Origin of the sequence: Loktanella agnita, assembly GCF_046640325.1 — a bacterium.
Classification (GTDB): Bacteria; Pseudomonadota; Alphaproteobacteria; order Rhodobacterales; family Rhodobacteraceae; genus Yoonia; species Yoonia agnita.
In genome coordinates this window covers 57,672-168,657 of the sequence record NZ_JBJMBF010000010.1, presented here as the reverse complement: position 1 = coordinate 168,657, position 110,986 = coordinate 57,672, and the positions used below count along the sequence as shown (strand labels likewise).

Annotated in this window: 102 protein-coding genes and 1 riboswitch (1 of these 103 running past the window's edge); of the genes, 50 read left to right on the top strand and 52 right to left on the bottom strand. The window is 57.9% G+C overall.

What is annotated here, in order from left to right; all coding sequences use genetic code 11:
• Window positions 1-128: 128 nt before the first annotated feature.
• On the bottom strand, window positions 129-746 hold the full coding sequence (msrQ, locus tag ACJ5NV_RS13145) for a protein-methionine-sulfoxide reductase heme-binding subunit MsrQ (RefSeq protein WP_411644358.1): 618 nt from the start codon (window positions 744-746) through the stop codon (window positions 129-131).
• Between the two features lie 3 nt (window positions 747-749).
• Window positions 750-1,646: a protein-methionine-sulfoxide reductase catalytic subunit MsrP gene (gene msrP / locus ACJ5NV_RS13140; protein ID WP_411644356.1), complete on the bottom strand. Its 897-nt coding sequence runs from the start codon at window positions 1,644-1,646 to the stop codon at window positions 750-752.
• 224 nt (window positions 1,647-1,870) lie between these two features.
• Here msrP and ACJ5NV_RS13135 point away from each other — a divergent pair, with 224 nt between their 5' ends.
• Window positions 1,871-2,347 carry a fasciclin domain-containing protein gene (locus tag ACJ5NV_RS13135; RefSeq protein ID WP_411644354.1) on the top strand — a complete coding sequence of 159 codons (477 nt, stop codon included), beginning with the start codon at window positions 1,871-1,873 and terminating at the stop codon, window positions 2,345-2,347.
• 457 nt (window positions 2,348-2,804) lie between these two features.
• Complete coding sequence (locus tag ACJ5NV_RS13130; RefSeq protein ID WP_411644352.1) at window positions 2,805-3,329, top strand: hypothetical protein; 525 nt, start codon at window positions 2,805-2,807, stop codon at window positions 3,327-3,329.
• Window positions 3,330-4,111: 782 nt separating this feature from the next.
• On the opposite strand, the gene clpB is transcribed toward ACJ5NV_RS13130, so the two are convergent.
• Entirely contained in the window at window positions 4,112-6,724 is a 2,613-nt protein-coding gene (gene clpB / locus ACJ5NV_RS13125; RefSeq protein ID WP_411644350.1) for an ATP-dependent chaperone ClpB, read from the bottom strand.
• Window positions 6,725-7,166: 442 nt separating this feature from the next.
• Between clpB and pyrF the strand changes: the two genes are divergently transcribed.
• Window positions 7,167-7,883 carry an orotidine-5'-phosphate decarboxylase gene (pyrF, locus tag ACJ5NV_RS13120; RefSeq protein WP_411644349.1) on the top strand — a complete coding sequence of 239 codons (717 nt, stop codon included), beginning with the start codon at window positions 7,167-7,169 and terminating at the stop codon, window positions 7,881-7,883.
• Window positions 7,884-7,955: 72 nt separating this feature from the next.
• Complete coding sequence (locus ACJ5NV_RS13115) at window positions 7,956-8,144, top strand: orotidine 5'-phosphate decarboxylase (protein ID WP_411644347.1); 189 nt, start codon at window positions 7,956-7,958, stop codon at window positions 8,142-8,144.
• A gap of 130 nt (window positions 8,145-8,274) precedes the next feature.
• On the opposite strand, the gene ACJ5NV_RS13110 is transcribed toward ACJ5NV_RS13115, so the two are convergent.
• Both ACJ5NV_RS13110 and ACJ5NV_RS13105 read right to left on the bottom strand, forming a co-directional pair.
• Window positions 8,275-8,547: an NfeD family protein gene (locus tag ACJ5NV_RS13110; RefSeq protein WP_411644345.1), complete on the bottom strand. Its 273-nt coding sequence runs from the start codon at window positions 8,545-8,547 to the stop codon at window positions 8,275-8,277.
• On the bottom strand, window positions 8,547-9,440 hold the full coding sequence (locus ACJ5NV_RS13105) for an SPFH domain-containing protein (RefSeq protein ID WP_411644344.1): 894 nt from the start codon (window positions 9,438-9,440) through the stop codon (window positions 8,547-8,549). Before ACJ5NV_RS13105 ends, ACJ5NV_RS13110 begins: the two co-directional genes overlap by 1 nt.
• 237 nt (window positions 9,441-9,677) lie before the next feature.
• Between ACJ5NV_RS13105 and arfB the strand changes: the two genes are divergently transcribed.
• A complete protein-coding gene (gene arfB, locus ACJ5NV_RS13100) occupies window positions 9,678-10,091 on the top strand; it encodes an alternative ribosome rescue aminoacyl-tRNA hydrolase ArfB (RefSeq protein ID WP_411644343.1) in 414 nt (137 codons plus the stop codon).
• A 67-nt stretch (window positions 10,092-10,158) separates the two neighbouring features.
• On the opposite strand, the gene ACJ5NV_RS13095 is transcribed toward arfB, so the two are convergent.
• The 3 genes from ACJ5NV_RS13095 to ACJ5NV_RS13085 are packed head-to-tail and all read right to left on the bottom strand — an operon-like array spanning window position 10,159 to window position 11,915.
• Window positions 10,159-10,338 carry a Trm112 family protein gene (locus tag ACJ5NV_RS13095; RefSeq protein ID WP_411644342.1) on the bottom strand — a complete coding sequence of 60 codons (180 nt, stop codon included), beginning with the start codon at window positions 10,336-10,338 and terminating at the stop codon, window positions 10,159-10,161.
• Window positions 10,335-10,976 (bottom strand): LON peptidase substrate-binding domain-containing protein, encoded by a 642-nt coding sequence (locus ACJ5NV_RS13090; RefSeq protein ID WP_411644341.1) that lies wholly within the window; start codon window positions 10,974-10,976, stop codon window positions 10,335-10,337. The genes ACJ5NV_RS13095 and ACJ5NV_RS13090 overlap by 4 nt, the downstream gene beginning before the upstream one ends.
• A 27-nt stretch (window positions 10,977-11,003) precedes the next feature.
• Window positions 11,004-11,915 carry a tetratricopeptide repeat protein gene (locus ACJ5NV_RS13085; RefSeq protein ID WP_411644340.1) on the bottom strand — a complete coding sequence of 304 codons (912 nt, stop codon included), beginning with the start codon at window positions 11,913-11,915 and terminating at the stop codon, window positions 11,004-11,006.
• 107 nt (window positions 11,916-12,022) lie between these two features.
• Between ACJ5NV_RS13085 and ACJ5NV_RS13080 the strand changes: the two genes are divergently transcribed.
• Entirely contained in the window at window positions 12,023-12,427 is a 405-nt protein-coding gene (locus ACJ5NV_RS13080) for an NUDIX hydrolase (protein WP_411644338.1), read from the top strand.
• Here the strand turns inward: ACJ5NV_RS13080 and ACJ5NV_RS13075 are convergent.
• The gene (locus tag ACJ5NV_RS13075) at window positions 12,424-13,146 is read right to left on the bottom strand and encodes a phosphodiester glycosidase family protein (RefSeq protein WP_411644336.1); all 723 of its coding nucleotides are present in this window, start codon (window positions 13,144-13,146) and stop codon (window positions 12,424-12,426) included. The genes ACJ5NV_RS13080 and ACJ5NV_RS13075 overlap by 4 nt on opposite strands.
• Window positions 13,146-13,541 (bottom strand): 30S ribosome-binding factor RbfA, encoded by a 396-nt coding sequence (gene rbfA, locus ACJ5NV_RS13070; RefSeq protein ID WP_411644370.1) that lies wholly within the window; start codon window positions 13,539-13,541, stop codon window positions 13,146-13,148. The genes ACJ5NV_RS13075 and rbfA overlap by 1 nt, the downstream gene beginning before the upstream one ends.
• 99 nt (window positions 13,542-13,640) lie before the next feature.
• Between rbfA and dapB the strand changes: the two genes are divergently transcribed.
• Together dapB and ACJ5NV_RS13060 are read left to right on the top strand one after the other, a co-directional pair.
• Entirely contained in the window at window positions 13,641-14,450 is an 810-nt protein-coding gene (gene dapB, locus ACJ5NV_RS13065; protein WP_411644334.1) for a 4-hydroxy-tetrahydrodipicolinate reductase, read from the top strand.
• A 69-nt stretch (window positions 14,451-14,519) separates the two neighbouring features.
• Window positions 14,520-14,882 (top strand): dihydrodipicolinate reductase, encoded by a 363-nt coding sequence (locus ACJ5NV_RS13060; protein ID WP_411644333.1) that lies wholly within the window; start codon window positions 14,520-14,522, stop codon window positions 14,880-14,882.
• Here ACJ5NV_RS13060 and ACJ5NV_RS13055 read toward each other — a convergent pair whose 3' ends face one another.
• Window positions 14,883-15,452, bottom strand: coding sequence for a hemerythrin domain-containing protein (locus ACJ5NV_RS13055; protein WP_411644331.1), 570 nt, complete (start codon window positions 15,450-15,452; stop codon window positions 14,883-14,885).
• 325 nt (window positions 15,453-15,777) lie between these two features.
• On the opposite strand from ACJ5NV_RS13055, the gene ACJ5NV_RS13050 reads away from it, so the two are divergent.
• The 5 genes from ACJ5NV_RS13050 (at window position 15,778) to ACJ5NV_RS13030 (ending at window position 21,326) form a co-directional block, all read left to right on the top strand.
• Window positions 15,778-17,403, top strand: a complete 1,626-nt coding sequence (locus tag ACJ5NV_RS13050; RefSeq protein ID WP_411644330.1) for a peptide ABC transporter substrate-binding protein — start codon at window positions 15,778-15,780, stop codon at window positions 17,401-17,403.
• Window positions 17,404-17,487: 84 nt separating this feature from the next.
• Complete coding sequence (gene oppB, locus ACJ5NV_RS13045) at window positions 17,488-18,411, top strand: oligopeptide ABC transporter permease OppB (RefSeq protein WP_411644328.1); 924 nt, start codon at window positions 17,488-17,490, stop codon at window positions 18,409-18,411.
• Window positions 18,412-18,423: 12 nt separating this feature from the next.
• Entirely contained in the window at window positions 18,424-19,350 is a 927-nt protein-coding gene (locus ACJ5NV_RS13040; protein ID WP_411644326.1) for an ABC transporter permease subunit, read from the top strand.
• Between the two features lie 3 nt (window positions 19,351-19,353).
• Window positions 19,354-20,319, top strand: a complete 966-nt coding sequence (locus ACJ5NV_RS13035) for an oligopeptide/dipeptide ABC transporter ATP-binding protein (protein ID WP_411644324.1) — start codon at window positions 19,354-19,356, stop codon at window positions 20,317-20,319.
• Window positions 20,319-21,326, top strand: a complete 1,008-nt coding sequence (locus ACJ5NV_RS13030) for an oligopeptide/dipeptide ABC transporter ATP-binding protein (protein ID WP_411644322.1) — start codon at window positions 20,319-20,321, stop codon at window positions 21,324-21,326. The genes ACJ5NV_RS13035 and ACJ5NV_RS13030 overlap by 1 nt, the downstream gene beginning before the upstream one ends.
• 68 nt (window positions 21,327-21,394) lie before the next feature.
• On the opposite strand, the gene ACJ5NV_RS13025 is transcribed toward ACJ5NV_RS13030, so the two are convergent.
• The 4 genes from ACJ5NV_RS13025 to truA form a co-directional block, all read right to left on the bottom strand.
• On the bottom strand, window positions 21,395-24,046 hold the full coding sequence (locus ACJ5NV_RS13025) for a Hint domain-containing protein (protein ID WP_411644320.1): 2,652 nt from the start codon (window positions 24,044-24,046) through the stop codon (window positions 21,395-21,397).
• 267 nt (window positions 24,047-24,313) lie between these two features.
• Window positions 24,314-28,570, bottom strand: a complete 4,257-nt coding sequence (locus ACJ5NV_RS13020) for a translocation/assembly module TamB domain-containing protein (protein WP_411644318.1) — start codon at window positions 28,568-28,570, stop codon at window positions 24,314-24,316.
• A complete protein-coding gene (locus ACJ5NV_RS13015) occupies window positions 28,567-30,351 on the bottom strand; it encodes an autotransporter assembly complex protein TamA (protein WP_411644317.1) in 1,785 nt (594 codons plus the stop codon). The genes ACJ5NV_RS13020 and ACJ5NV_RS13015 overlap by 4 nt, the downstream gene beginning before the upstream one ends.
• A 122-nt stretch (window positions 30,352-30,473) precedes the next feature.
• The gene (truA, locus tag ACJ5NV_RS13010; protein ID WP_411644315.1) at window positions 30,474-31,241 is read right to left on the bottom strand and encodes a tRNA pseudouridine(38-40) synthase TruA; all 768 of its coding nucleotides are present in this window, start codon (window positions 31,239-31,241) and stop codon (window positions 30,474-30,476) included.
• A 95-nt stretch (window positions 31,242-31,336) separates the two neighbouring features.
• Here truA and ACJ5NV_RS13005 point away from each other — a divergent pair, with 95 nt between their 5' ends.
• Window positions 31,337-32,749: a YcjX family GTP-binding protein gene (locus ACJ5NV_RS13005; RefSeq protein ID WP_411644313.1), complete on the top strand. Its 1,413-nt coding sequence runs from the start codon at window positions 31,337-31,339 to the stop codon at window positions 32,747-32,749.
• A 34-nt stretch (window positions 32,750-32,783) separates the two neighbouring features.
• Window positions 32,784-33,818 (top strand): YcjF family protein, encoded by a 1,035-nt coding sequence (locus ACJ5NV_RS13000; protein ID WP_411644311.1) that lies wholly within the window; start codon window positions 32,784-32,786, stop codon window positions 33,816-33,818.
• Here ACJ5NV_RS13000 and ACJ5NV_RS12995 read toward each other — a convergent pair.
• The 3 genes from ACJ5NV_RS12995 to ACJ5NV_RS12985 form a co-directional block, all read right to left on the bottom strand.
• On the bottom strand, window positions 33,769-34,761 hold the full coding sequence (locus tag ACJ5NV_RS12995) for a DUF2125 domain-containing protein (RefSeq protein WP_411644310.1): 993 nt from the start codon (window positions 34,759-34,761) through the stop codon (window positions 33,769-33,771). The two genes, ACJ5NV_RS13000 and ACJ5NV_RS12995, sit on opposite strands and share 50 nt — an antisense overlap.
• Window positions 34,762-34,847: 86 nt before the next feature.
• Window positions 34,848-36,188, bottom strand: coding sequence for an ATP-binding protein (locus tag ACJ5NV_RS12990; RefSeq protein WP_411644309.1), 1,341 nt, complete (start codon window positions 36,186-36,188; stop codon window positions 34,848-34,850).
• On the bottom strand, window positions 36,185-36,847 hold the full coding sequence (locus tag ACJ5NV_RS12985) for a response regulator transcription factor (RefSeq protein WP_411644307.1): 663 nt from the start codon (window positions 36,845-36,847) through the stop codon (window positions 36,185-36,187). The genes ACJ5NV_RS12990 and ACJ5NV_RS12985 overlap by 4 nt, the downstream gene beginning before the upstream one ends.
• Between ACJ5NV_RS12985 and ACJ5NV_RS12980 the strand changes: the two genes are divergently transcribed.
• From ACJ5NV_RS12980 to ACJ5NV_RS12965, 4 genes are all read left to right on the top strand, one after another.
• Window positions 36,818-37,375, top strand: a complete 558-nt coding sequence (locus ACJ5NV_RS12980) for a hypothetical protein (RefSeq protein WP_411644305.1) — start codon at window positions 36,818-36,820, stop codon at window positions 37,373-37,375. The genes ACJ5NV_RS12985 and ACJ5NV_RS12980 overlap by 30 nt on opposite strands.
• 811 nt (window positions 37,376-38,186) lie before the next feature.
• Window positions 38,187-39,830 (top strand): AMP-binding protein, encoded by a 1,644-nt coding sequence (locus ACJ5NV_RS12975; RefSeq protein WP_411644368.1) that lies wholly within the window; start codon window positions 38,187-38,189, stop codon window positions 39,828-39,830.
• A 665-nt stretch (window positions 39,831-40,495) separates the two neighbouring features.
• The gene (locus ACJ5NV_RS12970) at window positions 40,496-41,344 is read left to right on the top strand and encodes an MBL fold metallo-hydrolase (protein ID WP_411644303.1); all 849 of its coding nucleotides are present in this window, start codon (window positions 40,496-40,498) and stop codon (window positions 41,342-41,344) included.
• A gap of 77 nt (window positions 41,345-41,421) precedes the next feature.
• Window positions 41,422-42,048, top strand: coding sequence for a dioxygenase family protein (locus ACJ5NV_RS12965; RefSeq protein WP_411644302.1), 627 nt, complete (start codon window positions 41,422-41,424; stop codon window positions 42,046-42,048).
• 53 nt (window positions 42,049-42,101) lie between these two features.
• Here ACJ5NV_RS12965 and ACJ5NV_RS12960 read toward each other — a convergent pair whose 3' ends face one another.
• Window positions 42,102-42,620: a hypothetical protein gene (locus tag ACJ5NV_RS12960; protein WP_411644300.1), complete on the bottom strand. Its 519-nt coding sequence runs from the start codon at window positions 42,618-42,620 to the stop codon at window positions 42,102-42,104.
• A 298-nt stretch (window positions 42,621-42,918) separates the two neighbouring features.
• On the opposite strand from ACJ5NV_RS12960, the gene ACJ5NV_RS12955 reads away from it, so the two are divergent.
• Window positions 42,919-43,950 (top strand): TRAP transporter substrate-binding protein, encoded by a 1,032-nt coding sequence (locus ACJ5NV_RS12955; protein ID WP_411644299.1) that lies wholly within the window; start codon window positions 42,919-42,921, stop codon window positions 43,948-43,950.
• A 73-nt stretch (window positions 43,951-44,023) separates the two neighbouring features.
• Here the strand turns inward: ACJ5NV_RS12955 and ACJ5NV_RS12950 are convergent, their stop codons facing one another.
• The 5 genes from ACJ5NV_RS12950 to ACJ5NV_RS12930 form a co-directional block, all read right to left on the bottom strand.
• Window positions 44,024-45,262, bottom strand: coding sequence for a cytochrome P450 (locus ACJ5NV_RS12950; RefSeq protein WP_411644297.1), 1,239 nt, complete (start codon window positions 45,260-45,262; stop codon window positions 44,024-44,026).
• Window positions 45,263-45,276: 14 nt separating this feature from the next.
• Entirely contained in the window at window positions 45,277-47,151 is a 1,875-nt protein-coding gene (locus tag ACJ5NV_RS12945; RefSeq protein ID WP_411644295.1) for a TRAP transporter large permease, read from the bottom strand.
• Window positions 47,152-47,225: 74 nt separating this feature from the next.
• On the bottom strand, window positions 47,226-48,005 hold the full coding sequence (locus ACJ5NV_RS12940; protein ID WP_411644294.1) for a cyclase family protein: 780 nt from the start codon (window positions 48,003-48,005) through the stop codon (window positions 47,226-47,228).
• 35 nt (window positions 48,006-48,040) lie between these two features.
• Window positions 48,041-48,370 (bottom strand): Rieske (2Fe-2S) protein, encoded by a 330-nt coding sequence (locus tag ACJ5NV_RS12935; RefSeq protein WP_411644292.1) that lies wholly within the window; start codon window positions 48,368-48,370, stop codon window positions 48,041-48,043.
• Between the two features lie 12 nt (window positions 48,371-48,382).
• Window positions 48,383-49,312 carry a VOC family protein gene (locus tag ACJ5NV_RS12930; RefSeq protein ID WP_411644290.1) on the bottom strand — a complete coding sequence of 310 codons (930 nt, stop codon included), beginning with the start codon at window positions 49,310-49,312 and terminating at the stop codon, window positions 48,383-48,385.
• A gap of 145 nt (window positions 49,313-49,457) precedes the next feature.
• Here ACJ5NV_RS12930 and ACJ5NV_RS12925 point away from each other — a divergent pair, with 145 nt between their 5' ends.
• The 14 genes from ACJ5NV_RS12925 (at window position 49,458) to ACJ5NV_RS12860 (ending at window position 67,831) form a co-directional block, all read left to right on the top strand.
• Entirely contained in the window at window positions 49,458-50,387 is a 930-nt protein-coding gene (locus tag ACJ5NV_RS12925; RefSeq protein WP_411644288.1) for a LysR family transcriptional regulator, read from the top strand.
• A 68-nt stretch (window positions 50,388-50,455) separates the two neighbouring features.
• Window positions 50,456-51,577 carry an FAD-dependent oxidoreductase gene (locus tag ACJ5NV_RS12920; protein WP_411644287.1) on the top strand — a complete coding sequence of 374 codons (1,122 nt, stop codon included), beginning with the start codon at window positions 50,456-50,458 and terminating at the stop codon, window positions 51,575-51,577.
• Window positions 51,578-51,613: 36 nt separating this feature from the next.
• On the top strand, window positions 51,614-52,774 hold the full coding sequence (locus tag ACJ5NV_RS12915) for an alpha/beta hydrolase family protein (RefSeq protein WP_411644286.1): 1,161 nt from the start codon (window positions 51,614-51,616) through the stop codon (window positions 52,772-52,774).
• Window positions 52,771-53,436: a glutathione S-transferase family protein gene (locus tag ACJ5NV_RS12910; protein ID WP_411644284.1), complete on the top strand. Its 666-nt coding sequence runs from the start codon at window positions 52,771-52,773 to the stop codon at window positions 53,434-53,436. The genes ACJ5NV_RS12915 and ACJ5NV_RS12910 overlap by 4 nt, the downstream gene beginning before the upstream one ends.
• A 49-nt stretch (window positions 53,437-53,485) precedes the next feature.
• Window positions 53,486-54,451, top strand: a complete 966-nt coding sequence (locus tag ACJ5NV_RS12905; RefSeq protein WP_411644283.1) for a fumarylacetoacetate hydrolase family protein — start codon at window positions 53,486-53,488, stop codon at window positions 54,449-54,451.
• 606 nt (window positions 54,452-55,057) lie between these two features.
• Window positions 55,058-56,698, top strand: coding sequence for an FAD-binding dehydrogenase (locus tag ACJ5NV_RS12900; RefSeq protein ID WP_411644282.1), 1,641 nt, complete (start codon window positions 55,058-55,060; stop codon window positions 56,696-56,698).
• A 48-nt stretch (window positions 56,699-56,746) separates the two neighbouring features.
• A riboswitch (FMN riboswitch) is annotated at window positions 56,747-56,876 on the top strand.
• Window positions 56,877-56,942: 66 nt separating this feature from the next.
• Entirely contained in the window at window positions 56,943-57,410 is a 468-nt protein-coding gene (locus ACJ5NV_RS12895) for a 6,7-dimethyl-8-ribityllumazine synthase (RefSeq protein ID WP_411644280.1), read from the top strand.
• A 177-nt stretch (window positions 57,411-57,587) separates the two neighbouring features.
• Window positions 57,588-58,049, top strand: a complete 462-nt coding sequence (locus ACJ5NV_RS12890) for a phage tail protein (RefSeq protein ID WP_411644278.1) — start codon at window positions 57,588-57,590, stop codon at window positions 58,047-58,049.
• A gap of 110 nt (window positions 58,050-58,159) precedes the next feature.
• Window positions 58,160-59,140, top strand: coding sequence for a hypothetical protein (locus ACJ5NV_RS12885; protein WP_411644276.1), 981 nt, complete (start codon window positions 58,160-58,162; stop codon window positions 59,138-59,140).
• A 213-nt stretch (window positions 59,141-59,353) separates the two neighbouring features.
• Complete coding sequence (locus ACJ5NV_RS12880; RefSeq protein WP_411644274.1) at window positions 59,354-62,317, top strand: NAD(P)-binding protein; 2,964 nt, start codon at window positions 59,354-59,356, stop codon at window positions 62,315-62,317.
• Between the two features lie 27 nt (window positions 62,318-62,344).
• A complete protein-coding gene (locus ACJ5NV_RS12875; protein WP_411644273.1) occupies window positions 62,345-65,332 on the top strand; it encodes an ATP-binding protein in 2,988 nt (995 codons plus the stop codon).
• Window positions 65,329-66,009, top strand: coding sequence for a Crp/Fnr family transcriptional regulator (locus ACJ5NV_RS12870; RefSeq protein ID WP_411644272.1), 681 nt, complete (start codon window positions 65,329-65,331; stop codon window positions 66,007-66,009). Before ACJ5NV_RS12875 ends, ACJ5NV_RS12870 begins: the two co-directional genes overlap by 4 nt.
• Before the next feature lie 468 nt (window positions 66,010-66,477).
• A complete protein-coding gene (locus tag ACJ5NV_RS12865) occupies window positions 66,478-66,783 on the top strand; it encodes a hypothetical protein (RefSeq protein WP_411644270.1) in 306 nt (101 codons plus the stop codon).
• A 55-nt stretch (window positions 66,784-66,838) separates the two neighbouring features.
• On the top strand, window positions 66,839-67,831 hold the full coding sequence (locus ACJ5NV_RS12860) for a TraB/GumN family protein (RefSeq protein ID WP_411644268.1): 993 nt from the start codon (window positions 66,839-66,841) through the stop codon (window positions 67,829-67,831).
• Here the strand turns inward: ACJ5NV_RS12860 and ACJ5NV_RS12855 are convergent, their stop codons facing one another.
• Window positions 67,832-68,503, bottom strand: coding sequence for a DUF2161 domain-containing phosphodiesterase (locus tag ACJ5NV_RS12855; RefSeq protein WP_411644267.1), 672 nt, complete (start codon window positions 68,501-68,503; stop codon window positions 67,832-67,834).
• Window positions 68,504-68,846: 343 nt separating this feature from the next.
• Here ACJ5NV_RS12855 and ACJ5NV_RS12850 point away from each other — a divergent pair, with 343 nt between their 5' ends.
• The 7 genes from ACJ5NV_RS12850 to ACJ5NV_RS12820 all read left to right on the top strand — a co-directional run bounded on the left by ACJ5NV_RS12850 (window position 68,847) and on the right by ACJ5NV_RS12820 (window position 75,167).
• Window positions 68,847-69,776 (top strand): transferrin-binding protein-like solute binding protein, encoded by a 930-nt coding sequence (locus tag ACJ5NV_RS12850; RefSeq protein ID WP_411644266.1) that lies wholly within the window; start codon window positions 68,847-68,849, stop codon window positions 69,774-69,776.
• Window positions 69,777-70,282: 506 nt separating this feature from the next.
• Window positions 70,283-71,203 carry a manganese-dependent inorganic pyrophosphatase gene (locus ACJ5NV_RS12845; protein WP_411644265.1) on the top strand — a complete coding sequence of 307 codons (921 nt, stop codon included), beginning with the start codon at window positions 70,283-70,285 and terminating at the stop codon, window positions 71,201-71,203.
• Between the two features lie 74 nt (window positions 71,204-71,277).
• Window positions 71,278-72,153 carry a TIGR01459 family HAD-type hydrolase gene (locus ACJ5NV_RS12840; protein WP_411644264.1) on the top strand — a complete coding sequence of 292 codons (876 nt, stop codon included), beginning with the start codon at window positions 71,278-71,280 and terminating at the stop codon, window positions 72,151-72,153.
• An 88-nt stretch (window positions 72,154-72,241) separates the two neighbouring features.
• Window positions 72,242-72,685: a MaoC family dehydratase gene (locus ACJ5NV_RS12835; RefSeq protein WP_411644263.1), complete on the top strand. Its 444-nt coding sequence runs from the start codon at window positions 72,242-72,244 to the stop codon at window positions 72,683-72,685.
• Between the two features lie 36 nt (window positions 72,686-72,721).
• Entirely contained in the window at window positions 72,722-73,660 is a 939-nt protein-coding gene (locus tag ACJ5NV_RS12830) for a bifunctional riboflavin kinase/FAD synthetase (protein ID WP_411644262.1), read from the top strand.
• Window positions 73,653-74,120: a YcgN family cysteine cluster protein gene (locus ACJ5NV_RS12825; RefSeq protein ID WP_411644261.1), complete on the top strand. Its 468-nt coding sequence runs from the start codon at window positions 73,653-73,655 to the stop codon at window positions 74,118-74,120. Before ACJ5NV_RS12830 ends, ACJ5NV_RS12825 begins: the two co-directional genes overlap by 8 nt.
• Entirely contained in the window at window positions 74,121-75,167 is a 1,047-nt protein-coding gene (locus ACJ5NV_RS12820) for a threonine aldolase family protein (RefSeq protein WP_411644259.1), read from the top strand.
• 45 nt (window positions 75,168-75,212) lie between these two features.
• Here ACJ5NV_RS12820 and ACJ5NV_RS12815 read toward each other — a convergent pair whose 3' ends face one another.
• The 9 genes from ACJ5NV_RS12815 to ACJ5NV_RS12775 all read right to left on the bottom strand — a co-directional run bounded on the left by ACJ5NV_RS12815 (window position 75,213) and on the right by ACJ5NV_RS12775 (window position 83,737).
• A complete protein-coding gene (locus tag ACJ5NV_RS12815; RefSeq protein ID WP_411644257.1) occupies window positions 75,213-76,088 on the bottom strand; it encodes an amidohydrolase family protein in 876 nt (291 codons plus the stop codon).
• A gap of 9 nt (window positions 76,089-76,097) precedes the next feature.
• Window positions 76,098-77,864, bottom strand: a complete 1,767-nt coding sequence (locus tag ACJ5NV_RS12810; RefSeq protein ID WP_411644366.1) for a feruloyl-CoA synthase — start codon at window positions 77,862-77,864, stop codon at window positions 76,098-76,100.
• A gap of 44 nt (window positions 77,865-77,908) precedes the next feature.
• On the bottom strand, window positions 77,909-78,406 hold the full coding sequence (locus ACJ5NV_RS12805) for a MarR family winged helix-turn-helix transcriptional regulator (RefSeq protein ID WP_411644256.1): 498 nt from the start codon (window positions 78,404-78,406) through the stop codon (window positions 77,909-77,911).
• A 9-nt stretch (window positions 78,407-78,415) separates the two neighbouring features.
• Complete coding sequence (locus ACJ5NV_RS12800; protein WP_411644254.1) at window positions 78,416-79,738, bottom strand: TRAP transporter large permease; 1,323 nt, start codon at window positions 79,736-79,738, stop codon at window positions 78,416-78,418.
• Complete coding sequence (locus ACJ5NV_RS12795; protein ID WP_411644252.1) at window positions 79,738-80,274, bottom strand: TRAP transporter small permease; 537 nt, start codon at window positions 80,272-80,274, stop codon at window positions 79,738-79,740. The genes ACJ5NV_RS12800 and ACJ5NV_RS12795 overlap by 1 nt, the downstream gene beginning before the upstream one ends.
• 6 nt (window positions 80,275-80,280) lie before the next feature.
• Window positions 80,281-81,321 (bottom strand): TRAP transporter substrate-binding protein, encoded by a 1,041-nt coding sequence (locus tag ACJ5NV_RS12790; protein ID WP_411644250.1) that lies wholly within the window; start codon window positions 81,319-81,321, stop codon window positions 80,281-80,283.
• A 47-nt stretch (window positions 81,322-81,368) separates the two neighbouring features.
• Entirely contained in the window at window positions 81,369-82,133 is a 765-nt protein-coding gene (locus tag ACJ5NV_RS12785) for a crotonase/enoyl-CoA hydratase family protein (protein ID WP_411644364.1), read from the bottom strand.
• 28 nt (window positions 82,134-82,161) lie between these two features.
• A complete protein-coding gene (locus tag ACJ5NV_RS12780; RefSeq protein WP_411644248.1) occupies window positions 82,162-82,926 on the bottom strand; it encodes an SDR family NAD(P)-dependent oxidoreductase in 765 nt (254 codons plus the stop codon).
• Between the two features lie 211 nt (window positions 82,927-83,137).
• Entirely contained in the window at window positions 83,138-83,737 is a 600-nt protein-coding gene (locus ACJ5NV_RS12775; RefSeq protein ID WP_411644246.1) for a 2-hydroxychromene-2-carboxylate isomerase, read from the bottom strand.
• Between the two features lie 111 nt (window positions 83,738-83,848).
• Between ACJ5NV_RS12775 and ACJ5NV_RS12770 the strand changes: the two genes are divergently transcribed.
• The gene (locus tag ACJ5NV_RS12770; RefSeq protein WP_411644245.1) at window positions 83,849-84,868 is read left to right on the top strand and encodes a ribose-phosphate pyrophosphokinase; all 1,020 of its coding nucleotides are present in this window, start codon (window positions 83,849-83,851) and stop codon (window positions 84,866-84,868) included.
• 44 nt (window positions 84,869-84,912) lie between these two features.
• Here the strand turns inward: ACJ5NV_RS12770 and ACJ5NV_RS12765 are convergent, their stop codons facing one another.
• The 10 genes from ACJ5NV_RS12765 to ACJ5NV_RS12720 form a co-directional block, all read right to left on the bottom strand.
• Window positions 84,913-85,512 (bottom strand): outer membrane protein, encoded by a 600-nt coding sequence (locus tag ACJ5NV_RS12765; protein ID WP_411644244.1) that lies wholly within the window; start codon window positions 85,510-85,512, stop codon window positions 84,913-84,915.
• Between the two features lie 100 nt (window positions 85,513-85,612).
• The gene (locus tag ACJ5NV_RS12760) at window positions 85,613-85,963 is read right to left on the bottom strand and encodes an H-type lectin domain-containing protein (protein ID WP_411644242.1); all 351 of its coding nucleotides are present in this window, start codon (window positions 85,961-85,963) and stop codon (window positions 85,613-85,615) included.
• Window positions 85,964-86,184: 221 nt separating this feature from the next.
• Window positions 86,185-86,622, bottom strand: coding sequence for a F0F1 ATP synthase subunit epsilon (locus tag ACJ5NV_RS12755; protein ID WP_411644241.1), 438 nt, complete (start codon window positions 86,620-86,622; stop codon window positions 86,185-86,187).
• Window positions 86,623-86,631: 9 nt separating this feature from the next.
• Window positions 86,632-88,056 carry a F0F1 ATP synthase subunit beta gene (gene atpD / locus ACJ5NV_RS12750; protein ID WP_411644240.1) on the bottom strand — a complete coding sequence of 475 codons (1,425 nt, stop codon included), beginning with the start codon at window positions 88,054-88,056 and terminating at the stop codon, window positions 86,632-86,634.
• A gap of 19 nt (window positions 88,057-88,075) precedes the next feature.
• Complete coding sequence (locus ACJ5NV_RS12745) at window positions 88,076-88,948, bottom strand: F0F1 ATP synthase subunit gamma (RefSeq protein ID WP_411644239.1); 873 nt, start codon at window positions 88,946-88,948, stop codon at window positions 88,076-88,078.
• A gap of 26 nt (window positions 88,949-88,974) precedes the next feature.
• Window positions 88,975-90,513, bottom strand: a complete 1,539-nt coding sequence (gene atpA / locus ACJ5NV_RS12740; RefSeq protein WP_411644237.1) for a F0F1 ATP synthase subunit alpha — start codon at window positions 90,511-90,513, stop codon at window positions 88,975-88,977.
• Window positions 90,514-91,074, bottom strand: a complete 561-nt coding sequence (locus ACJ5NV_RS12735; RefSeq protein ID WP_411644235.1) for a F0F1 ATP synthase subunit delta — start codon at window positions 91,072-91,074, stop codon at window positions 90,514-90,516. It abuts the gene before it with no gap.
• A 193-nt stretch (window positions 91,075-91,267) separates the two neighbouring features.
• Window positions 91,268-92,044: an ATP-binding cassette domain-containing protein gene (locus tag ACJ5NV_RS12730; RefSeq protein WP_411644233.1), complete on the bottom strand. Its 777-nt coding sequence runs from the start codon at window positions 92,042-92,044 to the stop codon at window positions 91,268-91,270.
• Window positions 92,044-93,198: an ABC transporter permease gene (locus ACJ5NV_RS12725; protein WP_411644232.1), complete on the bottom strand. Its 1,155-nt coding sequence runs from the start codon at window positions 93,196-93,198 to the stop codon at window positions 92,044-92,046. Before ACJ5NV_RS12725 ends, ACJ5NV_RS12730 begins: the two co-directional genes overlap by 1 nt.
• 88 nt (window positions 93,199-93,286) lie before the next feature.
• Window positions 93,287-94,306: a sugar ABC transporter substrate-binding protein gene (locus ACJ5NV_RS12720; protein WP_411644230.1), complete on the bottom strand. Its 1,020-nt coding sequence runs from the start codon at window positions 94,304-94,306 to the stop codon at window positions 93,287-93,289.
• Window positions 94,307-94,484: 178 nt separating this feature from the next.
• On the opposite strand from ACJ5NV_RS12720, the gene ACJ5NV_RS12715 reads away from it, so the two are divergent.
• Window positions 94,485-95,681: an ROK family transcriptional regulator gene (locus ACJ5NV_RS12715; protein WP_411644363.1), complete on the top strand. Its 1,197-nt coding sequence runs from the start codon at window positions 94,485-94,487 to the stop codon at window positions 95,679-95,681.
• A 420-nt stretch (window positions 95,682-96,101) separates the two neighbouring features.
• Here ACJ5NV_RS12715 and ACJ5NV_RS12710 read toward each other — a convergent pair whose 3' ends face one another.
• A complete protein-coding gene (locus tag ACJ5NV_RS12710; protein WP_411644228.1) occupies window positions 96,102-96,974 on the bottom strand; it encodes a LysR family transcriptional regulator in 873 nt (290 codons plus the stop codon).
• Window positions 96,975-97,071: 97 nt separating this feature from the next.
• Here ACJ5NV_RS12710 and ACJ5NV_RS12705 point away from each other — a divergent pair, with 97 nt between their 5' ends.
• Window positions 97,072-97,236, top strand: coding sequence for a hypothetical protein (locus ACJ5NV_RS12705; RefSeq protein ID WP_411644226.1), 165 nt, complete (start codon window positions 97,072-97,074; stop codon window positions 97,234-97,236).
• Window positions 97,237-97,238: 2 nt separating this feature from the next.
• Here the strand turns inward: ACJ5NV_RS12705 and ACJ5NV_RS12700 are convergent, their stop codons facing one another.
• Genes ACJ5NV_RS12700 through ACJ5NV_RS12690 form a run of 3 tightly spaced genes read right to left on the bottom strand, consistent with a single transcriptional unit; the run spans window position 97,239 to window position 101,567 of the window.
• Window positions 97,239-99,551: a peptidoglycan DD-metalloendopeptidase family protein gene (locus tag ACJ5NV_RS12700; RefSeq protein ID WP_411644224.1), complete on the bottom strand. Its 2,313-nt coding sequence runs from the start codon at window positions 99,549-99,551 to the stop codon at window positions 97,239-97,241.
• Between the two features lie 12 nt (window positions 99,552-99,563).
• On the bottom strand, window positions 99,564-101,105 hold the full coding sequence (locus ACJ5NV_RS12695; protein WP_411644222.1) for a caspase family protein: 1,542 nt from the start codon (window positions 101,103-101,105) through the stop codon (window positions 99,564-99,566).
• A 45-nt stretch (window positions 101,106-101,150) separates the two neighbouring features.
• A complete protein-coding gene (locus ACJ5NV_RS12690; protein ID WP_411644220.1) occupies window positions 101,151-101,567 on the bottom strand; it encodes a DUF1036 domain-containing protein in 417 nt (138 codons plus the stop codon).
• 129 nt (window positions 101,568-101,696) lie between these two features.
• Here ACJ5NV_RS12690 and ACJ5NV_RS12685 point away from each other — a divergent pair, with 129 nt between their 5' ends.
• From ACJ5NV_RS12685 to ACJ5NV_RS12660, 6 genes are all read left to right on the top strand, one after another.
• Window positions 101,697-101,996: a hypothetical protein gene (locus tag ACJ5NV_RS12685; protein ID WP_411644218.1), complete on the top strand. Its 300-nt coding sequence runs from the start codon at window positions 101,697-101,699 to the stop codon at window positions 101,994-101,996.
• A 163-nt stretch (window positions 101,997-102,159) separates the two neighbouring features.
• A complete protein-coding gene (locus tag ACJ5NV_RS12680) occupies window positions 102,160-102,603 on the top strand; it encodes a hypothetical protein (RefSeq protein ID WP_411644216.1) in 444 nt (147 codons plus the stop codon).
• A gap of 40 nt (window positions 102,604-102,643) precedes the next feature.
• A complete protein-coding gene (locus ACJ5NV_RS12675; RefSeq protein WP_411644214.1) occupies window positions 102,644-103,282 on the top strand; it encodes a MotA/TolQ/ExbB proton channel family protein in 639 nt (212 codons plus the stop codon).
• Entirely contained in the window at window positions 103,282-103,758 is a 477-nt protein-coding gene (locus ACJ5NV_RS12670; protein WP_411644212.1) for an ExbD/TolR family protein, read from the top strand. Before ACJ5NV_RS12675 ends, ACJ5NV_RS12670 begins: the two co-directional genes overlap by 1 nt.
• On the top strand, window positions 103,755-104,159 hold the full coding sequence (locus ACJ5NV_RS12665) for an ExbD/TolR family protein (RefSeq protein ID WP_411644211.1): 405 nt from the start codon (window positions 103,755-103,757) through the stop codon (window positions 104,157-104,159). The genes ACJ5NV_RS12670 and ACJ5NV_RS12665 overlap by 4 nt, the downstream gene beginning before the upstream one ends.
• Entirely contained in the window at window positions 104,156-105,382 is a 1,227-nt protein-coding gene (locus ACJ5NV_RS12660; protein ID WP_411644209.1) for a hypothetical protein, read from the top strand. The genes ACJ5NV_RS12665 and ACJ5NV_RS12660 overlap by 4 nt, the downstream gene beginning before the upstream one ends.
• 103 nt (window positions 105,383-105,485) lie before the next feature.
• On the opposite strand, the gene ACJ5NV_RS12655 is transcribed toward ACJ5NV_RS12660, so the two are convergent.
• The 4 genes in view from ACJ5NV_RS12655 to tssM are tightly spaced (at most 6 nt apart) and all read right to left on the bottom strand, a layout consistent with a single transcriptional unit that may run on beyond the window.
• Complete coding sequence (locus ACJ5NV_RS12655; protein WP_411644208.1) at window positions 105,486-107,618, bottom strand: protein kinase domain-containing protein; 2,133 nt, start codon at window positions 107,616-107,618, stop codon at window positions 105,486-105,488.
• A 3-nt stretch (window positions 107,619-107,621) separates the two neighbouring features.
• Window positions 107,622-108,395 carry a PP2C family protein-serine/threonine phosphatase gene (locus tag ACJ5NV_RS12650; protein ID WP_411644206.1) on the bottom strand — a complete coding sequence of 258 codons (774 nt, stop codon included), beginning with the start codon at window positions 108,393-108,395 and terminating at the stop codon, window positions 107,622-107,624.
• A 6-nt stretch (window positions 108,396-108,401) separates the two neighbouring features.
• Entirely contained in the window at window positions 108,402-109,109 is a 708-nt protein-coding gene (tagF, locus tag ACJ5NV_RS12645) for a type VI secretion system-associated protein TagF (RefSeq protein WP_411644204.1), read from the bottom strand.
• Between the two features lie 3 nt (window positions 109,110-109,112).
• Window positions 109,113-110,986: the 3' portion of a type VI secretion system membrane subunit TssM gene (gene tssM / locus ACJ5NV_RS12640; RefSeq protein ID WP_411644203.1), read on the bottom strand. 1,693 nt of this gene lie beyond the right edge of the window; the window shows 1,874 of its 3,567 coding nt (coding positions 1,694-3,567); its start codon lies beyond the right edge, outside the window — the gene reads right to left on this strand; it ends in the stop codon at window positions 109,113-109,115.

The window sequence follows — 110,986 nt, the reverse complement described above, 5'->3', positions numbered from 1 at the left end:
ACCAACAACGCATTATTCTTAGGCAAAACAAAAACACTCAACACAAAATCTAGCGCTCAACACAAACATCAACACAAAAAATGTAGCGAGTCACAGCGATTCCACCACCAAAAATATAAGGAATCGCCTCACGCGGTTTGTCGATTCCCACCAAAGGACACGTAGCGCGTCGCAATCAGCGCCAGAATCACGACCAGATAGATGATCGGCTCAATCTGAAAACCCTTCACCAACCAAAGGTAATGCACAGCCCCCAGAATCGCGGCGGGATACGTCAGCTTGTGCAGGCGCCGCCAGCGGATCGGGCCCAGTCTGCGCAGCGACAGGTTGTTGGATGTCAGCGCCAGCGGGAACAGCAGGATGAAACTCATCATCCCGACTGTTACATACGGCCGCTTGACGATCTCAGTCCAAACACGTTCCGCTGTCTGCACATCCAACACCACCCAGACACTGAAATGCGCAAAAACCAGAAAGAAGGCGCTGACACCAATGGCCCGCCGAAACTTGATAAGGTTCACCCCGGTCCATTTCCGCAGCGGCGTGACCATCAGGCCCAGCACCAGCAGTTTCAGCCCCAGTTCCCCATATGCCCGCTCCAACACATTGATCGGTTCGACCTGGTAAGGGCCCAGTTGGTTCAACGCCTGCCAGAACTGCCAGGCGACATAAACCGCACATACTATATATACAGTCCACGCTGGCAGTTTCCGCAGCGCACTGTTGATCGCTTGTGATGGGGTCACGGCTTAATAGAACTCCGCCAGATCCATGCCTTCGTAAAGGCTGGCAACTTCGTCATAGCCGTTGAACATCTGCGTATCGATGCGCGGGGCGAACAACCCGCCGCCGATGCGGCGTTCGCTTGCCTGGCTCCAGCGCGGGTGATCGATATTGGGGTTCACGTTACTGTAGAACCCGTACTCACGCGCATTGGACTTGTTCCAGCTGGTCGGCGGCTCATTTTCCTGCAGGGTGATGCGGACAATCGACTTGATCGACTTGAACCCGTATTTCCACGGCACCACCAACCGGATTGGCGCGCCGTTCTGATTGGCGATGGGTTCTCCATATATACCTGTCGCCAGAATCGTTAGCGGATGCGTCGCTTCATCCAGGCGCAGCCCCTCTACATAAGGGAAGTCCAGCACCCGGCGCTGCACACCGATCATGTTCTCGGGCTGGACCACGGTTTCAAAAGCCACGTATTTCGCGCCAGACTGCACCCCGACCTTGTTGAGGATATCTGCCAGCTCAATCCCGTTCCACGGGACGACCATTGACCACGCCTCTACACAGCGAAAGCGATAGATCCGTTCTTCGACGGTCAAACCGTCAAGCAGATCGCCAAGGCTATATTCGCCCGGATTATCAACAAGCCCGTCCACTTTTATCGACCAAGGGGAGGTGACAAGTTGATGCGCGTTTGCCGCCGGATCGCCCTTGCCAGTACCGAATTCATAGTAGTTATTGTAGCTGGTGATTTCTTCCAATGTGTTGGGTTCCAGCGTATCGGCATGGGCCGCACCGGCAAGCCCGATGGCCCCCAGCCCAGCCGTGCCCGCCAGAATTTGGCGGCGGTTCAGATACGCGGTCTTTGGTGTTACGTCAGCATGGGTCAGCTTGTTCATCCAGCGGTATGCCATATTCTTCTCCGGTCATTCATTTACAACGTACATATCGTGAAGCCGTTGAAAGGTGTCTCACGATGCCGCCAGATCGTTGAAATGTTCTGTATGCCGCGCATCCTCACGTGTTTTCACAGAGTTGTGTTCGCCTTTGCGGTGAAAGTGCTGATCCGAGTCACGTCCGGCGCGTAGAAACTCCGATGCCACGAAACGGCATCCCAACCAAAAATGGGAGACGAAAGATGCTACGCAGAACATTTCTTGCCCTGACCGCCAGCAGCGCAATGACCACAGGCGCCTTTGCCGCCGGTCATTCCGCAGATATTGTGGATACAGCGGTAAACGCAGGCAACTTTACAACGCTAGTCGCCGCGGTTGAGGCAGCAGGGCTGGTAGACACCCTGAAAGGCGATGGGCCGTTTACGGTCTTCGCGCCGACTGACGAAGCGTTCGCCGCATTGCCCGCTGGCACAGTCGACAAGCTGCTGGCAGACCCCGAAGCACTTGCCGCAATCCTGACCTACCACGTGGTCCCCGGCAAAGTGATGTCGACGGACCTGAGCAACGATATGACCGCCGCGACAGTGAACAGTGCTGATGTGACCATCATGACCGAAGGTGGCGTGATGGTGAACGATGCCAATGTGACCGCCGCTGATATCGAAGCGTCAAACGGTGTGATCCACGTGATCGACAAGGTGATCATGCCGCCAATGTAAGTGTTCATTGTGACAAAAATGAAATCCCGGCCAGATGGTCGGGATTTTTTGCTTTGAGGTCCTGCCAAAGGCAGTGCTTGCCTGTGCTTTATTGCAGAAGTCAGTATTGCGGGATTGATGCTTAAAGCCCTTTGATCGCCTGCGCCGATGGCGACGTTAACAAACGGCGAAATCCTCAGATTGCAAACGCTGTATCGTGTCGGACAAACGTCGGACTTTTATCGGAACATAGTGCACAATGCGCCGGGTTAACGGATCGTTCGGTGTCTATCGAAAATCTGCATGCCCCTTTGTGCGACGGGCTGCCCGGTGCCAGCTTCACCTTACTTTAAAAATCCAAAACCTTCGGGAATATTCTGTGCGGCTGCCGCGTAACCGTTGCGACAGCCGGTGCGCGCGAGAACAGGTCGGTACGCATGTTGTCTTCACAACACCACGCATTACAGCGGAGCCACCAATGCCCGAAATCCAGATCAAAGATTCCATGAAGTATTTTCTTCTCGATGGCCCCATCGGGATCGGTGAGGACCACACCTCTCCGAATGCACGCGACTTTATCGACGAATTGATTGAAGCTGGTCACGTCAAGCGGCTTTTCGTTGAATACCCGACAGGCTGGCAAGCTGATGTCGATCGGCTCAAGGCCGCCATATCAACCGACCCAATGGATGAAGACGAGGTCCGTAGATTAATCCTATCCCTGTATTATCGACAGCAATACCACTGTGACGCACATCCGCTGGCTGTGCTGATTGGCGACGCGTTGATGGCCGGCGTTGATGTTTGGTGTGCAGACCATTGGGTCGGTGGCGGTTCCGCGCGCTTCCCCACACGGCATCAATCTGTCCGGCGGACCTACATCGAAAAAACGCGTGGCACATCGGCCAAGGGGAGCGTGATCTTATTCGGCAGCTTCCATTTCACCGACCCGAACGCAGGATTGGATCAGTACATCCATAACCTGCCGTACTACGTGTTCTAAATCTCTTTTCCATAAGGCTTAAAAGCATTTCGAATGAATGTACCACCGCGTCCCCCGACCTTCGCGCGTTTGAGGTAGCCAGCCTGTCGATTTCAGCGCTGGCGGGACTGGGGCGATTTCCCAATCCACGGGGCGAATGGGCAAGAGCTGATCAATGCGGCTCTGTTGCCATAGGAAGCGCAATGGCGTCGGCTCGTTTGAGCCTTTGCGGCAAAACCTGCGCGTTCCGATACCTTGAGGAGCTAGTAAGATATGCTGCAGAGGTCGGCTGTGCGGGACTTAGTTACATATTATGAACCTATGCCTCCGAGCCAAGCCCCGCATAATCTCATCAAGTTCCGTAACCGTGAGTGAAGCCACGGTAACAGCGTTTTTCATGTCTCTGAACGGAAGCCATCCCTTTATGGTTCTAGTCCATGCAAATTCGCTAGGTATGCACTCTGCGGGAACAAGAAACTCAGTGCCATAAATCTCGCTAAGTATTTCGTAGAATTCACTGAAATCATCTCCCCAAATCCCTAGGTCAGTGACAATTTGGGACTTAGGGTTGAGATTTTCTAACAACCGTTCGTCTACTGAAAATCGCTTCAATGCCTGAAGTACTTTATCAGGGACCCCTTGGCATTGCATCGTATGCTCATTCTCCTGTTGCGCTTCTTCAATGTACCGTTTTCGACAAGGCGGTTCAAGTCAACGAGGTCGGTATGGGCTCCAAGCAGACCTTGGTGTGCAGCAATACCAAGCAACCGCACGGAAAAGGGCGCCCGCAGGCGCCCTTGGATTTAGTGCACGACCGCGTCGCCCGGTCTTGGCCGGTTTGACGCTGACAGCCTGTCGCCGACGATCAGCCCCTCGGTGCCGGCGCTGACCCGGATGGTGTCCCCATCCATGACGTCCCCGGCGAGGATCATCTCGGCCAGTTGGTCTTGCAGCGCCCGTTGGATCACCCGTTTTAGCGGGCGCGCGCCAAAGACAGGGTCGTAGCCTTCCTCGGCCAGCCAAGCCAGCGCGGCATCGTCCAGGTCGATGTGAATGTTGCGCCCGGCAAGCCGTTTTTCCAAACGCCCCAGCTGGATCGACACAATCCCCGCCATATCGCCGCGCGCCAGACGGTCAAAGATGATCGTCTCATCCAGCCGGTTCAGGAACTCTGGCCGGAAGTGGGCCCGCACGGCATCCATCACATCACGCTTGGCGTCGCTGGCATCGGCCCCATCGGGCAATTGGCTGAGCGCCTGCGCCCCGAGGTTCGATGTCAGGATGATCAGCGTCTGCTTGAAATCGACCGTCCGCCCCTGACCATCGGTCAGCACACCGTCATCAAGCACCTGCAACAGCACGTTGAACACATCCGGGTGCGCTTTTTCGACCTCATCAAACAGCACAACCTGATAGGGTCTGCGCCGCACAGCTTCGGTCAGCACGCCACCTTCGTCATAGCCGACATAGCCCGGAGGCGCGCCAATCAGCCGGGCGACAGCGTGTTTTTCCATGAACTCGGACATGTCGATACGGACCATCGCGCTGTCATCGTCGAACAGGTAGTCAGCGACGGCTTTGGTCAGTTCGGTTTTCCCCACGCCGGTTGGCCCAAGAAAGAGGAACGAGCCAAGCGGGCGGTTTTCGTCGTTCAGCCCGGCACGCGCGCGGCGCACCGCGTTGGCCACCGCCTTGACCGCCGATTTCTGACCGATGACCCGCTTGCCCAGCTCTTCTTCCATGCGCAGCAGCTTGTCACGCTCGCCCTCTAGCATCTTGCTTGTCGGGATGCCGGTCCAGCGTTCGACCACTTCGGCGATCTGTTCGGGGCGCACCGCCTCTTCGACCATCAGCTCATCATTGGCTTCGGCATCGGCCAGTTTGCGTTCCAGCTCGGGGATGACGCCGTAGGACAGCTCCCCCGCTTTTGCCAGATTGCCTTCGCGCTTGGCGATATCCAGATCGGCGCGCGCCCGGTCAAGCCGTTCTTTCACCTCGCGCGTGCTTTCCAGCTTGTCGCGTTCGGCCTGCCATTTCGCGGTCATTTCTGATGCGCGTTCTTGCAGGTCGGACAGTTCCTTTTCCAGCCGTTCAAGCCGGTCGCCAGAGGCTTTGTCATCCTCTTTCTTCAGCGCCTCGGCCTCGATCTGCAATTGCAGGATCTGGCGGTCGAGCGCGTCAAGCTCTTCAGGTTTGCTGTCCACCTCCATCCGCAGGCGGCTGGCGGCCTCGTCCATCAGGTCGATGGCTTTATCGGGCAGAAAACGGTCGGTGATATAGCGGTGCGACAGGGTCGCAGCGGCCACCAATGCCGCATCGGCGATCCGCACACCGTGGTGCAATTCGTATTTTTCCTTGATCCCGCGCAGGATGCTGACCGTATCGGTGACGGTGGGTTCTTCGACCATGATCGGCTGGAACCGCCGGGCCAGTGCTGCATCCTTTTCCACATATTTGCGGTATTCATTCAGGGTGGTGGCGCCGACGCAATGCAGTTCCCCCCGCGCAAGCGCAGGTTTGATCAGGTTGGCAGCGTCCATTGCCCCATCGGATTTGCCCGCGCCAACCAGCGTGTGCATTTCATCGATGAACAGGATGATTTCGCCCGCTGCGGTTTCGATTTCCTTGAGCACTGATTTCAGACGCTCTTCGAATTCGCCCCGGTATTTCGCCCCGGCGATCAGCGCGCCCATATCAAGCGCCATCAGCTTTTTGTTGCGCAAGGATTCCGGCACATCGCCGTCAATGATGCGCAGGGCAAGCCCTTCGGCAATCGCGGTTTTCCCAACGCCGGGTTCCCCGATCAGTACCGGATTATTCTTGGTCCGGCGTGAAAGCACCTGCATAGCGCGGCGGATTTCCTCATCCCGGCCAATGATCGGGTCGATCTTGCCTTTTTCAGCGGCCTCGGTCAGGTCGCGGGCATATTTGGCCAGCGCTTCGAAGCTGTCTTCGGCGGTGGCGCTGTCAGCGGTGCGGCCTTTGCGGATGTCGTTGATCGCGGCGTTCAGCTTTTGCGCCGTGATGCCGCCGGCATCCAACGCATCCTTGGCCTTGGATTTCACCACGGCAAGGGCGGTCAGCAGCCGTTCCACAGGGACAAAGCTGTCGCCAGCTTTCTTGGCAATCTGTTCAGCCTCGTCCACCACCTTCGCGGTGAGATTGTCGAGGTAGACTTGCGCCGCGTCACCTGTGACTTTCGGCAGTTTGGCCAGCGCGGCCTCGACCGTGCCTGTCACAGCGGCGGGATCACCGCCAGCACGCGAGATCAGGTTGGACGCCAGCCCTTCCTCATCATCCATCAATGCTTTGAGCAGGTGTTCAGGTGCGAAACGCTGGTGGTTTTCGCGCATTGCGATCGTCTGTGCGGCCTGAATGAAGCCGCGCGACCGCTCTGTGAACTTGTCTAAGTTCATGGGTCTCTCCTTTGTTAAGCGCCCGCGGTGTGGCATGCCCGCTGTGCGGCACATGCCCGGATCGGGCCTCGGTTATCAGATGGGGTCGCTGGGGCGCGACTGCAAGTCTTGTGCGTTGCATTCCGATTTTGAAGGAAAGGTAAGGTTTTTCACCATATGACCCAAAGCGCTTTGAAGTTATGTCCACGTCTATGGAAGCTGCTGTTATCGGGTTTGATCAGTATTAAAGAGTGCGATCTGTCGTTAGTATTACCAGTTGTTTTAAAGTTTCGCTGTTTCCCAATAAGAAAAAGATCACCACTCACACGCCGTAAGATGCTGGATGGACTTCCCCTGTTTGGCAATTGGCGGGAAAGGCGTAGTCGGGAACGGCTGCGCCTTTTTATTTGCGTGCTGGCTGGCAGAGGTTTAGACCACGCCCGACCACGCAAAAGGATATACCATGTCAGATGACCGCCTGATCGTAGCGATGGATGTTCCCAATGTCCTTGACGGGCTGGAACTGGCCAAAACACTTGGCAACAGCGTAGGGTTTTACAAAATTGGGCTGGGTATGCTGACCGGGGGCGGGCTGGCGCTGGCCAATGAGCTGAAGCAGGAACACGGCAAGCGTATCTTTCTGGACATGAAATTCTTTGACATTGGTGCCACGGTCGAAGCCGCCGTGCGCGGCATGGCGCAGTTTGATCTGGATTTTCTGACCGTGCATGGCGACCCTCATGTGGTGCGCGCCGCCCGTGATGGGGCGGGCAGCTCTGATATGAAAATCCTTGCGGTGACAATCCTGACCTCGCTGGACCGCGATGATCTGGATGCGTCTTGCATCAAGGCTGGCGATCTGACCGATCTGGTTCAGGAACGCGCAGGCATTGCCTTGGCGAATGGGGCCGACGGGGTGATCTGCTCCCCGCATGAAGCGGTTTTGATCCGCGCCCTGCCCGAGGCGGCGGGCAAGCTGATCGTTACCCCCGGCGTCCGCCCGGCAGGGTCTGATCTGGGCGATCAGAAACGGGTGATGACCCCGGCGCAGGCGATTGCCAGTGGCGCGGATCACGTGGTGGTCGGTCGTCCGATCTGGCGTGCGGCGGACCCGAAAGCGGCCGCAAACAGCGTCTTGTCAGAGCTGGCGTCACCCCAAGCCGTTCAGCCCAATCAATAAAATTTAAACAATTTGGGAACCAATCCGCTCGCCGCGCATTTTCTCGTTGACAATGGCGAAGGAGACTATCCCATGGATATCAGAAATCTGCGTTACAATGCTGACAAAGGCGTTTACAAAGCATCTGTGGATATTGAACGTTTCGGACGGACTTTTCGTTATCCCTGCGAAATTGCTGGTCCGCATGACATGGATACATCCATAGTCGTGAAACGCATGCACACACGTGCATTGCAGATGTCTGACACACCAGTCGGCTAATCACTTCGTCTTTTTCCCTCGTAACGGATCTAAGCCTGCAACGCTCCTCCCCCTGTCTTAGGCGTTGTGAAACCTGGCTGATCTGTACTGCCCGGCATCTAACGATGTCCGGGCATTTTTTTGTTGAGGATCAGTCGTTGATGTCGGTGTCCCAGATTTTCACCTGCCCGGTGCGCAACCCAAGCGCCTTGCGCAGGATAACGTAGGAAAACATGGACAAGACCGCAAAGATCACCAGCGTGACGGCCAGCCCTTTGAGCGTGATGCCGAATAGCATCAGCAGCCCCAGAACCGCAGCCCCCATCGCGAAGCCAAGGAAGATGTAGCCGGGCACCATTACCTCTAACGTGGCAAGCACCAGCGCCGCCGACATCCATACCCACCATTCTGTCCAGAGTGTCATTATCCTCTTCCTTTCAACATTTTGAAGGCATCGCCAAAGGCGTCGATTGCATTCGCAGGCAGCACGACAGTCTGATTGCCCTGCCCTGATCCCAGCTTGTTCAGCGCCTCAACCTGTTTCAGAGCGACCTGGTATTGCGCGGCTTCCAGACCGTTTTCGGCAATCGCCACCGCGACCACCTGTGTTGCATAGGCTTCGGCGTCGGCGGTGATCCGGCGCGCCTTGGCCTCCTGCTCGGCCGCGTAAAGCTGGGCATCGGCCTGCAATTCGACCGCACGTTTCTGGCCCTCGGCCTCTGTCACATGGGCGCGGCGGGCACGTTCGGCGTTCAACTGTTGTAGCATCGCGGCGCGTGTCGCTTGGTCAAGGTTCACGTCAAGGATTTCAGCGCGCGTCACTTCGATCCCCCAGTCATTGACCTGCTCAGCGACCTGTTCGCGGACCGCGTCAATCAGATTGGCCCGGTTCGCCTGCACCTGATCCAGTTCCATCCGGCCGATTTCAGACCGGACGATCCCGGCCACGGTGGTTGAAATGGCCCCATCCACATCGCGAATGCGGTAGACTGTTTTTTCCGGCTCGATGATCCGGTAGAAAACCGATGTTTCGACCTGCACCAGCACGTTGTCAGAGGTAATCGCATCCTGTGTCATCGACGGTAGCTGACGTTCCAAGATCGACACCTGATGCCGCACTCTGTCCAGAAACGGCACGATAAAATTGATCCCCGGTCCCAGCACCGCGCGCAACCGGCCTAGCCGTTCGACCACGTATTTTTCGGATTGCGGTACAATCCGCACGCCAGCCAGAACGCAGATGATAATAAATACGGCCAGCAGTAGATAAACAACATTCTGACCCAGAAACTCGGCAAACATATCTTCGATGGGCATCGCGAAAATCCTTTATGATGTGTCTTTGTACATAAGGACTGTCCGAATCCCTTTCAATGTATGCAGTTGTATACCGATCATTTCAGCGGAATGCCGTTGCGGATCGACCGCAGTCTTGCTGGCATGCTTTTGATAAACAACTGGTTAAAGCGCGCATCATTTCATTGAATTTTGACGGTCGGCAGCGCGTCGGATATGCGTCGGACTTGTATCGGACCCTTTAGCGCGGTGAGCATCGTGAAAATTAACGAACAGATCGAGATCGCCGATTGGGAGCTGACAGAGAGCTTTACCCGCTCATCCGGCCCCGGCGGGCAGAATGTGAACAAAGTGTCGACGGCGGTTGAACTGCGGTTCGAAGCCGCACGTTCCCCCCATCTGCCAGAGCCGGTCAAGCGGCGGCTGCAACGGCTGGCGGGGCGGCGCTGGACGGTGGATGGGGCGCTAGTGATTTTTGTGCAGGAGACGCGCAGTCAAGCCCGCAACCGGGAAATCGCGCGTGATCGTCTGGCAGAGTTGATCCGCAAGGCCTGCGAAAAGCCTAAACGCCGGATCGCAACGCGCCCGACGAAGGGATCGGTCAGACGGCGGCTTGAAGGAAAGAAAGCACGTGGAGAAGTGAAGGCGCTGCGCGGGAAGGTTGAGGATTAAAGCATTGCGAGTTCACCATTAGGATGGACACCCCGCAAACGACCCAGAGGTCCACCCCAACTGCGGATCAGTCGAGCACCCGCGCTTCATCCACCAGCATGACCGGAATGCCGTTGCGGATCGGAAAAGCCAGGTTTGCTTGGTCCGAGACCAGTTCCTGACGGTCCGCATCATAGCGCAGCGTTGCTTGTGATTGCGGGCAGACCAGCGCTTCTAGCATTTTAGGGTCGAATTCTGTTTCGCTCATTGCATCGTCTCTTCGCTATTACCGCCGCGCAGGGCAAACTCTATCAATGTCAGCAGGGTTTCGCGCCGGGTCGCCAGCGACGGAGCCTCAAGCAAGGCCTGCTTATCTTCGGGGTCAAAGGGGCAGAGCATCGACAGCGAATTGATCAGCAATTCATCGTCTGCCTCGCTCAGGCTTTCCCAGTCGGTGGACAATCCTTTGTCTGACAGAAACCGGCCCAGCGCATCCATGAACGTATCCCGGTCGAAATCAGGATCTTTCTCTGTCGCGCCCAGATCGCGTGAAAAACCATCCCAGCTGACCTTGCAGCGCCGATAGGGTGTGAAGCCTTCCACCTCTTCCAGAATGCGAAAGCGTGACGCGCCGGAAAGCGTGACCATATAGCGCCCGTCTTCGGTTTCCGAAAACGCGGTCAGCTTGCCCGCGCAGCCGATGACGTGCAACCGGTCTGTCGCATCCGGCCCTTCGTAAGGTTGCACCATCCCGATCAGGCGGTTGGACGTTTTCAGCACATCGTCAAGCATCGCCAGATAGCGAGGCTCGAACAAATGCAGCGGCAGTCGAGAACGCGGCAAAAGCAGCGCCCCCGGCAGGGGAAACACCGGAATGATGTCTGGCAAATCGGTTGGCGATATCATGTTTCGCTACATAGGCCGAAGGCTGTGTCAGGCAAATATAAGTGAAGAGAGTTTCCGCCGACCGTTCAGAACAATCGGATCATTCGCTTCTCGCGCATCAAAGATCTTGAACAGCTGCGTTTTCGCCGCACCCTCATTCCATTCGCGGTCCCGCCGGAAAATCTCTAGCAGTTCGGACACTGCGTCTTCGACTTTGCCATTTGCATGCAGCGCCACGGCCAGATCAAAACGTGTTTGCAGATTGTCAGGCTCTGCCGTGACTTTTTCCTGAAGTTCAGCCACAGGACCAGCATTCGCCGCTTCACGTGCGAGTGTGATCTGTGCGTGCACCGCTTCCAGCAGCGGATCGGTCGAGATTTCGGCGGGGGCACCGTTCAGGATTGCTTCGGCCTGATCGACATCGTCAAGCGCCAGATAGGACCGGACCAGACCAGCGTAGGCGGCTGCATTGTTCGGGTCTTCTTGCAGGATCGCGGCAAAGGTTTCAGCCGCGTCAGCAGCAGCCCCTTCGGCCAGCATTTGATCGGCCGCTTCAATTGCGGCGGACAGGCCGTCATCTTCGGCGTCGCCACCCAGCGCTGCGATTTTTTCAACAAAAGCGTTAATTTCGGACGGCGGAAGCGCACCCTGAAACCCATCCACGGGCTGCCCCTGCCAAAAGGCATAGACCGTCGGGATCGATTGCACCTGCAACTGACCCGCATAAATCTGGTTGGCGTCCACGTCGATCTTGACCAGCTTGACCCGGCCCCCGGCCTTGGTCACCGCGGCTTCGATTGCGGGGCCAAGTGTTTTGCACGGGCCGCACCATTTCGCCCAGAAATCAACGATAACAGGAACACTCTTTGACGCTTCGATAACATCGGGGCCAAAGCTGCCATCGGTGCCATCCTTGATCAGATCGGCAGCGGCATTCTGACCAGCACCCAATTCCAGCATGTCTTCTCTCCTCATCTCGGTTGAGCACATATATGTGCGCCCATCTGCAAAAGGCCAAGGGGGAATGACGCTTTACCATTTCAGACATCGCTTTTAGCGTCTTGTGGATGAGCTATCCGAAACTTGCCGCCATTGCCGTTGTGATCCATCAGGGCCGCGTTTTGCTGGTGCAGCGCAAAAATGAACCCGATGCCGGCCTGTGGGGGTTTCCGGGTGGCCATGTGAACTGGGGCGAAAGCGCGCTTGATGCGGCGGCCCGCGAGCTGGCCGAAGAAACCGGCGTGCGGGCCCGCCCTGAAAAATATCTGACCAATCTGGATATCATCATCCACGAAGACGGCGCGCTGAAATATCACTTCCTGCTGGCGGTCGTGCTTTGCACCTATCAATCGGGCACACCGCAGGCGGATGATGATGTGCAGGATGCCACTTGGGTCGATCTGGATCAGGTCGCGCATTTGCCGACCAGCGCAGATGTCGCAGAGATCGCAGCACGCGCTGCCGCGGATTAATCTGCCGGGTTGACGACCCCAACAATCGGTCCCAGCTGGAACCCGAAATCGGACCGCCCCAGCGCCGAGGCGTAAAGGCGCGATATCTTTCCGTCGAAATAAAGCGCATTGGGCAGTTTCAGGTGATCGCGAAAGACGCTGCCAAATTCGTGGAATGTGACTGCTTCGTTTGAGATCACGAAAATTGCCGTACTACCGTCCGACGTGGTTCCGACGCCGTTCCGAATGTTCCGCGATGTGCTGTCGGGCAAGAATCGCGGATGCAGCGCACCGTCGATCACCAGCATCGGGCCGGATTGCGTTGCATCCCGGCACATGGGCCGCTTCGCATCGTAATCCAGTGTTTCGTAAACCTGTGCGGTCTGATCGTTCACACAGAACACACCATTGGGCAGCAAGCCAAAGTTACCGGGGCCGGCGTTGGTGATGACGCGCATCGCCTCTTGCCCGTTTTCGATATAATGCCCGACCGGAGACCGGTCTTCGTGGTACATCCCGGCATTCATCGCAAAGCTAAGCTTGTCGACATCGGGCAGATCTTCAATCGCGCTGAAACTGCCCAGCACATCACCGCTGCCATCATGCAGGAAAAGCCGCAGGTCTTCTGCCGCGACATCAACTGTGCAGGATGTGTAGCTGCGCCCCTGATAGCTGAAGTCTTCGCAGGCGACGGCGTGGGCAGGGCCGGCAAGCAGGCCAGCCAACACAACCCACCGCATCAGTCGTCAAGGTCCTGACGCACGTGATCCTCTGACAGGATCGCGCGGGTGGCGTCCATCTGGTCAAACGTGCCGTCAATTTCAAAACGCAGTTCGGGGGCGTATTTCATAGAGCCCCCTTTCACCACCAGATGGCGGATTTCGTGGCGGTTGCGGCGCAGTGCCTCCAGCGCCTCTTGTTTGCCTTGCCCGCCAAGCGGCAGCACAAAGGCCGTCGCGATCCGCAGGTCAGAGGTCATCCGGACCTCGCCCACGGTGATCGACATGCGCGACAATTCTTCGTCATGCACGTCACCGCGTTGCAAAACTTCGGACAGGATACGGCGGAACTGTTCCCCGACACGCAGCATGCGCTGCGTCGGGGCCTTGCCGTCACGATTTGCGTTCTTAGCCATATGTTCCATGTAGTCCTTCGCGCGCGCGATGCCAAGCAAGGCTTTGCGCATTGCGTCCTGCCCGGCTAAGAACAGCCTGAGTAAACGAAGGGACGACCCATGACCGACTTACCAGGCATCGTGATTACCGGCGGCTCCGGCAGGATGGGGCAAATGCTGACCAAGGCTGTGCTGGCGTCGGATAAATGCCGTCTTGTGGGCGTTCTGGAACGCGAGGGGCATGATTGGGTCGGGCAGGATGTTGGCACGATGATGGGCGGCCAGCCCGCCGGGGTGGCCGTTACGGATGATGCGGTTGCGGCATTTGCCAAAGCTCAGGCCGTGATTGATTTCACTGCACCGGCGGCGACCGTGGGGTTTGCAGAGCTTGCCGCACAGGCCCGCGCGGTGCATGTGATTGGCACGACCGGCCTGTCCGATGATGATCTGAAAGCGATCAACGCGGCGGCCCGCCATGCGGTGATTGTCAGGGCGGGCAATATGTCGTTAGGGGTTAACCTGCTTGTGCAGCTGACAAAAAAGGTCGCGGCGGCACTGGATGAAGATTTCGACATCGAAGTGATCGAAGCCCACCACCATCACAAGGTTGATGCACCATCAGGCACCGCGCTGATGCTGGGTGAGGCCGCCGCCGAGGGGCGCGGCGTTGATTTGACGGACGTCAGCGACCGGGGCCGCGATGGGATCACCGGGGCCCGCAAACGCGGCGATATCGGGTTCAGCGCGATCCGTGGTGGCGATATTGTGGGCGAACATGATGTGCTGTTCGCAGCCCCCGGCGAAAGGATTGTGCTACGCCATCTCGCCACGGATCGGGCGATCTTTTGCCGTGGGGCGCTGAAGGCCGCGCTTTGGGGGCAGGATAAATCCCCGGGAGAATATGATATGATGGATGTGCTTGGACTTTGAAAACCGGCGCGGGTGAACCAACCCGCCACTTGCACCGTAGAAAGGGTACTTTGCTTAACGAGGTGCCCGATGAAACGATTGATCCTGACGCTTTCCTTTGTGCTGACCGCGACACCGTCACTGGCTGACGACTATGTGCCGGTAACGGATCAAAGCACATTCCTGTCGCTGGTCGAGAACCGGGAGCTACGCAATTTTTTCTATGGGATCAAATTGAACGTCCTTGGCAACGGCCAGATCCAAGGCCGTGCGGTCGGCTGGGACGTGACCGGCAGCTGGAGCTGGCAGGACGGGTATTTTTGCCGCGAAATGAGCTGGGGCGGTGATCCGATCCCCTATAACTGTCAGCTGGTGGAGGTCGAAGGCAATGACAGAATGCGCTTTACCGTTGACCGGGGCGCAGGGGATTCTGCGTCTTTCAGGCTGCGCTGATCAGCCCAGACCGGCCGCGCCGTAACGCAGGATAACGGGCACGATCAGGTCCTCTTCATCCAGCAGGTGCCGGTTGATAAAACCTTCCAGCCCAGACAGTTGCGAATGAAACGCCCCCGCCGCTTCGTGCATGGCGGCGGCATCATCGCGACGGGTGATCACTGCATTGGCATGTTCAACAAATGTCCCCAAATGCACATCCAAAGCGTGGTGGTCTTTATCCAGAATATCGAAACCCCGGCTGATACGCTTGTCATATTGCGACAATTTCGGAAAGTAATAGGTATCTTCGATCGTGTGATGTTCATGCAGCCCGTTGACGAACATTCCGCCATAGCGCGACACCATCGCGCTGAATTTATCATTGCTGATTTTGCGATCAATTACGGACTCGGTGCCAGAACGCATTTTCGTCAATAGCCGCCGAAACATCAGATGCCGGTCAAGCCAGAACTGGATGAGATCGTTAAAGCCGGGATCCTTTTCCCAGCCCTCGCGCGGGTATTCGTCGATTAATACGCGCAGCGCATCCGGCAGGCCGTCACGGTTTTCAAGAGTAAGGTCAGCCATTTGTCGTCGTCCCCAACATACACGCTATTGTAGCACTGCCGTAACGTGTCGCCAGATTAAATCCAAACTGAACGAATCAAAAGCAGATGCTGACCATTTGGGCATCCGGGTGCAAAGTCAGATGATTTCGCCTTTATCCCCAAATATATACACATCTTGCGCAAAACACCCGGTGATGGGGTTTATTCGTGAATACCCCCGCGTCATAGGCTGATTGATCTTGCCATTTCCCTTAACTAATCAAAAGATACGTCCATCCGTGCAACCAGCGCGCGACAAAATTGAAAATGCCACCGGCCAACGGTGTCGAATTAGGGAGACATTCATGACATTGAAAACAAAAATGCTGGCGACGACAGCAGCGGTGCTGATCGCCGCAAGCGGTGCCGCATTTGCGGACACCCACCCGGTTACCGGTGAAACGCTTGCCAGCGACCAGACCTTTACATACCGCGTGGGCGATGAAAGCCCGTCTTATGATCCCGGCCTTGTCGAAGACGTCGATGGCGCTGGTGTTGTACGCGATTTGTTTGAAGGTTTGATGAACCAAGACGCCGACGGCAACTTGGTGCCAGGTGTCGCAACCGGGTATGAGGCCAGCGATGACGGTCTCGTTTACACTTTCACACTGCGCGACAACGCCAAATGGTCGAACGGCGACCCCGTCACTGCAGGCGATTTCGAATACGCTTGGAAACGTGCGGCGACACCTGCGCTTGGTTCCCCCTATGCGTGGTATATCGAGCTGATGTCGATCGAAAACGCCAGCGAAGTGATCGCCGGTGATGTCGCGCCAGCAGAGCTGGGCGTGACAGCCATTGACGACACAACGCTTGAAGTGCGTTTGTCGCAGCCCCTGCCATATTTCCCGCAAATGGTGACACACGGCACGACCTTCCCCGTGCACCAAGCCACGGTCGAAGAATTCGGCAATGACTGGACACTGCCTGAAAATATCGTGTCGAACGGTGCTTATATCCTGACAGAGTTCGTCCCGCAGGAGCGGCTCGTGCAGGAACGCAACGAAATGTATTGGAACAATGACGCGACGATCATCGAAAAAGTCGTGAAGCTGGTCGTGACTGACGAAAACGTTGCCCTGACCCGTTATCTGGCCGGCGAGCTGGATATGACGGATGTGCCCGCAGGTCAGTTCCCCAGCCTGAAAGAACAGTATCCGAACCAAGCTGTTTCCGTGCCTAACGCATGTTCCTATTACTATATGTTCAACCTGCGTGATACCGCACCGGAAGAACTGCAAGACCCCAATGTCCGCAAAGCGCTGAGCCTTGCCGTTGACCGCGATATCATCGTAGATGCGGTGCTGGCTGGTGGTCAGGAACCTGCGTATACATTCACCCATTGGGCCACTGCCGGGTTTGAAACACCAGACATTCCAATGGCGTCAATGACCCAGGAAGAGCGGAACGCAAAGGCGCAGGAACTGCTGGCCGAGGCTGGCTATGGCTCTGACAATCCGCTGACCATTGATCTGGTTTATAACACCAATGAATCCCATAAGGCCGTTGCGATTGCGATCAGCCAGATGTGGAAACAGACTCTTGGCGTTGAAACCACATTGGCCAATCAGGAATGGCAGACCTTCCTTGAAGCACGCGGCAACGGCGATTTCGACGTCGCCCGTGGCGGTTGGTGTGCGGATTATAATGAGGCATCAACATTCTTGGACCTGATGCAGTCGTCATCCGGCTATAACGACAGCAAATACGTGAACGAAGAAGTTGACGCCCTGCTGGCCGAAGCCAAAACATCCGACAACCCACAGGCCAACTATGACCGGGTTGAGGAATTTATCGCGCAGGATACGCCGATCATTCCGATCTATCACTATGCTGCTGTTGATATGTTCGCCGAAAACCTCAAGGGCTGGCCCTATGAGAACTTCGAGCAGAACTGGTACTCGCGCAATCTGTACAAAGTCGCTGAGTAATCACGCGATGTGATCTGCCGCGCCCCCTGAGACATGGGGGCGCGGTTTGCTTTTTTCCGCTCTCGAATTGTGGACCCCTGCCCCATGTTCAGCTTTGTCGCCCGCCGCTTAGCCGTGGCTATCCCGACCCTATTGATACTGGTCGTCCTGTCTTTCATCCTGATGTATGCCGCCCCCGGCGGCCCGTTCAACTCTGAGCGCCCGTTGCCGCCCGAAGTGTTGCGCAACATCGAAGCCAAATACGGGCTGGATCAGCCATTCTGGAAGCAGATCGTCAACTATGTTGTCGGCGTTGTGACCCAGTTCGATTTCGGTCCTTCATTCCAGTATAAAGACCGCAGCGTGAATGACATCATCGCGCAGGGTTTCCCGGTCACGCTGACCTATGGGTTCTGGTCCTTTGCCGTTGCCGTTATCTTTGGGATGAGCCTGGGGATTGCCGCTGCGGTACGTCAGAACAGCTGGCTTGATTACATGTCGGTGGGGATTTCCATTGGTGCGCAGGTGCTGCCGAACTTTGTGATGGCCCCGCTGCTGGTGTTGGTCTTTACCCTATGGCTTGGCTGGTTGCCCGGCGGTGGCTGGAATGGCGGCCAATGGGAAAATCTGATCATGCCGGTCATTGCGCTATCTACATCCTATATGGCGTCAATTGCCCGGATCACACGGTCGTCGATGCTGGAAGTGCTGAACACCAATTTCATCCGCACGGCCAAGGCCAAGGGGTTGCCAATGCGCCGGGTGATCATGCGCCACGCGCTGAAGCCAGCGCTGCTGCCAGTACTGTCCTATCTGGGGCCAGCTTTTGTGGGGATGATCACCGGCTCTGTCGTGATTGATGTCTATTTCTCCACCGGTGGGATTGGGCGCTTCTTCGTCGATTCTGCGTTCAACCGTGATTACTCTGTCATCATGGGGATCACGATTTTGGTCGGTGCGCTGACCATCCTGTTCAACCTTCTGGTCGATATCCTTTACGCGTGGATCGACCCGAAAATCCGTTACTAAGGGGACCCCCCGATGCTACCGAACAAGGCAACCGTCGAATCCGTCGCTGATGCGATGGCCGTGGCAGAGGTGCAGGGCCGCTCGCTCTGGGCGGATGCGCGCAAGCGGTTTCTGGCAAACAAGGCCGCTCTCGTTTCGCTCTTCCTCTTGATTGGGGTCGCGCTGTTTTCAATCTTTGGCAATCTGATCGCGCAATATGCGCCCGATTACGTCGATTTCACCCTGATGGGCGCGAATGCCTATAAAGGCGTGCCAAGCATCGAAACCGGGCATTACTTTGGCACCGATACCAGCGGGCGCGACCTGTTCGCCCGCACGGTGATGGGCACGCGAATTTCGCTGCTGGTCGGTCTGATCGGCGCGCTGGTCGCTGTGATCGTCGGCACGCTTTACGGCGCGACCGCCGGATATTTCGGGGGCCGCACCGATGGGATTATGATGCGCATTGTTGACGTGCTGATGTCGATCCCTTTCATGTTTGTGCTGATTTTGATGCTGGTGATCTTTGGCCGGTCGATTTCCATGCTGTTTCTGGGGATCGGCCTGATTTCCTGGCTTGATATGGCACGGATTGCGCGCGGTCAGACACTGACCATCAAGAACAAGGAATTCGTCGAGATGGCCCATGCCATCGGCGTGCATCCGATCAAGATCATCCTGCGCCACATTGTGCCCAATCTGTTGGGGATCGTGATTGTCTATGCGACGCTGCTTGTCCCGACGATGATCATTTTCGAAAGCTTCATCAGCTTTCTGGGTCTGGGCGTGCAGGAACCGGCCACATCGCTGGGCGCGCTGATCAACGAAGGATCATCGACAATGCAGCGCGGATTCTACTGGCAGATCGGCTTTCCCATTTTCTTTTTCGTCATCACCATCTTTGCCTTCTTCTTTGTCGGCGATGGGCTGCGCGATGCACTTGATCCGAAGGACCGCTAAGATATGAGCCTCTTGGAAATCGACAATCTGCGCGTCACCTTTCAAACCGGCGACGGTGAAGTGAACGCGGTAAACGGGGTCAGCTTTGCCATCGATAAGGGTGAAACCCTTGCCATCGTGGGCGAAAGCGGGTCCGGCAAAAGCCAGACCGCCTTTGCGGCGATGGGACTACTGGCCAAGAACGGTCGGGCGACGGGCGAAGCCAGGTTTGACGGCACCAACCTGCTGACAATGAAACCCCGCGCCCTGAACAAGATCCGCAGTCAGGAAATTGCGATGATCTTTCAGGATCCGATGACATCGCTGAACCCCTATCTGCGTGTCAGCGATCAAATGGCCGAGGTGCTGATGCTGCATAAAGGCATGTCAAAGCGCGATGCGGTGAACGAAGCGGCCCGGATGCTGGATGCCGTGCGCATCCCCGATGCCAAAGCCCGTATCACCATGTTCCCACATGAGTTTTCCGGCGGGATGCGGCAGCGGATCATGATCGCAATGGCGCTGCTTTGCCAGCCACGGCTGCTGATCGCGGATGAGCCGACAACCGCACTGGATGTGACCGTGCAGGCCCAGATCATGCAGGTGCTGGCCGATATCCGGCAGGATTTCGGCACCGCTGTGATCCTGATCACCCATGATCTTGGCGTTGTGGCCGGATTTTGTGACCGCACGCTGGTCATGTATGGTGGTCAGGTGATGGAAGAAGGCCCAACCGACGACATCTTTGCCGCTGCCACCCACCCCTATACGACCGGGTTGCTGCGGGCTGTGCCCCGGCTGGACCGGACGGAAGACACGCTTGCGACAATCTCGGGCGAGCCGCCGGACATGTCCCGACTACCGGTAGGTTGCCCGTTTTCACCACGTTGCGCACAGGTTATGGACCATTGTCCAACCGACAAGCCCGCACTTGAACGCATCGGCAACTTGCGCCGTGCCTGCCATCTGCCCGTCGCGGAGGTCGTATAATGTCGTCTATTCTTTCTGTTCGCGATCTATCGGTTACTTTTGAAGTGCGGCGGCCCGGTTCTTGGCCGTGGACACCGCCGCGCAAGCTGCACGCTGTATCAGAGGTGTCTTTTGATCTGGCACCGGGCGAATGCCTTGGCATCGTTGGTGAATCCGGCTCTGGCAAATCGACGCTGGCCCGCGCGATTGTCGGGACCGTGCCGTCGGCTGGCGGGAATATCATGTTTGAAGGGGCCGATCTGGCCAATATGGACACGCGCCAGCGCCGTGTTCACCGCCGCGATGTGCAGATGATCTTTCAAGATCCGCTGGCCGCGCTGAACCCGCGCATGACCGTGGGTGATATCATCGCCGAACCTCTGGTAACCCACGAACCCCGCACCCCACGCAAAGAGGTCAAGGCCCGCGTGCGTGCGCTGATGGACCGGGTGGGGCTATTGCCGAACCTGATCAACCGGTATCCGCATGAGTTTTCGGGCGGTCAATGTCAGCGGATCGGTATTGCCCGCGCGCTGATCTTGCAGCCCAAACTGCTGATCTGTGATGAACCGGTGTCGGCGCTGGATGTGTCGGTGCAGGCGCAGGTGATCAACCTGCTGATGGAACTGCAGCGGGACATGGGGCTGTCGATGATCTTTATCGCCCATGATCTGAGCGTGGTGAAACACATCAGTGACCGCACGCTGGTGCTGTATCTGGGCCGCGTCATGGAAACAGCCGATAGCGATACGCTGACCACTGTGCCGGAGCATCCTTACAGTCAGGCGCTGATTTCGTCCGTTCCAATCCCCGATCCGGTGCTGGAACGCGCCCGCACCCGCCCGATACTGGAGGGAGAGCTGCCATCGCCCCTGTCCCCGCCATCAGGCTGTGTGTTCCGGACCCGCTGCCCCAAGGCCCGCCGGGATTGCGCCGAAGGCCGCCCCGTCTTGCAAGATATCGGCAGTGGCCATCTGGTCGCTTGCCCATATCACGAGGCAGAGCGCGTTCTGGCGGTGAACGCGTAGCGTGAATAGCGGCAGAGGTCCCGGATCAGACCGGGACAACCTTGCGCCTTGGTCAGCCTGATGCGGTTTCAGGACAGGCTGGCCGAATACAATGCTTTGTCGTTCTTTACATGCCGTTGGACCAGCTGCTTAGCCAATCGCCCCTTGGGCGTCGGCCTTGCCAATGGCCGGTTCATATAGGGCGCGTCCCCAAACAGCATATCAATCTCGGCCCTCGCGTCATCGCTCATCGCTTTCATCGCTTCGGTTCCGGTATAAAGCGTTTCCGCCAGCGCGCCCTCGGCTGAGACGATTTCATGATCGTCGCACATGAAGTGAACATAGGTGACAGCGCGCATGTCGGTTGCCACCTCGACCCCGTCGAGACCCAGCAGATGCTTGGCCGGGACAAAGATTTCCTCGGCCTCGAACATCCGGATCGCGATTTTGGAACGGACCAGAATCCGGTGCTGGGGCGAGACCACAAGATCACGCAGAGGTATGTTTTCAGCCAGTGCCCCAGCCTTGATCCGGATCGGCTGCATGTTGGGTTTGGCGGCCAGCGTTGCGGCATCCAGATGCTTGCGCCCGATCCAGCGGATTGGTTGCGCGCCGTGATCTGCCGTCACGACGATATCGTCGACATGCAGCTCTTCCACCGGGCGCAGCCCGCTGTCCGTTTCGATCAATGTCCCGTCGGTAAAGCAGACGATGGCAAAGTCGACATTCTCAAAGTTCTGATAGGCGATGTTCCCGATCTGGCCGCTCTCATCGCCGCCATTGATCGTGTAGTCGCCCGCTGTTGGGACCGAACTGCCATCAGGGCGCACGTAGCTGCCATCCAGCAATTCGCTGAGCGTAGGTTCACCCGGCCCACCAAAATCAATCGGCGCGCCACCATTGTAAGGGTTGAATGTCCCTGTGGCGGTATCGTCCACCCCTGTCACGTCTTCTGCGGTCAGGTCTGTCGCCGTCAGCGTGATCCGGTCATTTTCTGCCGCTGCCTCATCCGCGATGAAGGTTTCGACGCTGGTGACCGTATCCGTTGTACCGTCATTCGTTTTGCTGATTGTGCCATTGCCATCGTCATCAATCGTGACGGTGATGGTTTCGTTCGTCAGCGAGCTGCCGCCCTGCGCGGTGAATGTATCGGTCCCCTCCCCGCCAGAGATCGTATCCGTGCCGCTGCTGATCAGGATGGTGTCATCGCCGGTACCGCCGGAAATCGTATCGGTGCCCGACCCGCCATCAAGCGTATCGTTATCGGCACCGCCCATAATCGCATCATTGCCAGCGCCACCGGTGATCGTGTCATCGCCGACGCCGCCAAACAGCGTATCTGCGCCTGAGCCCCCATCAATGGTGTCATCACCCAGTTCACCATAGATAGTGTCGGCACCGCCCCCGCCAGAGATCGTGTCGTTGAAACCCGGTCCGTCCGTCAGCGGGACCGTTTGGAAATCAATCTCTGACAAGTCGATCCGCTGGGCCCCGTTGCCAAGGTTCCCATATTCGATTTCGATCGTGGCGACTGGTCCGGCGATTTCGACCAGAAGGGAACCTGCCGCATCACCCGGAAGCACGTTAATCGCATTCGCATTTGATGTTGCCGTATCGGCCCCGGCCACCCCATCCGTGTCAGAGAGCGTCATAGAACCGGTGCCCGTCAGTGTAACCACCACCGGATTTCCGTTCGCATCAAAAGCACGGATCGTGACGACATCGCGCCAGGTTGCTGTGTCTATGTCATTGATGCGGAAGGTAACGTTTTGGACTGCGTCACTGTAATTGGCGCTATTTGAAGAAAACCTAATCGTCGTTTGTGACGTTGCCTGACCGGCCGTACCGCCGTCACCAATCAGCTTAATTGCTTCATCATCACGGCCTGCACCGTTGTTCAGGCCTTCATCATATTGCGGATCCGAGTTATTGAAGACGAAAGACGAATCCCCGATATTTGGACCCAAATCGTCAAAGCTGAAATTGACATCCGTGGTGCCATCGCTCAGCGTGAAACCATCGCTCACGTCATCGTCGTTATCAATCGCCCCACCGCTATTCGGATCAGGAATATCGCCGTAATTGGTCGAACCCGTGCTGCTGTCACCATAGATGACATCACTGCCGCTACCGCCGCTGATCGTGTCTTGCCCGGCCCCGCCATACAGCGTGTCAGTCCCTGTGCCGCCATCAATCGTATCGTCGCCTGCGCCGCCGTCGATCACGTCGTTCCCGGCACCACCGACGATATTGTCATTATCGGCAAGGTTCAGGTTAGAGAACATTCCGTCATCAACCACCTCATCGCTGGAGCCGATTGAGGCATAGGGTACCGAATCCGGGTTGGGTGTGAAATCGACTGACTGCACCGTCGCGGTTCCGGCTGGCATGTTTGGCGGAAAGATCGTGAAATCAAGTCCACCGCCACCTTCCTGCTCAAAGTGATAAGCCGTGAAGTTCTGACCATTCACGCGGACGATGATGATCGATTCAAGGTAGAATTCAGAGCCATCGATCAGCACATTGCCGTTTGCATCGCGCACGAATGCGATCTGGTCGCCCTGCGGGTCAGAGGAGTTCTCTTGCGAGGGGTCCCCTTGGGCCAGTGTGTCAGTGTCGCCATCCTCTAACAACACGAGAAGAGCCGATTGATTCGCGAGGTTGAATTGGTCGCCGTTTCCGGGATTTTCTTCACCAAACAGACCGGAATTCAAATAACCGGTGAAAGATCTGATCGTCATTAGGCTACCTTAAATCTGCCGACACACGCAAAACACACCAAATTCTGGAAACACAATTTCGATTCGAACTCTACTAAGGCATTGGTGTTAACTAACTAATAGATAGTGAAGCCTTAGAAAGCGTATAAATTTTGCGCACATATAGCGCTTTGCTTATGCGCATAAGCGGTGCCTTTCAACTGTCGCCAGTTGCGCGACAATTAATATAGATAATCATGTGCGACTAATATCGCACACCCCCAAACACATGTGATTAGGGGCGAAAAATTAGTAATCGCGCTCGAAAAAGACGCCGACACTGGTGGCCCCATCCTGATCAACGCTGCCCTTGGCGGTGATCTCGCGGGTAAGATCAAGGTTCAGGTTGATCTCTGTATTGCCCTCACTGGTCACAGTCACATCGGTATAGACGTTATCTGACAGATATTTACCGGCACGAACGGCAGCGGCGCCTTCCTCGTCAGTTGTCACGTCGAAATCATCCAATCCGATATTTTCGCGCAGCCGGTCGATTGCGCCGCCGCCACGTCCTGCGAGCGTGCTGATCGCCGCTGCCAGCTGCACGGCCTGCAAGGGGCTGATGCTTTCAAGATCGCGGCCAAAGATAAGCTGGGCGAGAACCTCATCCTGCGGCAATTGCGGTATGGATTCAAACCGGACCTCTGGCGCGTCTGCCGGGCCCTCGACAATAATACTGACAACGGTGCCGGTATCTGTGGTGGTCGTCGCCACCAGCCGGATATAGGGATCAAAATCGCCTTGCAGGCTGGCGCTACCTTCGGTCAGCTCGAAACGCTGCTGCAAAATGTCGATCCGCCCGCGGATCAATTCAAACCGCCCGACCGGGATCACATCTGCCGTGGTGCCCCCGATTGTCAGACGCCCGCCCAGTTCGGCATCCAGCCCGCGACCACGGATGAAAATACGCGATGGTGCGTTGATCACGATGTCGAGCGGGAATGCGCTACTGCCGCCACCGCCGCCGCCAGAGCTGCCATTTCCGCCGCCTGCCGCATCAGCCCTTTGCAAGGTGCGCCGCACTGCTGCGCTTGCGTTCAGATGCACCACATCCGGTAGTTCGCCAAGCGAGCTGATGCTGGAGGACGGCACCTGAATATTCGCTTCGCCAAGCTCCAACCGCCCCCTGATCCGCGCGCCCCCTTGCAACGGCCCGTTCAAGCGGATGCTGCCGCCGACGCTGGTGCTGTAAAGGTTCGGATCGCTTAGTACAACATCATCTAACTGCACCTGAATGTCAGCCTGATATGCACCGGACAGCGACACCGGACCGCTGGCCGTGATACCGCCACCCCCCTGCACCTGACTGCGCAGATTGATCTGCGCACTGCCGCTGCTGAGCCTGATTTGTCCGTCGATATCCGTCAGGGTTTGCGCCAGACTGGGGGCTGACAAACGACCGTTGGCAAAAGTGATCTGTCCGTTGACAGAGCTAAGCGCGGGTGGGCCGTTCACGCTAAGATCGAAATTCGCTGTGCCGCTTAGTCGGCGTGGATCAATCGCCGCATTGGCAAGACCCAGCGGCGCACTCCCGTTGATATCAATATCCATCCGACCGGATTGGCTGACCTGCCCGGCAATATCCGCGCGCATCCCGCCGGGTCCGGTGCCTGTCGCATCCACGCCCCAGTTTCCGTTCTCGTCCAGTGACGCTGTTCCAGTCGCGCGAACAGGCCCGCTGATCTGATCGGTCAGCAGACCTACATCACGCAGACTGGCATTGAACCGGCCTTCGCCATAACCCGCATTGCCATTCAGCGCCCCGACGATGGAAAATTCCGGTGTTGACGCTTCAAGCGTGCGCAAGGACAGGACGCCATCTGCCAGCCCAACCGTTGCATTGATACGCCCCGTACCGCGCAGGAGCGGATCGACGGTTGCATTGCCGATTTTCAGATCCTCGCTGCGCAATCGCAACTGCGTGTCAAAGCGGCTTAGATCCGGCAGTACACTGCCAGAGGCCACCAGTTCGACACTACCCCCCACATTTTGCCCGATCAGCGTGGCATAGTTGGACAATTCAGCGATGGCGGCTTGGATATCCCCGGCGATTTCGTAATCCTGTGCGGGGGATGCGATTGTGACGTCAGCAGCCAGATCAACGCCCGGACCATTGGCCACAACCCGCGCGGCGGTGGCGTTGTCCGGGGCCGGTTCTGCGTCGATCCGCAGGGTCAGCGGACCGCTCAGGCTGGGATCAAGCACCGCGGTGTCATTGATCAGCAGGTCGATATCAGCCGTGTTGGAACCGCCCAGTTGCAAGCTCGCGTCACCCCGCAGGCTGAGCGCCGGGGTTTGCAGGTCCAATCCAGAAATCTGCACGCTGTCTTCGCCTGTGCGCGCAAAACCGCCAGAGAAACGCCCGTTGCCCCCGATCAGCGGGTCAACCCGGGCGATGCCCGTCGTCAGGTTCTGTGTTTCTGCGTCAATGTCCAAATCGAACCGCAGGCTATCGCTAAGCAACACGCCCCGCACGCTCAGATCAGCAGCACCACTTAGCGGCTGCCCCACCAGATCGGCGTATTGGGTCAGGTCACTGACATTTGCATTGGCCCGCAGGTTGATTGTCTGTCCGGTTTCAGCCGGGCTGACCGTGCCTGCAGCATCAAAACCCGCCGCCGGGCCAGTGCCCGCCGCGCTGAAATCAATGATGCCTTCGGCATTTTGCGTCACATCAATGGTTGCCGTTGCCGCCCCGGTCAGCGTCGGTTCGACCATGCTGACATCACGCAGGTCAGCGACCAGTTCGGCCTGCGCGCCATCACTGCTGAGCACGGCAGAGCCGGTGACCTGCGCATTCGCGGTTGCAATCCGCAGCGCGTCAATCCGCGTGCCGGTTTCATCACGGCTGATATTGCCAGCAACCGTACCGCGCCCGGCGATCACAGGGTCAAGCCGGGGGATGCCCAGCGCCAGATCATCGGTTTCACCGGTCAAGGCGATGCTGAACAACCCGTCAAGCGGGGCGATCTGCGCCGCGACCCGTGCGTCTGCATCCCCAGATAAATCCCGCCCCACCAGCGTGGCAAAGCGCCCCAGTCCGGCCACCTTTATATCGGCTGTCGCATCGGTCTGGAAACCGCTGTCGGGTCCGTCAATGGTCGCCGTGACCTGCGCATCAAGCCCCGCACCGCTGAGCGTAAAGCGTGAAATCTCTGTTGGTTCACCTTCGGTACGCGATGCCGCGAATGCGCCGCTGATTGTGTCGCCAAAGGCCTCTGCCGCGCCAGCATCGTCAAGTTGTAATCCCGTCGCGCCATAGTTCAGCCCGGCGGTGAAGAGGCCGGTGGCGGAGCCTTCGCCCGATCGCAGGACACCGCCGCCTGTCAGGTTGAGCGTATCAATCCGCAGACCCGGACGCTCAAAATTGGTGATTTCGATATCAGCGCGCCAGTCATCTGATTGTGCGCTGTTGTAATTGATGACCAAACTCGCGCCATCCACATAAGTTTTGGGCCCTGAAAGCGGCAACAACACCGCGTCACCGCCGGTGGCGACGATGCCGCCGGTCAAGTCGATCAGTTCGGGCCAGCCCTGCGCGCCGATCTGGATGGCACCGTCAAGGTTCAGGCGCTCTGCCTCAAGCTCTAACGCAGGGATGTCGATGCGCCCGTCATCGCTGCGGAAGGCCCGCACAAAAAGCCGGGCATCGGTGCCAAAGAAACCTTTGTATTCGGGCACGAAAAGCGGGGAAACATCACCGCCGACGTCCAACATGATCTCGGTCCTGTCGCCGCTGCTGTTCAAGGCAAACCTGCCGTTAAGCCTGTCGGTGCCATCCGTCGAAATCGCCAGATCTGCGGCGTAATCATCAATTGGCGCTGTGCCGTCGATCTGTAGCCCGACAGCCGGGCGGCCCGGCAGATCAAGGATGCGCGCGGCGATCCCGTCAGGGCCTTCTTCAAGGTTCAAAAGCAGGCCGAGTTCGCGGGTAGCGTTGGAATAGCTGCCATCGATTTCGAAAATGCCCGTCTTATCGCCCAGACGTTCGGCCACAACATTGGCCGCGCCTTCGCCACCGCTGAGCTCTGCTGTGCCGCTCAGGGTGATCGAGACAGGTTCGCCAAGAAAGCTTTCGCCCAGTTCGATTTCATCGACCTGGAGCTGACCCAATGAGACGCTGACCGGCAATTCAGGCAGCGAAAAGGGTGTCGCTTCCGGTGCGGGGCCGGTGTCTTCGGCAATGGGCGCGCGGGCCACGATGATCTTTGCGGCGCTGATCTCGTCAATATCAATGGCCCCGCGGAACAGGGCGCTGCGGTTCCAGTCCAGCACAATATCTTCGAGGGTGAGCCACACGCCCTCTTCATCTGCGACTGTCAGCACTTGGATTGTTGCCGAGGAACTGAGCGCACCGGAAAAGCCGATGATGCTGACTTCGCGGCTGACGCCGGACAGGTTGTCTTCGATCAGCCCGGTCAGATAGCCTTTGTCTTCATCCTCTTGCGATTGGGCAAGGGCGAAACCGGGTGCCAAAAGACAGCATATAAAAGCCAGATACTTCAAAACGCCTGTCCAATCCCGATATAAATCTGCACTTCTTCCCACGCGTCATCACCGCTGGCCGGTGTGCCCAGATCAAGCCTGATTGGCCCGATCCCGGTGTCATAACGCAGGCCGATGCCCGCGCCCGCGTGCCAATCGCCATCCTCAAGCGGGACAGCCGTCTCGCCGATATGGCCAATGTCGTAAAAGGCGACCAGACCGATATTGTCCCGAATACCGATGCGCGCTTCCAACTGGGCACCAGCAAAGGAGGTGCCGCCCGTCGTGACGTTTTCACCATCTTCGATACGATCAATCCCAAGCGATTTATAAGGTTGCCCCCGCACCGTGCCGCCGCCGCCGGAGTAAAACAGGAAATCGGCGGGTGCCTCGTCCAGACCCGCCGCCAGCAAGCTACCGACCTGTCCGCGCACCGCAAAGGTCAGCGGGAGCGTTTCACCTATGGTATAATAGCCCCGCGCATCGCCAAAAAACTGAGCGCCGTCTACGTCACCACGCAAGCTGACAAACGGGGTGACAGAGCCATCAAGATAATAGCCTTCGGTCGCATCGGTGGGTTCATCCCGCCGTTCAAGCGTCGCGTCCAGCGGCAAGGTCAGCAGAACATACTCGCGCGTGCCCACGTCACTTTCTTCATGGGCTGCCAATAGGCCCACCGCCGCCTGCACCGTCAGATCACTGGTGATCCTGCGCGACAGACCGATCTCTGTTGATACTTTGTCGAGCAGGTAATCAGGTTCATCCTCGCGTGAGATTTCACCCCTGAGAAACAGGTCGGTATCCGCGCCAAAGGTGGCGGGCCGGGTGAAATTGCCGCGCAGGGCATAGTCGGTGCCGCCGGTTTCACCATCAATCCCAGCGACCTCGGCATCGACCCGCAACCGCTCTGCCCCGCCAAGCAGGTTCCGGTGTAGCCAGAAAGACGACACTGTCAGCCCTTCGACCGAAGACAGCTCCAAGCCGAAACCAAAGCGGCGGGGCTTTGATTCTGAAAACTGCGCATTGATATCCAGCGTGTCGTTCGGGCCGATATTATCAGCCTCGGACAGGGCCACGCTGTCGAATGTGCCTGTGCGGCGCAAACGGCTTTCAGCTGCGGCCAGATCTGTCGGAGAATAGGTTTCGCCACTTGGCAACCCGGCAATTTCGCGGATGCGGTCTGTTGAAACATCCTCGTTCCCGGTGATCAGCAGATCGCCAAAACGCAGGCGCGGACCGGGGATCAGGCCGACATCAACATCCAGGCGCGCATCCTCGTGCCGGGCGACCACACGCTGGCTGCTGACACGCGCCTTTGCATAGCCAAGCTCACGCCAGCTGGACAGCCCAGAGCGGACGGCATCCCCGATCTCACCCGAACGGGCGGGCTGACGCGGGCCGGCATCGACAGGCAGTGTGGCAGCAGGTGGCAGCGGCGCAATTGCGACGTTTCCGAACCTGAACTGCGGGCCGGGTTTCACATCAATCACGACTTCATCAATAGATGACGGGGACGCAAGCGGTGCCATATTGGCCGCCTCTACCCCGTCAATTGTGATGGAAATCGTGCCGGAATAATAGCCTTCGGCGTAAAGCGCTGTCAGCAAACGGCGGTAATCGGCACGGGCTGCAGCCACGAAATCCTGCGGTATCGCCTCATCATTGCTGCGGAGCTGTCGCAGCAATGAGGCTTCGTTCAAAACGTCCCGCGCTTCGGGCGATCGGAGCCGAACATCTTGCGCAGACAGGCCCAGCGGGCCGATAATCATAATGGTGACAAGCGTCGCTTTGCCCAGATTCATGCAGCCCCCTTGCCGCCGGGTTCTTGTTGTCGCAGGGCCACTGTGACGACCGTGCGAATAACACTCAACTATCTTCACAGGTTTGGGTTCCATGATGCAACCACGTATGGATCAATTGCGCGTCAGTCGAAGGGATGCTGCGGATAGCGTACCGCCGCAAGATACAGCCCCTGTGGCGGGCAAACCGGACCGCAGGCGGCCCTGTCGCGCGCGTCCAGTGCTGCGGTCACATCATCCGGCGTCCAGGCCCCCGCGCCCACACGTTCCAGCGTGCCCACAAAGCTGCGCACCTGATTGTGCAGAAACGACCGGGCGCGCACATGAAACCGGTATTCGGTGCCCGCGTGGCGCGGCACGGCTTCGATGCGCAATGCGTCCAGCGTCTTGACCGGGCTTTTCGCCTGACAGGTGGTAGACCGGAATGTCGTGAAGTCGTGATAGCCCACCAGCCGGTCGGCCCCGGCCTGCATCGCCACGATATCCAGTTCATGATTGACCCGCCACATCTGCCCCGCCTCTGACGTCAGCGGCGCGCGGCGGGATATCAGACGAAACAGATAGCGCCGCTCCACCGCGTCAAAGCGGGCGTGCCAGTCATCATCCACCCGCGCGCAATCAAGGATCGCCACCGGATCGGGCTTGAGATGATAGTTCAAGGCCTCTGACAGGCGAAACGGGTCCCAGTCGCGGGTCAGATCACAATGGGCGACCTGCCCCAGCGCATGCACACCCGCATCGGTCCGCCCTGCTGCTGCAATGGTATGCGCACCGGGTTCCAGCCTCGCAAGCGCCGCCTCGATGGCGCCTTGCACCGATGGCAGGCTAGTCTGCCGCTGCCAACCGGCAAAAGGCGCACCGTGATATTCGACAAGAAGGGCATAACGTGGCATCCGGTTGGATTAGGCGGGGTGCGGGTTGAAATCAATCCCTACAAAACCCGATGATGCAGCCCTATCTTCTGCTGCAAGCACGGAAAGGGCGGCACTTGGTAATCAGCACAATCGCAGACCGGATCGCGCGGACGGTAGAAGGCGTGGCCGACACCGTGACCGCACCTTTTTCCGAACCGGTGATCCGGCTGGGCGTCACCGGCCTAAGCCGGGCAGGCAAGACGGTGTTCATCACATCTCTTGTTGCCAATCTGATGAACCGCGGGCGCATGCCGCAATTGAACGCCGCCGCCAGCGGTGCGATCCGCACCGCCTATCTGCAACCACAGCCCGACGACACGATCCCGCGCTTTCGCTACGAAGACCACCTTGCCCGGCTGACCGCCCCCGAACCGAACTGGCCCGAAGGCACCCGTCAGATCAGCGAGCTGCGCCTGTCACTGCGGGTCCAGCCGAGCGGGCTGCTTTCGGGTATCTCTGGCCTGCGCACGGTGCATATTGATATCGTGGATTATCCGGGCGAATGGCTGCTGGATCTTGGCCTGCTGGATCAAAGTTACGAACAATGGTCAGCTGACGCGCTGGACCGCGCAAACGGCCGTCCGGGCGGGGCCGATTACGTCTCGCTGGTGGCGGGCGTCGATCCAACGGTCAAACTGGACGAACCCGAAGCCCAAGTGCTGGCCGACCGCTTCACTGCACATCTGCATGACGCGCGCGAGGCGGGGTTTTCCGATTGTTCGCCAGGCCGGTTTCTGATGCCGGGTGACCTGGCCGGATCGCCGGTGCTGACCTTTGCCCCCCTGCCAGCCGCACGCTATCCGCGCGGATCGCTGGGCCGCGAATTCGAACGGCGGTTTGAAAGCTACAAGCGCAATATCGTGCGCCCGTTCTTTCGCGATCATTTCGCCCGGATTGACCGGCAGATCGTGCTGGTTGACGTGCTTGGTGCGATCCATGGCGGACCTGCAACGCTGGATGATTTGCGCGGGGCGATGGCGCGGATCCTTGGCGCGTTCCGCCTTGGCAGAAACGCTTTCCTGACCCGCATCTTTAATGGCCGGAGGGTCGAAAAAATCCTTTTCGCCGCCACCAAGGCCGACCACCTACACCACAGCCAACACCCGCAGTTGACCGCCATTATAGAGGCGCTTTTGCGTGAAGCAAAGGACCGCGCCGATTTTGCCGGGGCGACAACCGCTGCCATGTCCATCGCTGCGTTGCGGACCACGGTGGAAGAAACGGTGGACCACCGCGACGGGGCGCTTGACGTGGTGCGGGGGCGGTTGCGGGACAGCGGTAAACAGGCGGCGTTCTACCCCGGCAAGTTGCCCGACGACCCCGGCCATCTGCTGACACCCGCCCGACAAGGCGCGCAGAAATGGCTGGATGCCGATTACAGCGTGATGAACTTCGCGCCTGCCCCGCTGACGCTGAAACCCGGCGACGGGCCACCGCATATCCGGCTCGACAAAGCCGCCCAGTTCCTGCTGGGGGACCGGTTGTGAGAGCGCGATGCATCGCAGAACAACGGAGCCACGGATGACAAATAAACCCGTGCTGATCGAACTCGATCAGGCAGAAACGGCAAGACCGGAAGAGGCCCCCGCGATCACAGATAGTGACGCAAGCGGGCAAGAGGCGGCGATGCAAAAGGTAGCGGCGCTGGCCACGCGCCGCCCGTCCCGGCTGGCCCGCTGGTTCTGGACGATCAGTGTGACCTTAGTTGGCTTTGTCGCGTCACTTGCCGCTTGGGATTATGTGACCGGGTTGCTGGCGCGGTCCCCGGTGCTGGGCCTGATTGCCACCGTACTGATCGGGCTGTTGTTGCTTGTGCTGTTGGTTATCGGCTTTCGGGAATTGGCCGCCTTTGGGCGCTTGCGCCGGTTGGACACGATCCAGCGGCAGGCCGCCACCGCGCTGACGACGCATGACCTAACAGCCGCCCGCAAGGTCATCACGGCACTGGAAAATCTCTATGCGGCACGGGCCGACACCGCCTGGGGCCGCGCCCGGATGCAGGCCAGTCAGAACGACATTATGGACGCCGATGGCCTGCTGGGACTGGCCGAGCATACTTTGCTTGCCCCACTGGACGCCCGCGCCCTGCACGAGGTCGAGGCAGCAGCGCGGCAGGTGGCGACGGTGACGGCCATCGTGCCGCTTGCGCTGGCCGATCTGTTCACCGCGCTGACCGCAAACCTGCGCATGATCCGACGCATTGCCGAGGTGTACGGCGGGCGGGCCGGCACGCTTGGCAGTTGGCGTCTGACACGCTCTGTCCTGACGCATCTCGTGGCGACGGGTGCTGTTGCGGTGGGTGATGACCTGATTGGATCGGTGGCCGGTGGCAGCATTCTGGCGAAACTGTCCCGCCGTTTTGGCGAGGGCATCGTGAACGGGGCCCTGACCGCACGGGTCGGCGTCGCCGCGATTGAGGTCTGCCGCCCACTGCCATTTCACGCAGTGCGGCGGCCATCGGTCACGGGGCTTGTACGCCGCGCATTGACCGGGTTGTTCGGCGGTATCAGCGGAAGCGGGGGGCCGGCCCAATCGGAAGCGGCCCCACGGACATAAACCCGTTCTGAAAGCTGACGGGCAATTCAAGCTGATCATCACCAGCCGCAATAGCCCGCACCGCGTTTGTCAGCGTCGGCGCCAGCCCTGCGTCAATCACCCCGGCGCGCTGCAGCAGGTCGATAATCTCGCGCCATTCGGCGGTTTTGAAGGTAATCTGCCCGCCCGGGATGCCCAGCGCGTCCAGCGTGATCTCACCCGACGCAACGACAGAGATACCATCCCAGTCGATGGCCAATGTCTTCAGGTTGACCTGCTCGACCACCGGCGCAGGCAGGCGGGCGTCCAGCGCGTGGCGGTCCAACTGTTTGTCCAATGTCACCCCAGCATCCAGCGTGATCCGGGTGATCGTGCCAGACAGCCGGTCATCAGGATCGAGTGCACGCAAGACCTGCTCTGGCAGCGAAAATTCATCAACGCCCAGATAGATATCATAACGATTGGCCGCATCCGGCGTATCGCGCAACGCTGCAAGCAAGTGATCCACCCCGATCTGCCCCGCGCCCTGCACATCCACCTTCAGCGCGTGGGTATCGACCGTCACCGCGTCCAGCGCCACATCAGTGTTTGCCTGCACCCCGGCGCTCAGACGCAGATCGGCGTTTTCGACGGCAATGGCCTGCCCGTCCACCGCCAGATCAAAAGCCTCAGGCAATACCGCAATGATCCGGTTGGGCTGATAGCTTAGCGCGAAGACCTGCAAGAACGGTCCGGCAAAGCTGAAACGGCGATCCGGCGTGGTCAGCGCCAATTCATCCACTGTCGTATCAAAGCGTGACGGAAATCCGACGGTATTCAGATCGCGATAACCCACCTGCCAGCCAGAGCGCGCCATATCCGCCAGCCCGTCGCGCAACCCCGTTTCCACCGCACGCGCACCAACAAACCAATAGCCGCCATATAGCGCCGCCAGAACCACGATTAAAATTGTCAGTTTGCGCATTGTCCCGCCTCTTGTTCGCGGGCTTGATCTAGCGCCAAACGTGGATATCGGCCAGTGCCCATGTCAGACAGGCAAAAAGCAGCCTGCTATGACGCACCCGGCGCTTTCAATTGGAACGTCGCACAAAGACCGGGAAATTCCCGTGACGGCCCAAGGGTCACCTTCCCGCCATAGGCATGCGCAAGGTCTGCGGCAATCGTAAGGCCCAGACCGGTGCCCGGTATAGAGGTATCCAGCCGCTGCCCGCTCAACACCGCGATGCCCAGATCACGCGCCGGAATGCCCGGACCATCGTCTTCGATAACGATCTGGACCGTCTGACCGTCCCGCAAGGCCGTCAGATGAACCCGGGCATTGGCCCATTTCAGCGCATTATCCAGCAGATTGCCCACGACCTCTTCGAAATCGCTTTGATCAATACGGGCGCGCAAATTTTCCGCGATATTCGCCGTCACTGTTTTGTCGCTATTGCGCGCCAAAGCGGCAAAGGCGCGGTTCATCCGGCCAAGTGCCATGCTGACATCGGTAAACACCCAGCCTGCCCCATCGCTGCCATCCGCACGGATCCGCGCGAAGGAACGTTTTAGCTGCGCATCAAGACGATCGAGCGCATTGATCGCCTCGCCCACGGGCTGGCCTTGCTGGCGCAGCTGTTCAAGCTCATTGCGGACGATGGCTGACGGTGTCTTGACCGCATGTGCCAGATCCGCTGCCTGTCTGCGAGACCGGCTAACGATTTCGCGGTTCCGATCCAGCAGGTTGTTGATATCTTCGACCAATGGGGCGACTTCGGTTGGGTAATCTTCTGGTGACAACCCATCCTCATCCTCCCACCGGGTCGATACATCACCCCGCAATGTATTCAGCGGGCGCAGCACGGTTGTCATCTGTAACAGCGCACCGGCCACAGCAATCACGGTGACCAGACCAAATGCCATGATCAGGTTTTTGCGCAGATTCTGCCTGTCCTCGCGCAGGCTGTCCAATGAAGAAGCAACCTGCACATGCAGCATCTCCCCATCGTTGAACGTCAGCCATTCCCGCGTTCCGCGCAGCATTTCACCATCCGGACCAGTAAAATCCCAAACAGTAACATCACCCGTCAGCGTTTCGGGTCGCGGCAGAAGCGCGTCAACAAGCGAGGGCGACACATTGATCCGCCCCTCCTGATCTGCCACCTGCCAATACTGCCCTGAAAACGGGCGCGCATAGGCGGGATCGCCTAGCGCAAGCATAATCCCCTGTACGGATGATCCATGATTGGCCGTCGCCAGAACGACCTGTATGTGACGATTCATCAGCAGCTCGTTAAAGCGCCTTTCGGTCTGCTGGTTCATAAAGGACGCCAGGCCATAAAGCCCGATGATCGCCGTTAGGATCGCCCATAAAACCCCACTGACAACAGCGCGGGCGCGCAAAGACTTCATGCGGCGGCTTTGATCACGTAGCCGCGGCCCCTAACAGTTTCGATCAGATCATTGCCGAGCTTCTTGCGCAGCCGATTGACGAAAACCGCAATCGTATTGGAATCGCGATCCCCGTCATAATGGTAGATGTGCTCTGACAACTCGGCACGCGATATCAGCCGATCGGAATTATGAAACAGATAGGACAGGACCGCGATTTCCTGAGACGTCAGGTTCGCAGGCATACCATTCACCATCACTTGATTAGTGCGGGTATCAAAGCTGATGCCGCCTTTTTTGAACACGGGGCTGGCTTTGCCAGACTGACGGCGGATCATCGCGCGCACACGCGCTGAAAGCTCTGGCATGTGGAATGGCTTGGTCAGATAATCATCGCCCCCCGCATCCAATCCATCCACACGGTCAGACCAGCCATCGCGTGCGGTCAGAATCAGGACCGGCGTATCAACCCCATGCGCGCGCCAGTATTTCAGCACGGTCAGCCCGTCCCGCTGCGGCAAGCCAATATCAAGGATAATCAGATCATAGGGCTCTGTTTCACCCAAAAACTGTGCATCTATTCCATCATGGGCAAGATCGACCACACGACCTTCGCCGGTCAGTACAGCTTTGATTTGTTCGGCGAGCACATGCTCGTCTTCGGCAAGGAGAATACGCATAAACCACCATTAAAAATACGTCGTGTCATTAGTTTGACAACTTTTGGACGAGAGTCCTGCTATGCGGAGTTACTTTTTGCCCCCGCCGTTTCCACCGCCATTACCATTGTTACCACCGCCGTTCCCATTGTTGCTAGTGCTATTGCCGCCGCCGTTGCCATTGTTGCCGCCGCCCCTGCCATTGCCATTGCCATTGCCATTGCCATTGCCATTGCCATTGCCATTGCCATTGCCATTGCCATTGCCATTGCCATTGAGGTTACCACCAGCATTATTTGCGACAACCCCCGGAATAATGGAGTTGGACGACAACTGCGTTGTGGGATTTGGGGTCCGGCTTGCGTATGCTTCTATTTCCTGCCCAAGGGCAGAACTGTCAAAGACTTGGAACCCGGTTGCACCATCGACCATCAAAAGATCAAGCTGACCACGCGGCTGGCGGACCATTATTCTATAGGTCACTTTATTGTCTACGGCAAAGGCGCGGATTTCGACCACGTCCCCGCCGGTAAAACTCTCAACACCTGAGATTAAATGCCGGGTGGCTATGGTCTGATCACGTGAAACGGCATTGCGCAGTTCCGCTTGGGATAGTTCGCGCACATCCGACTGCGCGACAGCGGGAAGAATGCAGATAAGTCCCGCGCATATGACCTGCCTGACCATCAATGTCACAGCGATGCTCTGATGGCCCGTATCGGTAGCGCGGCAGTATCTTTAAACGCGCCGCATGCTGCCGTGTTCGTCAATGTCAGTATGTTGTGCAAGCCGGTCGAGAAGATCATCGACTTTTGGGAACCGATCACAATGCGATCTCTCCGAAAGAACCGGGCGCGCCGGCGTCTCTGACTTCTTGTCGACATTCTTTTTCTTTTCGCACAAATTCCGGAGAACATGTACGCCCCCGGTTTCGACTGTCATATCATCAGCCGAACGCAATCCTTCAACAAACACTTGTTTACCACCCCGTGAAACCACTTAACCACAACAGCGAACAACATGTCCGCCTAACAATACTCACTTGGCTATCTAAGCTTATTTATGTGAACATAACAAAAATGTGTCGTTCACATTAGGTTAACTTTTCGGACTTCATCGCCTCCGCCGTACCACATATCGTGCACGCGTGACGCAACAATCAACATGTAGAACTAACGCGATTGTTAACGCTTTTGTAATGTTTATGCACCAACAGATAAATAGCCGCTTCATGACAATCAACAGGATGCTGATCGGAGCCTCCGCATTCGCACAGGTTGCATTTCATAGTTAAAATGTAACGAATCGGCCAATGATTGCGCGTTGACAGAAAATGAACACACGTTCATTTTCATACCTGATGCTGGTAAACCGATCCACGATCGACGCAACCCGTGCGGGGTTTGGCTGGGATATCCCGGACGGCTATAACATCGGCTACGACATCTGTGACCGCCCTGCACAAGCCCGGCCTGACAGCCCGGCGATCATTGACGTGGGGCCGCATGGGCAGGCTGTGCACTACAGTTTTGCTGACCTGCGCGACATGGCAAACCGGCTGGCTAACGGGCTGACCGGCACGCTTCAGCCCGGTGACCGAGTTGCGGTTCTTCTGCCGCAATGCGTCGAAACCGCTGCCGCCCATATCGCGATCCTGAAAGCAGGCTGCATTTCACTGCCGCTTTTCACGCTCTTCGGTCCCGAGGCGCTCTTGCATCGGCTATTGGATTCCGGGGCAAGGGCGGTGATCACCAATGCGGCGGGGGCGGCGCTGATCGCAACGCTGCACAAATTGCTTCCAGCGTTTGACCTGGTGCTTAGCATCGACGGGGCAAGTGATCACGCCAAGGATTTTCACGCGCTCTGCGCCGCGCAATCGTCAGATTTCACCGCCATCCGCACTCGTCCCGATGATCCGGCGATCCTGATCTACACATCCGGCACCACTGGCGCACCCAAAGGGGCACTGCATGCCCATCGTGTCTTGCTGGGACATCTGCCGGGCGTCGAGATGAGCCATGATTTCTTCCCCCAACCCGGTGACCGGATCTGGACCCCTGCGGACTGGGCTTGGATTGGCGGGTTGCTCGACGTGCTGATGCCCGCCCTGCACCACGGCGTGCCAGTCGTCGCCTGTCGGTTTGATAAATTCACCGCCAAAGCCGCCTTTGACCTGATCCGCAGTCAAGGCATCCGCAACGCTTTCCTGCCGCCCACCGCGCTGAAACTCATGCGGCTGAAGACGCCCGATGAACCCGTCCCCCTCCGATCCGTCGCCAGCGGCGGAGAGACTTTAGGCAAAGAACTAATCGCCTGGGGCCAGCAGGTTTTTGGCACGACAATCAACGAATTCTACGGCCAGACTGAATGCAATATGATCGTGTCCTCCTGCGCGGCGCTGGAACCGGCAGAGCCCGGCGTGATGGGCTTTGCCGTGCCGGGCCATACGGTCGATATCATCAATGAAGATACCGCCACCCTCTGCGACATCGCCGAGGAAGGTAGTATCGCCGTGCGCGCGCCCGATCCGGTGATGTTCTTGCGCTACTGGAACAAGCCCGACGCGACGGCGGCAAAATTCATCCAGATCGGCAATGATGGCTGGCTGCTGACAGGTGACAAAGGGGCCAAGACCCCATCAGGCCGCATCCAGTTCATCGGACGCGATGACGATATCATCAGCTCCGGCGGCTACCGGATCGGCCCGGCCGAGATCGAAGACTGCCTGCTGACACACCCCGCCGTGCAATTGGCCGGGGTCGTCGGCCAGCCCGATCCGATCCGAGGGTCCATCGTCGCCGCTTATATTGAATTGGCCAAAGGCCACGCCCCATCCGACGCGCTTGCACATGACATCGCAACACACGTCAAAACCCGGCTCGCCGCTTACGAATTCCCCCGCGTGGTGCGGTTCATCCACGACATGCCAATGACCACCACCGGCAAGATTATCCGCGCCGAGCTGCGCAAACGCGCAGAGAGGGACGCGCAAAATGAGTCCTGAGATGACCGGGTAACGGGCTGAAAGTGACACCAACACCGTGGACGGCGCAGGTCTGGGGCATCAGATAGTATTACGCCTGCATCACGACATTAACTTAATGAAAATGTTCGACAGACGGAAACAGCCATTCACACGCAATGCCGCTAAGGTCCGATTTGAGCCCAAAGTGGCCACACTCGGATGACGGCGCAAAGGTTGAAAGGAGACATTCGCGCAGTAAGGCCGTTCCGTTGTAAACTGTGGCAGCGGTATAGGATTGGTGCGGTGTGATCCTTCAGACTGGACATTCGCTATGCCACCAATACGCCAACTCGCGTAGGCTTTCTTATGGGACAGCCCATGCCTTGTAGGGTCAACTCAGTCCTAGGTGTTTCGTCGACGGAGGTGGCACCAGTCGACAAAAATACGACCAGATGCCTCAAGTGGTATCGATCTCGCGTTCGAACAATAAGTAGCGGGATTAAGGTCAAATTGAGAAATAAGTTCTCGCTCGGGAGGATAATCATACAAAATTTAGAAAATCGATCCAAGCTATTAGAGTAATCAATTTTCATGATGGATGAGATCCGAATAAGCTTGCCGCTACAACCGTTCGCATTAAATCTTAGGAATAGAGCATGCACTCTCCGTCTTCCGTTATTACGCTTGGCACAGCAGGTGGACCGATGCAGAATCCGCAGCGCGCGCAACCTGCACATGTTCTGATGAATGGCGATCGTCCGATCCTGATTGATTGCGGCGAAGGGGCGATGGGTCAGCTCAAGCGGGCGGGGATTGAGTACCGCGACGTGCATCATATTTTCCTGACCCATCATCATTTCGATCATATCGGGAGCCTCTATGCTTGCCTTGGCCTGAATATGATGACACAGCGCAGAGAGCCGCTGTGCATCTATGGCCCGGCCGGAACACAAGCGATCGTGGACGGGTTATGCGCTGCATGTGATGTGCCAAATGCCATCGGCTTTGGTGTGCCCGGCCAGCAGTTGCCGCATCCGCGCGACTTCGTCGAGGTCACGGAAATCACGCCGGGGGATGAAATCACGCTCGATGGTCTCAAGATGACCTGCTGCGAGAACACCCACTACCGGACCGAGGATCAGTTCGGTGAGGACGGTTATCATTCGCTGTCGCTGCGTTTCGACCTCGACGACCGTAGCGTGGTGTTCACCGGCGATACTGGCCCGTGTGACGCACTGGTGACGCTCAGCCAAGGGGCTGATTTGATTGTGGGCGAGATGATGGACCTCGACATCACGATGGGCCGCATCCGTGCGATGAACCAAGGCATGCCCGAAGACCGCATTGAGATGATAAAAAACCATCTGTCCAAACATCATATCAACGCAGAAGACCTTGCCCACTTGGCGAAGTCAGCCAGTGCGAAAGAGGTCGTGGCGGTTCACTTCCCGCCGGGCATCGCGACGCCTGACACAGCGCAGGGTTATGTCGACCGCGTTGCCGCGATCTTCGACGGGAAATTCTTGATCGGGCAGGATTTAGCGGCCTACTGAGGCTTTGAGACTTACTTTAATAAAAATTTGCGTCGCGCGCGTATAAGTCATAACTCAAACCTTTAGAAGCTTGTTTCATGACCAAAGCCAACACCTCTCGGAGAACCTTTCTCGCCCGCGTGCTGGGCGCACTGGGCCTCACGGCCGTGGCACACCCTGCGGCGGCCGCGGTACCGACGCCAAGCGCTACGAAAGGCCCGTTTTATCCAACGCCCGCAATGCGCCGCACGGATGTCGACAACGACCTCATCAAAATCATAGGTCAGGTTCACAAAGCCGGCGGCGACGTCATGATGTTGAACGGCAGCGTTCTGAATGCGGACGGGGCACCGCTTGCGGATCATCGGGTCGAGATCTGGCAGTGCGATATGAACGGTAAATACATGCACAGCGGTGATCGCCAGTCACTTGAGTTCGATGCAGCGTTTCAGGGTTTCGGTCATGACATCACAGGCCCTGACGGACGCTATCAGTTCCGCACGATCAAGCCTGTCACTCACCCGGGCAGGACACCGCACATCCATGTCAAGGTGTTCAACGGCACAGAGGAACTGCTGACGACGCAATTCTATATCGATGGTCATCCGGCCAATGGGCGGGACCGCATCTTCGGCAGGTTGTCGGACGCCGAGGCGGCCGCGGTGTCGATGGTTTTTGAACGCGTGGACGGCGTCGAGCAAACGACGGTCGACATCACCGTCTAAAGCAAAACGCCCGCCAAATCGGTGGGCGTTTTCATCTATGATGTCTCTAAGGATCAGTTGGGCGTGATGACCACTTCCACGACGCCTTCGGCGTCCAACGTCATCTCGTTCGTGCCCTCGTCGTTGCCGATGTCATAGCGGTTGAGCAAGATCGTGCCGCCACCGGTCGAGAGGTCAAATACGCCCGAAATCAACAAGTCTCCTTCGTCATAGCCACCTTTGGCGTAGAACCGCAGTGTGTTCGCAAAGATGAACATGTCCGCCGATGCGGTCTCACCCGGCGCCAGCAGAACCCCCGGTTCGCCAGAGGTGCCAAGCACGGGGCCTGCGACAGCTTCGGGCATTGTGCCGTTCATCGGGCGCGGGTCGCCTTCGAGAATGGTGTTCACATAAGCCTCAGACATGTTTCCTTCCGCGTCGAACATAATTGGTGCGGCAGCTACGGCATCTAACACGATCAGCGGTGCGATGATTGTGTCCGAATTGTTCGTTACCGTAATTTTGTAGTCTTGCGCGGAAGCAGTCGAGGCAATGCCCGCGACCAAGGCGGTTGCTGCAATCAGCGTCTTCATGATGATGTCCTCCCAATAAGATAGCTCCGGAAAACCGCATCTGCGACACAGCACCGGAAGCTCTGGTAAGACACTAGTGGCGCTCAAAGCATTTCCAAAACGGAATTGAGGAATGTCAGCCATAGAAAATAGAAATACTTACAGGGCACTGCTTTGCCTGCACAATCTCCATTCATCAAATCAATACAATGCATTCAACTAATCTAATTCCGAAACACCACCGGTTCCGGTATTCCTTTTGCAAGGCTTTGGCTACGGCGCGTGCCTGGCCATATTTAATGTCTGGGAGGAGAAAAAAATGCGTAGGAAGTTAGCAAACCTGTGTCTGGCCGCGGCCACGGCACTGTCACCGGCCGCAGCGGCGGCAGAGTCCCTTGTTTTCGGAACCGGCAATGTCGTGATACACCCGATCAACGAACGGATCATGACCCCTTGGGCGAAACAGATCAATGCCACATCGGACGGTGCCGTCGAAATCGCAGTTCGGCATGGCCAGATGCTGGTGAATGGCGGGAACTACGTGGACCGAGTGCAGGACGACGTCGTGCAGATCGCCTTCGGCATGCTGGTGTTCGACCCCGGCCGCTTCCCACGGTCACTGGTTTCGACCGTTCCGTTCATCGAAGGATCGGCCGAAGCCAGCTCTCTGGCGTTCTGCCGGTTGTACGAAGCTGGCGCATTCGACGCAGAACTGGCGAATTTCAAACCGTTGTTCTTTGTACCTTTTCCGCAGTCTTCCGCACACCTGAACGGCGGGCCACTCACCAGCATGAGTGATCTGGAAGGCAAAAAGATCATGGTTGGCAGCCCGACTGCATCACAAATCGTGTCGGCCTTTGGCGGCACGCCGCTGTCGATCATCTTGCCCGAACAGTATCAGGCGCTCCAGCGCAGCACGGCTGACGGCAACTTCATGACGTACACCGCCTTTCCCGCCTTCAACCTGCAAGAAGTGACGACAGATCACCTGCGCGTTCCGCTTGGCGGGGCAACGGGCATGGTTTTCATGGACCGCGCCCGCTTTGAAGCTCTGCCCGAAGAGGCCAAAGCCGTGCTGGAATCCAATTCCGGTTGCGACAAGACCCGCGAAGTGGGCGCCGAGGTGGATGACTGGGAAGCTGAATCTCTGGCCTTCGTGGCGGAACAGGACGGGCATACCATCAACGAGATCGACCCGGCGGAATTCGAAGCCATGCGCGCCGAGCTGGGCGAGGAGATCTTTGCATCCTTTGCCGAACGCGCCCCGGAAGGCGAGGCGCTGCTTGCGCAGTGGCGGCAGGCCATGGAAGACGCGCGCCGTGAGATCGGTGAGATCGGTGAGATCGAGTAAGCTTTAGCTTGTTTTTCAAGAAGGGGGCGCCAGACACATCTGGCGCCCCTTTTGCTTTATAACAGCAGTGTTCCTAGGCGGGTATCAATCGCAGCGGCAGGCGATCGAGCGCGTGAATGCCGTTGTTGGGTCGCCAAACGGGATCCCCGGTCAGCTCGATGCAATCTACGCGCTCCGCCAGCGCACGCAATACGGCCTGTCCCTCGGCCCGCGCGATGTTCTGCCCGACGCAGGTGTGAACGCCAACGCCCAAGGCAAGGTGCCCTGCGGTCTTGCGAGAGATGTCAAAACGGTCCGGCTGATCCCAATGGGCCGGGTCGCGGTTGGCGGCCCCCAGAACGCAGAGGATCTTGGTCCCTTCCTCAACCTTGACGCCCGCGACTTCAGTATCGAGGTTCGCCGTCCGGCAAAACGCCTGCACCGGTGAGGTATAGCGCAGCGTCTCCTCAAAGGCGGGAAGCGCAAGTTTTTCGGGGTCCGCCTTTAGCTTGACCCACTCATCCGGGTTCTGGGCCAGACAGGCCAGTGCATTCCCGATCCCCGTGACGGTCGTATCCACCCCAGCCGACAAAAGCGAACGGACCAGCATCTCGGCTTCGGCTTCTGTAAATCCATCATTTCCGACCTCGGCGTGGATGGTCGCGCCAATGCCATCGTCGGTCAGGGCATCCTTGCGGCAGGCCGCGTTGATCCAGGGCACAATCTCGGGCGCCTTGGCCATCGTGCGGCGACGCAACTCATTGTCCGGCCCGATGGCGTTGAAGACCATCGCTCCGTAATCCACCAGTTTGCGGGTATCGGGCTGCTTGATGCCAACCGCTTTGGGGAACACGCGGGTCGGGAATACCTCTGCAATATCTGCGACCCCATCAATGGGGCCCCCTTTCGCCAGCACCTCTTCGACCAACGCTACCGCGTCGGCCTGAAAGGCGTCCCGCAAATTACGCACAACGACCGGAGACAGGGCCCGCATGATGATACGGCGGGTGCGCGTGTGTGCAGGCGGGTCAACTTCCAAGACAATCGAGGGCGGGCGCCACGGCTCTTCCAGCTTGAAATCGCTCAGCCCCACACCGCGTGACGAAACAAAGCGGTCATGATCAGAAAACACTTCCCGCGTCACCTCATAGCCGCCGCAAATCAGGATGCTGTACTTGGGGATATGGGCGAACGGGCCTTCGGACAGCAGTTCCTCGAAGAACGGATAAGGGTCTGTCAGAACATCGACGCTGAAGGGGTCCACATCCCAGACGGGAACACCCGTCGGGGGCGAGACGGGTTTGTGGCCATGGATCAGGGTCTGCTCGTTCATCTTCGTCCCCTCCATTACATCGTCGATGGCAGCCAAAGCGCCAGCGCCGGAAAGGCGACCAGCAAAACGATCTTGAGGAAGTCTGCGACAATGAACGGTACGACTCCCTTTATCACTGTGCCAAGGCGCACATCGGGATCAATGCTTTTGATGATGAACAGGTTCATCCCGAACGGCGGCGTGATCATTCCGATCTCGACCACCACCAGCATCAAGATGCCCCAGAACAGCATGTCATAGCCCAGATCAAGGATAATCGGGGTGACGACGGGCAGTGTGATGATCATGACGCCAAAGCTGTCCATGATGGCCCCCAGCAGCAGATAGATCACGATGAGCAATGTCAGGATCAGAATAGGCCGTGCGTCAATGCTGGCGATCCGGGCGCTGACCATGTCAGGCGCACCGCCAAGGTTGATGAAAAAGGCAAACATCAGACCGCCGAAAATCAACGCATAGATCATCGCGGTGGTCGCCGTGGTTTCCGAGAACACCTGCAGGATCGAGGACCGGTTGAGCTTGCCCCGTGCAAAGGCCAGCACAAAGGCACTGACCGCGCCGACCGCCGCACTTTCGGTCGCGGTGAACAAACCGCCGTAAAGTCCGCCGATGACCACGGCGAACATCAGCACGACGGGGAAAGACCCCTTAAGGGCTGGCAGCAGATCCGACAGGCTGCCGGAATTCGCCTCGGGGGCGGCATCGGGGTTCATTCGCGCCACTACGAAGACCGCTCCGAAATAGAGCAGCACCGCAAGGATCGCAGGGATCATTGCTGCGACGAACAGGTCCCCGATCGAGGTTTCTGTGAGTAACGCGAACAGGATGATCACACCCGACGGTGGCACAAGCGCGCCCAACGTGCCGCCCGCCGCGACGCTCGCCGTAGACAGGCTCGGCGCATAGCCCGCCTGTTTCATCGCCGGAAGCGCCATGCGCCCGAAGGTGGCCGAGGTGGCGATGGAGTTCCCCGACACCGCGCCAAAGCCTGCGCAGCCTGCAATCGTCGCATAGGCTAGCCCGCCCCGGAACCGGCCCAGCAGGGCATTCCCGAGGCGGAACAGGTCGTCCGACACGCCTGCCACCACCGCAAAAGCGCCCATGATCAGGAACATCGGCAAGGTCGCGACCTGTTCGTTGCGCAGGAAATCTGCGGCGTCACCGGCAAAGGTGTTCATGGACGCGCCACCGCCGACCACGGCCATGGTTCCGACGATACCGATGAGCGCGGTTACGGTCGCCAAAGGCAGTTGAAGCAGCACCGCAAGCCAGAGAATGACAAACCCGATGATGGCAGCCGTTCCGGGCCGAAGCATGACCGCGGTGGCATAGCTGTCAAAGTTCGTGAACACCCAGAGCAATGTGCCACCGGCCAGCACGACGAATGACGCAAGGACAGTCCAGACGACGGGATGGGTCCTGTCTGAACCTATCACTGTAACGTCGCTCGCCACATCTTCGATCGTGTTAAACACCTGAACGATTGCGGCAGACGCCATCGCAAAGGCGATTGCAAAATAGGTGGGGGCCAACGGCAACTGCAGCAAGGCAGAGGCCCGGCCTTGGTCCTGATAGCGCAGCGCGAGACCGAACAGACGCCACGCCAGGATCGCAAAGAATACGAACAGCATGACCGAACCGACAACGCGAAGCCACGCAGACAGACGCGGCCCCGTAAGATCGGCTAGCAAGTCGATCTTGAGGTTCACACGGCTCGCCGCACCCGCAGGCAGGGTAAAGGCAATGGCGATCGCAAAAATCGCGGACATGATCTCGTTCAGCGCGAAGACGGATGTGCCAAAAAGCCAGCGCCCCAGAACGTCGACAACAATCGTCATGGCGCCAAGAAGAGCAGCGGTGATCGAAATGACCGAGATGACGCCTGTCAACTTGTGAAGCCACGGAAAACGCTTTGGCGTAAAAGGAGGCCGGGTGTCAGCCGGTGTCATCGCGTTCGCATTCATTACAGTCCCCCATCCAGAATGGCGACAGGCCGACACCAGCCGGCAGAGCCTTTCGCCACTTTGACGGGCAGGGCGATGACCTCAAATCCGGTGCTTGGTAGTTGATCAAGGTTTGCCAGCTTCTCCATGTGGCAGTAAACCGTGTCTGCCCCGGCCTTGTGGCCTTCCCAGAAAATCGACCAATCACCGGTTTCTCGGGCGCGGGCCGCTTGGCCCATCAACGGGGGATCCCAGCTCCAGGCATCGGTGCCACAGACCCGCACACCGCGCTCCGTCAGGTAGAGCGTCGCTTCGCGGCCCATGCCGCAGCCCGTGCCGACATAATCGGGTTCCCCGTAGCGCGCTCCGGCAGCGGTGTTGACCAGGACGATGTCACCAGCTGACAAAACGTGTCTGATACGGTCCAGTTCATCGGCCACATCCTGCGCCGTGATCGTGTACCCGTTCGGACGATCCCGGAAGTCGAACTTCACACCGGGACCAAAACACCATTCCAGCGGCACCTCATCGATGGTGATCGCCCGTTCGCCGCCATTCATCGTTGGATGGTAGTGCCATGGCGCGTCCATGTGTGTGCCGTTATGGGTGGTGACGGTGCAGCGTTCGACGGCAGCACCGGCGTTGTCCCGCAACGCACCCTCCGGCAGGCCGAACATCTGGCTAAACTCTGCCGCTCCAGCAGTGTGATCGACATAAGTGATCTGCGGCCCGAGACCCGGCGGGTCGGACTGGACTTGATCGGTCAAACTGACCGCAAGGTCGATGATCTTACGCGGCATGTGCCCCTCCCTCAGACGACCTTTCGTCGTCCCGACTATATCTCCCCGAAGACCTGACCACCCTCCACAGTGATCCGGATCGGTATGAGCGCCTGCCCCAGACACGGGCCAATCTCACATGTTCCGTCCTCAATTCGAAACAGTGCGCCATGGGCGGAACACATGATCCTGTCCTTGGCGCCGTTTAGAAATTCGTCTTTTTTCCACCCCAGCGGGGCACGGTCGTAATGCGGGCAGTTGTTGACGTAGCCATATACGCGTCCGCCCTGCCGCACCAAAAGCACCTGATCCCGTCCCCGTGACCCCGGCAGCGCGCCCTTGGACCCGCCATCCGGAATATCATCCAACGTACAAAGCCGTTCCATTCGGACCTGCGATCAGCCCTTCCCGGGAGGCGGTCCACCCGGCGCAAACTTTTCGACATTCTCGAACAGGAAGAGTTGCGCGGCTTCCTTGGTCATCGGCACTTCGCGCTCCACCCATTCGCCGTCATGTTTGTCCATATCGGCATCGTATTCCACATGGGTGCCAAGCGGAGAGTTGAAGTACCAGAACCAGTTCGACCCAAATTTGTGCCGACCCGGCCCCCAGAAGCTCTCATAGCCCTTCTGGATCATCCGAGACCCCGCCAGCATCAGCTCGGTCGGGCCCTGCATGTGGAAGGCAATATGTTCGATACCTTTCATATAGGGCGGCGTCTGGATCATAAAGAGCACATGGTGGTCGTCATTGGCCTGCGGACGTAGGAAGGGGCCTGTGTTGGTGAACTTGTCGGTCACCACAAATTTCAAACGTTCTATGTAGAAATTCGCCATCTGGTCCATGTCAGGCACAAAGTAAACGATGTGGCTGAGGGTGCGCGGGGCGGCCTCTGCATCTTGATTTGCGGCAACCTCGTTCGCAGCACGGCCTGGCTTGGCCCCCGGCGAGTTGATCATCTCTGCGGGCAGGTCCAGCTTGATGCGCTGCGTGATGCGGAACGCAATCTCAAAGCCCGCATCATCCTGGCAGCGCAGAGTGCCATCGCCCAGCTTGACGACATCGCGGTCCTTTGACAGTTCGGCCTCGATTTCGTCAAGCGATGTCTGATCCTCAACACCCCAGACCGTCAGGCGCAAGAGGCTCGCTGTGCCAAGCGGGGCGGGCAGAGAGGGGTCATTCTGGTCCACAACCGATACAGCAGTCTTGTCGAGCGCCTCAAAGCGACCACCACCTGCGTCTTTCAAACCATAGTCGGTCAGAAAGGTCGCGCAGGCGTCAACGTTATCGACCCCAAACACCAATTCATCCGGCCCAACAATGCGCATGGTATCCTCCTCCAAAGCTTGTCAGCAAGGTTTAGCCAAGGCCCATCCATCCAGAAAATTGTTTGATTGAATGTTATGCATTGATTGTTGAAATGTGTATTCCGCGGGGTATCTTTAATTAAGGATGTGCGGAGGGAGGCCAAACATGCGCTTCAAGAAACTCGATTTGAATCTACTGGTGGCCCTTGATCACATGATCGAATTGCGGTCGGTGTCCGCCGCGGCCGACAGGATGTTCATGAGCCAATCGGCCATGTCCAACGCCTTAACGCGGCTCAGGGATTACTTTGACGATCCGCTGTTGGTGCAGGTTGGACGGCGGATGGAGGTGACCCCTCGCGCAGAAGCGATGCGCCCCGCGATCCGAGATATCCTGGTCCGGATCGAAGCGACCATCGACGCTCATCCTGAATTTCAGCCCGATCAATCGACGCGCACGTTCAACATTCTTCTGTCCGACTACAGTATGCGGGTTTTGATGCCATCGGTCTTTCAACGGATCGCTGCGCAAAACGCGACCATCAAGATCAATCTTCACGCCCAGACGGACCTGCCACAAGTTCTTCTGGAGCGCGGAGAGATCGACCTTTTGATTTCGCCCGAAATCTTCATGTCCGACGAACACCCGTCCGCGCTTCTTTATGAGGACAACTATGTCGTCGCGGCGTGGAAAGGCGGGACATATGGTGATGTCGACATGGATCAGGCGACATTTGAGACGGCGTCTCATGCGGTGATGATACCGCCCGGCACAGTAAAATCGGTGGAGGCGTCGCTACTGGAAAAGGCCGGAATTAAGCGAAACATCGACGTTCAGACCTTTTCGTTCAGCGTCCTCCCGCACCTCATCACCGGGACAGATCGTATCGCCACAATCCATGGTCGCCTTGCCAGGCTGATCGCGCCACAGGCAGAACTGGTGACGTACCCAATGCCCCACATCCTGCCCCCGTTGCGGCAAATGATCCAGTGGCATGCCTATCGAGACAATGATCCGGGTCTAAATTGGCTTAAATCCACAATAGAAGACGCCGCAGTCCAGCTCGACGATCCATTCACGAAACCGATCAATTAGATTGTAGGTTTCAATTTCTCAAATGCCTGCCTCCCGTATAGCCTGTGCAAAATCGGGGAGGATTTGGGATGAGCGTTTCATCAGCACTGATCGTGGGCGCGGGAATCGGCGGGCTTACAGCCGGTATTGCTTTGCGCCAAAAGGGCATCGAGGTAGAAATCATAGAACGGGATCCAGAATGGACAGTCTATGGCGTGGGGATCATCCAGCAGATGAACGTGATCCGCGCGATGAACGAACTTGGCATTCTCGATAGCTATCTTGAAAATTCCTACGGCTTTGACAGCACGACATTGTTTGTCGGCCCCGGTGGCGTGCAGGAGGCAAAATTCGATACGCCGAAACTTGCCGGTCCTGACAAGCCATCTAACGCAGGCATCCGCCGGACGGATCTGCAAAAGGTTCTGGGTGAGGGCGCGAAGGCCGCAGGCTGCGAGGTCCGTCTGGGCCTGACCGTGACCGACATGCAGGACGACGGCGCAGGGGTCGATGTGACCTTCTCAGATGGCAGCAAAGGTCGATATGACATCGTGGTTGGGGCCGACGGAATCTTTTCCAGCACCCGCCAGACGATCATGCCCGACGCGCCCAAGCCGACCTACACCGGCCAATGGGTTTGGCGCTACAACCTGCCACGCCCGGCAGAGGTGGATGGCATCCACATTTTCGCAGGGCCCTTTAACGGTGGATTCGTTCCGATGCAGGAAGACCTCATGTACGTCTTCTTACTGAGCCAAGAGCCGGACACAAAGGCGGTCCCCGTCGAAGGCGCGGCCGCAGCGATGCGCGCGCGGGCCAAAATGCCGCCGCCCCAGTTTGCCGCCATCCTTGACCAAATCACCGATAATGCAGGCGTTATTGGCCGCCCATTAGAGACGATCCTACTGGAAGGCGGTTGGCACGAGGGCCGTGTCGTGTTGATGGGTGATGCGGTTCATGCCTCGACCCCGCATCTGGCCCAAGGCGCGGGCATGGCCATCGAGGACGGTTTGGTGCTTGCAGATGAGTTGACCAAGACGGATAGCCCCGAAGAGGCCTTTGCCGCCTACCGTACCCGCCGCATGCCCCGTGTGTCCCATGTGGCCAGGAATTCTGTCCGCATCGGCGAAATGCAGATGGGCAAGATCGAACCGTTCAACGTAGGCGAACTGACCGGCCAGACCATCGGCATGATGTGCCAGCCGATCTAATCACGACCCCACATCCCCAAGAAAGGAACGCCTGCAATGGCCCTGTTTGAATATTTCCCGAACTACGTCTGGAACCTATCCGTCTCGATCGCGATGGCCAGTGGCGCGGAATTGGGGGAAATCATGGATATGTGCCAACCCCTGCTGGCCAAGGCCGAAGCAGGCGAGGACGCAGGCACCGTCGAATTCATGCTCGAATGGATGAAGATGGCGGACAAGTTGGTGTCGTTGGCGGAAGAAGACGACGCCATGGGGCGGATGCTGTCGGCAGGGCCCAAGCGCCAGCGCGCCGCGCTTTATTATCTGACCGCCGAACGGATGCAGGCCCATGGCAGCGAAAATCGCCTTGCGACCTTTAAAAAGGGCATCGCCAATTTCCAGCAAGGCACACAGCAGGCGGGCGAAACCGTGCGTCGGGTCGAAGTGCCCTACGGCGACACGACCCTCGCTGCGCTCTTCACCCCTGCGGAAAGCGTCGAAGGCCTGCAGCCCTGCGTCGTCTATCTGAACGGCCTAGATAGCAACAAGGAGCTGCTCTATTGGTCGCGCCTGCCGCAGGAATTGGCCAAACGGGGCATCGCGTCGCTGTGCGTGGACCAGCCCGGCACCGGCGAAAGCCTGCGTCTGCAAGGCATGCCCGCCAACTGGAAGTCCGAGGACTGGGGCACGCCCGTCTTTGACTACCTTGATGGGCGCAACGACGTCGACAGCGCCCGCATCGGGATCACCGGTATCTCGCTGGGCGGCTACTACGCCCCGCGCGTTTGCGCCAACGAACCACGCTTCGCCTCCGGTGCTGTCTGGGGAGCCAACCACAACTGGGCCGAGGTCCAGCAACGGCGGATCAATCGCGAGGGTGAAAACCCCGTGCCGCACTACTGGAAACACGTGCATTGGGTGTTTGGTGCCGACGGGCAAGAAGATTTCATCGAAAAATCCAAGGGCATGAACCTCAACGGCCAGATGGAAAAGATCAAAGTGCCGTTTCTGGTCACCCATGGCGAGTTCGACCGTCAGATCAGCCTCGACTATGCGCACCAAAGCTATGATCAGTTGGTAAACTCGCCCCGGCGCGAATTGAAAATTTTCACGCCCCGTGAAGGCGGAGTTGAGCACGTCGGCGCCGACAACATGAGTTTTGGACGCCACTACATTGCCGATTGGTTCGCCGAAACACTCGGTGGCCGCCTGACATGACCCTCACACTTTATGCCGCACCTGGCGCGTGTTCACGCGTCCCGATGATGACCCTAGAAGAGGCAGGCGCTGACTATGAGGTCAAGCTCGTCCGCTTCATGAAGGGTGAGCATAAGCGCCCCGACTATCTGGCGATGCATCCAGCGGGCAAAGTGCCGCTTTTGTTGACCGATGATGGCCCCGTGACGCAGAACGTTGCGATTGCCCGATATCTGGCGACACGGTTTGACGGGCTGCTGCCGAAAGCCACGACACCCTACGCAGACGCGCAGATCACCGCTGACCTCGCCTTTTGCGCCGATACGGTTCACCCTGTTGTCACGCGCATCCGCATGCCGATGTTCATGGCGGACGGCGAAGATGCGATGGCTTCTGTTCGCGCCAAAGCGATGGACGCAATGACGCCTCTTGCCCAGCTCATCGACACACGGCTCGGCAAAGGCAAATGGTGGTATGGCGACGCTTGGTCTGTGATGGACGCATACGTCTACTGGATCTGGTTTCGCATCACGGGCGCCGGATTTTCCGGCGCAGACATCCCCCATTGGGCCGCGCACGCGCAGGCAATGGAGGCCCGCCCCGCGATCCAGCGCGCGTTGTCCAAAGATGCGTCCTTGCAAGCCACCCTCGAAGCCGAAGGCCTAGCACCAAAGTTCAAATAGACAAACGAGGCCACCGTATCGCAGCAGCCTTGCCAACCGGAGAAAGACCATGAAATTCGCCACCCTGCCCAACGGAACCCCTGATGGCGCGTTGCATGTTGTCAGCCGCGATTTGACTCGATCGACCTCCGCCGACGATGTTGCGACCCTGCAATCCTTGATGGAAAACTGGGACACCCATGCCCCTGCGCTTCAGACGCAATACGAGGCCCTCAATAGCGGCGGTGGCGATCCGTTCGATCAATCCGCCGCGTTGGCTCCCTTGCCGCGCGCTTGGCAATGGCTCGACGGGTCCGCCTATGACAGCCACGGCGATCTGATGCAGAAGGTCTTCAAGATGGACCCGACCCCCAAGGGGCGCCCATTGATGTACCAAGGCATGTCCCATGAATTCCTGCCTGCGACGGCCGATGTGCCCTTCCCGTCAGAAGACGACGGCATCGATTTTGAAGGCGAGTTTGGGATCATCTGTGATGCCGTGCCGATGGGAACGGACGCCCAAACCGCCAACGTCCACATCCGCCTACTGCTCCAGATCAACGACTGGTCTCTTCGCACCCTAGCCCCGATTGAGATGAAAACCGGCTTTGGCTGGGTGCAGGCCAAACCCGCCTGTTCCGTGGCACCCGTCGCAGTCACACCTGACGAATTGGGCGACGCCTGGCGCGACGCGCGTGTGGACTTGCCCCTGCAGGTCGATCTGAACGGTGCGCATTTCGGCGCAGCAGATGGCTATCACATGTCCTTCGGCTTTGACGAACTTATTGCCCACGCGGCACGGACACGGATCCTGGTCGCAGGAACGATCATCGGCTCTGGCACAGTGTCCAACGAAAACTTCCGCGAGATTGGCTCGTCCTGTCTGGCCGAACGGCGCGGCATTGAAATGCTAGACACCGGCACGCCGCAGACCCCTTATATGGCCTTTGGCGATCACGTCCGGATGGAATGCCGGACCCGCGAGGGCGACCCGATATTTGGCGCGATTTCACAGAAAGTGGTACAAGCCTCTTAGAAGGCGGCGCGCACTACGGGCGCGACAGCAGAGCCCCGCAGCGAGATAGAGTTTTGCCTACGCTCGTTCGCTGGCGCAGCAATGCTCATCTGAAAAGCGACGCGGGAAATACCGCAGGTGATAGCGATCAGCAATGGCGGGCCACCGCGTCGGCACTGGTACAAAACGCAGGCGTGCCGCCGAAGCCGACTCAAACGGGCAAGCTATCCGGCGGTGTTTATCGCCACGGCCGCGAAGCACACAAAGCTGACCTCAGGTCGAATAAGTCGAACGGCAAGTCCGTCCCGCAGAACAGACCTTGCCAAGATCGCAATCGTGGTCTGGTTTTCGCCAGAAATGGTCGGCTTCCCGGGGCTATGCTTCGTGACACTCGCGGCATTCTACGACAGGCGGCGTGACCCGGCTGTCCCGCTCTAGCCCATTGGTACGTGCCGATGAAACCCAGCTGACCGGCGCGCGCCTGAAAAGAAATCTGACATAACGAAATCCGTCAGGCGTTTGACAAGCGCCCCTGCCACACCGCTATGATCCCCGCATGAGGACGGTCAGGGGAGGGATCATCATCATGCTGACAAAACCAAATATTTCCCGGCCGCGACCCGTCTGATGCAAAGTGACGTCATCATCATCGGCGGGGGCCTTGCGGGGCTTGTTGCGGCCAACGAATTGCTCGCACGGGGTAAGACGGTCACCATCCTTGATCAGGAAGGGCGTCAGAACCTTGGCGGGCAGGCCTTTTGGTCGCTGGGTGGTCTGTTCATGATCGACACATCGGAACAGCGGCGGCTGCGGATCAAAGACAGCCATGCGCTCGCCCGGTCTGACTGGTTCGGCTCTGCACAGTTCGATCGGTCCGAGGATCACTGGCCGCGCCAATGGGCAGAGGCTTATCTGGATTTTGCGACGGGCGAGATGCGGCCTTGGCTGCACGGTCTGGGCATGCGCTGGTTCCCGGTCGTCGGCTGGGCCGAACGGGGCGGGTCCTTTGCCGACGGTCACGGCAATTCCATTCCGCGATTTCACATCACATGGGGCACCGGGCCGGGCGTGTTGAAACCATTCGCGGACCGCGTTCTGGCGGCCGAGCAATCTGGCAAGATCACCTTCGGTTTCCGCCACAGGGTTACCCGATTGGACATCACCGACGGTAAGATCACTGGCGTGGGCGGTGATATCCTTGCCCCCGATAACGCCCCGCGCGGGGCGGCCACAAACCGCGATGTGGTCGATGATTTCGACATCGGCTGCGATCAGGTGATCGTGACCTCTGGTGGCATGGGCGGGAATTTTGATCTGGTCCGCCGGAACTGGGATGCCCGTAAATCAGGGCCGCTACCTAAAAAACTGGTGTCAGGCGTGCCGGAACATGTGGACGGGCTGCTGCTTGATATCGCCAAAGACGCTGGCGCAGAGCTGATCAATACCGACCGGATGTGGCATTATACCGAGGGCATCCAGAACTGGGATCCGATCTGGCCCCACCACGGTATTCGGATACTCCCCGGCCCATCATCCATGTGGTTTGATGCAACCGGCGAACGGCTCCCCCCGCCCTGCATGCCCGGCTTTGACACAATGTCCACGCTGCATGAAATCTGCAGGCGCGGGCATGACCATACGTGGTTTGTGCTGACACAAAAGATCATCGAAAAGGAATTCGCCCTGTCAGGGTCGGAACAGAATCCCGATCTGACCGGCGGTCGCTGGCGCGGTGTGCTGAAAGAGCGGTTAGGCAAAGGTGCGACCAGTGCGGTAGAGGCGTTCAAAGACAAAGGCGCGGATTTCGTGGTGGCCGATGATTTTCAGACGCTTGTGGCCGGGATGCAGGCCAAAGGCGGCGGCTTGATCAATGCGGACAGGCTGCTCGCACAGATCACCGCACGCGATGCGCAGATCGACAACCCCTTTACAAAAGACGCGCAGATTTCGGCGATCCACACCGCGCGGAACTATCTGGGTGACAAGCTGATCCGGACGGCAAAAGCGCACAAGCTTCTTGATCCGACCAACGGGCCGCTGATCGCGGTGAAGCTGCATGTGCTGACCCGCAAAACGCTGGGTGGTATTCACACCGATCTGGACGGGCGGGTCTTTGCGCCGGGTGGTGCGACCATCAACGGGCTCTTTGCTGCGGGCGAGGCTGCCGGGTTTGGCGGGGGCGGCTATCACGGGAACAATGCGCTTGAAGGCACTTTTCTAGGCGGTTGCATCCATTCCGGGCGGCGGGCCGGGCGGGCCGCCGGTTAAATCATCCCCTTGGCGCGTTGACAGCGTGTCATGCACACCGTAACGATTTCGCATTCTCAGGGCGGGGTGAAATTCCCCACCGGCGGTGACAGCCCGCGAGCGCCAACCTTTGGGTTGGGTCAGCAGATCCGGTGAAACTCCGGGGCCGACGGTATAGTCCGGATGAAAGAGAATGGGCGGTCGAACCTTGGGTTCGCCTGTTCTGACGCTCTGGGATCTTGTCATGTGGAAAGGACCAAGAGCGGTGACAAAATCCCTTAAATTCGCCTTTGTCAAGGCGCAATGGCATGCCGATATCGTGGATCAGGCGCTGATCGGTTTTCAGGACCGGCTGCAAGAGGCAGGCAGCACAACAGAGGTCACAGTTTTCGATGTCCCCGGCGCCTTTGAAATGCCGCTGCTGGCAAAACGGCTGGCGGAAACCGGCGATTATGCCGCCATCATCGCTGCGGCGCTTGTTGTGGACGGGGGCATCTACCGGCATGATTTTGTGGCACAGGCCGTGGTCTCTGGCCTGATGGACGTGGGATTGCGCACAAACACCCCTGTTCTATCTGTATCGCTCACCCCGCATCATTTCCAGCCAAGCGCAGAACATCATGCGTTCTTCACAGAGCATTTCCTCAAAAAAGGGCGCGAGGCCGCAGATGCGGCGCTGCAGGTCTGCACGATATACGGGGGCACACCAACGGTCGCCGAAGCCGTCGCCTGACTTTTCCAGCCGCAATGTGCAAAAACCGCCTTTCGGATGGCACCGCTACCGCGACGTGAACGCAATTCTGTGCGTTTCGACACAGACCCGCACGGCATCCTGATTGCACATTGCGCGCTATGTCTTGCGCAGAGCAATTTCGCTCATCTCGTGAATGCGCGTCTATTAGGAGCAGTAATGAGACCATTGGTCGGGCAAATCATGCTCTTCGGTGGAAATTTCGCCCCCCGAGGCTGGGCCTTTTGCGATGGGCAGCTGCTAGACATCGACGAACACCCGTCGCTCTTTGCGATCTTGGGGGTCACCTACGGTGGCGACGGGCGGAAAAAATTCGCACTGCCGGATTTGCGTGGACGGGTGCCGATGCATGCCGGACATGGAACCGGCCTGCGCCCGCGCAGCATCGGTCAGAAAACCGGCACCGAAACCATCACACAGGGTTTGCGGGCTATACCCCAGCATCAACAGGCGTCCCCACCACCAACGTGTAGCTGCCAGACAACCGATATTGCGCTTGATACCAAAGCACCTGCCGTGACCGATCTTGTCGGACTGGACATCGCACATGGCAATATGCAGCCCAGCCTTTGTATCAATTATATCATCGCTTTCGAAGGTTTGTTTCCGTCGCGTAACTGACAACAGGCCGCTTTGTGCCAAAATGCACACACAAACACATTTCCCCGGACTAGAAGAAAGCTGCCGCACGTCCGTCACACGGGCGGATATGAACAAGGAAAGGCCTGACAATGTTCAATTTTGCTCCTGCAATTCCCGCCCGCAGCGATCTGGATTGGTGCTGGTATTTGCGCAGACAGGGCCGCGCGGGCGAAGTGCTTGAACGCGTTTTGCACGATCTGGGCGTCATGGACCCAAGCGGCTGGTCCGATTGGTCGCCCAGCGCCCTGACGGATACCGGTTCGCCCATTGAAATGTGGTTCAGTGCTGGTCAGTCTGGGTTGCAATTGATGACGGCAATCGGTGACCCGGCGCGCGGCCATGCGCATCAGGTCGATCAGGTGTGCCGCGTCATGGCAGAACGTGGCGGCAAAACCCCCGATGCGGCGCTGCGTGACGTCATCGCGGCGGCGCAGGGCAGCACCAGCCTGTCTTATGGCGCTTGGCTGGGGCTGCGGGTGATCGGCGCGCGCGTCGAAACAAAGCTCTACGCGGAACTGCCAGAGGGTGCGGATGACCTGTCTGCGCTGATGTCACCCACGGATGTCGCGCCAGTGATGGAAACACTTGGTGACACCGCACACGCAACGATGATCGGCTATGACGGCCATACCGGTCAGACGACGATCTACGGCGAAACAGACCAGACCATTGCAACGGCGCTGCCGATGCTCGCCGCGCTTGCGCATGTGCCGGTGGACATGCTCGCGCTTGCAGTGGAGCGGCTGGTGGGCGATCCGTCAGTATCCGATCTTCCACCGCCACGTCTGGGCTTCAGCTTTGCCATGCAAGAGGCCGGCAAACCGCCAGAACTGACGCTGCTCTTTGCGGCAAACACCCTGTTCAAAAACGATGAACAGGCGGGACAACGCATCAAAGCCTGCGGCGGCGAGGCGCTGGACGGTTATGGCGCGCTGATCGACAATCTGCCGCACGCCCCATGTTGCCAGTTACATCACGGGCGGATCGGGCTGACCGCCCGCCAAGAGGGTGCGCCGGTCCTGTCGGTTGGTGTCGCAGCGCCCTGGCACCCTGCAGCTGACAGTATTTAAGCAATAAATATTCGCAATTGACCTGTGATCGCCCTTTCATCCAGAAAGGGCGATTTGCGTTCAGGTGATGCGTTGAAACATCGCTCTGCCGACAATTGCAGAGGCAACACAAATATCTGAAAATAAACTCTTGGCAAAAATCGTTTAATAGCGGACGTATTGTATGCATAGGTCTATTTTATTTGACCGAAGTTGATTTTGGGAGCGGCAAAAATGCCAAATAAAACAAAGGTCGCCATCATTGGCGGCGGTGTCGGTGCAATTACCTCGGCTTATGCGATTACGCAATTGCCGAATTGGCAGGACAAATACGATATTACGCTTTACCAGCTGGGATGGCGGCTTGGCGGTAAAGGCGCCAGCGGGCGGAATATGAAAAAGTCAGGCCGGATCGAAGAACACGGGCTGCATATTTGGGCCGGATTTTACGAAAACGGCTTCCGGCTGATGCGGGATTGCTACGATCAGCTCAATCAAACAGGCCTACGTAGCCCCGATGCGCCACTTGGCACGATGGACAAAGCGTTTACCGGGCTCAACAGCTTTCTGATTTCGGAACAGATCAAGGACGGAAATGGCCAGGTGAATGTCCACCCCTGGCGGATCGAATTCAAACCCAATAGCGAAATCCCCGGCACCGGCGATGTGATCCCATCCCCATTCGCCTATTTCCAAGAAGTCCTGGAAATGGTTGTCGGCTTCATCGAACGTTTGATGGAAGAAGCGGAAAAAGAAACGCCCCACGTGATGCCGCACCGGTTTCACGCTGCGCTCAAGGCCAAAAACATCGACATCAAAAAGCCGACACCGCTGCATCACATGCAAGAGTTCGTCAAAAAGATGCCCGACAACGCATTTGATCACAAACACGCTGAATCGATGGTGCTTGCCGATATGGCGCGGCACGCACAAAGCTGGTTCGACGAGCAAGCCTTTCCCGATGGCGTTCTGTCCGACATGGCGCGCCGGATGAAATACATGATCAGCCTGTCGCTGGCCTTCTTCCGGGGCACGCTGGATAACGGGCTGTGCCGGCAGGGTTTTGATGCGATCGACGACTGGGAAATCAGCGCCTGGCTACTGCATTACGGTGCCAGCCACGAATCCGTCTACTCGGCCGTATTCCGGGGCTGCTACGATTATGTCTTTGGCTATCCTGCGGGTGTCACAGATGATCGCAGCGTCGGGGCGGGCACCGCGATCCGTGGGTTGCTTCGACTGGCTTTCACCTACAAAGGCTCGCTTTTCTTCAAGATGATGGCCGGGATGGGCGACACGATCTTCGGACCCTATTATCAAATCCTCAAACACCGGGGCGTGAAATTCAAATTCTTCAACGCCGCGAGAAACCTTCGGCTGGACGACAGCAAAACCTATATCGACCGGATCGAAATGGTCGAACAAGCGGCGCTGAAATACGATGACTACGACCCCTTTGTTGTGGTCAAGGACCTGCCGTGCTGGCCGTCAGAACCACGCTGGGACCAATTGGTCGATGGGGAAAGATACGAAAATGACGGGATCGATTTCGAATGCGAAAAAGACCCGCCCAGCGGGCGTGCCTACAGTCTGAAACGGGGCGAGGATTTCGACGAGGTCATCCTTGGCGCATCGCTCGGCTCGCTGCCCTACATGGCGCAGGATCTCGTTGAGGCCAGCTCCCGGTGGCGCATGATGATGGAGCGTGTCCACACCGTAGCTACCCATGCGGCGCAATTCTGGGTCAATCAATCGGCCAATGAACTGGGCTGGAACGATCTGGTGGCCAAGCACAACATCGGCGACATCCCCCCCGATCTGAAAACCGTTATCACCAGCTTTGAAGAGCCGTTGGATACCTGGGCGGATATGTCCGACCTGATCAAACGCGAAGACTGGCCAGACCCGCAACCTGTTTCTATCGCTTATTTCTGTAGCCCAGCCAAAAACGCTGGCGTCGAGCCAATCCCGTTCGAAGATCGGGTGTCGGATTGGGCGGATAAATGGCTCACAAAATGGTGGCCAAACGCGGAAAAGGACGGAAAGTTCGACACATCCATCCTTGTCGCCCCGGAGGCCAAAACCGATCTGGAAAAATTCAAGGCGCAGTATTTCCGGCAAAACTTTTATGGCTCTGAACGCTATGTGCTTTCGGTGCCAAATTCCGTGCAATACCGGCTTCCACCGGATGGGACAGGCTTTGCCAACCTTTATGCCGCAGGCGATTGGACGGTATGCGGGATGAACGCTGGCTGCGTTGAGGCCGCAACAATTTCCGGCCTTTGGGCGGCACGCGGGCTCACCGGGGCCGATATCAAGATCGTCGGCAAAAGCGATATTCCCCCGGGAAGCGGTCCGGGCGAAACGACCAAGCTGCACAGCCCCTATGCTCAGAACGCGAATTGGCCAATCACACCGTTTTTCGGCGTGGGCGAATTGGATGGGTTCTTTAGCTTCCATGCGGTCGACGCGAAAGAGCTAGAAAAATGCCTGCCCGAAGGGATGAAACTGCACCCGCAGACATTGACGCCAGAGGGCACGCATCCCGTCTCGATCCTGGCCAATACCCAAATGGGCGTCCGGCCAACGATCCTGCCGCGCTTGCTGGGTTTTCCGACCTATCTGGAAGCGATCATCGCCATCAACTATGTGCAGGTTGAAGGGCAGGAAGGCACATTTGCTTATCTGCCGAATCTTTATCTCAACAGTAAATTGCCGCAGCTCGCCGGTATCTGGTTTTACGGATACAACAAGCGCATGGGCAAACTGACGATGGAGAACAGCCGCTATAGTGTTGCATCCCCGCAAGGGTCACCGATCTGGTCTGGCAAATATGCCCAGCGCGATATGGCCCGTCCGCTGACCGATTTTGCGACATTGGGCGCTGTGGATCGGCTGGCCAATCAGGTTGTGGTGACACAGAACAAGCTGGGAAAATGGCAGTTTTCGAACCTCGATTTCGGGCTGACATCGGCCTATGTCGCTGGAATACATGCGGAAATCGACGTGCAAGATGCAGGGCTGGCCAATCTGCCCGCAGGCAAGATGACAGCATACCCCTTGCGGTTGTACGATGATCCTGTCGCCTCGGACATCAGGTTGCCCGGCGCATTTCGCATCTGGACCAGCTGGACCCTCTCAAATCCTTTCGACAGCTGGCGCATTGCGCGCTTGGAAGCGGCAAAAACCCGCTTATAATGCGGGTTGGGGATTTGGGAGTGACAGATGAACAGGCCACATATGCCCGGCAGCACTCGCGGCATGGGCGAACGCAAGCAGATCACTGCTGTATTCATGGATGTGGTGGGATTCAGCTTGATCGCCAGCACCGCAGATGCGGAAGACCTGCAACATTGGCTTGAGGACTTCTATACGCAGTCCCGCACCATCATCGAAGCGCATGACGGTGAAGTAACCGAATATCTGGGCGACGGTATCGTCGCCCTGTTCGGCCTGACCCACGCCGATGAGCTATCAGCGGCCAAGGCTGTCAACGCCGCAATGACCGCCGTGCGCGAGGTCAAGACCGGCTATAAACCGGGTACAGAGATCACCCTGCGCGTGGGCGTCGCCACGGGCGAGGTCGCGGTGCGTGCCTCGGACAGCGATGACAGCCTGCCCCGCGCCACCGGCATGGTCACAACCCTTGCCCAGCGCATTCAGGAAAAGGCCGAACCCGGCACGGTGATGATCGCTGAAACCACGCGCAACCTTCTGCGGGGCGGTTTCAGCCTGTCCGAAAGGCCCGGTCAAAAGCTGAAAGGGTTTGCCGAGCAGCAGACATTGTTCCAGCCGATGCCAGAACTCCGACAGCCAGAAACACGCGTACCCGCTTATTTCGTCGGACGCAGGGCAGAGCTGGAGCGGATCAACAGCAGCGACCACCCCTGCCTTTTGGTCGGGCAGGCCGGGATCGGGAAAACCACGCTCGCCCGCTATGTGGCAAAATCTGCGCCTGCGGTGCTGCATTTCGGCGCCAACGGCGTGCATGTGCGGGCTAGCTACCAACCGTTCATTGACTGGATCATGCGCGAAACGGGCTGTGCCTTGCCCGAGTTCAGCGACATCCAAAGCCTTTTCCCAGATCTGGAAGCGGACACCCAACGCGCGCTCGCACTTGTGCTGGGTCTGCCCAATGGGCAAAGGCTGCTGGCCGAACGGACAAATGTGGCGCTGAAAGCATTGATCGAAGACAGTTTCTGGCAGGCGATCCGTGCAAGACAATCAAGTGGGTTGCTGATTTTCGAAGACCTGCACTGGCTCGACAATGCCAGTTTCGGAGTGTTGGCGCATATCTTGCAGGACGCGGCAGCGGCTGATTACCAAATCCTGATGACCAGCCGTGAAGACACCAAGATTGGCAAATACCTTGGCAATCTTACACTCGACATCATACCGCTTGATGCGCTCGACGATGATACCGCCGCCGGAATGTTGCAGGCCTTGTCGCAAGGCAATGTCGCCGACGGCACACGTGATGCGCTAGTTGAACAAGCTGCGGGCGTCCCGTTGTTTCTGGAACAGCTGTTCAAGCGCAGCCAAGGCGGCGACACTAAAATCCCCGGCTCGCTGATGGACCTGCTGGCAGAACAGATTGACGCCACCGGCGCGTCAAAACCTGTACTGCAATGTGCCGCGGTGATCGGCCGCAGTTTCAGTTTGAACATGCTGCGCAGCCTCGCCGACGCGCATGAACCGCTAGACCGGCATCTGAACAAAGCTTGCATGCAGGGCGTGTTGGAACAGGATGACGATGGGCATTGGACCTTTGCACACGCTCTACTGCAGCAGGCGGCTTATCAAGGGCTTCTGCGGCGCACCCGGATCGACTATCACAGCAAGCTGGCTGCACATCTACAGGCAGAACATCCCGATGCGGTCCGGCGGAACCCGGCGCTGCTGGCAGACCATCTAAGCCGGGCACAGCAACATGTGCCCGCGATCCAGAACTATCTGGCCGTCAGCCAATGGGCGCTCTTTCAAGGGGCGCTGGATGATGCCGAAGCACATATTCTGGCCGCGCTCAGCCTTTGCGACGAAGCGCCGGCAGATGTAGATGTGACCGATCTTGAAATCGCCTGTTATACCGCCCTAGGGGCAACTCGCACACATACCCAAGGTTTCACGGCCCCGACGGTCCGGGAAGCCTATGCAGCGGTCGAAAAGCTGGCGACATCAAAACAGGAATATTCCAGCGCCAACGGTCCCGCCTTTCTTGGCGGCTTTTCTCACGCGGTCATTTCCGCCGACCGGCCCAGCGCCGCACGCTTCTGCGATCTGCTGCGCGATACCGCAGCGAATGTCTGCGCGGGCGAAACCAATAATGAAGTTCAACTAGCCTCGTTCAACGCGCGTGTGTGTCTAAATTTCTATACCGGCGATTTCGAACAGCTTTTCGCAGAATTCTCAGAAATGCAGGACATCTACGATCTAAGCCGGCACGGCGGTGTTATCAGCAGTTATGGTGTTGATTTCCTCGCCGCCTGCCAATTGTTCGACGCTCCCGGCCGTGCCATACATGGTGATGCGCATATGATCCCCCGGCTGATCGCTGATATTGACGCGCATCAAGAGCGTCTGAACATCCCGGTCATGCTGCCATGGGCGCAGGTCTGGGGGGCCGTGCCGCTCTATTATGCTGGCCTGCAAGATCAGGCGCTCGCACGGCTGACCCTTGGGTTGGACACTGCGCACCAGCAATCCGCAACCTTCTGGCAGGCCACCGGTGCAGCCTGGCTGAATATCATGAACCCGGACATTGCCTTGACAGACCCTGGCATCGCCGCGTTTGAGCAGACCATCAAAACCCACGAGGTGATGGGCTCCAATATCGGCCTGCCCTATTTCCGGGCCCATTACGCGGTGGCGCTCTTGGCACGGGGCGATCATGACAAAGCCTATCAAACCGCTCTCTTTGCGACGCGCGAAAATGAAGCCACCGGCCTGTGGTGCTGGTATCCAGAGGTCCTGCGGCTGCACGCCGGGATCTGCCATGACACGGGCCGTACGGATGAGGGCGCAAAGGCGCTCGCACAGGCCGCCACCATCGCGCAAAAGCAGAACGCATGGCTTTGGGTGATCCGCGCCCGGCTTGATCAGTTTCGAATGGGACGCGCCAACCAATCTGACATCGCCGAAGCGCTCGCGGGGTTTGACCCCGATGCGGTCCTGCCCGAAATCATTCAAGCGCGGGACATTCTGGCAGCAGCATGACGCCAGAGCAGCTTTTCAAATACAATCTCCCGCTGTTCGAAGGCGTAACGGCAAATGATCTCGCCGGGATCCCCTTGCAACTGGCAGAAGCACGCTATGCGGCCTGGCAGACGCTTTTCGATCAGGAAGACAAATCTTACGACGTGTATTTTCTTTTGTCCGGGTCGATCTTTGCAGTGCTCTGGACAGATGAAGGACGGGAAATCGTCTTTTCACGCTTTCCAAAGGGCGCTTACTTTGGGGAGCTTGCCGCCTTTGACGGGCAGCCACGCTCGCTGGCTGTCTTCGCCAAGACCGACGCACGAGTTCTGACCATGCAGCGGAAAACCTTCCTGACACTCTTTGAACAGGTCCCGGTTATCCGCAACCGTATTGTGCAGGTGCTGGTCAGCCGGGTCCGCAGGCTGACCGCTCGCAATCTGGAAATGACCACCATGTCGGTGGAACGGCGGGTCAGCATGTACCTTTTGCGGCTCGCGGTTGAACAGGACAAACTGTTCGGCGGTGCCGTCATTACCGACGCCCCCACCCATGCCGAGATCGCAAGTTCCATCGGCGCCAACCGCGAAATGGTCAGCCGCTCGATCAGCAAGCTCGCCAAACAAGGGGCAGTCAAATCATCACGGCAACGTATCGAAATCCTGGACCCCGCTGCCCTATCGTCCGCATTTTCCTGATCTGTCGCATAGCTGCGCCGCGCTAGAGGTGATCAGCGAAATGACAATTTCACCGTATCCTACGGGCCGATGATGCACAATTATCACAGATCTAAACCGGGCTGAAAGCGCGCTGCGCCCAAAAGAAATCGCGTCCGAAAGTTGATTTCTGTCACCGTAGCTATGTCATATATGTCTGCATTTTTGGAAAATCTCACAGCATTTTTCGCAGGCCAACCAAAGACAAAAACCGACGCATAAACCGCTCCGGAATTTCCCCAAAATCCTTAAAAATCCCAGATCGCAAAAAATAGCTTTGGCCGCAGCATGACCTTGGGGTAGGTAAAAGGCGTTCGATCACGAATCAAGGAGACTGCAATGACGCGAAAGGATTTCACACTCGCCTGGCATTAGGCCTCGGCATTGCAGCACGCGTTTGCGCGATACGCGCACGCAACATCTCTTCGAATTTCCAAGATCGGTTTCACCATGCATCCCCCCTTCTTTCACGTCGATCATCGGATCGGCCCCGATATCCATCACGATTCTGATAGCAAACCCGTCAAACGGCGCGGCCTGCCTGAACGGCTGCGGCTGACACCCGCCACGATCGGCTGGCCACCGCTTGCCTTGCAAGCCGCGATCACGGATGCGGCGCAACCAAGCGGAGCCCCGGTGCAATTGCGCCCCACCTTGCAGGTGGTGCCACCGCCCAGCCGCTCCCTGCGGGACACGCTAGGACGCTGGCTGATCCGGGCCGGACAACGTATGTTGCTGCAAAACCGCCTCGGGTGATTGACCCGGGGCGGACCGTGCTTACGTTAGGCGTATGTAACCCAAAGGACCCGTTATGTTCCTGCGCTCTGCCGCCATCGCCGCTTTGACACTGACCACCCTGCCCGCATGGGGGCAATGTGTTGGTGACAACTATCTTGACCAGCTTAGCCCGACCCAGCAGGCGGACCTGACAAAAGCCGTCAGCGACCTGCCCTTTGCCGAAGGGCTGATCTGGGAAGCCACGCAGGACGACACCCGCATGACCGTCGTTGGCACCGTACATATCTACGACCCGCGACTGGATGATATCTATCTGCAAATCGCCGCAGACGTCGTGGCCGCCGATCTGGTTTTGCTCGAAGCCACCCCCAAGGAAGAGGCCGAGCTACAAGACCTGATCAGCACCGATCCGGGACGACTGTTCATCACCGAAGGGCCAACCCTGCCAGAGGTTCTGGACGATGAAACCTGGACGGCCATCGCCGACGCCGCCCAAGCGCGCAATATTCCCGGCTTCATGGCTGCGAAGATGCAACCCTGGTATCTGTCGCTGGTGCTATCCATTCCGCCCTGCGCGGCGCAGGACATGGTCAACGGGAATCGCGGGCTGGATCATATGATCTCGCAGGGGGCAAGCGACGCCGGTGTTCCGATGCAGGCGCTTGAGCCCTTTACTACCCTATTCGACATCTTTCAGGACGAACCCATCGACGACCAGATCGAGATGTTGATGATCAACCTGATGACGCCTGACATTCAACAACAGATGTTCGTGGCACTGCTTGATCGATATTTCGCGCAAGATGTGGGCCGGCTTTGGGAAATGTCGCGGATCGCTATGACCGAAATCGACGGTATTGACCCCGCAGCGGCCACCGCCCTTTTTGCAGAGACCGAACAATCCCTGCTGATCGACCGTAACCGCAACTGGATGCCGGTGATCGCAGAAGCGGCAAACGCAAATGATACGCTTATTGTCGCCGTGGGGGCCGCGCATCTGATCGGGCCGGATGGGCTGCTGCAACTCTTGCAGGATGATGGCTGGGCGCTAACCCGTATCGAATAGTCACGTATCACCGAAATCGGCGATACCCTTTCGGCCCGCCTCGGTGAGGTCATAGACCCCGCGCGACACCCGGCGGAACCAGCCATAGTGATCATCCGCCATGATCCGCGTCGCTGTCGGCACCTCGGCCCATTCCTTGACCGTCGCCCCGGCCGAGGGGCCGTGCACCGCCAGAAATCGCGCGCAACGCAGGGCGTCCTGCCGGTAGCCGGTGACAATCCCGTGGCGCGTTGCACCGCCATCGTTCGGATCACCCTGCAACCGATCAAACGCGCGCAACAGACGATCCGCTTTCTTTGCAGATTTGCGCGGGACGTAACCGCCCGGATCGGCCTGCACCTCCACATGGCCATCACGCAGACGCACCGTCATCACCCCCAGCCCCACGCGGCGGGCGAGTTTCACGTTGTCCTTCAACGCCCGCTGAAACGGCTTCCCCGGCTTGTGCGGCACCGCGACATACACCAGATCGCTGACCGTCAGCCGGTCGATCCCCTGATGGAATAACGACAGGGAAAACCCCAGCTTCAGCTCGATGATCAGGGGTGGCTCATCACCGCGACGGGCAACAACATCCACCGCGCCGACCTCTCCCTTCACCTCATAGCCCTGCCGTTGCAGATAGGCTTTGATCGGGGGGTAAAGATCCGCTTCGCGCTGTTTATCGGTCATCGGTCGATCAAGAAGAGCATGCGCAGTTCACTCAGGACTTGTTAAATGGGCGGGTGTTGCGACGCCATAACATGCAACAGCAATATCAGGACATAGATATTTTCCGCGCGCGGGCCTGATCGCAGGGCGAAATAGATCGCATGGGAAATGCGCTTTTCCACAATACTGACATTAGCCGAAAATTGAATTGTCACCCAAATGAAAACAATAAGGCATTTCGGCAATAAAGCGCCAAGCAACTGAAACTGATGGCAAAGTTCCGCCCAATATTTTTTTACGCACTTTATGCGTGCAGTGCCTTTGTTACTACCAAGCCATTAATACTCACACGCAGGATCATTAAATGGCCATTTCCCAAATGCGCAAAGCAACCGCGCTGCCTCTTATACTTACACTCGCAGCTTGCGGCGGCGGAGGTGGCGGAGGAGGAAACGGTGGTGGCTCCAGTACGCCCGTCGCCGAAACCGGATTTGCCGAACCCGGCGACAGCGTCAGCCAAGGCATCACCTATCGCCCCAAAAACGTGAATGTGTTCATCACGAGAGACCAAGGTGCAACACTCGATATCGATACCGATGAACCAGTCAGAATCGAGTTCGGCGATAATGGAACTGATGAAACCGTCAGAATCACCGTTTCTGGCGTGGTCTATAGGCTGACTGAAAATGCCGACGGAGAATTCAGATATAACGTTGGCTCTACGCCAATGGTAATGACACGCCAAGCCACTTCCGACAACAATGCAGCAGAACTTTACACCGTTTTCAGCGCGCTTAGATCGAGTATTCCAGCACCCGAGGGATTTGCATTTGTCGTTGGCCATGACACCGACCCCGCCACGGTTTCAGCGGAAACAGGAACAGCGACCTATAGGGGCGTCATCCACGCAAATGCCGTAAGTGCCGACACGACTGTCTATGATACAGGGGCATGGTTGGAAGATGACCTCGCGTCGGGCACGATCACACTGAACGCAAATTTTAATTCAGATAATGTGAGTGGCGAATTCAGCCTTGGCAATTTTGACGGCGTCACCACCGCCGAAACCTACATCGTCCCCAGTGTCTCGATCAACGGTAACGGCTTTTCGGGGACCTTCACTGTCGAAGACGGAACGCTTGCATCTGGCCAAACCCTTGAAAACGCCGAAATCAACGGCAATTTTTTCGGCGCAGACACAGGTGCAATTGGGGGCACGATCTACTCAGAAATTCACGAAAGCGGCGAAGATACGATTTATATCCAAGGTGGGTATTTGGCTGACGCCGACTAACGCCTGACCGAACAGAAACGCCCCGCCGCGAACGGCGGGGCGTATGTCTTACCTCCCGCCCAATCGGCCGGGGAATTTCGGCGGGCGGCGGTCGAACCGTTTATTGCGCCCCGGTGCGGGGTTTTGCCGGGACACCCCCTGCGGTTCGGGCCGAACAGCGCGGCGGTTTCTGGGGGCGGACATCGGGTTTGGTCCCGGCTTGCCGGGTTTCATGGTTTTGCGGGGCATATTTGCACCTCATCTGTAAATGGATCAGGCCATAGCGACCGAACGGATCGCCCAAAGGCGTCAGATGAACATGTCCATTGTCAGGGTGCTCCTCTCGAAAAGGGGTCAGATCAGGGCGGGCGGTTTACGCGTGCTGGTCCATTGCCAGAATCCTCCTCTTGAGCAGCCCCATCATACCATATCCGCCGGAAACCCGTCAAACGAACGGCATGGGGTGACAGTGCCGCAGGACAAAACTATACAAAGGAAAATTCACATTCATTGAAAGTGACACGCCGATGACCACGCTGATTTTTGGCCACAAATCCCCTGACACTGATAGCACCGGTTCCCCGCTGATCTGGGAATGGTTTCTGAACCACACAGGGATCGACGCGAAAGCGGCCCTGCTGGGCACCCCTAATACCGAAGCGGTGTTTGTCGCCAAGCGCTGGGGCTTTACCCTGCCCGAAATCACACAGGATGTTGAAAACGACCAGCCCTGCGTGATCGTTGACACCAACAACCCGGCGGAGCTGCCCGCCAATATCAACAACGCCGATGTGCGTGCGATCATCGACCACCACCTGCTGGTGGGCGGGCTAACTACGAAAAACCCGATCAATATCACCATCCGGCCGCTGGCCTGCACCGCCACGATCATGCATCAGATGATGGGCGAGCACGCCAAGAAAATGCCCGAAGGGATCAAAGGGCTGGTGCTGTCCTGCATCCTGTCCGACACGCTCGCCTTTCGGTCGCCCACGACCACGCCGATGGACAAGGAACTGGCTGAAAAGCTGGCGAAAGAGCTGAAAATCGACATCGAAAAATATTCGAGCGAGATGTTCGAGGCGAAATCGGACGTATCCGCCTTCTCTGATGCGGAACTGCTGCGCATGGACAGCAAAGAATACGAAGTCGACGGCAAGAAATTCCGCGTCTCGGTTCTGGAAACCACCGCGCCAAAGCCATTGCTTGACCGCAAGGATGCGCTGGTCAAGGCGATGCCAATCGTCGCCAAAGAAGACAAGGTTGATCAGGTGCTGCTCTTCGTTGTGGATATCCTGAAGGAAGAGGCCACAATGCTGGTCCCCAATGATCTGACCAAGACAGTGGCCGAAAAATCATTTGACGCCAAAGTCGATGGCGACACCGTCGTCCTGCCCGGCATCATGAGCCGGAAAAAGCAGATCATCCCGAACCTGAAAGCATCTTAACGGAACGTGCGGTCGGGTCCGACGTTTGTCCGATGCAAGTCCGACGCGAAACAGACCGTTAAAAAAGGCAGAAAATGACCCGAATTATCACAAATTTCTCCGAGATTTCGGGCCAATATGACGTGGCCTTTGTCGATCTGTGGGGCTGCATGCACGACGGTGTACGCGCCCTGCCCGACGCGGTCGCAGCGATGCAGACCTACCGGTCGCAGGGCGGCATTGTGATCCTTGTCACGAACTCGCCCCGACCCTGGGATAGCGTCGCCCATCAGATCGCAGATTTCGGTATCCCCGAAGACGCATGGGACGCAATTGCCACCTCTGGCGACAGTGCTCGCGCTGCGATGTATCGTGGCATTGTGGGTGAAAAGGTCTGGTTCATGGGCGAAAGCCCCCGTGATGACGACTTCTTCAAGCCTTTGAAAGTGATCGAAAATCCTGTTCCTATTCAAAAGGTACCGCTTGAGCAGGCCGAGGGCATCGTCTGCTGCGGGCCATCTGATCCAGAGGCCGATCTGGACGTGCACCGGCCCGAACTGCTCTATGCCAAGCAGAAGGGTTTGAAGCTGCTTTGCGCCAATCCTGATATCGTTGTGGACCGGGGCGATGTGCGGGAATGGTGCGCCGGTGCGGTGGCACAGCTTTATACCGAAATGGGCGGTGAAAGCCTGTATTTCGGCAAGCCACACCCGCCAATCTACGACCTCGCCCGCCGACGGCTCGCTGCATTAAGCAATGCGCCATCCGATCCGCGTATCATCGCCATTGGTGATGGAATCAAAACGGATGTTCAGGGGGCATTGCAAGAAGACATCGACGCGTTGTTCATCACCGGCGGTCTTGCCGCGGAAGAAACGCAGACAAATGGCCAGCCCGACGCAGACGCGCTGGACCGTTACTTGCAATTTGAACAGATGGCCACAACCTACGCAATCGGGCACCTGCGCTAAGGAACGGCTTGACTTTTCGCGCCCTTAGGGTAATTAAATTTCACTACCGGTAAGGTATGGGATTTTTTATTACTTAATGGAGCGTAAAATGCTGGACAACGCCCCCCGTGGAACGATCTGCATCGAAGATATCGAAATCGGTATGGTCCGCTCTTTGCGCAAGGTGATCACTGATCGCGACATTGCGCTCTTCGCCGAAGTCTCGACCGATAGAAACCCCGTACATCTTGATGATGATTACGCGCATGACACCATATTTGGTGGCCGCATTGCCCATGGTATGCTGACCGCAGGGCTGGTCAGTGCGGTGATCGGGGAACAACTGCCGGGTCACGGTACCGTCTATCTTGGGCAAAACCTGAAATTCCTCGCCCCCGTGCGCCCCGGCGATATGGTTTTGGCAGAGGTCGAGGTGACCGAAATCGACCATGCCAAGCGCCGGGTAAAACTGGAAACACGCTGTATCGTGAACAACAAAAAGGTGCTGACCGGCGACGCCACCGTGCTCGCGCCGTCGCGTAAATTCGACTGATCTTGCACCCCCGCGCAGGCCACGCTACGCACAGCTATGCGCATTATCCGTGACACCGCTTTCATTGACCCGTCTGACCGTGGCGCCGCGGCGGCCATCGGTAATTTTGACGGTGTACATATTGGCCACCAAGCGGTCATCGACATGGCGCGGGACGCCGCGCAAAAGACCGGTGCACCTTTGGGGATCATGACGTTCGAACCCCACCCGCGCAGCTATTTTTCCAAGGATGCCAACCCCTTCCGCCTCATGAATGCAGAGGCAAAGGCGAACAGGCTGGAAAAACTGGGCGTCGAAAAGCTGTACGAGGTCCCCTTCAACGCCGCCCTCGCTAGCCTCAGCCCGCGCGCATTTGCGCAGAAGGTGATCAGCGAACAATTGGGCCTCAAACATGTGGTTGTCGGGGCTGATTTCTGTTTTGGCAAAGGCCGGGCGGGGACCGTTACTGATCTGCAAGCCTTTGGTGCCGAAATGGGATTTGGCGTGACCATCGCAGAGATCGTCAATAATGATGCCGGTGCCGTGTCCTCTACCGCGATCCGCACCGCGCTGAGCGATGGCCGCCCCCGTGACGCTGCCGCAATGCTGGGCCACTGGCATCGGATCGAAGGTGAAGTGATCCGGGGCGATCAGCGGGGCCGTGATCTTGGCTTTCCCACCGCCAATATGTCCATTGCTGGGCTGCACCCGCCAAAATTCGGCGTCTACGCGGTGCGGGTAAATGTGCTCAGCGGCGCTTATGAAGGCACTTATGATGGTGCAGCCTCTATCGGTGTGCGGCCGATGTTCGGGGAAAACATGCCCAATTGCGAAAGCTATCTGTTTGATTTTAAGGGCGATCTTTACGGAACCCATCTGTCTGTCGCCTTGGCGGAATTCCTGCGGCCAGAGCTGAAGTTCGACAGTATCGACACGCTGATCGCCCGGATGGATCAAGACTGCGCGCAGGCACGCCAGATCCTCGCCAATGTCTGAAATCGACAGAGACGCCTTAGCGCCCCGGTTCTGGGAAACCAAACCGATGGGCAAACTATCGCGCAAGGAATGGGAAGCGCTCTGCGATGGCTGTGGCAAATGCTGCCTGAACAAACTGGAAGACGAAGACAGCGGCGAGGTCGCCCTAACCCGCGTCGCCTGTCGGCTGCTGGATGGTGATAGCTGCCTCTGCGTGAATTACCCCAACCGGCATGATTATGTGCCGGAATGCATCGTGCTGACCCCGAAAACGCTCAAAGAAAACATGTATTGGCTGCCGCAGACCTGTGCCTATCGGCTCGTCTACGAACGGCGACCGCTTTATCCGTGGCACCCGCTGATCTCGGGCGATCCACGCAGTGTGCATCAGGCGAATGTGTCTGTAAAAGGCATGACCGTCCCTGAATTTGACATTGATGAAGATGATTGGGAAGACCACATCATAGAGGAGCCGCTATAAATGTTCTTTGCCTCTGACAACGCCGGACCGGCCCACCCCAAGGTGATGGAGGCGCTGATCGCCGCCAATCAAGGCTATGCGATGGGCTATGGTGCCGATCCGATCATGGATCAGGTCCGCAGCCAGATCCGCGACATTTTCGAAGCACCAGAAGCCGCCGTTTATCTGATCATCAACGGCACTGCGGCCAATTCTGTCCTGTTGGGCACGATGACGCAGCCCTGGCAGACGATCTTTTGTGCCGATTGCGCCCATATCCACGAAGACGAATGCAACGCGCCCGAATTCTATACGCAAGCAAAGCTAACGCTTGTCCCGACGCAGGACGGCAAGATGAGCCCGGATGCCTTGCGCAGCAGAATTTCAGGTGAAGAAAATCGCGGCGTACATGGGCCCCAGCGTGGCCCGCTGTCGATCACGCAAACCAGTGAAAAAGGAACGCTTTATTCACTGGATGAGATCGGCGCGCTGACGGCTGTGGCGTCTGAATACGGGCTGAAGACCCATATGGACGGGGCGCGTTTTGCCAATGCGCTGGTGACGCTCGACTGTTCACCCGCCGAGATGACGTGGAAAGCCGGGATCGACACGCTCAGCTTTGGCGGCACCAAAAATGGCGCAATGGGGGTCGAGGCTTGCGTGATCTTTGACCCGGAACTTGCGTGGGAATTCGAACTGCGGCGCAAGCGCGGCGGGCATCTGTTGTCCAAGCACCGCTTTCTGTCTGCACAGATGCAGGCCTATCTGGCCGATGGGCTTTGGCTGGATATGGCCCGCGCGGCCAATACCCGCTGCACCCAACTGGCCGCTGGGCTGCGCGACCATAACACTGCGCAAATGTTGTTCGCACCGCAGGCCAATATCATTTTCTTCCAGATGCCACGTGCGGAGCACAAACGGATGCTGGATGGCGGTGCGGTCTATTATGTGATGGACGGCAACCCTGAAGAGGGCGACCCGCAAGAGTTGCTCACAGGCCGCTTGGTCACCGATTGGTCGATGACTGAAAAAGGCGTCGCGCAATTCCTAGATCTGCTGCGTTCTTGAGGTAACGCCGCAAATTCTCCGCGGTGGATTACCCTACGACAGCCCTTAGACGGTAACGCCCAGTAGCCGCATGGCATTCTCTTTCAGGATAAGCGGGCGAACCTCGTCCCGGAAATCGGCTTGATCGAAGGCATCAAGCCATTTTTCCGGCGCGATCATAGGCCAATCCGATCCGAATAGCATTTTGTGTTTAAGCATCCGGTTGGCGTATTGGACCAGAATTTTCGGGAAGTACTTCGGCGACCATCCCGACAGGTCGATATAGACGTTCGGCTTGTGCTGCGCGACCGATAGCGCCTCTTCCTGCCAAGGGAATGACGGATGGGCGAGGATGATCGGCATGTCGGGGAAATCCACGGCCAGATCATCCATATACATGGGGTTGGAATATTTCAGGCGCATGCCGTTGCCGCCCCGCATGCCTGACCCCACTCCGGTCTGACCTGTGTGAAACAAGGCGGGTTTGCCGGATTCGGCAATCGCTTCGTACAGCACATAAGCCGCGCGATCGTTGGGGTAGAACCCCTGCATCGTGGGGTGGAATTTGAAGCCCTGCACGCCGTGGTTTTCCACCAGATCGCGGGCTTCGCGCGCGCCCAGCTTGCCCTTGGCGGGATCAATGGACGCAAAGGGGATCAGGATGTCGCTGTTTTTCGCACAGGCGTCCGCGACCTCGTAATTATTGTAGCGCCGGTAACCCGTCTCGCGTTCGGCATCGACGGGGAAGATCACGGCGGCGATGTTCTTTTCACGGTAATGTGCGGCTGTTTCGTCAATCGTTGGCGGGTGCTGCCACGGGGCACCGAAATATTTGGCCATTGTGCTTTGCAGCTCATCATAGCCGTCATCCGTGTGACAGCCGCAGGCCTCTTCCGCGTGGGTGTGAAAATCAATCGCACGGACGTTTGCAAAATCTACCATTTTTCCTCCTCAGACCCTGATCAAAGCCGGGTCTTCGTTGTCATAAAGCCGCTCCAGCAGATCGGCCCGCCGCGTCATGATCTTGCGCGGGTTGAGCGAGCCTTTGTCTGTGATCTCGCTATCCTTGAGCGAGGGCGGTTCGGCCAGAATGATGGCCCGTGATATACGCTTGGCAGACCCTGTGGCCACCCTGGCCAAGTCGCGCAGCCGATTTTCGATGGCGGCCTGGAGTGTCGGGTCAATGACCGCACCTTCGGACGTGTTGTTACCGTGCAGCTGATCCGGGCGCGGGAAGATGAACAAGCCGATAGCATCGCGATCATGGCCGCAGATCATCACGTCCTGCACCAAGCCGCGCAGCGCATCCAGCGCATCCAGCCGCAGTTTCCCCGCCTGTACCCATGTGCCTGTCAACAGTTTAAAATCCTCGGACACGCGCCCATCAAAGGCGAGCCCTCTGTTGGGATCGTCGGCCGCAACAAAGCGCACGGCATCGCCTGTAATCAAGAACCCCGTATCATCGAATGCTTCGGCGGTCTTAGCCTGATCTTTAAAATAACCCGGCATGACGTTCGGCCCTTTGACCCGCAGTTCGCAGCGCATCTCTGCATCCGGGCTCAGTTTGATTTCTGTGCCGGGCAAGGGCACACCGATCACCCCGGATCGGCCAATGGGTTCATGCACCATCACCGTGGCCGGGGCCGTTTCTGTCATCCCCCAGCTAGAGATCATCAACGGTAAGCGCCCCCGTACCTCTATCGCCATGTCTTCGAGGCGTGACCACACATCCTGCGGCAGTGACGCGCCCGCGTAAAAGATCAGGTCCAGATTACCGAAATATGCTTCGCGCAGCGCGATGTTGGTTTCCATCTCATGCACCAGCATTGAGAATCCAACCGGCACATTAAAAGACAGCGTGCCCGGACGTGCGATGATGTTGCGGATTGTCCGCTCAAAAAGCTTTTTGGTGGGCTTGCCGTCGTCGATGACCAGTGTGCCCCCATGGGCCAGCATCATGTTCGTGTTATGCGAGCCGCCAAACACGTGGTTCCAAGGGAGCCAATCGCAAACGCGCGGCGCGCGGTCTTTGAGGAACGGCAGAACAGATGCCATTTGGCTTTGATTGGCGCACATCATCCGTTGCGTGGTCAGAACCCCCTTGGGGTCGGACGACGAGCCCGAGGTGAACAGGATTTTGGCAACGGTATCAGGGCCTGTTTTGGCCAGCAGTGAATCAGCGTCTTGTCGCGGATCGCCGTCCAGCAAGCTGTCGAAAGACGTTACCGCGCCCGGCGCCCCATCAGTGCGCGTCGCGACGATTTCCACCCCGGCAAGCTGCGGCAAACCCAAGGCAGATGCAAATAGCCCGGCGTCTTCGGTGTAGGCCATGGTCGGGCGCACCTTGTCCAAGACGTAGACCAGCCGGCCATGTGCGTCAGGGATCAGGGAGTATTGCTCGGCAAGCGGAACCGTCGGCACGCCGGCATATTGCGCGCCAAATGACAGCAATGCGTGATTGATCGTATTGCCAGACAAGATCACAATCAGGGTATCGGGGCCCATATTGCGCGCGGCCAATGACGTGGCGATGGCACGCACCGCATCCAAGGCCTGCTTGAATGTGACGTCTCGCCAACCTGTGTCGCAACGCTCTGACAGGAAAATGTTATCGGGCGTCTTCTCCGCCCAATAGTGTAGCCAGTCTGCCGTCCGATCCACCACATCACCAAGCGGTATCTGAGAGGTCAGGATCAGGTCACTGCCGGAGCGCGCCATGTTCACCGCATGCGGCACCAGATTAAGGCCGGTTTGTTCTTTCGTCACTCTTCAGCCTCCAAATCTGTGCTGGGTGTCCTGCGCACCCGACCCAGTAAATCGCGAAGTTGTGCGATCTCTGCCGGGCTTAAATCGCAAAAAAGCGCAGTTTCATGATCCTGCACCGCCTTTTCAACCTTGTCCCAAAGACGTCGGCCCGCTGCTGTGACAGTCAGAGCGTTTGTTCTGCGGTCTTCCTTGACGGGTTTGCGTTTTAACACGCCTGCGCCTTCGAGTTCATCAACGATTGCTACAACGCCAGAACGCTTGATGTTCAGCACATCGGAAAGATCTGATTGCGAAATACCGGGGCTTCCCATCACAACAGCCAAGGCCGAAAATGTGACTGTGCGCAGGCCAAATGGCGCAAGCGTTTCGATCATATCCTCTTGCACCAACAGATACGCCCGTTTCATTCTGTAGCCCGCGAACTGACGCAAGAGCGTATCGCGTACAGCTTGATCCACTGTCATTGCATTGGCGGAACGTTTCGATGCTGACATCTGACGTCCTTAATTCGTCACAAGATCGACCAGCCAATAGCTTAGGCTAGGAAAGCTGATCAGGATCGCGATGCGGGTGAATTCGGCCATGATGAAAGGGATCGTGCCACGGAAAATCTGTATCATCGGGATGTCTTTCGCCATCGCAGAGATCACAAATAGGTTCATTCCCACAGGTGGCGTGATGAGCCCCATTTCCACCACCACAAGAGCGATGATCCCGAACCACATCGCTTGTTGTTCGGGCAGCAACCCGAAATCAAGCGCCATAATCGTTGGGAAAAAGACTGGTACGGTCAGCAGGATCATCGACAGGCTGTCCATCAGGCAGCCCATGATCAGGTAGAACACCACCATACCAAGCAGGATAACCATCGGCGCGATATCGGAGGCTGCGAAATATTGCGCGACATCCAATGGCATCCGGCTGAGCGCCAGCGCGACATTGAAAAGGTCCGCGCCAAAGACGATGGCAAAGATCATCGCGCTGGTGCCTGCCGTGTCGATCAGGCTTTCCAGAATTGTGCGCGGTGTCAGCCCGCCTTTGAGCATCCCCAGGAACAGTGTCAAAACCACCCCAACCGAAGCCCCCTGCGCCGGTGTGAAAAACCCGCCATAGATGCCCCCCAGAACGACGGTGAAGATCACCAACACGTGCCAGATTTCACCAATGGCGCGGATGCGCTGGCCGAATGTAGAGCGTTCGCTTGTTGGCCCTTCCTCTGGGAACAGGCGCACATAGATCGAGATTGCGATCATAAACCCAACGACTGCTAGGATGCCGGGGATTGTTGCGGCGAGGAACAATTTGACGATGTTCTGTTCGGTCAGCAGCGCAAAGATGATCAGGACAATCGACGGTGGGATCAGAATACCCAATGTGCCGCCAGCCGCCAAAGAGCCTGCCGATAAAGCGCCGGAAAATCCATGCTTGCGCATTTCAGGCATTGCAACCCGCGTCATGGTGGATGCTGTGGCCAGCGACGATCCAGAGATCGAGCCAAATAGCGCGCAACCTGCCACGGACGCCATTGCAAGACCGCCGCGCATATGACCGATCCAAGCCCGCGCCGCGTTGAAGATGGAGGCGGAAATGCCAGATCGTGTCGCCAGATGCCCCATAAGGATGAACAAGGGCACGATCGCGAAATCATAGGACATGAATTTGTCCACCCAAGCGGTGCTGAGGTAAAATTTCAGGCTCGCAAAGGAGCTGAGCTGGATGTAGCCAATCGCCCCGACCAGTGCCATCGCCAGTGCAATCGGCATGCGGATGAAGATCAGGACAAACAGCCCGGCAATCAGAACGATGGAGAACGTGAACGGATCCATTATGCGCCTATTCTTTGCGCAAGGCGCGGTGTGAGCACGGCCAAGCTTTGCATCAATGCGACAAACGCGGACAGACCGGTGCCAAACACGGCTGGCACGTAAACCCACCAAACGGGTGCACGCAGCAACATGGTGCGGTCGCCATAACCTTGGATTTCCCAAAGCCCGTGCAGGATTCGCCAACAGATGAACGCCCACCCTGCGGCAAATAGAAGGGTCCAGAGCGCGTCCACGGATCGGTTCATCTTGCCGGGCAACCAGTTGGTGAAAACATCCACCATGACATGCCCTTTGTTCAACTGGCAAAGCGGCAGGAACAGGGAAGCGCAGATTGCGCAGGACAGTTCGACCAGTTCAAATTCGCCACGCACCGCCCCAAAGCCGAACAGGCTTTTAACGATAGAATAGCTCACGACGAAAGCAGCGCCAAAGATGACCAATCCGCCGATAGCCGCACTTGCGATACATATATGACGCAAGAGCCGAAACAGAGGGGCGGGTGGCCCCCCTATCGTGTCTGTAAGTGTTTCAGACATTCAAGCTCAGCCCGCGTCGAGCAATGCGTTGGCGCGCGCCATGATCGCCGCGCCATCAAGGCCTTTGTCGTTCAGCTTGGCAATCCACGCTTCGTGCACCGGCGATGCAGCCTCCACCCAGCTTGCAATCTCTTCAGCTGGGATTTGCTGGATTGAATTGCCGTGTTCTTCGACAACACCACGCCCGTAAGCTTCGAAACCGTCAAACTGCGCGCCAAGCCGGCGGGACAAATCCATGCCGGATGCAGCGTCAATGACGCCGCGAAGATCGTCGGACAGGCCTTCGTATTTCGCTTCGTTCATCAAAAGCGAGAAGGTGTTCGCATAAAGCCCGCGCGCGCCGGGTGCCGGTTCTGACGTGAAGGATGTCAGTTCCTGCAATTTGAACGCTGGCACGACTTCATATGGCAGGCAGCAGCCGTCGATCACGCCGCTGGACAGGCCGACAACCATTTCGGTGACGGGGAAAAAGACGACCTCGGCCCCGAAACCGGCGAGCATATCGCCCGTGGCCTGATTGGGCGCGCGCAGCTTTAAACCTTGCAAGTCAGCAGCGCTAAGCACCGGTGCATCGCGCGTGTGCAGCTTGCCACCATCGTGGGTGTGATAGGCCAGTGGCTTCATACCGCGATAATCATCGGCACCAAATTCATCCATCAACTGGTGCAGCGCGACAGATGTTTTTTCTGCATTCGTCACCATGAACGGGTTGGACATGGTTTCAGCGACTGGGAAGCGATCCGGTGTGTAGACCGGCAGTGTCCACGCAATATCACAGATGCCGTTGCGCACCTGATCGGCCAATTGCGGTGGTTTGCCGCCCAGCTGCATCGCCGGAAAAATCTGCACTTCGATCGCGCCATTCGAGGCTTCTGCCAGTTCGGCGGCCCAAACTTCGAAAAACCGTGAATGCATCGGCGCCACGGGCGGCAGGAAGTGGTGCAGCCGCAGCGTCACCTCTGCCGCATTTGCGTGCGATACCAGTGCGGGCGTTGCGAGTGCCGCGCCCATTGAAGCCAGAACAGTCCGGCGGGTCATGTTGGTCATTTGGTTTCCTCCCTTAAATGACGTGTTCGGATGCTTGTCCTTCGCCCCTAACGAAAAACAGGCTTCCTTTTTTCCAGAAATGCCTTGAGCCCCTCCTCGGCATCCGCGCTGGTTTGTGAGACCGCCGCGGCAAGACTTTCAGTGAAAAGACCGTCGCTGCGCGACATGTCAGAGATCCGGCTAATCGCCTGAATCATCATGTAGTTGGACAAAGACGCATTCTTGGCGATGCCATGCGCCAGTTCGCGGGCTTTGATCAGTGCCTCGCCTTCACCCACGGCGTAGTGGGTTAACCCCATTGCCAGTCCTTCATCGGTGTCAAATTTACGACCCGTCAACATCATTTCGCACATACGGTCCGCGCCGAGTATGCGGCCAACCCGCACCGTGGCACCACCGCCGACAAAAATGCCGCGACGGCCTTCTGGCAATTGGAAAATGCAGGATGGTTCGGCGATGCGAACATGGGTGGATGCCGCAAGCTCTAGCCCGCCACCAATCACCGCACCAAACATCGCAGACACAACTGGCAGACCCGACATTTGGATCACATCCATGACGCGATGCCAGTTGCGCGAATGGCGCATTGTGCCTTCTGCATCGCGAGCGACATGCTCTGACAGATCAAGGCCAGAGCAGAAATGCCCTGCTGTGCCCGTCAGGATCACAACGCGCACGCCTTTGGGCGGGGCAGAAAAGAACCCGTCGATGGCATCTAGCAATTCGTCACACATCGCGTTGCGCTTTGCGGGGCGGTTCATCGTCAGCGTCGCAACAGGCCCGTCGATGTCGATGATCAATACAGGGTCCATGGCTTCAGGCTGCGTCACGTTCGTATCCTTATTTGATGGGCATGCGCGCGGCGGCGTCGAGGCGGATCACTGTTCCGTTCATCATCGGATTTTCGACGATGCTTTGCGCAAGTTGGGCAAATTCGTCGGCATCCCCCATACGGGAGGGGTATGGGACGGTTTTCAGGATTTCCGCCCGGATGTCATCAGGAAGTCCCGCGCTCATTGAGGTTTCAAAAAGACCGGGGGCGATTGTCATAACGCGGATACCGAACCGGGCCAGTTCACGCGCGGCAGGCAAGGTCATTGAAACAATCCCACCCTTCGAGGCCGCATAAGCCGCCTGCCCGATCTGCCCGTCTTCAAATGCGACTGAGGCGGTGTTGATGATAACACCCCGCGCACCGTCGCTGCCAATTGGATCGGCTGTGGCCATGGCACGGGCCGCGATGTTCATGACCGTATAGGTGCCCAAAAGGTTGACCCGCAGCGTTTGTTCAAAGCTGTCGATGGTCAGGCTGCCATCACGGGGCAGAATGCGGGCCGCTGTGCCGATGCCCGCACAATTGACGACGACGCGCGGCGCGCCTTGATCGGCTTGGAGTGCGTCAAAGGCACCTTCAACCGCAGCACGGTCGGACACGTCGACAGCGTAGGCTACCCCACCGATTTCGGCGGCGATGCCTGCCGCTGCATCGTGGCTTAGGTCAAGGCAGGCCACATGTGCGCCCGCCTTGGCAAAGCGACGGGCCGTAGCTGCGCCCAAGCCGTTCCCTGCGCCTGTGATCGCAATGGACGCATCTTTCAGAATCATATCAGCCCTCCCGACGAGAGTGATAATTCAATATTAAAACTGTTCAGTCAATGAACAACATTTATCGTTTATTTATAAATGCTTATTGCAATCATCCCTATATCCTAGCGTTCCCCTCACAGGACGCGATGGAAGCAGGACGGGGGAAATATGCCCGGTCGCGTCGGGCATCCGTGCTTGCCGGTTCGAAAACCGACAAGCTGCAAGTAGATCAAAGATCACCCGCCAGATAGGCATCCAGATCGTCAAGCCGGTCCTGGCCCCAGAAACGCTCATCTGTGTCGGTGATAAAGAACGGCGCGCCAAATGCACCGGCAGCAACTGCGTCTTCCAGATTGCGGGCGAAGGTATCGGCGCTGGTCATCAAGCCTTTGTCAGCGATATCTGGCGAAAAGCCCGATTGTTCAAGAACATCGCGGATGACATCATCCTGTGCGATATCGCGATCTTCTGCCCAGCACGCCGCACCGAAATTTTGCACCAGCTTACCCACATCGCCGGTACCTTCGTTCTGGGCTGTGATGATTGCATAGGCAGAAGGCGCGCCGTTGGTGGGCCAAAAGGCAGGTTTCGGTTTCAGCGGCATATCGGCCCGCAACGCCCTGCGGCGCAGTTCTTGCAGGCGATATTCCTGACGGTTCGGGTGCCGATCCTTGGGTGGCGTGCCACCCGTGCGCGCGAAAAGCGCCATAATATCGAGCGGTTTGTAAGTGATCGTCGCGCCATTCTTTGCGGCAATTTCAGCCGGTCGCGTGCCGCTGAGATAAGTAAATGGAGAGAGTGTTGCAAAGTAGTAGTCAATATGTGGCATTTGTTCGCTCCTCGCATATGCGCATTCTTTGCGCCACGCTAACCCTGTGCTAGCAGGTGTCAACGCCACGAATCTGTTCCGAGTGATCAGCCTTCTGCCAAAGGACCCACCATGCCCACCATGATCGAACCCAAGCTGATTTCAGGAAATGCAAATCAGCCGCTGGCCGCCGCAATCGCCCGTCGCATGTCGATGCATCGCGGGATGGAAGTCGGGCTGTGTAATGCGCGGGTAGAGCGGTTCAACGACGGTGAAATCTTTGTCGAAGTCTACGAAAACGTGCGGGGCGAGGACATGTTTATCGTCCAGCCTACGTCGAACCCCGCCAATGATAACCTGATGGAGTTGTTGATCATCGCTGATGCGCTGCGCCGGTCGTCCGCTGCACGTATCACCGCCGTGATCCCCTATTTCGGTTATGCGCGCCAAGACCGCCGGTCCAAAGCACGGACGCCGATCACGGCCAAGCTAGTCGCCAATATGTTGGTCGAGGCTGGTGTTGAACGTATCCTGACCTTGGATTTGCACGCCACGCAGATTCAGGGATTTTTCGATATTCCGGTCGATAACCTTTATGCCTCGCCCATTTACGCGTTGGATGCGATGCACCATTTCCGGGACAAGAAGGATGACGTCATGGTGGTCTCACCTGATGTGGGCGGTGTAGCCCGTGCGCGTGACCTGGCGCAACGGATAAACGCACCGCTGTCTATCGTGGACAAACGCCGGGGCAAGCCGGGCGAAGTTGCCGAAATGACGGTTATCGGTGATGTGAAAGATAAGGTCTGCGTGATCGTGGATGATATCGTTGATACAGCGGGAACCTTGTGTAAAGCGGCCGGTGTGTTGATGGAAAACGGTGCGAAAGAGGTTCACTCCTACATCACGCACGGCGTACTCTCCGGCCCTGCGGTAGAGCGGATCGAAAAATCCGTCATGAAATCACTGGTGATCACCGACACGATTCAGGCGACCGACGCAGTGAAGGCCGCCAAGAATATTCGTACAGTGCCTACGGCCCCGATGTTTGCGCAGGCAATCCTGAATACGTGGAACGGGACTTCTGTATCCTCGCTTTTCGATCACAAGACCCTTGGTCCGATCTACGAAGGGCTTTACGCCGCCGAATAAGACGACCGCTCCCCCGCAAGGGCGAAGCGGTCGCGTTGTTGGGTTCAATTGAAGAGATATGAAAGCTTGGCCGAAATCGATTCGAAACTCGGATCGCCCGGACCAGGATTGACAACGGCATGATTCAGTTCGTCATACACCATCTCCAACCGCACTTGTCCGTTTCCGAACTCCGTTTGCAATCCGAGCCCGACCGTATAGCCCCTATTGACGCCCCGGTCAGTGCTCGTAGGAGTTGAACCAGCTTCACCTTCCATGACTGCGAAGCCGAGCGACGCAAACCCCTCAAGCGGGCCGACCGGAACACCGATGACGCCTCGCAGCCGCAAGGTTGCGTCATGCTCACAATAATAAGGTGAAGGGACTAAGTTTGGGCATTCGTAACCGCGTTCTGTAAAATCATTCGAACCTGCGATGTCCAAATCAGCCTCAGCGCCAAAAAACATGCCTGGCCGATCAACGCGATACCCTGCAGTCAAACCAATCGCGGCGTATTCGTCGCTGCTTGTAAGGGTGGAATCAGGTGCGCCCTTAGATTCTGACTGATAAAAGGCGACACCCCCGCCATAATACAGACCGTCAGCGTATACGATTTGGGTTGTCAAAGTTGCTACAAGAACAACAGCTAGCCCCCGATAGCTCATGATAATAATCCTTATTCATCAAATAATAAGAATTATGTTAACAGGTTTTTCCGGCTCTGAGAATGGCAAATAAAACGATTTAAAGTTGATTTACCTTGGATCAATACAATTCCCACCCATCATCATTTGGCAGCTCACCAAATGATGTCCAGGCGACACGCACGCGCGCCACTTGGGTATCGGCCCAAGTCCTGAAAACGATTTCAAATCCCTCAGGCGTAATGTTTTCCGCCTGCACGTCAGCACGCGTATTTGAGGAGTTCGAAATATCCCACATGGAAATCGAAACCTGCACATGGGGCGGGGTGGTATAGCTTTGGGAAAACCTAACCGTCGCGTGGCTTTGACGTGGGCCGTCGCCGCGCCACATGGTGCCATCGTCTTCGAAATGCGAAAACAGATCCACATCGCCGTGGTCTATCCCGATAATACCACTTTGCAGCCTACGCATTCTGTTGGCAGCCCCCACTTGCTCTTCTATGGTGTATGACGAAATACCTGATACACCGCATGTCATCTACCGCGTTGAAATCTCTGATTTCAGGTAGAGTTAGATGATTAAGCCTTTCCGCATAACACTTTAACGTGTATATCGCACATGGCACTCAAAAAAAGAATGTAAAAACAAAAGGCCCCGCAAAAGCGAGGCCTTAGGAAAATTATGAATGCCTATCAGCCGAAGTTTGACTGATTTGGGTCCAGTCCGATATGGGTGCCCATCGCAACCATGTCGGCGATCAGCTTGGCAGCGTCATCGACCGGACCAGGTTCGTTCTTGAACACTTCCTGCGCCTTCTCATGCTGCGATTTTGCATCGCGCAGCATTTGACCAAAGACCTCTTGCGTCATTTCGCCCCGTGGAAGCGCCTGTTCGGCCAGAACTGACACGCCGTCCGCAGTGATTTCAGCAAAGCCGCCGGACACGATATAATCGTCCGAACCACCTTTATGAACCACGGTCAGAACGCCCGGGCGCAGAGTTGTGATTGTCGGCGCATGGTCGGCCATCGCCGTCATATCACCGTCAGCGCCGGGGATCCGGACCTCTGACGCCTCGACCGAGGCCAGACGGCGCTCGGGCGAGACTAGATCAAATTGTAGGTTTGCCATGTCGGCTCCTTACGCTGCGTCTGCAGCCATTTTCTCGGCTTTGGCTTTCACGTCGTCGATGCCGCCGACCATGTAGAACGCACCTTCGGGCAGGTGGTCATACTCGCCCGCAACAACGGCTTTGAACGATGCAATCGTTTCTTCCAGCTGCACCTGAACACCGGGCGAACCGGTGAACACCTGTGCCACGTCGAAGGGCTGCGACAAGAAGCGCTGGATTTTCCGGGCGCGGGCCACGGTCAGCTTATCCTCTTCGGACAGTTCGTCCATCCCGAGGATGGCGATGATGTCTTGCAGCGATTTGTAGCGCTGAAGCGTGTTCTGCACATCCATCGCAACGCGATAATGCTCTTCACCCACAATTTTCGGGTCCATCAGACGCGAGGTGGAGTCGAGCGGGTCAACGGCTGGGTAGATGCCCAGCTCGGAAATCGCACGGCTCAGCGTGGTGGTGGCGTCAAGGTGCGCAAACGATGTCGCGGGCGCAGGGTCGGTCAAGTCATCCGCAGGCACGTAGATCGCCTGCACCGATGTGATCGAACCGTTCTTGGTCGATGTAATCCGTTCCTGCATGGTCCCCATGTCGGTGGCCAGCGTTGGCTGGTAACCCACAGCGGATGGGATACGACCCAGAAGCGCAGACACCTCGGAACCTGCTTGCGTGAAGCGGAAGATGTTGTCGACGAAGAACAGAACGTCGGTTCCGGACTGGTCGCGGAACTGCTCGGCCATTGTCAGACCAGACAGGGCCACACGCATACGCGCACCGGGAGGCTCGTTCATCTGGCCGAACACAAGTGCCACTTTGGACTTGGTCAGGTCTTCAGCGTTGATAACGCCTGCGTCGATGAATTCGTGGTACAGGTCGTTCCCTTCACGGGTCCGCTCCCCCACACCGGCGAACACGGAATAACCAGAGTGCACTTTAGCGATGTTGTTGATCAGTTCCTGAATCAGAACCGTCTTGCCCACGCCGGCACCGCCGAACAGGCCAATCTTACCACCCTTGGAATAGGGAGCCAGAAGGTCGATCACTTTGATGCCGGTCACAAGGATTTCCGAAGCGGTAGACTGTGCTTCGAACGCGGGCGCCTCACCGTGGATGGTGCGGGTTTCGGTCGCGACGACCGGGCCTTTTTCGTCGATAGGCTCGCCCACGACGTTCATGATCCGGCCAAGCGTTGCGTCACCCACGGGCACGCTGATCGGGCCGTCGGTATCGGTCACTTGCTGACCACGCACCAGACCTTCGGTCGCGTCCATGGCGATGGTACGTACTGTGTTTTCACCAAGGTGTTGGGCGACTTCGAGAACCAGCTTCTTACCATGGTTTTCGGTTGTCAGGGCGTTCAAAATCTGAGGCAGGTGATCATCGAACTGCACGTCGACGACGGCGCCAATGACCTGCGTGATCTTGCCTTTTGCATTTGCCATTATCGTTTTCTCCGGAGGTCTAGAGCGCTTCCGCGCCCGAAATAATTTCAATCAGCTCATTGGTGATCACGGCCTGACGCGAGCGGTTGAACTCGATCGTCAACTTGTCGATCATATCGCCTGCGTTGCGCGTTGCGTTGTCCATGGCGGACATGCGGGCACCCTGTTCAGAGGCACCGTTTTCAAGCAGCGCAGCAAAGAGCTGCGTCGCCACACCGCGCGGCAGCAGGTCGGCAAGGATTTCTTCCTCGCCGGGTTCGTAATCATAGAGCGTGGCTTCTACGCCCTCTTCCTGTTCGAATTGCGCAGGAATGATCTGCTGCGCGGTCGGAATTTGGCTGACCACGTTTTCGAAGCGCGAAAAGAAGATGGTGGCGACGTCGAAATCACCAGCATCAAAGCGGGACAGGATTTCCTTGGCGACACCCTGCGCATCGGCATAGCCGATACGTTTGATTTCGCTCAGGTCCACGTGATGGATGAAATACTGGCCAAAATCGCGTTTCAGAGCGTCACGGCCCTTTTTGCCAACCGTGAGGATTTTCACAGTCTTGCCTTCGGCAAGCAATTTTTGGGCGCGTTGACGGGCCAGTTTGGCGATGTTGGCATTAAAGCCACCGCAAAGCCCGCGCTCTGCAGTCATCACGACCAGCAGCTGCACCTGATCGCTGCCGGTTCCGGACAGCAATTTCGGTGCGTTGTCCGAGCCGCCAACCGAAGCAGCCAACCCGGCCATCACGGCGTTAAACCGTTCCGTATAGGGGCGTGATGCCTCGGCTGCATCTTGGGCGCGGCGCAGTTTTGCGGCCGCGACCATCTGCATGGCCTTGGTGATCTTGCGCGTCGATTTGACCGACGCGATCCGATTTTTCAGATCTTTAAGATTAGGCACAGCGAAGTCTCCTTTGTCTCAAAGATTTAGGCGAAGTCTTTGGCGAATGCGTCGATGGCTGCCTTGATTTTATCTTCGGCCTCACCTTTGATCTTTGGATCTTCGGTGGTGATGTAATCCAGAACATCGGACGCATTCGTGCGCAGGTGCTTCAGCAGCCCAGCTTCGAAACGACCCACTTCTTTCACCGGAACCTTGTCCAGATAGCCATGCGTACCGGCATAGATCACGCAGACGATTTCGGCGTTGGTCAGCGGCGAATACTGCGGCTGTTTCATCAGCTCGGTCAGGCGGGCACCACGGTTCAGCAAGCGCTGGGTTGAGGCATCCAGATCGGACCCGAATTGCGCAAAGGCAGCCATTTCGCGGTACTGAGCCAATTCCAGCTTCACCGGACCGGCAACCGATTTCATCGCGTTAGTTTGGGCAGAAGAACCCACACGTGACACCGACAGACCAGTGTTCACAGCAGGACGAATCCCCTGATAGAACAGTTCGGTTTCAAGGAAGATCTGACCGTCGGTGATCGAAATCACGTTGGTTGGAATAAACGCAGACACGTCACCACCTTGGGTTTCGATGATCGGCAGCGCCGTCAAAGAACCCGAACCGTTATCTTCATTCAGCTTTGCCGAACGCTCCAGCAGGCGAGAGTGCAGATAGAAAACGTCACCAGGATACGCTTCACGCCCTGGTGGACGACGCAGCAGCAGGGACATCTGACGATAAGACACAGCCTGTTTGGACAGGTCATCATAGATGATCAGCGCGTGGCGACCGTTGTCGCGGAAGTGCTCGGCCATCGCAGTGGCAGAGTAAGGCGCAAGATACTGCATCGGTGCAGGCTCGGACGCGGTCGCGGCCACAACGATAGAATATTCGATAGCGCCGGATTCTTCGAGACGCTTCACCAGCTGCGCAACAGTGGATCGCTTTTGACCGACAGCAACATAGATGCAGTAAAGCTTCTTGCTCTCATCGTCGCCAGCGGCGTCGTTGTAGGATTTTTGGTTCAGAATCGCGTCCAGTGCCACGGCGGTTTTGCCGGTCTGACGGTCACCAATGATCAGCTCACGCTGGCCGCGACCGATTGGGATCATGGCGTCAACGGATTTCAGACCGGTTGCCATCGGCTCGTGCACGGATTTACGTGGGATAATGCCGGGGGCTTTCACATCCGCGACCAGACGCTTGGATGCGTTGATCGGGCCTTTGCCGTCCAGTGGGTTGCCCAGCGCGTCAACAACGCGGCCCAGCAGTTCGTCACCAGCGGGCACGTCAACGATAGAGTTGGTACGCTTGACGGTGTCGCCTTCTTTGATGTCACGGTCGGAACCGAAGATAACAACACCCACGTTGTCAGCTTCAAGGTTCAGGGCCATCCCGCGAATACCGCCGGGGAATTCGACCATCTCACCGGCCTGAACATTGTCGAGCCCGTATACGCGGGCAATCCCGTCGCCAACGCTCAGCACGCGGCCAACCTCGGCCACTTCGGCTTCTTTACCGAAGTTTTTAATCTGGTCCTTCAGGATCGCAGAGATTTCAGACGCTTGGATCGCCATTTATCCGACCTCTTTCATAGTGTTCTGGAGTGCGTTGAGCTTGGAGGCAATCGACGTGTCGATCATCTTGGAGCCCACTTTAACAATAAGACCGCCGATGATGGATTCATCGACGGTTTCTTTGATGATAACAGATTTGCCGAATTGCTCTTTGAGCGTTTTCGCCAGCTTGTCAGCCTGTGCCTTTGTCAGCTTCTTGGCAGTCGTGACCTCAGCCGTCACTTCGCCACGCTCTTCGGCCAGACGGTCTTTCAAGACTTGAACAAGATGGGGCAGCACGAACAGGCGACGCTTTGACGCCATCAGGCCCAGCACGTTTTCTGTTGTTTCTGACAGTTCCATTTTCTTGGCAATAGCAGCAATCGCGACCGCTTGCTCTTCGCGGCTGTAAAGCGGCGAGGTCAGCAGGGTACGCAAATCAGCGCTGTCGGTCATTGCAGCGTCCAAAGCGGTTACATCCGCTTCGAGTGCGCTGACGGTTTCGCCCTCTTTAGCAAGATCAAACACGGCAGTTGCATAGCGCTTTGCAATGCTTGTCGAAATACCAGCAGTTTCGGACACTTTGAGCCTTCCGATATCTTGGGCCCGGCTTCACCACCACCGGAGTAGACGGCGCAACGAAACGGGCAGCTTGTTTGGCTCTCGTTTGCACGAAAGCGTCAAAATCCCGGCGGAGATAGCAGAGGTCCCATAGTGTCGCAAGCACCCACCAACAAGATTCACTTAATCATTTTCAAAGTTGCAGGACAAAGACCTAGGCCATGACCGTTTCGGACGGCGGCTCCTTCGCGCCGGTCATGAAGGCAACCGCATCAGACATCGTGTAATCTTTCGGGTCAACTACACAAAGGCGCCGCCCCAGACGATGCACATGGATTCGGTTTGCCACCTCGAAAACATGGGGCATGTTGTGACTGATCAGGATGATCGGAATGCCACGCGACCTAACATCAAGAATCAGCTCCAACACTTTGCGCGATTCTTTCACGCCAAGCGCGGCTGTCGGTTCGTCCAGAATGATGACCTTGGATCCAAACGCCGCGGCCCGCGCAACTGCGACACCCTGCCGCTGCCCGCCGGACAGCGTTTCGACCGCCTGATTGATGTCCTGAATGGTCATCAACCCCAGTTCGGTCAGCTTGTCCCGCGCGAAATTCGCCATCGCTGGCTTATCAAGCTGTTTGAACACGCTGCCCATGATTCCCGGTTTGCGCAGCTCGCGCCCCATGAACATGTTGTCGGCAATCGACAGCGCCGGGCTCACGGCCAGGGTTTGATAGACCGTTTCAATGCCGGCGTCCCGCGCCGCGGTAGGCGAGCCGAACTTTACAGGCTTGCCTTCCAAGTAGACTTGCCCGGCATCGGGGCTGACAGCGCCGGACAGCGCCTTGATCAGGGTTGATTTCCCCGCGCCGTTATCGCCGATCACCGCCAGAATTTCACCCGGCATCAATTCGAAATCACAACGATCAAGTGCCACGACCTTGCCATAGCGTTTGGTCAGCCCGACCCCTTTAAGAACAGGTTCCATTATGCCGATACCTTTCTGATCCATTGGTCGACGGAGACAGCACCGATAATCAGCGCCCCGATGATCAAGAATGTCCACTGGGCATTCGCGCCTGCCATCCGGAGGCCAAGTTCAAACACACCCACGATCAGCGCGCCAAAGAACGCGCCCCAGATCGACCCGCGCCCGCCAAAGAGAGAGATACCCCCGATCACAACAGCGGTAATGGACTGAATATTGCCGATCACACCTGTCGATGCCGATGGTGACACCGACCCAAGCCGTCCGATCATCACCCATCCGGCAATGCCGCAGATCAATCCTGCCAGCATATAAACAGACATCAAGGTGCGTTTCACGTTGACCCCGGCCAGCTCCGCCGCCTCTGGATCGTCGCCCACCGCATAGACATGTCGGCCCCAAGCGGTCGATCGCAGCATATGCGCCAGCACGATTGTCAGGACAATCAATACTACCACGCCGTAAGTGATCGTCGTCTGCCACATCAGGTCGAGGAAAAACTGGCCCGTGTCATTAGGGCGGATACGCTCATATGTGATGCCGCGCGCGTTTTCGATCCATGTGACGATCTGCTCATTCGGCTTCAGCCCCAGCCATTGCAGCATGGGGGCGTCGTCCCTGATGTCGCGGGGACGGATCGTTTCATTGCGTGAATAGATATAGTTGGCGGCCAGCACCATTTGCCACAGGCCAAGCGTGGCGATGAAGGGCGGGATCTTGATCCGCGATACAAGCCAGCCCGAAACGGCGCCCATCGCAGTCCCTGCTACAAAACCACACAGGATAGCGACCGAGGGCGGCAGCCCGTACCGAAAGGTGAACTGCCCCATGATGACAGAACAGAAAACAGCAATCGCCCCGACCGACAGATCAATCCCCGCAGTCAGCACGATCAGCGATTGCGCGAGGGCCAGAATGCCCACAATCTGGATTTGCTGAAAAACCAGCGTCATCTGCGGCAAGAATCGCGGTCCAAGCGTGCCGGTAAAAATAATGATCGCGATAAGCAGAACGATCAGCGGCACCAGCGACGGGGTTTTGTGCAGCATACCTTGCAAGCGCGCCAGCCCCGATTTTCGGTCTTCTTCAAACAAGGCGACACGATCTGAAGCACCCCCTGCAGCGGCTTCGTAATTTTCGCTTCGATCCGTCATCGCTCCCCCCTTAAGTCAATCCCGGAAATATATCTGTCAAAAGAGGCGGGTCGCGCCGCCTCTTTTTATCGTGCATGAAGGGGCAGGTTCAGCCCCAGCACAGCTCCGTACCTTCGTCGACAGAAATCGAGTCGACCCCGTCAGCAGGCGCATCTGTGACCAGCGCCACGCCGGTATCGAAGAAATCCTTGCCCGGTGTATTTTCCGGCAGGGACCCGTCAGCAGCATAAGCTGCAATCGCTTCGATCCCTTTGGACGCCATCAACAACGGATACTGCTGCGACGTTGCCCCGATGACGCCATCTGCTACATCGGCGATGCCAGGGCAGCCCCCATCGACTGACACAATCAGCACGTCATCTTGCATGCCAACTGCGGTCAACGCTTCATATGCACCGGACGCGGCAGGCTCATTGATCGTATAGACTAGATTGATGTCTGGATCGATGGCAAGACAGTTTTCCATCGCCGTGCGGCCACCCTCTTCGTTCCCGGCAGTGACCTCGTTACAGATGATACGCGTATCGGTTTCGTCACCCCAACGGCCCGGATCGGCCAGATCAATGCCAAACCCTTGCAAAAAGCCCTGATCCCGCAGCACTCCAACCGTAGGCTGGCTAATCGCAAGGTCAAGCATTGCGATTTTGGCGTTGGCCGCATCATCGCCCAACGTGGCAGCGGCCCATTGCCCGATCATCTCACCGGCAAGAAAGTTGTCTGTGGCAAAGGTCGCATCCGCCGCATCAATCGGGTTCAGCGGGGTATCAAGCGCAATCACCAGTATACCAGCAGCGCGAGCATCTTCGAGCGAGGGCACGATGGCAGCAGTGTCGGATGCGGTGATCAGGATACCCGACGCACCGTTGGCAATGCAGGTTTCGACCGCAGCAACCTGTGCCTCATTATCGCCGTCAAGCTGGCCTGCATAGGAATTCAGGCCAATGCCCAACTCTTCCGCCTTAGCCTCAGCTCCTTCGCGCATCTTTACAAAGAACGGGTTGGTATCCGTCTTGGTGATCAGGCAGGCCGATGCGCCATGCCCGGCAGCAAAGGCCGTCCCGCTTGATGCCATGAGCGCAAGCGCCGTTCCTGTCAAAAGCTTCTTCATACGATCCTCCCAGATTTAAAAACGCACGGGGTTTGCACCCCACAGCGCGACCTGCCTCCAACAGGCCACAACCCTAAAGAACGCGATTCGAATGCGCGTGTCAATTAATTAGTTTACTTTACTAATTAAAAAATTTGGTGTATTCCCTCACTCGGAGGAGCGACATATGATCAGCCAGATGGATGATGGTATTGTTAGGTCAATCAGTACTGGCTTGAGTCAGAAAGGCGTACGCAATCACAACGAACGATTGCTATTGTCGCTCCTTCAGCGACATGGTGAGTTGCCGGGAAGCGACCTTGCAAGACTAGCTGGCCTGTCACCGCCGACCGTTTCTGCCATACTCAAACGGCTGGAAAGCGATCACTTGCTGATCCGCGGCGCACCAACGCGGGGGCGCGTGGGAAAACCCTCAGTGCCCATGCGGCTGGCCCCGGATGGCGTTTTGTCCATCGGGTTAAAGATCGGCCGCCGCTCTGCGGATTTGGTACTGATGGAGTTCACCGGTAACGTGCGGGCCCAGTATCAAGTAACCTATGCCGCGCCCGACCCACAGAATGTCTTCGGTTTTCTCGCGGATGGCATATCTGCTTTCCTGACAACCCTCAGCGCGGAAGAGGCCGCGCGCATCTGCGGCATCGGCATCGCCGCCCCGTTCGAGATGTGGAACTGGCGCGATGCATCCGACGAAGCCGCCAAAACCTTTATGCGCTGGAAAGACGTGGATGTGCGCGCCGAAGCGGGCCGTTTCAGCACCCTTCCGATTTCCGTGATGAATGACGCGACCGCCGCCTGCCGGGCAGAGCATGTCTACGGGCGCGGCAAGGCCTTTCGTGACTATGCCTACTTCTTTGTCGGTGCATTTGTGGGCGGCGGTGTGGTGCTGAACCATTCCGTCTTCGAAGGGCGACAGGGCAATGCTGGGGCACTCGGATCACTGCCCAGCATCGGGCCGCATGGTGAAAGCAAACAGCTGATCGACACCGCCTCGATCCACCTTCTGGAAACCCGCCTGCGCGAGGTCGATCTCGACCCTGCCCTGATCTGGGAAAACCCGCAGGACTGGACGGCGATCCGACGCTATGTTGATCCGTGGCTGGGCGAAACCGCGCAGGAACTGGCCAAGGCCAGCCTGTCAGTCTGCTCTGTCATAGATTTTGAGGCAATCCTGATCGACGGAGCCTTTCCGCCCGACATCAGAACTGCCCTTGTAGAGCGGGTGCAACGCTATCTCGTCACACAGGACAAGCGTGGGCTGACACCGCCACACATCGCAGCAGGCACCATCGGCGGCAACGCCCGCGCCATCGGGGCCGCCTGCGGCCCGATATTTTCGCAGTATCTACTGGACACAAACACCGGGCTTTGGACTTAGGCGGCGATTGCAAGGCGTTATGTAACGCGGAATAGGTTTCTGGCGTCAGCAACAAGTTCCGACAACTGCATTTAATGAGCGGGTGAGCAGCCGCGTAAGGTGGGTCTTGACCCACCCTACCTGAATTACATCAGCAATCATTGTTAAAGATGTATACCCGTTGGATCGAATTGACTGCGGATTAATGGAAGAAGGTGGAAATCCGCAGACTAGATTGGATGATCAGTGAAGCGATAGTCTTCGCTATTCGCGATCCCAAGAACAAACCTGATCTGTCAAATCTGGCGCGTTTCTTGCTAGGCGCACATTTGCCTGCGTATGCCTTTGGAGAGGACAATGGGCGGGCCTCAACGATCTTTAAATGCAGGTCGCATTTGCCGTGACCGGTGGCAAAAACGGGCGGTGCGTTATGCGCATCGCCTACCCCATTTGCGTCAGCAGCCATTTCTTGAAAATACGGGCAGGGTCGGTCAGGCGATCCGGCGGGTGCACGATGTAATAGGCCAATCCTTCGCGCCGTTCCGACACCACCGCGACCAGCCGCCCTGCCGCGATATCATCTGCCACCAGCGCGCTAGAGGCGACCGACACACCACCACCGGCCCGCACAGCTGATAACAACATGCTAAGCGTCGCAACCTCGTTCATCTGACAATCGGCGATGTTCAGGCCTGCTTCAGTGACCCACTGGCGCGCCTCGCCGTGCACCAATTCGAACAACCAAGGCAGATCGCTGACATCCGCCAGTGACTGCGCCTTGCGCCCTTGTAGTAACGATGGCGCGGCGATGACCGTAAAGTCGGCATCTGCCAATCGCGTGGCCTGCACCCCCAGCCAATCGCCTTGGCCATAGCGGATCGCCAAATCGAACCCATCACGCCGCAGGTCAACCACACCCGTCGAAGGATTAATCGACAACCCCAGCCCCGGATGCGTCGCCCAGAAACCCGCCAACCGGGGCATCAGCCAGTTTTCTGCAAAGCTGGGGGTCACGCTGATGGACAGGGGGCGGTCCGCAACCTCTGCCGCGACGGCCCGCACGCCGCTTGCGATGATGCCAAACCCCTCGCTCAGCGACCCACCAAGCTGACGGCCCGTATCAGTCAACACCATTCCCCGCCCTTCGCGCCGCATCAGCGCCGCACCCAGTTGCGCCTCGATCGCGCGCAGATGCTGGGCGATGGCTGCATGGGTCACATTCAATTCTTCCGCTGCTTTGCTGAATGACCTGCAACGCGCCGCAGCCTCAACCGCGCGCAGCGCCGCGAGCGAGGGGATGTCCCGCCAATCCATTATGATAGTACAGCTAACATTTCGAAATTCTTTCAGAGTCGCATGACATAGGCAATACCCCTATTTTCACCCCATCAGCACCCGGAAAGGAAAAGTCATGCTATCAATATTCGCAGATGCAATGCTTACCGCAACGCGGCAGGAAAGATGGGACGCCCATGATCACTGGCCCAACCACCGCATCCCGCACAGCAATATCCAGCTTGAACGTGAGGCGGCCGAACAGCGCCACCATCTCTATCGCGATATCGGGATAAGGTAGGATCACACGTCTTGCGCCAACAGCGCATCAATCACCTGAATATAGCTGCGAATTTCCGGCGGCAGCGGCTGACGCCGCGGACCACCGGATCCCGCTCCGCGCATCTTGCGCTGCGCCCATGCCTTGAGATCAGCAACGGTATAATTTGTAAGGAACGGGTTCGCCCGCACCACCGCCGCCCCCATCACCGCAAGCACGGTCTGCGTATCTTCGGCCCCCAGTACCGTGCTTGCCCCGGCTGGCCCCAGAAAATGCGCCAGGTAAAGCCTGCCTGCATCCACCGGATGACCCCGCCCGCGCAGGAAATTTTCATTCTCACGGGCGAGGTTCTGCACCATGGCTCGCGACAATGTCGGATCAGTCCGCAACGCGAGCAGCTCTGCCCTGTTCATCGTCCGCGTCAGGTCAGGCCGGTAGTCACGCATCATCCGCAGCCAAGTGCTTTCGATGAACTGCCCCAACCCTGTAGCCGTCGACAGCGGATTGCGCGCATTGGCGTTGCCCGCGCTTTCGACGCGAATAATCTGATCGGTCAGCGCCTCGACCGCCACCGAGGCCACCATCGTACCGCCACCGCCTAGGGCAAATGGGTTGATCGCTGCCCCATCCTGTCGAATTTCGAAATGCAGATGCGGCCCGGTGGATCGCCCCGTTGTGCCGACATAGCCGATCAAATCACCCGCATTGACCTGCGCCCCAACCTTGGCCGTCAGCGCAAAGCGGTCCAAATGCGCATAACGCGACTGCACCCGATTGGCATGATCGATATAGACCACATTCCCATAGCCACCGCCGTCACCCACAACCGCGATCCGGCCGGGGAGCGCGGCAATGACAGGCGTGCCAATGGGTGCCGCCCAGTCGACACCGCCATGCAGCCGGACCTCTTTCAGTACAGGATGGAACCGTGGCCCATAGGGCGATGACAGCGTCCCTTGCACCGGCGTCAGGAACGCCCTGCCGCCCCCGCCGCCGCGCTGCCCATCCTGACTGAAACAAGCGAAATCCTGTGGCCCGGCACCGGATTTAAGGGCGACATAACACGGCATATCGCCCGATGGCCCCGACACCCCGACAAAGGCGATCTGCCCTGACCCGGCGGGCCCGTCCGGCGCGTAAAGCACCGTGACACGGTCACCAACGGCGGCAATCGCCTCCAGATCGTAGGATTGCGAAAATAGCACAATGAGTTCGCCTACCAGCGTTGTGGGAACGCCGTTGCGGATCAGCGCGCTATAGACTGCATCAAGCAGGCGATAATCCTGCCGGTCGGCGCTGAATTGTTCCGGTCCCGCAAGTTGAAGAAGATCATCATCAAGCCACGGATCGGCAGATTGCACATACCCCACCGTGCCACGCCGGGCGAGCGAATTGATATATCCGTCCGGCCCGTAAAAAGAGATTTGCAGCGGTTCTGGCGCATCGGGGATAGGGCGGTAACGCAGGGCGATGATTGTGCCCGGCGGCAAGCCGCCTTCTGTCGTGATATTGGCAAGCTCTGGGATCAGGTCTTGCGCGGCAGTGGACAATTCATCCGCCATGGATGAGGTAAAGCCATTGGCGGTCAGAACCTCATCCAGTGCGCGCGTAAAATCCAGCCGCAGCACAAGATCGCGCGACAGTTTCTGACGTGCGGGTTCAGGACGCAGGAAGGCAACAGATGTCGTGTTCTGAATGCGCGTGTTCACATAGGTCAGCGGCCCGTCATCCCTTCCACCACCCAGTGCCTGCCCAAAACTGCTATCATCATCAGCCACGGTGATGACCTCGCCCGCCGTTTCGCCTGTGGCGACATCGGGTGTGGTGATCAGGGCCGGTAGCGTGGGTTGCACGTCAAGCGATTGCCGCCGCTGGGCTTGGAAAAAGGCGAAATCCTCACGGCTGGAGGGGAGCGCAGTCATCAACTGGCTTTCCTGCAAGACCAGCTCTTCATTGATCAGTGCAAACCGGTCAGGGCGCGGAAAGCCAAACCGCCCGACATCCAGCGCATTCGGCCCAGCAAGGGACTTGGCCGCTTGTGCATCGCCGGTCTCAAATCGCAGGATCATCGGGTCGCCGGGAATATCCACAAAGGGTGTCGCGACATGCACCGCGCCAGCAGGTGTTTCGGTTTCCAGTTGGACGATCTGCTCGTTATCACCAGATATCTGGGCCGAGGGCTCATCAGGGCGCTGCCCCAACCACAGCACAAGCGCACCGATGGCAGCAAGACCCAGCGCCCCGCCCCCGCCGATCATGACAAATTGCAGCCGTCTTTGCTGGCGTCGTTTGCGCGATGCGGCCCGAGATTGGCGGAACTGCGGATCGACCTCCATCGGTCTATGATCTTAGCGGCCCACGCCGACGCCCACGCCGACGCCACGGTCGCGGTTGATCACCCGTGGTGGCGTGGCGGCCGGCGCCGGGGCTGCAGGTGCCGGGGCGGCCTGACGAGGCTGTGACGTGGTGGCACGCGGGGCTGGGGCGGCAGTCCGAACAGCGGGGCAAGTCACGTCATCACGCAGGGCGATCTGGCGGAATATCCGCACATCCGGATCCTGCGAGGGCGCGGCCCCGCCGATCTGTTCATAATACCGCCCGACCGAAGCGCGCGATCCCGGTCCCCATTGCCCGTCGATAGTCGAATTATAACAGTTCATGCGGGCCAGTTCAGTTTGCAGCGCCGTTATCAGTTCGGCCTGCGGCGGGTCGAGCGCGCCGCTGTCAAGCAGGTTGGCGAAAAGGTCTGGATCAGACTGCCGCAAGGCGCGGCGACCCGCGAGGTCCGTGTAAGCGATGATCGCACCAGAAAACGGCCCGACATCGGCGGGCGCGGTAGCAAAACTCGCTGCTGTTTCTTCTTGCGCAAAGCCCACGATGATTGATGGTTCGGGCAACCCGCCCGTGCCGGGCACCGGGCGGCTGATTGATGCAGGCTGCGGTGTAGCCGGGTTAAGCCGGATACCACTGCTGACAATTGTTGTGGGCTGCGGCGCAAGCGGGACCAGCGTCACGCCGCCAGTGACCGGGCGCACGGGTTCGGTTGCGACTACGGTATCGCGGCGCACCGGTTGCGGCACAGTGGATTGGGGTGTCTGCGCACCAACACGATCCACCGCGATCCCCGCATTTGCCCATAGCGCGATCATCTGCGCCTGTTCATCCGGTGGCAGGCTGTCCAGCATCAGATAATCCGCCGCCGTCAGTTTCATACCGCTTTCGGCAGGCCGGAATGCGAATGGACGCGTCACGGTGGACTGCACGGATATATCGCTCCCCTCAAGAAGCTGCTTGATATCCAGCGCCGGCACCTGAAGCCGGTCGATCAGCACCTCTGTCAGCGTGGTGTCGGTCAGGGCGCAATCTGACGAGACGGCGATCAACACATGATCCCGATCCGGCAGCGGCGCTGTACCCACCTGCGGCGGCTCAGACACAGGGTCAACTGGCGCGGGTGATGCAACAGCGCCAGCGCTGCAAAAGTCCAGAAACACCGCCGTCACATCGCGCCGGACAGGATGCATTCTGTCGACCACATCCACCAAAGCTATGTCCTGACCTGCGGTGGTTCCCAGCAGCATGGTCCGCCCCGCGTCTTCAACACTGCGACCCGCGTAGTAGAAAACGACCGGCTCATCGGCATCGCCCAGCGTTGCGACAGCGGCGTCAAGCGCGGCCTGATCGGGATTTTCAAGACGCACGACCTGAAACCCAAGCCCCAGCAAAGTTTCAGACAAGGCCAGCGCCCGGTCGCGCAATGGTCCTGCGGCAGGCGCATCAGGGTAATCAAAATTGGCCACAACAAGAGCACGATCCGCGAGCGCAGGTAGGGCCATCAACGCCACCGCACAGCCTGCTAAAAATCGGATGATGGCTTTGTTCTGCCGCATCGTCCCGTAATCGCCTCTTTCACATCCTCTTGCCCTGTCATCCTGCTACGGCGGAGCCGACAGGAAAAGGGTCCAGCGCTCTGTTTTCTGGGTGTCGACCTCTAGAAAATCTGCGTCAAGATATCCCCGCAACAGACAATTGACTTCATCCTGAATGACAAACCGCTTTTGCGCAATGCACATCGGGGTTGCACCGTTCAGGATTTCGTTGCCGAAAACATCTTGTGCGAAAACATAGATATAGCGCGCTGTCAGCTCATCACGGATCACATTGGCGCATTGGTTGGGGCCGATGGTCCACCAGCCACGCGTGACAAAGCCTTCTTCTTCGTGTTGACCTATCGCAACGTTGACCACGTCAAACGACTGATTGCACACTGCAAACTGCGCCACCGCCCTGACAGGTAGCCCGCAGAGCATGGCCAAGAATAAAGATGTCAGGATCGGATTTTTCAGCGCCATCAGCCACATTTACGAAAAAACAACGGTCGTTAACACTATATCTTTGCCAAACCAGTGAAAAAATACGACAACGGTCAAGCATATTATGCTAGTGTAATCAGAGATCTGTAAAAGTGAGAGCGTTCAACAATGGCACTTTTCTATCATTCCGTGATTGGTGCGATGACGATTGCCGCCCTTTTGACCGCAATGCCGTCCGCCGCCACCGCCCAACCTGATACCGCCGAAGTACCCACCCCTATTCTGAAATTCAGCGCTTTTGGTAGCCCAGAGGCCGAAGATTTCCCCGTTGAAATCAACGAAACCTCCCCCATTCCCCCGATGGAAATCACAGATCTGGGACAGACCAGCGCGGCCCCGGCGAATGAATCGATACGCAAAGATCGCACTCTGCTTCAAAGCACGTGGTCAATCGGTGTCTTTCGCTGAGCCTGTGAGACCATCATCAATCGGGGCCCTGCGCTACCCCCCATCCAAGATAAAAGTCGAAACGCGTGTTGACACCCGCCGGTTGATACGGCCCAATCCCGCATAGCATTCTCTGCGTGACAGTAAATACTGTTGCGTATAATTGACTTAGGTGAGGGACCTGATGGTTTTAAAACATTTCCTGCAAAGCGTCTATTCTGCGGTTTTCACCCTGACGACCATAACGCCTGCACTTGCCCAGGACGCCCCCGCAGCAACCTTTTCGCTGCAATTGAACAACGCCGCCGAAATCGCCGAGGGCGGCTGCCGTCTGACCTATGTCGCGGTGAACAACACCGGTCAGGATCTGAGCGGCATATCCTATCAGGTGGGCGTGTTCGACACGCAGGCCATCGTAACCGATCTGCTGGTGTTGGAATTCGGAGACATCGTCGACGGCAAAACAAAGATCGTGCAGTTTGACCTTGGCGGACGGTCTTGCACCGACATATCCCGCATCACGGTGAACATCGTCACCGTTTGTGATCTGGCCGATGGTGGCGTGGGCGACTTCTGTATGTCCAGTCTTGAAACCTCCTCCCGTGGGGCGATCCAATTCGGTATTTGATGCAGCTTTGCACTGATCTCTTTGCAGCAAGGGAATATTTATGAACGCGCCGGATCTTTCCGCACTCAACACCCCGACTATCATCGTGTTTGCCGCGCTGGCGATCATGTCGATGATGGCGGTCACGGTTGCCTTTTTCAAAACCTTCCAGTTTGCCCGGCTGGGGGTTGGTCAGACCACCAAAGCCGAGGCGATCCTGAATGATTGGCTGGGCGGCCGTGCCGATGCAGCCATGCAAACCGCCGCAGGTCGTACATCCGTTCTGGCACGCGTCTTGCAGGCTGTCTTTACCGGCTTGCGGGCGCGTCCCGACGATCAATCCTTTGCCGAAGAACTTGGCCGCCAGACTGCCATCGTTGAACTCTCTGCGATGACCAGCCGGATGCGTCTTTTGGAAACCGTAGTCCAAGCCGCCCCGATGCTGGGTCTGCTGGGCACAGTGATCGGGATGATCGACGCGTTCAGCACGCTTGCAGGCACCGAAGGCGCGGTTGATCCCGCATTGCTTGCTGGTGGCATCTGGACAGCGCTGACCACCACTGCCGCCGGACTGGCTATCGCGCTGGTCACATTCTTCGTGGCGACATGGCTGGAAGGCCGCATCGAATCCGAGCGCCAGTCAATCGAGGCGCTGATTTCAGCTGCAATCAATGGGCGCGTTGACGCCAGAACCGGCTGATGTCCGACCGAACCGAGGCATATACGTCGCGCACGCATCCGGTGATGCAACCGCGTTCGACGACCCGTTATCGGTTTGCGCTGACCCCGCTGGCAGATGCGATGTTTCAGCTTTTGATCTTTTTCATGCTGACATCCAGCCTGACGCCCTATGCGCTGCTCACCATCCGCACCGGGGCTGAACCGGGCAGCGCCGCGAATGATCCCAGCCAATCCACACCCGATGAGCAACCGGTTCTACCGGGGGCCAACGCCCAGATCTGGAGTGTGGAACAGGGTCAGATCATCGCGAATGGTCAACCGATCCCCTTTGATCAGCTCTCCGCCTTTGCTGCCGCAGTCGCGCAGAATGAAGCGGCTGAAATCGTACTGGTTATGCAGACGTCCGCGCAGGTGCAGGATTTGACCTCTGTGCTAGAGGCCCTGACGGCGGCGGGTGTCAGCGCCGTGCAATTGGCCAAGACGGGGGCGTCATGATCCGCGCCCTGCCCCGCCGCCACAAACCTGTCGGGCTTGATGTGTCACTGGCCATCGTCAATATCGTTCTACTGCTGATTTTCTTCTTTTTGGCGACAGGGCAGCTTTTGAACCCGCCGACCGAAGGGGTCGAGATTTCTGAAACAACGGAACTGCCGCTGGATCAACTGCCCGCGCCGATCCTGATCGTTCGTGACGATGCCATTTGGGAACTGGATGGGGTGCCCGTGGCCCCCGACCTGCTGGGTGTGGCCGTGGCTGCGCTGGACGCGCCTGTCACCCTACATATCCTGATCGGTCGCGAGGCTCCGGCCTCTGCCCTGATCGACATCATGAACCGGGATGCGCTGCGGGATGTGGAAATTAAACTTGTCACCCTCCGCCGGACGGTGCGCCCGTGATATTCGGGGGCAAACGCCGTCGTTCTCTGCATTGGGCAGAGGCATTCGGTGCCTCTGCCTTGGTTCATCTGGGTGCTGCAGTCTTCATGTTTGATCTGCTGGCCGGGCTCGACCCGCTAGGTCGCCAGCGCAGGGAAGAGCCTGAAATCACGATCAGCACAATCATTCTAGAAGGAGAGCTTGCCGCCCGCGCGCCGCAGCCGGAAAGCAACCTGCCGCTGGTCGAAACCCCGCCCGCGCCAGAACCGGCAGCGCCTGATATCGTAGCGCCCGAACCAGAACCAGAACCAGAACCAGAACCAGAACCAGAACCAGAACCAGAACCAGAACCAGAACCAGAACCAGAAAGTACTGTTACGCCCGACCTGACCCCGCAAGTGCTTGCCCCCCTTTCAGCAGAGACAGCAGCAGCGATCCAGCCGCTCAGCCCGTTGCGCCCACAGGACAACACCGCCGTACCGCTGGCCCCTGTCGCAACGACCGCACCGCAAGGTGTCACCACGCTTGCCCCTCTCACACCCACCAGCCTGCAACCACGCCAAACCACTGCTGGGCCACCGCCCCCACAACGTGCAGCGCAGGCCCCGACGCCGAACGGTCCGACCGCTGGCAGCACTGTCAGCGCGCTTGTCACCCGGATCAGAACCCGCTTGTCGGAACCTTGCCTGCTTGCCCTGCCGCAAGAAGGCAGCGGTGGCGCGCCAAACCTGTCAATGATCGCCGCGGATGAGCTAGCGATGCAAGGTTTCGCAAATGCCGTCCTTGCCGATTTGACGCCTGCCCCCACTGAAAGCACGACACTCGTCGACAACCGGCAATGTGCAGCGCTGAATTTCGTGCGAGAAAGCGCAGCTTACCCGGCGTTTCGCCTGTCGATCAGTCTAGATGAGACAGTGATCGACAATAACACGATGCTGACCGGCACCATCGGAAACACCGCAGGGCGCTATATCCTGCTGTTGATCGTTGACGACAACGGTGTCGTACAAGACGTCACACAATATCTGTCCTTCACCGGGAATGCCGCCCCGTTCGAGATACCCTTGCGTCGTGCCGGACCGGCCCGTGACACCAGCCAAACGCTCATCGCGCTCGCAACGGCAGGGCGACCTACGGCGATTGCAGACCAAAACGGACAGCTGGCAGATGTATTCTTCGCCGCCCTGCGGGAAGAGCTGCCACCCGAAACACCGCTGGTCATTGTGCCCTTTAACCTGCGCTAAAACGTTATGCGAAAAAACTGAAACATCTCACGCTGCCTGAAACCATAGATTTCAACGCGTTAGCAGATACGTCATGTCTCAGGTATTTCGTCAAACGCTATAATCAGGGGCGTAGTTCAAACCCTGCAACCGCAGCACCCGCGCGCGGATCATCGCGACCTGTCAGCTCTGCTTCAATCAACGGCAATAGTCTCGTGGCAGGTGCCCCATCCTGCGAGGCCGCCGCAGAAAGCAACGGCTTGTCAGAGGCGACCGCGATCACCAGTTGCGGCTGTGCTGCAGACCCTTCCTCTGCCGCGAGGCTAAGAGAGAATGTCGCGCTGCCATCTGCCTGCTCTGTCAGCCGATCAGACAAGTTGTAGACACCGCCATCCGTCAGCACCACCGCCAGCCAGACAGGCCGCGCACGCCGGTTGCTGACACGGCCCACAATTGCCCCCTCGCTTGCCATAACAGTGCTGTCCAGCGTCACAATTGGCGGCACCGATCCCTTTTGACGCAAGGCATCGGATAATGTCAGGACCGGGCACTGCGCATCGCTGATCACGGTTTCCAACACTGCCGGACGCGCGCCAAATGCCCCGTCATAGTCATCGGGCAGCGTGGCAAAGCTGTCAGCTGTCGCCGCGAAACCTGCAATCAGCCCGCTATTGGGTCCGGACGGTATCCGGGTCACATAGGTGCAATCTTGATCAGGCCAGGCAGCCAAAAACCCTTCGCGCGTCGATGGGTCCAGCGCCGACCGACCATCCGTTGCCTCCTGTGCCAGCTCAGTTTGTACGGGTGTCACACCGGCGGGGCCAAGCAGCCCCTGTTGCCAAGCAATGAAACCGCCAACACCCGCAAGAACCAACAACACAAGCAGCCAGCGCAGAAGACCGCCACCACCATCATTATCCAACGACGCGACAGATGACGGTGGCAAGCCCGTGTTTTCACCAAACGGGCTTTGCGATGCCGGATCCGACTTGCCAGCAGCCCCCCCACCAAAACCACCAGTCGTCTGCGCACGGCCCGGCGGCTGGCTTAGCCCCGGCACATCGGCGATAACCGGACTAGGCTTAGGCGGTGTTGTCTGCGTGACGGGGCGAGCAGTGCCATATTGTGCCGGAATGGCCGACGGATCATCCAAAAGCGCAATCACATCCGACATGCGCGCAGGCCGGTCGTTCGGATCGGGTTCCAGCATGTGGGCCAGAAGCGGGCGCAAGGCCGGGTCGATATCGCTCAGGTCCGGAATTTCACGGCGGGCGTTCACAGCCTCGACCACCGAAGCTCCCATATCCAGCGGCTTGCCTCGTAAGGCAGCCGCCATCATCAGAGCCAGCCCGTAGATATCCGTGCGCGGCCCGATTGCGCCACCAAAATGGCCCAGCTGTTCGGGCGAGATATATTTGAACTTACCGGCAAGCTGCCCATGCAGCGTGCTTTCAGCCATTTCCGCCGATTTCGCGATGCCAAAATCAATCAGCACAGCGTCATCAACCGACCCGCCACGCAGCATTACATTGTCAGGTGACAGATCGCGGTGGATCACCTCCATCTGATGCGCCCGGCCCAGCCCGGCGGCGACGCGGCGCATCAACCCGACCGCCTGATGCAGGCTCAGCGGCGCGACATCGCGGATATGATCAGAGAGCGCGATGCCCTCAATGAACTCCATGATCAGACAGAACCGATCAAGCGCCGCATCCTTCACAAAGTTATAGTAACGCACGATCGCCTGATCAGAGAGCTGACAAAGCACCCGTGCTTCGCGCATGAATAGCGCAGCGACCTTTTCGTCATGTGCCAGCGATTGCAGCACGATCTTGATGGCGACGGCGTCCCCGGTAAAGACGTTCTCACCCCGGAACACCTCGCCCATGCCACCAGCATTGATCAGCTGTTTGATCTCGTAATTGTTGTTGATCAGCGTCCCGATAGGCACCGGCGCATGCTGGCCGCCGCGAGGCGCAGGCGGTACGTCAGGTGCAGGTTTTGGCACTGGCGGGACAGAAGGGGCCGCGACCGGCGCAGGTTCCGGCACCCGGTCCGGTTGGGTTACCGGCGCAGGCGCGATACGGGTATGATCGTCGGTCCCGGCAGCATCCGAAACCGCAATATCGGATATTTCGGTCTTGTCATTGTCAGACGCAACGGGCGTCACAGGGCCCGTGGCAATCCGCGTGCGGTCATCATCAACGGCCTCAGGTTTGTCCGGATCGGGCGCTGGATTATTTTTGTCCTCGGCCATCGGCTACCCTTCGAAATCGAACGCAGGCATGACGTATTCCGCCGCGACGCAGCGCATCACGATTGCGGTCACGTTATCCTTTGCCCCACGATCCAAGGTCTGCGCGATCAACCCATTGCAAATCGCCTGCGGCTCCAGACCCGACGCCATAGCCTGTGCCAGATCCGCGTCGTTGTTGTGTTCGGTCAGCCCGTCAGAGCACAGCAGGAACATATCATCTGCTTCCAGAGTGGCGCTGGTCACATCGCAATTTGGCCTGTCCGATACGCCAATGGCGCGTGTGATTACATTCTTCCGTGGCCAGTTTTCCGCCTCTTCAGCCGAAATCAGCCCGGCCTCAAGCAATTCGCGCACTTCGGTGTGGTCGCTGGTTTGTTGGGTCAGTTCACCGTTGCGCCAACGATAGATCCGGCTGTCACCGGACCAGACGCAGATATATTCCGTGTCATGCACCAAAAGCGCGACCAACGTCGCACCAACCGTGCCACCGCCCAGTGACGCCGCGTGATCGACGATGCGGTTATGCGCCCGTCCCAAACGCTCCATGAAACGCGCCTGTAGATCTTCGCCCGAACTGGCAAAACCGATAGAGCCAAGCTCCGCCACGATGGTCTGGCTGGCGAAATCGCCCGCAGCATGTCCGCCCATCCCATCGGCCACAACCCAAACGCCAAATTCCGGCTTGGTAAGATAGCTGTCTTCATTATGGTCACGGACCCGCCCGGTGTCGGTAGCACCGCCGGTTTCGATCAGAAAATGCTCGGTCTGTACGCTCATATCCGTCTACGCCCCCTCTTGCCCGGGCGGCGTAAAGGGTGCGCCCATCAACCAGGCCAGCACAGCCGCCCCCGGCAACCCGTCAGTGACATAAAGCGCAGACCCATGCGGCGCGGTGCGCCAGATATATGTGCGATGTGCGGCGGACCTCATCCGGTCAGCCTCTGCCACATCAGACCAAAGCCGGGCCGCATCGCCATCCTGCCGCGCCGCCCAGAAATCTGTGGCCATCAAAGGATCAGCCGGGGTCACGACAGGTAAAATGGCGGACGCAAACGTCTGCGCCAAACCACGCGCGTCTTCATCCCCTCGGACATAATCCGTCAGGAATGCATCAATCTGGTCGTAAAAATCCTGAGAAGGATCAACAGCAGGCGGATCAATTGCAGCCCCTTCCACCCCGGCCAGCAGTGGAAAGCGGCGACCTACTTTGTCACGTGCTGCTGACAGGGTTCCGCAAAACCCACGGCCTTCGGGGATCAGGGCCGGGCCGATCCAAATCCGCATGACCGGGGCGGCATCATAATGCGCCTCCCATGTGTCAGCGACACCGTCCCGCAGTTCCGGTAGGATCAGGTTCAGCCAGCGTTCCAGATGAGCAGAAGCCGCAGATGACAGACCCGCCGTGACGAAATCGCCAAAATGCGGATGCTTGCCGTAGAACCCAGCAAAAAGGCCTGTAAGCTCTTCATGGCTATGCGGCGCGCCAGTCATGCGTCAATCCACACTTTGCGGACAGCTAAACTGTTGCAACTCTGGCATCGTGAAAGGATTGTTGATGGCGTTAAAGGTAAATTCCAGCGTGACCGACCGCCCGCCGATCTGATAGGTCAGATCAACCGCATTCCCGCGCGGATTGCGCTGCGCCTTCTGCATCAGATCAATAATGGACCAAGGACCGGTTTTGCCCGCAATGCCGGTTTCACGACTTCCATTCGCCGGAAAGATCACAACCTGACTTTGGGTCCCGGTTTCGGGCCAGTTGAATGTCACCGCGGGTGCTCTGGGTCCGGTGACCTTGAATTCACCATTCACCATGATCTGGACTTCGTCGATAGAGCTGTGACCGCTGACATAGCGCACAGTGACCGCGACCTCTGGTGACGTCCCCCCAGACCCGAAAAAGGCGCGACGGATGCGTTCGGCACGGTCAAACTGGCGGATTGCATTGGGCGACAGCCGGTCGGCCAATGCGCTGCCAGGCCGGATTTGCAGGCCGTCTGCCGTACGCGTCACATGCTCTGCCAGATATTCATTAAAGAAACGGTCCAACTCCCCACCGGGCGAGAAAAAGCGCCCGAACTCTGACAAGGCCAGTTGTCGGCTGGTATTGGCAAAGGGATATGAGGTCGCAATCGCTTCCTGACAGGTAAAGGCGATGTCGCGGTTCAGAACCGCGTTCATTTCTTCAATCGTGGCATTGCTGGTTTCGTTGCGGAAATCCTCTTCTGCATGCAACATGAACTCAGCCATCTTGTCGGGCAGGCGCGAGGTTTGCACCGTCAGATTACTGATCAACTGCGGCAAAAAACCAGCCGCCGCCGGGCTTGATTGCGCAATGCGAAAATTCTCATGCAGCGCCTGCAAATTGCCAAGCACCACATCAATCGGGCGCTGGCCTTGTGGCCCTGACATCAGGTCATGCCATTTTGCAAATTGTTCGGTCAGCCGTTCCACATCGCGGGTCGGGGTTTCGGCAGTGCCGTTCACCCGCGCCTGACTTTTGCTAGACATCGAATCCACCAAGATCCGCTGGATGCCGCTGGACCGGCTGCGAAACCGTGAAAAGACCTGCTGCCCCACATCACCACTGACATTACCAGTGGCCAACGCTTCAGGGCCCAGCTCGGCCAGTTCTTCGATTTCGCGCACCAGATAGGTTTGCGCATCCACTTCCCGCGCGAGCAGCAAAAGCGGTGACGACACAGGCGATGCGGCCACGCCCAGCGTGTCATAGCGCGGCTTATCGGCGGACAGATTTGCCAGTTCAAACTGGTCAAACATGTTTTCCCACGCGGCTTCGAATTCACGCTGATAACGCAGATGCACGGCGCGTTCCAACCCGGCCAGTTGCTCGTCATAATTGACCGCGTCCGCCTGTTCCCCCAACACCCATTTATCGTCTTCCAGCGCCTGACCAATTTGGCTGAGCTGGTCAAAGAAATAGCTCCAGTAGCCTTCATAGGTGAACAATCCCGGCACCCCGACCTGCGACAGATCGGACCCGTCACGGGTCACAAAGACGATGCGCGCCTCGCTGCCGGCCATGTCAATCAGGCTCAGGTCCTCTAGCCCCGCATTGGCCCGCGCCCGGTCCGAGATAATCGCATAAGCCTGATCAGCCAGTGACATACGGACGATGGCATTGCGGGCCAGCCTGATCGCCTCGTCATCAATCGGTACTGAAATATCTCGGGTGTCGTCCAGCGACAGCATGGCGTCCAGATGGGCGGTCAATTGTTCGCGTTGGTTGAATTCGTTGAAAGCGCCGAATTCGGCACGCCAAATTTCGTCAAACCACAGCTTTACCGCCTCATCATCATTGCGGGCACCCTGTCCAGCAAGCAGCATATAGACCTTGAGCGCGCGAT

What these genes read in the sequence shown, in the direction of transcription:
- msrP (WP_411644356.1), bottom strand. Translation starts at nt 1,646, where the DNA reads ATGGCATACCGCTGGATGAACAAGCTGACCCATGCTGACGTAACACCA.
- ACJ5NV_RS13135 (WP_411644354.1), top strand. Translation starts at nt 1,871, where the DNA reads ATGCTACGCAGAACATTTCTTGCCCTGACCGCCAGCAGCGCAATGACC.
- ACJ5NV_RS13130 (WP_411644352.1), top strand. Translation starts at nt 2,805, where the DNA reads ATGCCCGAAATCCAGATCAAAGATTCCATGAAGTATTTTCTTCTCGAT.
- clpB (WP_411644350.1), bottom strand. Translation starts at nt 6,724, where the DNA reads ATGAACTTAGACAAGTTCACAGAGCGGTCGCGCGGCTTCATTCAGGCC.
- pyrF (WP_411644349.1), top strand. Translation starts at nt 7,167, where the DNA reads ATGTCAGATGACCGCCTGATCGTAGCGATGGATGTTCCCAATGTCCTT.
- ACJ5NV_RS13115 (WP_411644347.1), top strand. Translation starts at nt 7,956, where the DNA reads ATGGATATCAGAAATCTGCGTTACAATGCTGACAAAGGCGTTTACAAA.
- ACJ5NV_RS13110 (WP_411644345.1), bottom strand. Translation starts at nt 8,547, where the DNA reads ATGACACTCTGGACAGAATGGTGGGTATGGATGTCGGCGGCGCTGGTG.
- ACJ5NV_RS13105 (WP_411644344.1), bottom strand. Translation starts at nt 9,440, where the DNA reads ATGCCCATCGAAGATATGTTTGCCGAGTTTCTGGGTCAGAATGTTGTT.
- ACJ5NV_RS13095 (WP_411644342.1), bottom strand. Translation starts at nt 10,338, where the DNA reads ATGAGCGAAACAGAATTCGACCCTAAAATGCTAGAAGCGCTGGTCTGC.
- ACJ5NV_RS13090 (WP_411644341.1), bottom strand. Translation starts at nt 10,976, where the DNA reads ATGATATCGCCAACCGATTTGCCAGACATCATTCCGGTGTTTCCCCTG.
- ACJ5NV_RS13085 (WP_411644340.1), bottom strand. Translation starts at nt 11,915, where the DNA reads ATGCTGGAATTGGGTGCTGGTCAGAATGCCGCTGCCGATCTGATCAAG.
- ACJ5NV_RS13080 (WP_411644338.1), top strand. Translation starts at nt 12,023, where the DNA reads ATGAGCTATCCGAAACTTGCCGCCATTGCCGTTGTGATCCATCAGGGC.
- ACJ5NV_RS13075 (WP_411644336.1), bottom strand. Translation starts at nt 13,146, where the DNA reads ATGCGGTGGGTTGTGTTGGCTGGCCTGCTTGCCGGCCCTGCCCACGCC.
- rbfA (WP_411644370.1), bottom strand. Translation starts at nt 13,541, where the DNA reads ATGGCTAAGAACGCAAATCGTGACGGCAAGGCCCCGACGCAGCGCATG.
- dapB (WP_411644334.1), top strand. Translation starts at nt 13,641, where the DNA reads ATGACCGACTTACCAGGCATCGTGATTACCGGCGGCTCCGGCAGGATG.
- ACJ5NV_RS13060 (WP_411644333.1), top strand. Translation starts at nt 14,520, where the DNA reads ATGAAACGATTGATCCTGACGCTTTCCTTTGTGCTGACCGCGACACCG.
- ACJ5NV_RS13055 (WP_411644331.1), bottom strand. Translation starts at nt 15,452, where the DNA reads ATGGCTGACCTTACTCTTGAAAACCGTGACGGCCTGCCGGATGCGCTG.
- ACJ5NV_RS13050 (WP_411644330.1), top strand. Translation starts at nt 15,778, where the DNA reads ATGACATTGAAAACAAAAATGCTGGCGACGACAGCAGCGGTGCTGATC.
- oppB (WP_411644328.1), top strand. Translation starts at nt 17,488, where the DNA reads ATGTTCAGCTTTGTCGCCCGCCGCTTAGCCGTGGCTATCCCGACCCTA.
- ACJ5NV_RS13040 (WP_411644326.1), top strand. Translation starts at nt 18,424, where the DNA reads ATGCTACCGAACAAGGCAACCGTCGAATCCGTCGCTGATGCGATGGCC.
- ACJ5NV_RS13035 (WP_411644324.1), top strand. Translation starts at nt 19,354, where the DNA reads ATGAGCCTCTTGGAAATCGACAATCTGCGCGTCACCTTTCAAACCGGC.
- ACJ5NV_RS13030 (WP_411644322.1), top strand. Translation starts at nt 20,319, where the DNA reads ATGTCGTCTATTCTTTCTGTTCGCGATCTATCGGTTACTTTTGAAGTG.
- ACJ5NV_RS13025 (WP_411644320.1), bottom strand. Translation starts at nt 24,046, where the DNA reads ATGACGATCAGATCTTTCACCGGTTATTTGAATTCCGGTCTGTTTGGT.
- ACJ5NV_RS13015 (WP_411644317.1), bottom strand. Translation starts at nt 30,351, where the DNA reads ATGAATCTGGGCAAAGCGACGCTTGTCACCATTATGATTATCGGCCCG.
- truA (WP_411644315.1), bottom strand. Translation starts at nt 31,241, where the DNA reads ATGCCACGTTATGCCCTTCTTGTCGAATATCACGGTGCGCCTTTTGCC.
- ACJ5NV_RS13000 (WP_411644311.1), top strand. Translation starts at nt 32,784, where the DNA reads ATGACAAATAAACCCGTGCTGATCGAACTCGATCAGGCAGAAACGGCA.
- ACJ5NV_RS12995 (WP_411644310.1), bottom strand. Translation starts at nt 34,761, where the DNA reads ATGCGCAAACTGACAATTTTAATCGTGGTTCTGGCGGCGCTATATGGC.
- ACJ5NV_RS12990 (WP_411644309.1), bottom strand. Translation starts at nt 36,188, where the DNA reads ATGAAGTCTTTGCGCGCCCGCGCTGTTGTCAGTGGGGTTTTATGGGCG.
- ACJ5NV_RS12980 (WP_411644305.1), top strand. Translation starts at nt 36,818, where the DNA reads ATGCTCGTCTTCGGCAAGGAGAATACGCATAAACCACCATTAAAAATA.
- ACJ5NV_RS12985 (WP_411644307.1), bottom strand. Translation starts at nt 36,847, where the DNA reads ATGCGTATTCTCCTTGCCGAAGACGAGCATGTGCTCGCCGAACAAATC.
- ACJ5NV_RS12975 (WP_411644368.1), top strand. Translation starts at nt 38,187, where the DNA reads ATGCTGGTAAACCGATCCACGATCGACGCAACCCGTGCGGGGTTTGGC.
- ACJ5NV_RS12970 (WP_411644303.1), top strand. Translation starts at nt 40,496, where the DNA reads ATGCAGAATCCGCAGCGCGCGCAACCTGCACATGTTCTGATGAATGGC.
- ACJ5NV_RS12965 (WP_411644302.1), top strand. Translation starts at nt 41,422, where the DNA reads ATGACCAAAGCCAACACCTCTCGGAGAACCTTTCTCGCCCGCGTGCTG.
- ACJ5NV_RS12960 (WP_411644300.1), bottom strand. Translation starts at nt 42,620, where the DNA reads ATGAAGACGCTGATTGCAGCAACCGCCTTGGTCGCGGGCATTGCCTCG.
- ACJ5NV_RS12955 (WP_411644299.1), top strand. Translation starts at nt 42,919, where the DNA reads ATGCGTAGGAAGTTAGCAAACCTGTGTCTGGCCGCGGCCACGGCACTG.
- ACJ5NV_RS12950 (WP_411644297.1), bottom strand. Translation starts at nt 45,262, where the DNA reads ATGAACGAGCAGACCCTGATCCATGGCCACAAACCCGTCTCGCCCCCG.
- ACJ5NV_RS12940 (WP_411644294.1), bottom strand. Translation starts at nt 48,005, where the DNA reads ATGCCGCGTAAGATCATCGACCTTGCGGTCAGTTTGACCGATCAAGTC.
- ACJ5NV_RS12935 (WP_411644292.1), bottom strand. Translation starts at nt 48,370, where the DNA reads ATGGAACGGCTTTGTACGTTGGATGATATTCCGGATGGCGGGTCCAAG.
- ACJ5NV_RS12930 (WP_411644290.1), bottom strand. Translation starts at nt 49,312, where the DNA reads ATGCGCATTGTTGGGCCGGATGAATTGGTGTTTGGGGTCGATAACGTT.
- ACJ5NV_RS12925 (WP_411644288.1), top strand. Translation starts at nt 49,458, where the DNA reads ATGCGCTTCAAGAAACTCGATTTGAATCTACTGGTGGCCCTTGATCAC.
- ACJ5NV_RS12920 (WP_411644287.1), top strand. Translation starts at nt 50,456, where the DNA reads ATGAGCGTTTCATCAGCACTGATCGTGGGCGCGGGAATCGGCGGGCTT.
- ACJ5NV_RS12915 (WP_411644286.1), top strand. Translation starts at nt 51,614, where the DNA reads ATGGCCCTGTTTGAATATTTCCCGAACTACGTCTGGAACCTATCCGTC.
- ACJ5NV_RS12910 (WP_411644284.1), top strand. Translation starts at nt 52,771, where the DNA reads ATGACCCTCACACTTTATGCCGCACCTGGCGCGTGTTCACGCGTCCCG.
- ACJ5NV_RS12905 (WP_411644283.1), top strand. Translation starts at nt 53,486, where the DNA reads ATGAAATTCGCCACCCTGCCCAACGGAACCCCTGATGGCGCGTTGCAT.
- ACJ5NV_RS12900 (WP_411644282.1), top strand. Translation starts at nt 55,058, where the DNA reads ATGCAAAGTGACGTCATCATCATCGGCGGGGGCCTTGCGGGGCTTGTT.
- ACJ5NV_RS12890 (WP_411644278.1), top strand. Translation starts at nt 57,588, where the DNA reads ATGAGACCATTGGTCGGGCAAATCATGCTCTTCGGTGGAAATTTCGCC.
- ACJ5NV_RS12885 (WP_411644276.1), top strand. Translation starts at nt 58,160, where the DNA reads ATGTTCAATTTTGCTCCTGCAATTCCCGCCCGCAGCGATCTGGATTGG.
- ACJ5NV_RS12880 (WP_411644274.1), top strand. Translation starts at nt 59,354, where the DNA reads ATGCCAAATAAAACAAAGGTCGCCATCATTGGCGGCGGTGTCGGTGCA.
- ACJ5NV_RS12875 (WP_411644273.1), top strand. Translation starts at nt 62,345, where the DNA reads ATGAACAGGCCACATATGCCCGGCAGCACTCGCGGCATGGGCGAACGC.
- ACJ5NV_RS12870 (WP_411644272.1), top strand. Translation starts at nt 65,329, where the DNA reads ATGACGCCAGAGCAGCTTTTCAAATACAATCTCCCGCTGTTCGAAGGC.
- ACJ5NV_RS12865 (WP_411644270.1), top strand. Translation starts at nt 66,478, where the DNA reads ATGCATCCCCCCTTCTTTCACGTCGATCATCGGATCGGCCCCGATATC.
- ACJ5NV_RS12860 (WP_411644268.1), top strand. Translation starts at nt 66,839, where the DNA reads ATGTTCCTGCGCTCTGCCGCCATCGCCGCTTTGACACTGACCACCCTG.
- ACJ5NV_RS12855 (WP_411644267.1), bottom strand. Translation starts at nt 68,503, where the DNA reads ATGACCGATAAACAGCGCGAAGCGGATCTTTACCCCCCGATCAAAGCC.
- ACJ5NV_RS12850 (WP_411644266.1), top strand. Translation starts at nt 68,847, where the DNA reads ATGGCCATTTCCCAAATGCGCAAAGCAACCGCGCTGCCTCTTATACTT.
- ACJ5NV_RS12845 (WP_411644265.1), top strand. Translation starts at nt 70,283, where the DNA reads ATGACCACGCTGATTTTTGGCCACAAATCCCCTGACACTGATAGCACC.
- ACJ5NV_RS12840 (WP_411644264.1), top strand. Translation starts at nt 71,278, where the DNA reads ATGACCCGAATTATCACAAATTTCTCCGAGATTTCGGGCCAATATGAC.
- ACJ5NV_RS12835 (WP_411644263.1), top strand. Translation starts at nt 72,242, where the DNA reads ATGCTGGACAACGCCCCCCGTGGAACGATCTGCATCGAAGATATCGAA.
- ACJ5NV_RS12830 (WP_411644262.1), top strand. Translation starts at nt 72,722, where the DNA reads ATGCGCATTATCCGTGACACCGCTTTCATTGACCCGTCTGACCGTGGC.
- ACJ5NV_RS12825 (WP_411644261.1), top strand. Translation starts at nt 73,653, where the DNA reads ATGTCTGAAATCGACAGAGACGCCTTAGCGCCCCGGTTCTGGGAAACC.
- ACJ5NV_RS12820 (WP_411644259.1), top strand. Translation starts at nt 74,121, where the DNA reads ATGTTCTTTGCCTCTGACAACGCCGGACCGGCCCACCCCAAGGTGATG.
- ACJ5NV_RS12815 (WP_411644257.1), bottom strand. Translation starts at nt 76,088, where the DNA reads ATGGTAGATTTTGCAAACGTCCGTGCGATTGATTTTCACACCCACGCG.
- ACJ5NV_RS12810 (WP_411644366.1), bottom strand. Translation starts at nt 77,864, where the DNA reads ATGGCGCGCTCCGGCAGTGACCTGATCCTGACCTCTCAGATACCGCTT.
- ACJ5NV_RS12805 (WP_411644256.1), bottom strand. Translation starts at nt 78,406, where the DNA reads ATGTCAGCATCGAAACGTTCCGCCAATGCAATGACAGTGGATCAAGCT.
- ACJ5NV_RS12800 (WP_411644254.1), bottom strand. Translation starts at nt 79,738, where the DNA reads ATGGATCCGTTCACGTTCTCCATCGTTCTGATTGCCGGGCTGTTTGTC.
- ACJ5NV_RS12795 (WP_411644252.1), bottom strand. Translation starts at nt 80,274, where the DNA reads ATGTCTGAAACACTTACAGACACGATAGGGGGGCCACCCGCCCCTCTG.
- ACJ5NV_RS12790 (WP_411644250.1), bottom strand. Translation starts at nt 81,321, where the DNA reads ATGACCAACATGACCCGCCGGACTGTTCTGGCTTCAATGGGCGCGGCA.
- ACJ5NV_RS12785 (WP_411644364.1), bottom strand. Translation starts at nt 82,133, where the DNA reads ATGGACCCTGTATTGATCATCGACATCGACGGGCCTGTTGCGACGCTG.
- ACJ5NV_RS12780 (WP_411644248.1), bottom strand. Translation starts at nt 82,926, where the DNA reads ATGATTCTGAAAGATGCGTCCATTGCGATCACAGGCGCAGGGAACGGC.
- ACJ5NV_RS12775 (WP_411644246.1), bottom strand. Translation starts at nt 83,737, where the DNA reads ATGCCACATATTGACTACTACTTTGCAACACTCTCTCCATTTACTTAT.
- ACJ5NV_RS12770 (WP_411644245.1), top strand. Translation starts at nt 83,849, where the DNA reads ATGCCCACCATGATCGAACCCAAGCTGATTTCAGGAAATGCAAATCAG.
- ACJ5NV_RS12765 (WP_411644244.1), bottom strand. Translation starts at nt 85,512, where the DNA reads ATGAGCTATCGGGGGCTAGCTGTTGTTCTTGTAGCAACTTTGACAACC.
- ACJ5NV_RS12760 (WP_411644242.1), bottom strand. Translation starts at nt 85,963, where the DNA reads ATGCGTAGGCTGCAAAGTGGTATTATCGGGATAGACCACGGCGATGTG.
- ACJ5NV_RS12755 (WP_411644241.1), bottom strand. Translation starts at nt 86,622, where the DNA reads ATGGCAAACCTACAATTTGATCTAGTCTCGCCCGAGCGCCGTCTGGCC.
- atpD (WP_411644240.1), bottom strand. Translation starts at nt 88,056, where the DNA reads ATGGCAAATGCAAAAGGCAAGATCACGCAGGTCATTGGCGCCGTCGTC.
- atpA (WP_411644237.1), bottom strand. Translation starts at nt 90,513, where the DNA reads ATGGCGATCCAAGCGTCTGAAATCTCTGCGATCCTGAAGGACCAGATT.
- ACJ5NV_RS12730 (WP_411644233.1), bottom strand. Translation starts at nt 92,044, where the DNA reads ATGGAACCTGTTCTTAAAGGGGTCGGGCTGACCAAACGCTATGGCAAG.
- ACJ5NV_RS12725 (WP_411644232.1), bottom strand. Translation starts at nt 93,198, where the DNA reads ATGACGGATCGAAGCGAAAATTACGAAGCCGCTGCAGGGGGTGCTTCA.
- ACJ5NV_RS12720 (WP_411644230.1), bottom strand. Translation starts at nt 94,306, where the DNA reads ATGAAGAAGCTTTTGACAGGAACGGCGCTTGCGCTCATGGCATCAAGC.
- ACJ5NV_RS12715 (WP_411644363.1), top strand. Translation starts at nt 94,485, where the DNA reads ATGGATGATGGTATTGTTAGGTCAATCAGTACTGGCTTGAGTCAGAAA.
- ACJ5NV_RS12710 (WP_411644228.1), bottom strand. Translation starts at nt 96,974, where the DNA reads ATGGATTGGCGGGACATCCCCTCGCTCGCGGCGCTGCGCGCGGTTGAG.
- ACJ5NV_RS12705 (WP_411644226.1), top strand. Translation starts at nt 97,072, where the DNA reads ATGCTATCAATATTCGCAGATGCAATGCTTACCGCAACGCGGCAGGAA.
- ACJ5NV_RS12700 (WP_411644224.1), bottom strand. Translation starts at nt 99,551, where the DNA reads ATGGAGGTCGATCCGCAGTTCCGCCAATCTCGGGCCGCATCGCGCAAA.
- ACJ5NV_RS12695 (WP_411644222.1), bottom strand. Translation starts at nt 101,105, where the DNA reads ATGCGGCAGAACAAAGCCATCATCCGATTTTTAGCAGGCTGTGCGGTG.
- ACJ5NV_RS12690 (WP_411644220.1), bottom strand. Translation starts at nt 101,567, where the DNA reads ATGGCGCTGAAAAATCCGATCCTGACATCTTTATTCTTGGCCATGCTC.
- ACJ5NV_RS12685 (WP_411644218.1), top strand. Translation starts at nt 101,697, where the DNA reads ATGGCACTTTTCTATCATTCCGTGATTGGTGCGATGACGATTGCCGCC.
- ACJ5NV_RS12680 (WP_411644216.1), top strand. Translation starts at nt 102,160, where the DNA reads ATGGTTTTAAAACATTTCCTGCAAAGCGTCTATTCTGCGGTTTTCACC.
- ACJ5NV_RS12675 (WP_411644214.1), top strand. Translation starts at nt 102,644, where the DNA reads ATGAACGCGCCGGATCTTTCCGCACTCAACACCCCGACTATCATCGTG.
- ACJ5NV_RS12670 (WP_411644212.1), top strand. Translation starts at nt 103,282, where the DNA reads ATGTCCGACCGAACCGAGGCATATACGTCGCGCACGCATCCGGTGATG.
- ACJ5NV_RS12665 (WP_411644211.1), top strand. Translation starts at nt 103,755, where the DNA reads ATGATCCGCGCCCTGCCCCGCCGCCACAAACCTGTCGGGCTTGATGTG.
- ACJ5NV_RS12655 (WP_411644208.1), bottom strand. Translation starts at nt 107,618, where the DNA reads ATGGCCGAGGACAAAAATAATCCAGCGCCCGATCCGGACAAACCTGAG.
- ACJ5NV_RS12650 (WP_411644206.1), bottom strand. Translation starts at nt 108,395, where the DNA reads ATGAGCGTACAGACCGAGCATTTTCTGATCGAAACCGGCGGTGCTACC.
- tagF (WP_411644204.1), bottom strand. Translation starts at nt 109,109, where the DNA reads ATGACTGGCGCGCCGCATAGCCATGAAGAGCTTACAGGCCTTTTTGCT.